101 protein-coding genes, 2 tRNA genes and 1 pseudogene (1 of these 104 only partly in view) are annotated in these 112,590 nt (G+C 65.1%); 57 read left to right on the top strand and 47 right to left on the bottom strand.

Annotation, left to right across the window (positions count from 1 at the left end):
* The 3 genes in view from RIN79_RS04510 to RIN79_RS04500 are tightly spaced (at most 11 nt apart) and all read left to right on the top strand, a layout consistent with a single transcriptional unit that may run on beyond the window.
* On the top strand, window positions 1-752 hold the 3' portion of the coding sequence (locus RIN79_RS04510) for a glycerophosphodiester phosphodiesterase (protein WP_375165873.1). 13 nt of this gene lie to the left of the window's left edge; 752 of the gene's 765 nt are visible here — the last part of the coding sequence; its start codon lies beyond the left edge, outside the window; it ends in the stop codon at window positions 750-752.
* Window positions 749-1,744: a LacI family DNA-binding transcriptional regulator gene (locus RIN79_RS04505; protein ID WP_309083424.1), complete on the top strand. Its 996-nt coding sequence runs from the start codon at window positions 749-751 to the stop codon at window positions 1,742-1,744. The genes RIN79_RS04510 and RIN79_RS04505 overlap by 4 nt, the downstream gene beginning before the upstream one ends.
* Window positions 1,745-1,755: 11 nt before the next feature.
* Window positions 1,756-2,559 (top strand): inositol monophosphatase family protein, encoded by an 804-nt coding sequence (locus RIN79_RS04500; RefSeq protein ID WP_375165877.1) that lies wholly within the window; start codon window positions 1,756-1,758, stop codon window positions 2,557-2,559.
* A gap of 6 nt (window positions 2,560-2,565) precedes the next feature.
* On the opposite strand, the gene RIN79_RS04495 is transcribed toward RIN79_RS04500, so the two are convergent.
* The gene (locus tag RIN79_RS04495) at window positions 2,566-3,468 is read right to left on the bottom strand and encodes a glycerophosphodiester phosphodiesterase family protein (RefSeq protein WP_309083422.1); all 903 of its coding nucleotides are present in this window, start codon (window positions 3,466-3,468) and stop codon (window positions 2,566-2,568) included.
* 432 nt (window positions 3,469-3,900) lie between these two features.
* On the opposite strand from RIN79_RS04495, the gene RIN79_RS04490 reads away from it, so the two are divergent.
* Window positions 3,901-4,686: a ThuA domain-containing protein gene (locus RIN79_RS04490; RefSeq protein WP_309083421.1), complete on the top strand. Its 786-nt coding sequence runs from the start codon at window positions 3,901-3,903 to the stop codon at window positions 4,684-4,686.
* A 14-nt stretch (window positions 4,687-4,700) separates the two neighbouring features.
* Window positions 4,701-5,750, top strand: coding sequence for a Gfo/Idh/MocA family oxidoreductase (locus tag RIN79_RS04485; RefSeq protein WP_309083420.1), 1,050 nt, complete (start codon window positions 4,701-4,703; stop codon window positions 5,748-5,750).
* 39 nt (window positions 5,751-5,789) lie between these two features.
* On the opposite strand, the gene RIN79_RS04480 is transcribed toward RIN79_RS04485, so the two are convergent.
* The 8 genes from RIN79_RS04480 to RIN79_RS04445 form a co-directional block, all read right to left on the bottom strand.
* Complete coding sequence (locus RIN79_RS04480; protein ID WP_309083419.1) at window positions 5,790-7,301, bottom strand: sulfatase; 1,512 nt, start codon at window positions 7,299-7,301, stop codon at window positions 5,790-5,792.
* Between the two features lie 114 nt (window positions 7,302-7,415).
* Window positions 7,416-8,783 (bottom strand): FGGY-family carbohydrate kinase, encoded by a 1,368-nt coding sequence (locus RIN79_RS04475; RefSeq protein WP_309083418.1) that lies wholly within the window; start codon window positions 8,781-8,783, stop codon window positions 7,416-7,418.
* A 6-nt stretch (window positions 8,784-8,789) separates the two neighbouring features.
* Complete coding sequence (gene rhaM, locus RIN79_RS04470) at window positions 8,790-9,107, bottom strand: L-rhamnose mutarotase (RefSeq protein WP_309083417.1); 318 nt, start codon at window positions 9,105-9,107, stop codon at window positions 8,790-8,792.
* The gene (locus tag RIN79_RS04465; protein WP_309083416.1) at window positions 9,107-10,102 is read right to left on the bottom strand and encodes an ABC transporter permease; all 996 of its coding nucleotides are present in this window, start codon (window positions 10,100-10,102) and stop codon (window positions 9,107-9,109) included. Before RIN79_RS04465 ends, rhaM begins: the two co-directional genes overlap by 1 nt.
* Complete coding sequence (locus tag RIN79_RS04460; protein WP_309083415.1) at window positions 10,099-11,073, bottom strand: ABC transporter permease; 975 nt, start codon at window positions 11,071-11,073, stop codon at window positions 10,099-10,101. Before RIN79_RS04460 ends, RIN79_RS04465 begins: the two co-directional genes overlap by 4 nt.
* Window positions 11,070-12,620: a sugar ABC transporter ATP-binding protein gene (locus tag RIN79_RS04455; RefSeq protein WP_309083414.1), complete on the bottom strand. Its 1,551-nt coding sequence runs from the start codon at window positions 12,618-12,620 to the stop codon at window positions 11,070-11,072. Before RIN79_RS04455 ends, RIN79_RS04460 begins: the two co-directional genes overlap by 4 nt.
* Before the next feature lie 111 nt (window positions 12,621-12,731).
* On the bottom strand, window positions 12,732-13,727 hold the full coding sequence (gene rhaS, locus RIN79_RS04450) for a rhamnose ABC transporter substrate-binding protein (RefSeq protein ID WP_309083413.1): 996 nt from the start codon (window positions 13,725-13,727) through the stop codon (window positions 12,732-12,734).
* Window positions 13,728-13,765: 38 nt separating this feature from the next.
* The gene (locus RIN79_RS04445; RefSeq protein ID WP_309083412.1) at window positions 13,766-14,575 is read right to left on the bottom strand and encodes a DeoR/GlpR family DNA-binding transcription regulator; all 810 of its coding nucleotides are present in this window, start codon (window positions 14,573-14,575) and stop codon (window positions 13,766-13,768) included.
* 185 nt (window positions 14,576-14,760) lie between these two features.
* Between RIN79_RS04445 and RIN79_RS04440 the strand changes: the two genes are divergently transcribed.
* The 4 genes from RIN79_RS04440 (at window position 14,761) to RIN79_RS04425 (ending at window position 20,238) form a co-directional block, all read left to right on the top strand.
* Window positions 14,761-16,863 (top strand): bifunctional rhamnulose-1-phosphate aldolase/short-chain dehydrogenase, encoded by a 2,103-nt coding sequence (locus RIN79_RS04440; protein WP_309083411.1) that lies wholly within the window; start codon window positions 14,761-14,763, stop codon window positions 16,861-16,863.
* Between the two features lie 294 nt (window positions 16,864-17,157).
* Entirely contained in the window at window positions 17,158-18,447 is a 1,290-nt protein-coding gene (gene rhaI, locus RIN79_RS04435) for an L-rhamnose catabolism isomerase (protein WP_309083410.1), read from the top strand.
* An 89-nt stretch (window positions 18,448-18,536) separates the two neighbouring features.
* On the top strand, window positions 18,537-19,565 hold the full coding sequence (locus tag RIN79_RS04430; RefSeq protein WP_309083409.1) for a Gfo/Idh/MocA family oxidoreductase: 1,029 nt from the start codon (window positions 18,537-18,539) through the stop codon (window positions 19,563-19,565).
* A gap of 115 nt (window positions 19,566-19,680) precedes the next feature.
* Entirely contained in the window at window positions 19,681-20,238 is a 558-nt protein-coding gene (locus RIN79_RS04425) for an HdeD family acid-resistance protein (RefSeq protein ID WP_309083408.1), read from the top strand.
* A 64-nt stretch (window positions 20,239-20,302) separates the two neighbouring features.
* On the opposite strand, the gene RIN79_RS04420 is transcribed toward RIN79_RS04425, so the two are convergent.
* The 7 genes from RIN79_RS04420 to RIN79_RS04390 are packed head-to-tail and all read right to left on the bottom strand — an operon-like array spanning window position 20,303 to window position 27,805.
* Entirely contained in the window at window positions 20,303-21,091 is a 789-nt protein-coding gene (locus RIN79_RS04420; RefSeq protein ID WP_309083407.1) for an SDR family NAD(P)-dependent oxidoreductase, read from the bottom strand.
* Window positions 21,092-21,094: 3 nt separating this feature from the next.
* A complete protein-coding gene (locus RIN79_RS04415) occupies window positions 21,095-21,937 on the bottom strand; it encodes a purine-nucleoside phosphorylase (protein WP_309083406.1) in 843 nt (280 codons plus the stop codon).
* A gap of 11 nt (window positions 21,938-21,948) precedes the next feature.
* Entirely contained in the window at window positions 21,949-23,265 is a 1,317-nt protein-coding gene (locus RIN79_RS04410) for an amidohydrolase (RefSeq protein WP_309083405.1), read from the bottom strand.
* A 9-nt stretch (window positions 23,266-23,274) separates the two neighbouring features.
* Window positions 23,275-24,177 (bottom strand): ABC transporter permease, encoded by a 903-nt coding sequence (locus RIN79_RS04405; protein ID WP_309083404.1) that lies wholly within the window; start codon window positions 24,175-24,177, stop codon window positions 23,275-23,277.
* A complete protein-coding gene (locus RIN79_RS04400; RefSeq protein WP_309083403.1) occupies window positions 24,170-25,228 on the bottom strand; it encodes an ABC transporter permease in 1,059 nt (352 codons plus the stop codon). The genes RIN79_RS04405 and RIN79_RS04400 overlap by 8 nt, the downstream gene beginning before the upstream one ends.
* Window positions 25,225-26,742 carry an ABC transporter ATP-binding protein gene (locus RIN79_RS04395; RefSeq protein ID WP_309083402.1) on the bottom strand — a complete coding sequence of 506 codons (1,518 nt, stop codon included), beginning with the start codon at window positions 26,740-26,742 and terminating at the stop codon, window positions 25,225-25,227. Before RIN79_RS04395 ends, RIN79_RS04400 begins: the two co-directional genes overlap by 4 nt.
* 55 nt (window positions 26,743-26,797) lie before the next feature.
* Window positions 26,798-27,805: a BMP family ABC transporter substrate-binding protein gene (locus RIN79_RS04390; protein WP_309083401.1), complete on the bottom strand. Its 1,008-nt coding sequence runs from the start codon at window positions 27,803-27,805 to the stop codon at window positions 26,798-26,800.
* 98 nt (window positions 27,806-27,903) lie between these two features.
* Here RIN79_RS04390 and RIN79_RS04385 point away from each other — a divergent pair, with 98 nt between their 5' ends.
* Window positions 27,904-28,269, top strand: coding sequence for a cupin domain-containing protein (locus tag RIN79_RS04385; protein ID WP_309083400.1), 366 nt, complete (start codon window positions 27,904-27,906; stop codon window positions 28,267-28,269).
* A gap of 8 nt (window positions 28,270-28,277) precedes the next feature.
* Here the strand turns inward: RIN79_RS04385 and proC are convergent, their stop codons facing one another.
* On the bottom strand, window positions 28,278-29,084 hold the full coding sequence (gene proC, locus RIN79_RS04380) for a pyrroline-5-carboxylate reductase (protein WP_309083399.1): 807 nt from the start codon (window positions 29,082-29,084) through the stop codon (window positions 28,278-28,280).
* 116 nt (window positions 29,085-29,200) lie between these two features.
* On the bottom strand, window positions 29,201-30,199 hold the full coding sequence (locus RIN79_RS04375) for a glycosyltransferase (protein WP_309083398.1): 999 nt from the start codon (window positions 30,197-30,199) through the stop codon (window positions 29,201-29,203).
* 197 nt (window positions 30,200-30,396) lie between these two features.
* Between RIN79_RS04375 and RIN79_RS04370 the strand changes: the two genes are divergently transcribed.
* From RIN79_RS04370 to RIN79_RS04360, 3 genes are read left to right on the top strand one after another with little or no spacing between them, the layout of a single operon-like run.
* The gene (locus RIN79_RS04370) at window positions 30,397-31,566 is read left to right on the top strand and encodes a glycosyltransferase family 4 protein (RefSeq protein ID WP_309083397.1); all 1,170 of its coding nucleotides are present in this window, start codon (window positions 30,397-30,399) and stop codon (window positions 31,564-31,566) included.
* The gene (locus RIN79_RS04365) at window positions 31,563-32,345 is read left to right on the top strand and encodes a WecB/TagA/CpsF family glycosyltransferase (protein ID WP_309083396.1); all 783 of its coding nucleotides are present in this window, start codon (window positions 31,563-31,565) and stop codon (window positions 32,343-32,345) included. The genes RIN79_RS04370 and RIN79_RS04365 overlap by 4 nt, the downstream gene beginning before the upstream one ends.
* A 5-nt stretch (window positions 32,346-32,350) precedes the next feature.
* Complete coding sequence (locus RIN79_RS04360) at window positions 32,351-33,256, top strand: DUF6492 family protein (RefSeq protein WP_309083534.1); 906 nt, start codon at window positions 32,351-32,353, stop codon at window positions 33,254-33,256.
* A gap of 2 nt (window positions 33,257-33,258) precedes the next feature.
* Here the strand turns inward: RIN79_RS04360 and RIN79_RS04355 are convergent, their stop codons facing one another.
* Complete coding sequence (locus RIN79_RS04355) at window positions 33,259-34,479, bottom strand: lipopolysaccharide biosynthesis protein (protein ID WP_309083395.1); 1,221 nt, start codon at window positions 34,477-34,479, stop codon at window positions 33,259-33,261.
* Window positions 34,480-34,507: 28 nt separating this feature from the next.
* On the opposite strand from RIN79_RS04355, the gene RIN79_RS04350 reads away from it, so the two are divergent.
* From RIN79_RS04350 to RIN79_RS04330, 5 genes are all read left to right on the top strand, one after another.
* Window positions 34,508-34,666: a hypothetical protein gene (locus RIN79_RS04350; protein WP_309083394.1), complete on the top strand. Its 159-nt coding sequence runs from the start codon at window positions 34,508-34,510 to the stop codon at window positions 34,664-34,666.
* A 132-nt stretch (window positions 34,667-34,798) separates the two neighbouring features.
* Entirely contained in the window at window positions 34,799-36,943 is a 2,145-nt protein-coding gene (locus tag RIN79_RS04345) for a GumC family protein (RefSeq protein ID WP_309083393.1), read from the top strand.
* A gap of 91 nt (window positions 36,944-37,034) precedes the next feature.
* Window positions 37,035-37,931, top strand: coding sequence for a bifunctional methylenetetrahydrofolate dehydrogenase/methenyltetrahydrofolate cyclohydrolase (locus RIN79_RS04340; protein WP_309083392.1), 897 nt, complete (start codon window positions 37,035-37,037; stop codon window positions 37,929-37,931).
* 48 nt (window positions 37,932-37,979) lie between these two features.
* Window positions 37,980-38,942: a GlxA family transcriptional regulator gene (locus RIN79_RS04335; protein WP_309083391.1), complete on the top strand. Its 963-nt coding sequence runs from the start codon at window positions 37,980-37,982 to the stop codon at window positions 38,940-38,942.
* Window positions 38,943-38,948: 6 nt separating this feature from the next.
* Window positions 38,949-39,329, top strand: coding sequence for a hypothetical protein (locus RIN79_RS04330; protein ID WP_309083390.1), 381 nt, complete (start codon window positions 38,949-38,951; stop codon window positions 39,327-39,329).
* Window positions 39,330-39,431: 102 nt separating this feature from the next.
* On the opposite strand, the gene chrA is transcribed toward RIN79_RS04330, so the two are convergent.
* Both chrA and RIN79_RS04320 read right to left on the bottom strand, forming a co-directional pair.
* On the bottom strand, window positions 39,432-40,829 hold the full coding sequence (chrA, locus tag RIN79_RS04325) for a chromate efflux transporter (RefSeq protein WP_309083389.1): 1,398 nt from the start codon (window positions 40,827-40,829) through the stop codon (window positions 39,432-39,434).
* A 101-nt stretch (window positions 40,830-40,930) separates the two neighbouring features.
* Complete coding sequence (locus tag RIN79_RS04320) at window positions 40,931-42,598, bottom strand: sulfatase-like hydrolase/transferase (RefSeq protein WP_309083388.1); 1,668 nt, start codon at window positions 42,596-42,598, stop codon at window positions 40,931-40,933.
* Window positions 42,599-42,794: 196 nt separating this feature from the next.
* On the opposite strand from RIN79_RS04320, the gene RIN79_RS04315 reads away from it, so the two are divergent.
* Both RIN79_RS04315 and RIN79_RS04310 read left to right on the top strand, forming a co-directional pair.
* Window positions 42,795-43,058 carry a hypothetical protein gene (locus tag RIN79_RS04315; RefSeq protein ID WP_309083387.1) on the top strand — a complete coding sequence of 88 codons (264 nt, stop codon included), beginning with the start codon at window positions 42,795-42,797 and terminating at the stop codon, window positions 43,056-43,058.
* On the top strand, window positions 43,055-44,530 hold the full coding sequence (locus RIN79_RS04310) for a class I SAM-dependent methyltransferase (protein ID WP_309083386.1): 1,476 nt from the start codon (window positions 43,055-43,057) through the stop codon (window positions 44,528-44,530). Before RIN79_RS04315 ends, RIN79_RS04310 begins: the two co-directional genes overlap by 4 nt.
* An 84-nt stretch (window positions 44,531-44,614) precedes the next feature.
* On the opposite strand, the gene edd is transcribed toward RIN79_RS04310, so the two are convergent.
* Genes edd through zwf form a run of 3 tightly spaced genes read right to left on the bottom strand, consistent with a single transcriptional unit; the run spans window position 44,615 to window position 48,695 of the window.
* Window positions 44,615-46,429, bottom strand: coding sequence for a phosphogluconate dehydratase (gene edd, locus RIN79_RS04305; RefSeq protein ID WP_309083385.1), 1,815 nt, complete (start codon window positions 46,427-46,429; stop codon window positions 44,615-44,617).
* A gap of 50 nt (window positions 46,430-46,479) precedes the next feature.
* Window positions 46,480-47,223: a 6-phosphogluconolactonase gene (gene pgl / locus RIN79_RS04300; protein WP_309083384.1), complete on the bottom strand. Its 744-nt coding sequence runs from the start codon at window positions 47,221-47,223 to the stop codon at window positions 46,480-46,482.
* On the bottom strand, window positions 47,223-48,695 hold the full coding sequence (gene zwf / locus RIN79_RS04295; protein WP_309083383.1) for a glucose-6-phosphate dehydrogenase: 1,473 nt from the start codon (window positions 48,693-48,695) through the stop codon (window positions 47,223-47,225). The genes pgl and zwf overlap by 1 nt, the downstream gene beginning before the upstream one ends.
* A 203-nt stretch (window positions 48,696-48,898) precedes the next feature.
* Between zwf and RIN79_RS04290 the strand changes: the two genes are divergently transcribed.
* Together RIN79_RS04290 and RIN79_RS04285 are read left to right on the top strand one after the other, a co-directional pair.
* Complete coding sequence (locus RIN79_RS04290) at window positions 48,899-50,371, top strand: aldehyde dehydrogenase family protein (RefSeq protein ID WP_309083382.1); 1,473 nt, start codon at window positions 48,899-48,901, stop codon at window positions 50,369-50,371.
* A 34-nt stretch (window positions 50,372-50,405) separates the two neighbouring features.
* Window positions 50,406-51,152 (top strand): SDR family oxidoreductase, encoded by a 747-nt coding sequence (locus tag RIN79_RS04285; RefSeq protein WP_309083381.1) that lies wholly within the window; start codon window positions 50,406-50,408, stop codon window positions 51,150-51,152.
* Between the two features lie 43 nt (window positions 51,153-51,195).
* On the opposite strand, the gene RIN79_RS04280 is transcribed toward RIN79_RS04285, so the two are convergent.
* The 4 genes from RIN79_RS04280 to RIN79_RS04265 all read right to left on the bottom strand — a co-directional run bounded on the left by RIN79_RS04280 (window position 51,196) and on the right by RIN79_RS04265 (window position 54,810).
* The gene (locus tag RIN79_RS04280) at window positions 51,196-52,467 is read right to left on the bottom strand and encodes an FAD-binding oxidoreductase (protein WP_309083533.1); all 1,272 of its coding nucleotides are present in this window, start codon (window positions 52,465-52,467) and stop codon (window positions 51,196-51,198) included.
* A gap of 82 nt (window positions 52,468-52,549) precedes the next feature.
* On the bottom strand, window positions 52,550-52,912 hold the full coding sequence (locus tag RIN79_RS04275; protein ID WP_309083532.1) for a four helix bundle protein: 363 nt from the start codon (window positions 52,910-52,912) through the stop codon (window positions 52,550-52,552).
* A gap of 43 nt (window positions 52,913-52,955) precedes the next feature.
* Window positions 52,956-54,383 (bottom strand): glutamine synthetase family protein, encoded by a 1,428-nt coding sequence (locus RIN79_RS04270; RefSeq protein WP_309083531.1) that lies wholly within the window; start codon window positions 54,381-54,383, stop codon window positions 52,956-52,958.
* 61 nt (window positions 54,384-54,444) lie between these two features.
* Entirely contained in the window at window positions 54,445-54,810 is a 366-nt protein-coding gene (locus RIN79_RS04265) for a response regulator (protein WP_309083380.1), read from the bottom strand.
* Window positions 54,811-55,201: 391 nt separating this feature from the next.
* On the opposite strand from RIN79_RS04265, the gene RIN79_RS04260 reads away from it, so the two are divergent.
* The 4 genes from RIN79_RS04260 to RIN79_RS04245 all read left to right on the top strand — a co-directional run bounded on the left by RIN79_RS04260 (window position 55,202) and on the right by RIN79_RS04245 (window position 59,248).
* Window positions 55,202-56,299 (top strand): polyamine ABC transporter substrate-binding protein, encoded by a 1,098-nt coding sequence (locus RIN79_RS04260; protein ID WP_309083379.1) that lies wholly within the window; start codon window positions 55,202-55,204, stop codon window positions 56,297-56,299.
* A 68-nt stretch (window positions 56,300-56,367) separates the two neighbouring features.
* Entirely contained in the window at window positions 56,368-57,507 is a 1,140-nt protein-coding gene (locus tag RIN79_RS04255) for an ABC transporter ATP-binding protein (protein ID WP_309083378.1), read from the top strand.
* 2 nt (window positions 57,508-57,509) lie between these two features.
* Window positions 57,510-58,418, top strand: coding sequence for an ABC transporter permease subunit (locus tag RIN79_RS04250; RefSeq protein ID WP_309083377.1), 909 nt, complete (start codon window positions 57,510-57,512; stop codon window positions 58,416-58,418).
* A 2-nt stretch (window positions 58,419-58,420) separates the two neighbouring features.
* Complete coding sequence (locus RIN79_RS04245; RefSeq protein WP_309083376.1) at window positions 58,421-59,248, top strand: ABC transporter permease subunit; 828 nt, start codon at window positions 58,421-58,423, stop codon at window positions 59,246-59,248.
* A gap of 29 nt (window positions 59,249-59,277) precedes the next feature.
* Here the strand turns inward: RIN79_RS04245 and RIN79_RS04240 are convergent, their stop codons facing one another.
* Window positions 59,278-61,104, bottom strand: coding sequence for an AsmA-like C-terminal region-containing protein (locus RIN79_RS04240; protein WP_309083375.1), 1,827 nt, complete (start codon window positions 61,102-61,104; stop codon window positions 59,278-59,280).
* Window positions 61,105-61,268: 164 nt separating this feature from the next.
* On the opposite strand from RIN79_RS04240, the gene RIN79_RS04235 reads away from it, so the two are divergent.
* The gene (locus RIN79_RS04235; protein ID WP_309083374.1) at window positions 61,269-63,227 is read left to right on the top strand and encodes an acetoacetate--CoA ligase; all 1,959 of its coding nucleotides are present in this window, start codon (window positions 61,269-61,271) and stop codon (window positions 63,225-63,227) included.
* Between the two features lie 220 nt (window positions 63,228-63,447).
* Here RIN79_RS04235 and RIN79_RS04230 read toward each other — a convergent pair whose 3' ends face one another.
* From RIN79_RS04230 to RIN79_RS04220, 3 genes are all read right to left on the bottom strand, one after another.
* Window positions 63,448-65,148 (bottom strand): ABC transporter permease, encoded by a 1,701-nt coding sequence (locus RIN79_RS04230; RefSeq protein ID WP_375165876.1) that lies wholly within the window; start codon window positions 65,146-65,148, stop codon window positions 63,448-63,450.
* 68 nt (window positions 65,149-65,216) lie between these two features.
* Window positions 65,217-66,275 (bottom strand): Fe(3+) ABC transporter substrate-binding protein, encoded by a 1,059-nt coding sequence (locus RIN79_RS04225; protein ID WP_309083372.1) that lies wholly within the window; start codon window positions 66,273-66,275, stop codon window positions 65,217-65,219.
* 170 nt (window positions 66,276-66,445) lie between these two features.
* Window positions 66,446-70,975, bottom strand: coding sequence for a PAS domain S-box protein (locus tag RIN79_RS04220; protein ID WP_309083371.1), 4,530 nt, complete (start codon window positions 70,973-70,975; stop codon window positions 66,446-66,448).
* A 277-nt stretch (window positions 70,976-71,252) separates the two neighbouring features.
* Here RIN79_RS04220 and RIN79_RS04215 point away from each other — a divergent pair, with 277 nt between their 5' ends.
* A complete protein-coding gene (locus RIN79_RS04215; RefSeq protein WP_309083370.1) occupies window positions 71,253-71,705 on the top strand; it encodes a phasin in 453 nt (150 codons plus the stop codon).
* 226 nt (window positions 71,706-71,931) lie between these two features.
* Window positions 71,932-72,008: transfer RNA gene (locus RIN79_RS04210), tRNA-His, on the top strand.
* Window positions 72,009-72,037: 29 nt separating this feature from the next.
* Here the strand turns inward: RIN79_RS04210 and xseA are convergent.
* Entirely contained in the window at window positions 72,038-73,594 is a 1,557-nt protein-coding gene (gene xseA / locus RIN79_RS04205) for an exodeoxyribonuclease VII large subunit (RefSeq protein ID WP_309083369.1), read from the bottom strand.
* Window positions 73,595-73,663: 69 nt separating this feature from the next.
* A complete protein-coding gene (locus RIN79_RS04200; RefSeq protein WP_309083530.1) occupies window positions 73,664-74,113 on the bottom strand; it encodes a DUF2585 family protein in 450 nt (149 codons plus the stop codon).
* On the opposite strand from RIN79_RS04200, the gene RIN79_RS04195 reads away from it, so the two are divergent.
* Complete coding sequence (locus RIN79_RS04195) at window positions 74,028-74,201, top strand: hypothetical protein (RefSeq protein WP_309083368.1); 174 nt, start codon at window positions 74,028-74,030, stop codon at window positions 74,199-74,201. The two genes, RIN79_RS04200 and RIN79_RS04195, sit on opposite strands and share 86 nt — an antisense overlap.
* A 97-nt stretch (window positions 74,202-74,298) precedes the next feature.
* Here the strand turns inward: RIN79_RS04195 and RIN79_RS04190 are convergent, their stop codons facing one another.
* Both RIN79_RS04190 and RIN79_RS04185 read right to left on the bottom strand, forming a co-directional pair.
* On the bottom strand, window positions 74,299-75,114 hold the full coding sequence (locus RIN79_RS04190) for an APH(3')-II family aminoglycoside O-phosphotransferase (protein WP_309083367.1): 816 nt from the start codon (window positions 75,112-75,114) through the stop codon (window positions 74,299-74,301).
* Window positions 75,115-75,175: 61 nt separating this feature from the next.
* Entirely contained in the window at window positions 75,176-76,135 is a 960-nt protein-coding gene (locus RIN79_RS04185; RefSeq protein WP_309083366.1) for a LysR substrate-binding domain-containing protein, read from the bottom strand.
* A 187-nt stretch (window positions 76,136-76,322) separates the two neighbouring features.
* On the opposite strand from RIN79_RS04185, the gene RIN79_RS04180 reads away from it, so the two are divergent.
* Complete coding sequence (locus RIN79_RS04180) at window positions 76,323-76,604, top strand: DUF1127 domain-containing protein (RefSeq protein WP_309083365.1); 282 nt, start codon at window positions 76,323-76,325, stop codon at window positions 76,602-76,604.
* 93 nt (window positions 76,605-76,697) lie between these two features.
* On the opposite strand, the gene yacG is transcribed toward RIN79_RS04180, so the two are convergent.
* The 9 genes from yacG to RIN79_RS04135 all read right to left on the bottom strand — a co-directional run bounded on the left by yacG (window position 76,698) and on the right by RIN79_RS04135 (window position 82,319).
* Window positions 76,698-76,904, bottom strand: coding sequence for a DNA gyrase inhibitor YacG (gene yacG, locus RIN79_RS04175; protein ID WP_309083364.1), 207 nt, complete (start codon window positions 76,902-76,904; stop codon window positions 76,698-76,700).
* A gap of 2 nt (window positions 76,905-76,906) precedes the next feature.
* Entirely contained in the window at window positions 76,907-77,536 is a 630-nt protein-coding gene (locus RIN79_RS04170; RefSeq protein WP_309083363.1) for a Maf-like protein, read from the bottom strand.
* Between the two features lie 38 nt (window positions 77,537-77,574).
* Window positions 77,575-77,793, bottom strand: a complete 219-nt coding sequence (gene infA / locus RIN79_RS04165) for a translation initiation factor IF-1 (protein WP_006200926.1) — start codon at window positions 77,791-77,793, stop codon at window positions 77,575-77,577.
* Window positions 77,794-77,926: 133 nt separating this feature from the next.
* The gene (locus tag RIN79_RS04160; RefSeq protein ID WP_309083362.1) at window positions 77,927-78,430 is read right to left on the bottom strand and encodes a low molecular weight phosphatase family protein; all 504 of its coding nucleotides are present in this window, start codon (window positions 78,428-78,430) and stop codon (window positions 77,927-77,929) included.
* 1 nt (window position 78,431) lies between these two features.
* Complete coding sequence (locus tag RIN79_RS04155; RefSeq protein WP_309083361.1) at window positions 78,432-78,917, bottom strand: UPF0262 family protein; 486 nt, start codon at window positions 78,915-78,917, stop codon at window positions 78,432-78,434.
* 9 nt (window positions 78,918-78,926) lie between these two features.
* Entirely contained in the window at window positions 78,927-80,219 is a 1,293-nt protein-coding gene (hisD, locus tag RIN79_RS04150) for a histidinol dehydrogenase (RefSeq protein WP_309083360.1), read from the bottom strand.
* A 13-nt stretch (window positions 80,220-80,232) separates the two neighbouring features.
* Window positions 80,233-80,679: a DUF2948 family protein gene (locus tag RIN79_RS04145; protein ID WP_309083359.1), complete on the bottom strand. Its 447-nt coding sequence runs from the start codon at window positions 80,677-80,679 to the stop codon at window positions 80,233-80,235.
* A 63-nt stretch (window positions 80,680-80,742) separates the two neighbouring features.
* Entirely contained in the window at window positions 80,743-82,032 is a 1,290-nt protein-coding gene (gene murA, locus RIN79_RS04140; protein ID WP_309083358.1) for a UDP-N-acetylglucosamine 1-carboxyvinyltransferase, read from the bottom strand.
* Window positions 82,033-82,148: 116 nt separating this feature from the next.
* The gene (locus RIN79_RS04135; protein ID WP_309083357.1) at window positions 82,149-82,319 is read right to left on the bottom strand and encodes a hypothetical protein; all 171 of its coding nucleotides are present in this window, start codon (window positions 82,317-82,319) and stop codon (window positions 82,149-82,151) included.
* A gap of 162 nt (window positions 82,320-82,481) precedes the next feature.
* Between RIN79_RS04135 and RIN79_RS04130 the strand changes: the two genes are divergently transcribed.
* The 7 genes from RIN79_RS04130 (at window position 82,482) to RIN79_RS04100 (ending at window position 88,930) form a co-directional block, all read left to right on the top strand.
* A tRNA-Thr gene (locus tag RIN79_RS04130) sits at window positions 82,482-82,556 on the top strand.
* A 171-nt stretch (window positions 82,557-82,727) separates the two neighbouring features.
* Window positions 82,728-83,723 carry a D-erythronate dehydrogenase gene (denD, locus tag RIN79_RS04125; protein WP_309083356.1) on the top strand — a complete coding sequence of 332 codons (996 nt, stop codon included), beginning with the start codon at window positions 82,728-82,730 and terminating at the stop codon, window positions 83,721-83,723.
* Entirely contained in the window at window positions 83,713-84,489 is a 777-nt protein-coding gene (locus RIN79_RS04120; protein WP_309083355.1) for an SDR family oxidoreductase, read from the top strand. The genes denD and RIN79_RS04120 overlap by 11 nt, the downstream gene beginning before the upstream one ends.
* A 28-nt stretch (window positions 84,490-84,517) precedes the next feature.
* Complete coding sequence (locus RIN79_RS04115) at window positions 84,518-85,585, top strand: sn-glycerol-3-phosphate ABC transporter ATP-binding protein UgpC (protein ID WP_309083354.1); 1,068 nt, start codon at window positions 84,518-84,520, stop codon at window positions 85,583-85,585.
* A gap of 117 nt (window positions 85,586-85,702) precedes the next feature.
* Complete coding sequence (locus RIN79_RS04110; protein WP_309083353.1) at window positions 85,703-87,007, top strand: ABC transporter substrate-binding protein; 1,305 nt, start codon at window positions 85,703-85,705, stop codon at window positions 87,005-87,007.
* Window positions 87,008-87,095: 88 nt separating this feature from the next.
* Window positions 87,096-88,025, top strand: coding sequence for a sugar ABC transporter permease (locus RIN79_RS04105; RefSeq protein WP_309083352.1), 930 nt, complete (start codon window positions 87,096-87,098; stop codon window positions 88,023-88,025).
* A gap of 14 nt (window positions 88,026-88,039) precedes the next feature.
* Window positions 88,040-88,930 carry a carbohydrate ABC transporter permease gene (locus RIN79_RS04100; protein ID WP_309083351.1) on the top strand — a complete coding sequence of 297 codons (891 nt, stop codon included), beginning with the start codon at window positions 88,040-88,042 and terminating at the stop codon, window positions 88,928-88,930.
* A gap of 16 nt (window positions 88,931-88,946) precedes the next feature.
* Here RIN79_RS04100 and RIN79_RS04095 read toward each other — a convergent pair whose 3' ends face one another.
* Entirely contained in the window at window positions 88,947-89,279 is a 333-nt protein-coding gene (locus RIN79_RS04095; RefSeq protein WP_309083350.1) for a hypothetical protein, read from the bottom strand.
* A gap of 226 nt (window positions 89,280-89,505) precedes the next feature.
* Complete coding sequence (locus RIN79_RS04090) at window positions 89,506-90,921, bottom strand: mannose-1-phosphate guanylyltransferase/mannose-6-phosphate isomerase (protein WP_309083349.1); 1,416 nt, start codon at window positions 90,919-90,921, stop codon at window positions 89,506-89,508.
* Between the two features lie 276 nt (window positions 90,922-91,197).
* Here RIN79_RS04090 and RIN79_RS04085 point away from each other — a divergent pair, with 276 nt between their 5' ends.
* The 19 genes and pseudogenes from RIN79_RS04085 to RIN79_RS03995 all read left to right on the top strand — a co-directional run bounded on the left by RIN79_RS04085 (window position 91,198) and on the right by RIN79_RS03995 (window position 112,202).
* On the top strand, window positions 91,198-92,082 hold the full coding sequence (locus tag RIN79_RS04085; RefSeq protein WP_309083348.1) for a lipid kinase: 885 nt from the start codon (window positions 91,198-91,200) through the stop codon (window positions 92,080-92,082).
* A 127-nt stretch (window positions 92,083-92,209) separates the two neighbouring features.
* Window positions 92,210-93,073, top strand: a complete 864-nt coding sequence (locus tag RIN79_RS04080) for a DMT family transporter (protein ID WP_309083347.1) — start codon at window positions 92,210-92,212, stop codon at window positions 93,071-93,073.
* Window positions 93,074-93,411: 338 nt separating this feature from the next.
* Window positions 93,412-95,361 (top strand): PrkA family serine protein kinase, encoded by a 1,950-nt coding sequence (locus RIN79_RS04075; protein ID WP_309083346.1) that lies wholly within the window; start codon window positions 93,412-93,414, stop codon window positions 95,359-95,361.
* 18 nt (window positions 95,362-95,379) lie between these two features.
* Entirely contained in the window at window positions 95,380-96,693 is a 1,314-nt protein-coding gene (locus RIN79_RS04070) for a YeaH/YhbH family protein (RefSeq protein ID WP_309083345.1), read from the top strand.
* 5 nt (window positions 96,694-96,698) lie between these two features.
* The gene (locus tag RIN79_RS04065) at window positions 96,699-98,249 is read left to right on the top strand and encodes a SpoVR family protein (RefSeq protein WP_309083344.1); all 1,551 of its coding nucleotides are present in this window, start codon (window positions 96,699-96,701) and stop codon (window positions 98,247-98,249) included.
* Between the two features lie 158 nt (window positions 98,250-98,407).
* Window positions 98,408-100,243 (top strand): dihydroxy-acid dehydratase, encoded by a 1,836-nt coding sequence (gene ilvD, locus RIN79_RS04060; RefSeq protein ID WP_309083343.1) that lies wholly within the window; start codon window positions 98,408-98,410, stop codon window positions 100,241-100,243.
* A gap of 24 nt (window positions 100,244-100,267) precedes the next feature.
* Window positions 100,268-100,618, top strand: a complete 351-nt coding sequence (locus RIN79_RS04055) for a RidA family protein (RefSeq protein ID WP_309083342.1) — start codon at window positions 100,268-100,270, stop codon at window positions 100,616-100,618.
* A gap of 21 nt (window positions 100,619-100,639) precedes the next feature.
* Entirely contained in the window at window positions 100,640-101,041 is a 402-nt protein-coding gene (locus RIN79_RS04050) for a hypothetical protein (RefSeq protein ID WP_309083341.1), read from the top strand.
* The gene (locus RIN79_RS04045; RefSeq protein ID WP_309083340.1) at window positions 100,993-101,832 is read left to right on the top strand and encodes an alanine--glyoxylate aminotransferase family protein; all 840 of its coding nucleotides are present in this window, start codon (window positions 100,993-100,995) and stop codon (window positions 101,830-101,832) included. Before RIN79_RS04050 ends, RIN79_RS04045 begins: the two co-directional genes overlap by 49 nt.
* A gap of 272 nt (window positions 101,833-102,104) precedes the next feature.
* Window positions 102,105-103,658, top strand: coding sequence for an ABC transporter substrate-binding protein (locus RIN79_RS04040; protein ID WP_309083529.1), 1,554 nt, complete (start codon window positions 102,105-102,107; stop codon window positions 103,656-103,658).
* A gap of 10 nt (window positions 103,659-103,668) precedes the next feature.
* Window positions 103,669-104,658: an ABC transporter permease gene (locus tag RIN79_RS04035; RefSeq protein ID WP_309083339.1), complete on the top strand. Its 990-nt coding sequence runs from the start codon at window positions 103,669-103,671 to the stop codon at window positions 104,656-104,658.
* On the top strand, window positions 104,655-105,485 hold the full coding sequence (locus RIN79_RS04030) for an ABC transporter permease (RefSeq protein ID WP_309083338.1): 831 nt from the start codon (window positions 104,655-104,657) through the stop codon (window positions 105,483-105,485). Before RIN79_RS04035 ends, RIN79_RS04030 begins: the two co-directional genes overlap by 4 nt.
* Window positions 105,482-106,270: an ABC transporter ATP-binding protein gene (locus RIN79_RS04025; protein WP_375165872.1), complete on the top strand. Its 789-nt coding sequence runs from the start codon at window positions 105,482-105,484 to the stop codon at window positions 106,268-106,270. Before RIN79_RS04030 ends, RIN79_RS04025 begins: the two co-directional genes overlap by 4 nt.
* Window positions 106,270-107,040 (top strand): ABC transporter ATP-binding protein, encoded by a 771-nt coding sequence (locus RIN79_RS04020; RefSeq protein ID WP_375165871.1) that lies wholly within the window; start codon window positions 106,270-106,272, stop codon window positions 107,038-107,040. The genes RIN79_RS04025 and RIN79_RS04020 overlap by 1 nt, the downstream gene beginning before the upstream one ends.
* A 94-nt stretch (window positions 107,041-107,134) precedes the next feature.
* On the top strand, window positions 107,135-108,295 hold the full coding sequence (locus RIN79_RS04015; protein ID WP_309083337.1) for a mandelate racemase/muconate lactonizing enzyme family protein: 1,161 nt from the start codon (window positions 107,135-107,137) through the stop codon (window positions 108,293-108,295).
* Between the two features lie 26 nt (window positions 108,296-108,321).
* The gene (locus RIN79_RS04010) at window positions 108,322-109,128 is read left to right on the top strand and encodes an NAD(P)-dependent oxidoreductase (RefSeq protein WP_309083336.1); all 807 of its coding nucleotides are present in this window, start codon (window positions 108,322-108,324) and stop codon (window positions 109,126-109,128) included.
* Window positions 109,129-109,353: 225 nt separating this feature from the next.
* Window positions 109,354-110,211 (top strand): annotated as a pseudogene (locus RIN79_RS04005) (carbohydrate ABC transporter permease); the annotation flags it as partial.
* Window positions 110,201-111,079: a carbohydrate ABC transporter permease gene (locus RIN79_RS04000; protein ID WP_309083335.1), complete on the top strand. Its 879-nt coding sequence runs from the start codon at window positions 110,201-110,203 to the stop codon at window positions 111,077-111,079. The pseudogene RIN79_RS04005 and the gene RIN79_RS04000, both read left to right, overlap by 11 nt.
* Window positions 111,080-111,119: 40 nt before the next feature.
* The gene (locus RIN79_RS03995) at window positions 111,120-112,202 is read left to right on the top strand and encodes an ABC transporter ATP-binding protein (protein ID WP_309083334.1); all 1,083 of its coding nucleotides are present in this window, start codon (window positions 111,120-111,122) and stop codon (window positions 112,200-112,202) included.
* The last annotated feature ends 388 nt before the right edge of the window (window positions 112,203-112,590 follow it).

Below are 112,590 nucleotides of genomic sequence, written 5' to 3'. Positions count from 1 at the left end.
ACATCCCCGCCTTCGCCAGCCGTTTCCGCTGGCCTGCGGGGCAGACATATCCGCTGGTGATCGGGCATCGCGGCGCAAGCGGCCATGCGACGGAGAATACGCTTGCCGCCTTCGCCCGCGCCTCCGATTTGGGGGCCGAGATGTGGGAGCTTGACGCGCAGGTGACGCGCGACGGTGTTTGCGTCGTCAGCCACGACGATCACTTGCAGCGCGTGTTCGGGGTCGATGCGCATGTATCGGAGCTGACGGCGGCGGAGCTCAAAGAACTGCCGGGCCTGGAGGTGCCGACCTTCACGGAGGTGGCCGCGCTTGCACGCGCGCGGGGCGCCGGGCTCTATGTGGAGATCAAGGCGCCGGACGCTGCCCCTCTGGTCTGGCGCCATCTGAAGGAGCAAGAGCAGCGTTTCGCCGCCCTCGGCTCCTTCGACACTGCGCCCGTGCGGCTTTTGCGGGAGGAAGGCTGCGACTTTCCGCTCTCCGTGCTCGTCCGGCTCGGCGCGGACCCCATCGAAGAGGCCGAGCGTGCGGGTGCGGATATCGTGCATCTGTGCTGGGAACGGGGAGGCGAGCGGCCGCAGGATCTGGTCACGCCGGACTTGACGAAGACAATCCTCGACAGCGGCCGCCAGATCGTTCTCTGGCACGAGGAGCGGCCGGAGATTATTGGCGACCTCATGACGCTGCCGGTTCTCGGCATTTGCTCCGATCTGCCGGAGCGTCTATGCGAGGCAAGAGACAAGGTCCCTGCATGAACGGACCCGAGAAGCCCGCGCGCGGCCGCAAGGTCACCTCCTTTGACGTGGCGCAGCGCGCCGGCGTGTCCCGCGCCGCCGTGTCTCGCAGCTTCACGCCCAATGCCAGCGTGTCGCCCGAGACGCGCGAGAAGGTGGTGCGGGCGGCGAAGGAGCTCGGTTACCGTGTCAATTATCTGGCGCGCGGGCTGATCAACAGGCGTTCGGACTTCGTCGGCGTGATCGCGGCCGGCATGGACAATCCCTACCGCGCGATGCAGATCGAGCAGATCACCAAGAATCTCGTGCGCCGCAACTTCAAGCCCATCCTTTTGCCGGCCGACCACGGCGAGAGCGCCGACCACGTGATGGACCAGCTTCTCCACTATAATGTCTCCGGCGTGCTGGTCACGTCCGACGCCCCGCCGACCGCGCTTTGCGCCGAGTTCGCCGCCGCGGGCGTGCCCATCGTGCTCATCAACAAGGCCGATACGATCCCTTCCGTCGATCGGGTGGTTTCCGACAACAATGCAGCCGGCAAGCTTGCCGCCGCGACCCTGGTGGAGGCCGGCGCGCGCAAATTGGCCGTGATCGTCTCGAGCGCCACGTCCTATACTGCCCGCTGCCGGCAGCAGGCTTTCGTATCCGCTTGCTATGCCCTGCAGCGGGATGTGCGCGTCATCCCGGTCGAATACAACAGCTACAGGCACGGCCTTGCGGCCGCTTCCTGCCTTGATGGCGTGGACGGCGTCTTCTGCGTCAACGACTACATGGCTTGCGGGCTGATCGACGGTTTGCATCGGCAGGGCGGGAGGGACAGCATCCGCATTGTTGGGCACGACGATATCCCGCAGGCCGCCTGGTCCGCCTATGACCTGACCACCATAAGCCAGCCCTGCGACGTGCAGGCGGAACAGGCGGTCAATCTGCTCGTGAGCCGCATGGACGAGCCAGCGCAGCCGGAGCGGCTCGAAGTGACGCCTGTTTCCCTGGTGCGGCGCGGCACGGCATGAGGGAGGATGAGGTGAAGGAGGCGGCGAGCGAGACCGGGCTATCCGAGCGGCTGGCCCTTGCCCGCACGCTTGCCGTCGCCGTCGGCCATGAGATCGAGGTTTTCCGCCAGGATGCCGGCATAGCCTTCCGGCGTAAGGGGCTCCAGGACTTCGTCACGGCCGCGGACCAGAAGGCGGAGGAGACGATCAAGGCTGCCCTCGGCGCTGCCTTCCCGGAGGACGGCTTTGTCGGCGAGGAAACCGGCGGTGCATCCGGCGAGGAAAGCGTCTGGGTCGTCGATCCCATTGACGGTACGACCAATTATATCCGCGGCCTGCGCCACTGGTGCGTTTCCATCGCCTTCGTGCGGGGCGGCGAGATCGAAATCGGCTGCATCTATGACGCGACGACGGGTCAGGTCTATTCGGCGGCTCGGGGGCATGGGGCATTTCGCGAGGAGCGGCCGATTGCCGTCTCCCGGCGTGAAGATCCCGACGAAGGCCTCGCCATACTGGGCTGCTCGCGGCGGACCAGCTTCGACGACTACCAGTCCGTACAACGGCGGCTCTATCATCTTGGCGTGGACTACCGCCGCTTGGGTTCGGCAGCGCTCGGCCTTGTGCGCGTGGCCTCTGGTGTGGCCGATCTCTATTACGAGGCGCATGTGAATGCGTGGGACGTCATGGCGGGCGCACTTATTGCGCGCGAGGCCGGCGCGGTGGTGGACATGCCTCCGCTCAGTGTCATGCTGGAGCGCGGCGGGCCGCTCGCGGCTCACGCCCCCAGCCTTGGCCCGCATCTGGGATTTCTGCACGACCTGGTGCAGGCCGCGTAAGCAGCTTCAGCCGGCGGAAGCCCGCATGTAGTAGGCCCGCTCAGTGGCGATCGCCTCGTCGGTGCTGATCTGATCGGCGCCGAGCTCAAGCAGCCGCGAGAATTTTCGCCACTCCTCATCGCTGAAGCCAGCACCCGGGTCAGCGAGATTGAAAGTCCAGGCGTCCACGAGCGCACCGCGGTCGTGGCAGACGCGGATGAGGTCGATGCCGTCGGCATCCGCGTCCAGCACGAGCTGCCACCAGAGATAGACGATATATGGCCGGACGGGGCCGCCAAGCTCGCCGGAAAGCTGGCTCGCCAGTTTGTCTTTCTCCCCGGCGCGGTAGAGGTCGAGCAGCCGGAAGGAGGGCTCCAGGCCCTGCTTCATCCCGGGCAGCTTCTCGCCGATGGCACGCGTCAAATCCGTGTCGTCGCCGCTGACGACCAGATGCTTTTGATGGCCGGCGAAAAGCTCCGCCAGCCGGTCCACCCCCCGGCGTCCCTCGGACAAGTCGTCCTTCATATCGAGCTGAAGCAGGGCATCCGGATGCGCTGGGCCGAGAAGCTCCGCGATATCCTCGGCGAGCATCACCGCGCGCGGCGCGCCGTCTCTGGCGGGCTCAGCATAGTGAAGCTCCCTGATCTCCTCGCCCGTCCGTTCGGCGACAAGTCCCGCGCCGCTCGTCTCCTCGTCGAGCCTCTCGTCATGCAACACCGCAAAGCCGCCGTCCCGCGTGACCCGGAGATCGATCTCCATCGAAGCTCCGAGCCTAAGACCCTCCGCGAGCACGTGGGCGCTGAAGAGCGGGTCTTGTGCGCTGCGCCGCAGCCGGTGCCATTTCAGGAGGACGCGCCGGCCGGCATGGTTGATGGCCACACCCGTGGCCCCGTCGGTTGGACTTGCGCCCTCACGGGCTTTGCTCTCCATATGTAACATCCCGAGGTTCAGCTTGGGCCGGATGTTGGACCAGGCACTGGCCACTAGGCAACCAATCGCACTGCATTTTACGCAATTGTGCCAGTAACATCACACAGTTGGTGACATCCTTGTGACCGGCCGCAAAAATCCTTGACTGGGGGAGGGAATGGGAACAGAACGGCAATCAGGGCGCGGCGTTTTCTGAAAGTAAGCAGCAAAAATCGCTTTGGACCGCAATACATCGGCAGGAGGCCGACCCGAACCACTGCACCATAAGTGCTTAAAGCGGGTTTATCTTTTCAATAGCAGAGGTCTTGATCCGAAGTTCAAGTTGGTCGCGCGTTTCTCCTCTGGCGGGGCCTGCTTTCAGATGAAGCGCTTGGGACCGGGCGGGATGCTCCCTCGCGCACAATCCAAATAAGACAAAAAAGGGATGCTTGGATGAGCATCAAAGCATTTGTGTGGGGCGAAAACGTACATGAGCAGCAAAGCGAGCTCGTGCGGTCGATCTACCCCGAAGGCATGCACACGACCATCGCCAATGCGATCGCTGCCGAAGGTGATATCTCTGTCCGGACAGCGGTCCTGCAGGATCCCGAACACGGCTTGACGGAACAGGCATTGGCGGAGACCGATGTGCTTGTCTGGTGGGGCCACAAGGCCCACCGCCAGGTGAGCGACGAGATTGTCGAGCGGGTGGCGAAGCGGGTCTGGGAAGGGATGGGCCTCATCCTTCTCCATTCGGCCCATTTCTCCAAGATCTTCAAGCGGCTGATGGGTACGCCCTGCGCGCTGAAATGGCGCGAGGCGGGCGAGCGCGAACGGGTCTGGGTGGTCAATCCCGGACATCCCATCGCCCGCGGCCTGCCGCAATATTTCGAGCTGGAGCAGGAGGAGATGTATGGCGAGCCCTTCTCCGTTCCCGAGCCGCTCGAGACCGTCTTCATCTCCTGGTTCCAAGGCGGGGAGGTGTTCCGCTCGGGCCTGACCTACCGGCGCGGCGCCGGCAACATCTTTTATTTCCGGCCGGGCCACGAAGCCTATCCCACCTATCACGACGCAACGGTGGGCAAGGTGCTGCGCAATGCGGTGCGCTGGGCTCATCCGGCCGCGCCAGCCTTCACCGCCATCCACAATGCTCCAAACGTGCCGGTGGACCAGGCTCCCGAACCCATCGTCGAACGCGGGCCGAAGCTGCACGCTCCGGGCGAAGCCGGTTTCAGATAGGAAAGATTTTTCATATGCGTTTGCTCATCCTCGGCACTGGGAAGATGGCCAACCAGCATGCCACGCGCTTCGCGGCCATCCCCGGCGTCCGTCTCGTCGGCGCGGTGGACACAAATCCCGAGCGGCTCGCGGCCTTTTGCGAGCTGCACAAGATCGAGCGCCGCTTCGCGACAGCCGAGGAGGCGCTTGCCTGGGGCGATTTCGACGCAGTCACCAATGTGACGCCTGACGCGGCCCATTATCCGACCAGCATGCTCTGCATTGCCGCGGGCAAGCATGTCCTCTGCGAAAAGCCGCTTGCCACGAACTACGCCGAAGCTTCTGAAATGGCCGATGCCGCCGAAAGGGCGGGCCTGGTGGCCATGGTGAATCTGAGCTACCGGAACGTGGCCGAAATCCACGCCGCGCGCGATCTCGTTCTCTCCGGGCGAATTGGCGGGGTCAAGCATGTGGAGGCCTCCTATCTGCAGAGCTGGCTCGTTTCCAAGGCTTGGGGTGACTGGCGCAGCGGCCCGCAGTGGCTATGGCGTCTTTCCAAGGCGCACGGCTCAAACGGTACGCTTGGCGACATCGGCATTCACATCCTCGACTTCGCCTCCTATGGCGCTGCGACGGATATCGACTCGATCACCTGCCGCCTGAAAACCTTCCACAAGGCCGAGGGCGACCGGATTGGCGAATATGCGCTGGACGCCAATGATAGCTTCGTCATGACGGCGGACTTCGCCAATGGCGCCCTTGGAGTGGTCCACGCCACGCGGTGGGCCACCGGCCACATAAACGAGCTGAAGGTCCGCATCTATGGGGACAAGGGCGGCATCGAAGTGCAGCACACGCCGCAGGCGTCTCACCTGAGGGTCTGTCTCGACGAGGACGCCGAGACAGCCACCTGGCGCGATATGCCGGCCGCGCCGGTTGCAACCAACTACGAGCGCTTCGTCAACGCGGTGCGGCTCAACATGGCTGCGACTGAGCCAAGCTTCCGCCACGCCGCAAATCTGCAGCGCATCCTGGACATGGCGGCGGGCTCCGAGCAGCCCGCGCCCGCGCTGGTGCACGCCTGAGGAGACGCGGTCCGGCGCCCGCCACGGCGGGAGGGGCGCCTACCCGACGGCTTCCGCCGGCTCCAGCCCTAGCCTGGTGAAAGCCTCCGGCGGCGCCTCGTTTCTCGTCATCAGGCCGCGCATGAGGCCGATCATCCGCGCCTCGATGGCGGCGTCCTCCATCGGCCTCTCCTGGCCTGGATCAGCTTCAAGGTCGTAGAGGCGGGTGTCGCTTTCGAGGATCGAGCCCGGCCCGTAATTGGCATACATCGGCGAGCGCTTGATCACCGGCACCTTGAGGAGCGGCACCTCCTTCGTCCAGCCAAAGGGCTTGGCGAGCGTCGCCGTGGAAAGCTCCTCCGGGGTAAAGCGCTGCGCCATATGCGTCGGCATCACCGTGTACTGGTAGATCTCCTGCCTGCTCAGATCCTCGGGGAATCGGTGATAGGTATAGCGGCCGTCGGTGACGTTCACGGCTCCGCCGAAATAGCCGAAGATCGCCGCCTCGCGATTCCCCTTGCTCAAGAGGGACTTGCCTTCCGTCTCGGGCGGCGGTTCGATCCCGTAGAGGTCGAGGATCGTCGGCGCCATGTCGATCGATTGGGTGAGGCGTTTGGTGCGGCCTGCCTGCGGCCGCCGCGGATCGTGGATGAAGAGAGGTATGTGGACGATCTCCTCATACATGTTCATCCGGTTCTTCGCCCAGAAATCGTGCTCTCCGAGCAGAAACCCGTGATCGGTGGTGACGATCAGGGCAGTGTCCCCCCACAGCTCGTGCTCCTCGAAATAGTCGAGCAGCTTGCCTAGTAGGTGGTCGCAGAGAGCGACCGTCGCATAGTAATTGGCGCGCAGTTCCTCCGCTTCTTCCGGCAGCTCGTCCACGCGGCCGTAGCGCGGCCAATCACGGATCGGGCCGTTCCAGCCGGTCCTAAACGGCTCCTTGAACCGTTCGGGCGCGAAGAAGGGCTCGTGCGGGTCGAACGTCTCGATCTGCAGCAGCCAGTTGTCGGCCTGCCGGTTCATGTCGAGGAAGTCGAACCCATGCGCAAAGCATTGGACGGAAGGAAAATCCTCCTCCTTGCGGATGAACTCGCGGTTGATGATGTGGGTGGAATATTTGCTGATCGCGTCGCCGCCGCCGGCCTGGCGCTCGTGATATTTCTCGCGCAGCCGCTCCCAATGCGGCTGCACCATCGCCTTCCAGGCATCGCTCTCCTGCCCGCGCACGAACTCATAGGTCGAGTACCGATTGTGATAGGTGGCGCCGCCATCCTCCCAGTAGTGATAGTGATCGGTGACCAGGTGGGAATGGACGCCCTTCTCCTTGAGAAGTTCGGGGAATGCGTTGTCGAAAGGCTCGAGTGGCCCCCAGCTGCGGTGCAGGAAGGTGAGGCGGCCGGTCAGCAGATCGCGCCGCGCCGGCATGCAAGGCAGGGAGCCGACATAGTGGCGGTCATGCACGAGGGTGCGCGTGGCTAGCCGGTCGAAGTTCGGTGTCGGCACGCGCCTTCCGCCATAGCAGCCGAGGATGTGGCGGTTGAGCGAATCGAAGAGGACAAAGACCGTTTTCAAGGGGTTTCCTTCGGCGATGGCGGTCGCGGCAATAGTGCGGCATCGGCAGGCATGTTGCCGCAATCGCAAGGGAACGGCAATCGGGCCTGCTGATCGGCGGAGGGGAGGCTGCGGTTAGGAACCCGCCACCGCCCGCCGCCACTTTTCCGCATAGGCTTTCCAGCGCAGATCGGCCTGGCTTTGCCGCGGTGTCTGGGCGGGGGGGCTGGGCTGGTGTCTTTCGGCCAGCAGGGCCGCGCCGATGCTGGTGCCCGTCGCCTGCCCGATCTGGGCCGGGACAGGGCGGCCAGTCGCGGCCTGCAGCATTTCGAGATAGAGCGCATTGCCCGCAAACGGCCCCTCGACAACGATATCGCCCTTGGCGCCGATGAGTTCGAGGCAAGTAGCCGTCATCATGGCCAGGTAGAACGCCGACGCGACGCTGCGCTCCCCTTGCGAGACCTCGCCGGTGGCAAACCACCGCGATTGGCTGTCGGGAAACGGTCCGCAGCCGGTCTGCACCGATGGCAGAAGCATGATGCCGTTCTCAAGCACGGTGTCGAGGTCGCTCTGCGCCCACTCCGTTCCCTGCCCTCCCGTCAGGATCTCGTGTTCCCGCCCGCCCATGAAGCGCGCCGACGGAACCGGATCGCCCAGCGCGTTGACGTTGATGAGCGTGTCGCGGGCCGGATCGAGCGTGACCTTCGCGCCGCCCACTGCCATCGAAACCACCCACGTCCCGGTCGAGACCACGGAGAAGGGCGCTTCCCGCCAGAGGAGATGCGGAAAGAGAGACGCGTTGGAATCGTGAATGCCGCAGAGCACCGGTGTCGCCGGATCGAGCCCCGTCCGCGCAGCCACCTCGGGCAAAATTGGCCCGAGAATGTCACGCGCCGACCGCAGCGGCGGAAAATTTTCGCCCCATCCCATCCGCTCCACCAGCGATGAAAATTTTCCTCCCTCGGGATTCCACAGATCCGTGTGGCAGCCGAGCGACGTCACCTCGCTCGCAAGAACGCCGGTCAGCCGGTACGTCCAATATTGCGGATACATCAGGATCCCGGTGGCGCGCAAAAACGCCTCCGGAAACATCCGGCTTTGCCAGAAAAGCTGCGCGCCGAGATTGAGGCCGATCGGCAGCGAAGCCGATCCGGTTTCCGCAAAGGGCGGCCGCACTTCCTCATATTCGCCCCGCAGAGTATCCGGCCCGTCATGCTCATAATCGAGCACCGGAAGGGCCAAACCGCCATCATCGGAAACCAGCGCCGCCGTGGCGCCATGCGTGGTCACCGAGATGGCGTCGACCTTCCGCTCGCGGCCGATCTCGCGGAGGCCATCGAGGATAAAATGCCAAAGCGCATCCACATCGTAGTGGGGATATGGCCCGTCCCGCAGCACCCGGTTCGGCATTTTTCGGACCGAAATCTCGGCAAGCGCGTCGAGATCGACGAGCGCCAGTTTGGCGTTCGACTTGCCGATATCGATGACGGCCACATGGCGCATGGCCGGCTATTCCATATGGAAGACGGTGTCGAGCGGAGAGGCGACCGGCTGGTTGTCGGGCTTCGTCTCCATAATGTCGGCCATATGCGCCCACCAGCGCTTCATCACCGGATGGTTCGGCAGGTCCGCCATGGTGTGATCGTCGCGCCGCCAAAGCACGGCAAAGAGCGTATTCGTCTCCGCGTCGAGGTGGATCGAATAATCCGACACCCCGGCATCCTTGAGCAGAGCCACAAGCTCCGGCCAGATCTCGTCGTGCCGGCGCTTGTATTCCTCGCGCATGCCCGGATTGAGCTTCATCTTGAACGCGTATTTTTCCGGCATCAGGCCCTCCGCTCCCTGAAACGGCTCCAGATGATGGGCAGCGCGATCACGGCGATCAGAAGCAGGCCGACAAAGATCGACATCACGATGCCCGGCACATTCATCAGGCCGAGCCCGAAGGTGACCAGCCCCATGATGAAGGCCGCCAGCACCACGCCCAGGATCGAGCCCGCACCGCCCAGAATGTTGACGCCGCCCAGCACCACCATGGTGATGACTTCCAGCTCGTAGCCCTGGGCAATGGACGGCCGGGTCGAGCCCAGCCGCGACGTGATCAGCACCGCGGCAATCCCGGACATGAGCCCGGTGAGCAGGAACAGGATGAATTTCACCCGCTCCACCCGCACGCCGGAGAAGGCCGAGGCGACCGGGTTGTTGCCGATAGCGAACACCGCACGCCCGAAGCTTGTCCGGTGCAGGAGGAACCAGAAGACGACCGCGGCTGCCAGGAACAGCGTCAGCTCGAACGAGATCACCCAGCCGACATAGCCCTGTCCGAAGAAGGCGAAGTTTTGCGGATAGCCCTTGTAGGCCTGGTCGCCGAGGATGATGTAGGCGATGCCGCGAAAGAGGCTCATCGTTCCGATGGTCACAACAATCGAAGGCAGCCCGAGCCTGGTGACCAGCAGCCCGTTGAACGCTCCGCAGAGAAGACCGACGCCGATGCCGATCGCCACCAGCAACGGCGTGTCCGCCCCCGCCTGCAGCGCCATCCCCATCAGCGTCGATGCCAGCGCGATGATCGCCGCAACGGAAAGGTCGATCTCGCCGGCGATGATGAGCAGCGCCATGGCGAGCGCGATCAGCCCCTTTTCCGTGAAATTGAAGGTGAGATCGGAAAGCGACCAGGCATTGAGGAAATAGGGGGACGAGATGCTGTTGACGATGAAGATCGCAACGGCGACCAGCACCAGCAGCATCTCCCAGCTGAACACGGCCGATCGGAGCGGGCTGTCCAGCCGGTCGGGAACGTGGCGGGCGGTATCCGTCGTCATGCCTCGGCCCTCCTCAGGATGATACGGCCCTGCCGGCGCTCGCCGCGCGCGTTCAGCACCACCGCCAGGATGATGGCGCTGCCGGAGATCGCCAGCTGCCAGAAGGGCGAGATGTTGATGACTGGAAGCGCGCTGCCGATAATGCCGAGGAACAACGCGCCGAGCCCTGCGCCGGCCACGCTGCCAATACCGCCGGCAATCGACACGCCGCCGATCACGCAGGCGGCGATGATGCTGAGCTCATAGCCGTTCGCCACCTCAACAGAAGCGATCACGTAGCGTGAGATCCACAGATAGCCTGACAGCCCCGCCACCATGCCGGAAAGGCAGAAGGCGAGGAATTTCGTGCGCCCTACATCGATGCCTGCATAGACCGCGGCGGTCGGGTTGATGCCGGCCGCATAGATCGAGCGGCCGAGCGCCGTCCGCGTCATCAGGAGATGGAATGCCGCGATCGCCGCGATGGCAAACCAGGAAAGCATGGGCAAGCCGAGAATGGCCGTGCGCGGAAGCGCGATGAAGCCCTGGCTCATCTGGTCGGCGTTCACCCACGCCCCGCCCGAAAGAACGAATGTCGCGCCGCGAAAGATGGTGAGCGTGCCCAGCGTCACCACGATCGGCGGAATGCCGAGCTTCCAGACGAGCGCGCCGTTGAGCGCGCCCAGCGCCGTCCCCACCGCCATCGCCATGACGATCAGGAGCACCACCGGGATCTCCGGATAAGCCGCGTTGGTCATGGCCACCGCCATCCCCGTAAAGGCCAGGTTGGAGGCCATGGAAAGATCGATCGAGCGCGTCAGGATCACCGCCATCTGGCCGAGCGCCAGGATGATGAGGATCGAGGTGTCGTTGAAGACCGACAGAAGGTTGCCCGGCCGGGCGAAAGCGGGAAAGCGCAGCGCGATGACCGCGACCAGCAGCGCGATGGCCGCAAGCAGCCAAGTTTCCCGGTTTTTGGCGAGCGCCTTCATGGGGCGATCCCCGCGGCAAACCTGACCAGCGTCTCGGCATCGAGGTCGCGGTTCTCCCGGATTGCCACCATGCGGCCCTCGCGCATGACGACCACGCGGTCCGACATGCCCAGGATTTCCGGCAGCTCGGAGGAGACCATGATGACCGACAGCCCCTCCGCCACCAGCTCCGCCATGAAGCCGTGAACCGCCGCCTTGGAGGCGATGTCGATGCCCTTGGTTGGCTCGTCGAGGATGATGACCTTGGGCTCGGTCGCCAGCCATTTGGCGATCACCACCTTCTGCTGGTTGCCGCCCGAAAGCGTGCCCACATCCTGGCTGAGCGATGAAGCGCGAAGGTCGAGCCGCTCCGTATAGGTGCGCGCCAGGCGAAATTCTTCGGCCAGCCGCAGCACGCCGGATTTCGACGTGCGCTTGAGCGAAGGCAGCGACACGTTCTGGAAAATGGGCAGCCCGATCACCACCCCCTGCCGACCGCGCTCCTCGGGCACGTAGACGATGCCGGCATCAATGGCGTCGGCCGCCGATTTCGGCGCGATCTCGCGTCGGCCGAGCGTGATCGTTCCACGGCTTACCCGCGTCATGCCGGCGATCGCCTGCATCACCTCGCTGCGCCCGGCGCCGACCAGCCCGTAAAAGCCGAGGATCTCGCCTTGGCGCAGCTCGAAGCTGATGTCGTCGAATTCGGTCGGATGCGACAGGCCGGAGACCGCAAGCAGCGGGGCGCCGATCTTCGGCTGGCGCTCGGGAAAGATTTGGTCCACCGCGCGCCCCACCATCATGCGCACCAGTTGGTTCTGGGTGGTGCCGGCAAGCAGGCCCTCGCCCACCATCTGCCCGTCGCGGAACACCGTGTAGCGGTCGGCGATGCGAAAGATCTCATCGAACTTGTGGCTGATGAAGAGGATCGCCTTCTTCTGGCTCTTCAGGAACTCGATGAGCAGGAACAGCTCCTCGATCTCCTTGGCCGAAAGTGCCGCCGTTGGCTCGTCCATGATGACGATGCGCGCATCGATCGACATGGCGCGGGCGATCGCCACTAGGTGCTTGTTGGCAATGCCGAGATCGGAAAGGAGCGCGTCCGGGTCAATACCGGCCCCCATCGTCTCCAGCACTTCGCGCGCATTGTCGCGCATGGTGCGCCAGTCGATGGTGCCGAGCCACGTGCGCGGCGCGTGGCCCAGAAAAATGTTCTCGGCCACCGTGAGGTGGTCGAAGAGCACCGTTTCCTGGTGGATGGCCGTGATGCCCTGCTCGAAGGCCGCATGCGCCGTGGGCAGCTTTACAGGCGCGCCGCCGATGCGGATCTCGCCCTCGTCAGGCTGGTAGATGCCGGTCAGGATCTTCACCAGCGTCGACTTGCCGGCGCCGTTCTCGCCCACCAGCGCCGTCACCTCGCCTGGATAGAGCGACAGGCTCACGCCCGACAGCGCGCGCACGCCCGGAAAGCTCTTGCTCACGCCGGAGAGCGTGAGCAGGGACGCCCCACCCTCCCCCTCGTGGGGAGGGTCGCGAACAACGTGAGCGGGGTGGGGGTGATGCAACATAATCTACATCTGATATTCCGGCGTCCTCTCCAGCCCCCACCCCGTCGTTCCATCTTCTGCGAAGCTGGCCCGACGACCCTCCCCCACGGAGGGGGAGGGTGGGGAGCTCGGTCAATAGATCTTGGAAAACTCCTCGATGTTCGACTTGTCGAACTTGAACGGAGCAGCCATCGCCGCCGCGTTCGTCTCGTCCAGCGTCACCTCGCCGACCCGCCCGATGGAGAGCTTGGCGCCGGGCTTGGCTTCCGCCTTGTCGGTCGCGAGCTGGTGGGCGAGATAAACCGCCGAATAGCCAAGGTCGATCGGGTTCCACAGCGCCACCGCCTGGCTGGCGCCGTTGTCGATGAACTTCTTGAACTCGGATGGCAGCGCCAGGCCCGTGACATTGATCTTGCCGATCAGGTTCTGGTCGGTGACCACCTGCGCGGCCGCCACGACGCCGACCGTGGTGGGCGCGATGATCGCCTTCAGGTTCGGGTGAGAGGCGATCAGGCCCTTGGCCTCGTTGGTGCTCTTGACCGAGTCGTCATCGCCATAGACCACCGTCACCAGGTTTATGTTGGGGAACTTCTCCGGCAGCACCTTCTTGGCCGCCTCGATCCAGGCGTTCTGGTTGGTTGCGGTGGACGATGCTGAAAGAATGGCGACGTCGCCGCCCTCCGGCAGATAGTCCGCGGCAAGCTTGATGATCGTCTCGCCGATCAGATCAGTGTCGGATGGATTGAGATGCATCTCGCGGCCCTCGGGCGCCACGCCGGAATCCCAGGAGATCACGGTGATGCCGCGGTCCATCGCCTTCTTCAGCGCCGGCACCAGCGCGTCCGGATCGTTGGCCGAGATGGCGATGGCGTCCACCTGCTGGGCGATCAGCGAGTTGATGATCTCGATCTGCCCTTCCGCCGTGGCCGAGGTCGGGCCGGTGTAGATCACCTCGACGTCGCCGATCTCCTTCGCCGCTTCCTGAGCGCCCTTGTTTGCGGCATCGAAGAAGCCGTTGCCAAGCGACTTGACCACCAGCGCGATCTTCACCGGCTCGGCCATCGCCGGCGTTGCGGCGAACACGGCGGTGATCGCCGCCGCCGCAAGCAGTTTTCTCACTATCGACATGGTATTCCTCCCTTTGGTTGCTTCAAGTGCCGCCCGCCTCATGCGGGCAGCGAAGTCTGCTCCCGCTTCGACTGGTTGAGGCGGGCAACCACCAACGTGATCCCCGCCTGCTCCAGCATCTTCGCCTCCCGCTCCGTGATGCCCTCATCGGTGATCACGGTGGAAATCCGCTCCAGCCGGCACAGGATCAGGCTCGAGCGCTGGCGGAATTTCGACGAGTCGACCAGCACCACCAGTTCGTCCGCCTGGTCGATCAGCTTCTGCTCCGCCTGGATGAGAAGCGGGTCGCCCTCCATGAGGCCCAGCGGCCCCAGCCCCTGCGCCCCCATGAACATGCGCCGCGCATAGAAATTGCGCGTCACGTCATTGTCGAACGGCGACAGGATGATGTTCTGCTCGCGATAGACGGTGCCGCCGGAAAGCACCACGGTGTTCTTGGAGTGCTTGATCAGGTGCTCGGCGATCGCAAAGGAATTGGTCAGGATCGGCATGCGCCGGTTGGCGAGGAAATGCACCATCTGGAAGGTGGTCGTGCCGCCATTGATGATGATCGGCTCGCCGTCGCTGCACAGATCCACAGCCTCGCGGGCAATCGCGCGCTTCTCGGCCGCGTGCAGCCCCTCGTTCACATGGAAGGGACGGCCCGCAAGGCCAACGATCTGCGGCGGGTTGAGCGCTTCCGCCCCGCCGCGCACGCGCCGCAGCCGCTTCTGCACATGAAGAGCGGCGATGTCGCGCCTGATCGTGGCCTCGGAAGACGAGGTCAGCTCGACCAGTTCCTGCACCGTTGCGACAGGCTTCTCCTGGACGGCCGACAGAATGATCCGATGGCGTTCCTTTTCGTGCATGGCTCCTCCAGCGCCGGTATTAAGGGCAGCATGTCCGTGCACTGTCAATCAATTTCGATCATGACTTCGCATGATGCACTGCAGCATGACTGTTCTTGATCGTTTGTGATTGACACCAGCTCCTCGCGGGTGTGAACTTAGCCGCTGCTTGCGCGCTGGTTTTCGCGCGCCATGGGAGGACTCCGATGCTCGACAAAAGCCCCGCCGCGCGGCTGGCCAATCTCTGGGACGAAGCGAAAGCGGCCTCGATGAGCGAGCCCGAACGGCTCGTCTACCGCTCAAACCTGCTCGGGTCCGACAAGCGCATCACCAACTACGGCGGCGGCAACACCTCCGCCAAGGTGATGGAGAAGGATCCGCTCACGGGCGAAAAGGTCGAAGTGCTGTGGGTAAAGGGCTCGGGCGGCGATGTCGGCACCATCAAGCTCGACGGTTTCGCCACGCTCTACATGGAAAAGCTGGAGAGGCTGAAAAACCTCTATCGCGGCGTGGAGCACGAGGATGAGATGGTGGGTTACCTCCCCCACTGCACCTTCAGCCTCAATCCACGCGCGGCATCGATCGACACGCCGCTGCACGCCTTCGTGCCGAGGAAGCATGTGGACCACATGCACCCCGACGCGGTCATCGCCATCGCCGCCGCTCAGAACAGCAGGGAGCTGACGGCGGAAATTTTCGGCGGCGGAATCGGCTGGCTGCCCTGGAAGCGGCCGGGCTTCGAGCTCGGCCTGTGGCTGGAAAAATTCTGCCGAGAAAACCCCAGCGCCCAGGGCGTCGTCCTCGCTGGGCACGGCCTCTTCACCTGGGGCGATACGGCCAGGGAATGCTACGAGACCACCATCCGCATCATCAACCGGGCTATGGAATGGTTCGAGCAGCGGGCCGGCGGCAAGCCGGCCTTCGGCGGAGCGGTCCGCCCCGCCTTGCCGGCCGAGGAGCGCCGCGCGGTTGCGGAAAGGCTGATGCCCGCCATCCGCGGCATGATCTCGGCGGCCGAGCGCAAGGTCGGCCATTTCGACGATTCCGACGCGGTGCTGGAATTTATTTCGTCGCGAGACATGGAGCGGCTTGCCGAACTCGGCACCAGCTGTCCCGACCACTTTCTGCGCACCAAGCGCAACCCGTTGGTGGTGGGCTTCGATCCGGCCCAGTCCAATATCGAAAAGACGCTTGAGGGCTTGAGCGGGGCCGTCGAGGAATACCGCAAAGGCCATGCCGCCTATTACGAGCGCTGCAAGCGGCCGGAAAGCCCACCCATGCGCGACCCGAACGCGGTGGTCTACCTGGTGCCCGGTGTCGGCATGATCACCTTTGCCAAGGACAAGGCGACCGCGCGCGTTTCGGCCGAGTTCTACGTCAACGCCATCAATGTGATGCGCGGGGCGTCCAGCGTCTCGTCCTATGTCGGCCTCCCCGAGCAGGAGGCCTTCGACATCGAATACTGGGTGCTGGAGGAGGCAAAGCTGCAGCGCCTGCCCAAGCCCAAGCCGCTCGCCGGCAAGGTGGCGCTGGTCACCGGCGGCGCCGGCGGCATCGGCAAGGCCACTGCCGAGCGGCTGCTCCGCGAGGGCGCCTGCGTGGTGCTTGCCGACATCGACGAGAAGTCGCTCGAAGAGGCCAACGCGGAGCTGGGCTCCCGCTTCACGGCGGATGTGGTGCGCAGCGTGCGCCTAAATGTGACCAGCGAAGGCGAGGTTGCCCAAGCCTTCGCCTTCGCGGCGCGCGAATATGGCGGGCTGGACATCCTCGTGTCCAATGCAGGCATCTCGTCCGCCGCCCCGGTGGACGAGACGGAGCTTTCCATGTGGAATCGCAACATGGACATCCTCTCCACCGGCTATTTCCTTGTCTCCCGCGAAGCCTTCCGGCTGATGAAGCGGCAGAAGACGGGCGGCGCGATCGTCTTCATCGCGTCGAAGAACGGGCTTGCCGCGTCGCCCAACGCCGCCGCCTATTGCACGGCCAAGGCCGCGGAAATCCACCTCGCCCGCTGCCTGGCGCTCGAAGGCGCGGAGTTCGGCATCCGCGTCAACACGGTCAACCCGGACGCCGTGCTGCGCGGCTCGAAGATCTGGTCGGGCGAGTGGCGCGAGCAGCGCGCCGCCGCCTACAATATGAGCCCGGACGAGTTGGAAGAGCACTATCGCAAGCGCTCGCTGCTGAAGCTCAACGTTTTTCCGGAAGACATTGCGGAAGCGGTGTTCTTCTTCGTGTCGGATGTCTCGGCCAAGTCGACCGGCAACATCCTCAACGTCGACGCCGGCAACGCGCAGAGCTTTACGCGGTAAGCGCCCACCTCCCCTCCTGAGATTGCAGAAGGGGTGGCGAGGGTCGCGGACCTTGGTTACGCAGCGGCTTGGCGAGGCGGGGTGGGGTAGGAGCTATATTCACCCCCTCTCCGCCTCGCTGCGCTCGGCACCTCTCCCCCGCAAGCGGGGGCGAGGAAGAGCCGATCCCCCGCAGGCGGGGCCGAGGAAGAGCCGAGCCGCGATGAAGGGCGCCCTTCCTCGCCCCCACGAAGTGGGGGAGAGGTGGCGAGGCGAAGCCGAGCCGGAGAGGGGGAAGTTTTAGGAGGAAGAAGAATGAGCGAACTCATCAACACAGCCCTGCTGGAACGCCACAACGCGTCCCGCTTGCCTTCGCTCAAGCGCGACTATGAAACCCTCGGCGAGCAGCTCGACCGGCGCGGCATCGCCATCGAATCCATCAAGAGGAAGGTCGCGGGCTTCGGCGTGGCCATCCCCTCCTGGGGCGTGGGCACCGGCGGCACGCGCTTCGCACGCTTCCCCGGTCCCGGCGAGCCGCGCGACATCTTTGACAAGCTCGCCGACTGCGCGGCGATCCAGAGCCTCACCCGCGCCACGCGCAGCGTCTCGCTCCACATTCCCTGGGACAAGGCGGATCCGAAGCGGCTGAAAGACACCGCCGAAAGCTACGGTCTCCGCTTCGACGCGATGAACTCCAACACCTTCCAGGACCACCCGGACGACCGCTATTCCTACAAGTTCGGCTCCCTCTCCCACACCGACGCCGCCACGCGCCGCCAGGCGGTCGACCACAACATCGAGTGCATCGAGATCGGCAAGACGATCGGCTCCAAGGCGTTGACGGTCTGGATCGGCGACGGCTCGAATTTCCCCGGGCAGAGTAATTTCACCCGGGCTTTCGAGCGCTATCTTTCATCCATGCGCGAGGTATATGAAGCGCTCCCTGAGGACTGGCGCATCTTCACCGAGCACAAGATGTACGAGCCGGCCTTCTACTCCACGGTCGTGCAGGACTGGGGCACCAACTACCTCATCGCCCAGGAACTCGGACCGAAGGCCTTCTGCCTCGTCGACCTCGGCCACCACGCGCCGAACGTGAACATCGAGATGATCGTCGCGCGCCTCATCCAGTTCGGCAAGCTCGGCGGCTTCCACTTCAACGATTCCAAATATGGCGACGACGACCTCGATGCCGGCTCGGTCGATCCCTACCGGCTTTTCCTCGTCTTCAACGAGCTGGTCGATGCCGAGCACCGCAACGCGCCGGGATTCAACCCGGCGCACATGCTCGACCAGAGCCACAACGTGACCGACCCCATCGAGAGCCTGATGATCTCGGCCACCGAAGTGGTGCGCTCCTATGCGCAGGCTCTTCTTGTCGACCGCGCCGCTCTCGAAGCGCATCAGGAGGCGAACGACGCGCTGATGGCCACCCAGACGCTCAAGTCCGCCTTCCGCACCGATGTGGAGCCGATCCTCGCCATGGCGCGCGTGGAAAGCGGCGGAGCCGCCGATCCCGTGGCCGCCTATCGCGAAAGCGGCTACCGCCGCAAGGTGGCCGAAGAGCGTCCGGCCGTGAAGGGTGCCGGCGGCGGCATCGTGTAAGTTCCCGGGGCAGGCTGGACCCGCACCGCAATATTCCGTTAGAGCACCAACAAGGCCGCTTCAAAGCGACGGTTGCCGAGGATGGAAAAATGCTGAAATTCGCAGCGGTCGGGCTCGACCACACGCATATCTTCGATCATGTCGAGGGCCTGTTGGCCGCCGGCGCCGAATTCGCTGGTTATTGTCCGCAGACTTCCGTCCCGGCACTGCTTGAAAAATTCCGCGCCGCCTATCCGGAGGCACGGCCGCTCGACCGCGATGCCATCTTCGCCGACCCATCCATCGACGTGATCTGCATCGCCGCCATCCCGCGCGACCGGGCAGGGCTGGCGATCAGGGCCATGGAGGCGGGCAAGGACGTTATGGTGGATAAGCCTGGCGTCACCACCTTCGCCCAGCTCGACGAAGTGAAGAGAACAGTCGAGCGGACCCGCCGCATCTTCTCCGTCTGCTTTTCCGAAAGGCTTCGGGTTCGCTCCGCGGTTCTCGCCGGCAAGCTGGTCGCAGACGGCGCCATTGGCCGGGTCGTGCAGACGGTGGGCCTCGGCCCACATCGCAAGCAGCTCCACACCCGCCCCGACTGGTTCTTCGATCTGGACGCCTATGGCGGCATCATCAACGACATCGCCTCGCATCAAATAGACCAGTTCCTCTTCTACACCGGCTCGCAGACAGCCGAAGTGGTGGCAAGCTCGGTTGGCAACTTCGGCACGCCGCAATCGGCCGAGTTCCAGGATTTCGGCGAGGTCCTGCTGCGCAGCGACAAGGCTTCAGGCTACATCCGCGTCGACTGGTTCACGCCGGACGGGCTGCCGACTTGGGGCGACGGGCGGCTCACCATCCTCGGCACCGAGGGCTATATCGAGCTCCGGAAATATATCGACATAGCCGGCCGGGAAGGGAAGGATCACCTGTTCCTCGTAGATCATTCCGGCACGCGGCATATCGACTGCTCCAACGAGCCGATCGAGTATTTCGCCGCCTTCGCGAAAGACGTGCGCGACCGTACGGAGACGGCCGTACCACAGCGCCACGTATTCGAAGTCTGCCGCCTTGCCCTCGAGGCGCAGGCCAAGGCTGCCGTGATTGCCGGCAGCCAATCCGGCAGAACTTCGTAACGATCGGAAAACCGTGCTCCCGCCCTCGGTTTGACAGGGCTGGGGCGAAATGAGAGCTTTCTCCGACGGGCGCCGCCGCGGCGTCCGCATCTCTTGTCCGAAGAGGAGACGGAGGATGGCTAGCACGACGGACGTGGCGGCTCCGGGTGGACCGGACCTCAAGGCGCGGTGGGGCTGGATCGTGGCGCTCGGCGTCATCTTCCTCATCGGCGGCGTTATTGCGCTGACGAGTGTCGTGGCGGCGACGGTTGCCAGCATCTTCGTCGTCGGCGTGATGATGGTACTCTCCGGGGTCGCCGAAATCGTGCACGGCTTCCAGATGCGCAGCTGGGGCCGCTTCTTCCTCTGGATCGTGATCGGCGCTCTCTATGTTGCGGCTGGCGTCATCGCCTTCGCCGATCCGCTGCTTGCGTCGGCGGTGTTCACTCTCATGCTCGGCATTGGCCTGATCGCCGCCGGAATCTTCCGCGGCATCCTGGCGGTGCGGTTGCGCGAAGAGGCCGGATGGGGATGGGTGCTCCTGTCGGCCGTCATCACGGTGGCGGTCGGCCTGATCATCGTCGCCGGATGGCCGGCCACAAGCCTGGTCACGCTGGGCATCTTCCTCGGCGTCGACCTGATCTTCGCTGGCGTCGGCTGGATTGCTGCCGGCCTGGCACTAAGGAATGCTTGACGGAGCCATAAGCCCGGCTGGCCCGAAGGGAGGGCTAGAGCTGTCGCCCGCTGTTACTGCCTGATTACCAGGTCGGGCGAGTGCTGACGCCCCCATCGACCACGAGTTCGGCGCCGGTGATCCAGCGCGCCGCGTCGGAGGCGAGGAAGAGGACCGCGTCGGCAATGTCCTCCGGCTGACCGAGCCGGCCGAGCGGCGCGGCCCCCTTCCAGCGCGCAACGCCTTCCGGCCAGGATTGTTCGATGCCCTCGCGGTGGATGAGCCCCGGCGAGACGGCATTCACGCGTATTCCCAATGGCCCGAGCTCGAGCGCAGCTGCTTTCGTGAACATGAGGAGCGCCGCCTTAGAGGCGGCGTAGTGGGCGTGGCCCGGCGCCGGCTGATGGCCTTCGATGGACGCGATATTGACGATGGCGCCGCCGGATCCCGCTGCCTTCACATGCTCGACGAAAGCCCGCATCAGCAGGAATGGACCCCCCGCATTGACCGCCATCATGGTCCGCCAGCTTTCTTCGGAGATCGCTGGCAGCGGCTCCACCGGCTGATGGCCGGCAGTGTTCACCAGGATATGCAACGCTCCGAAATGCCCGAGTGCTCCTTCGATGAGTGCATCTGCGCCGGACTGAGTGGAAATCTCGGCGCCGATCGCTACGGCGCGGCCGCCGGCGTTCCCGACCTCCTCGACCAGCCTTTCCGCTATCGCCTTGTTGCCGCGATAGTGGCAGACCACCTGCGCGCCGGCCTCCGCCAGCCGCTGCGCGATGCCTGCGCCGATGCCGCCGCTGGCGCCCGTGACCACGGCCGTACGGCCGGAAAGGTCGAACAGGCGCGAGACCGGCGGAGCGTCGACCATGCCTCAGCTCATCCGCTGGGGCAGCACGGGCAGAAGCTCCCGCAGGATCGCCTCGATCTTGTCGCCGCAGATCGCCGCATTGGCGAGCACTTCCTCCACCGTGTCCGGCTGTTGGTCCGGACCGCCCGTTGCCGCGTTGGTGATGGCCGAAAGGCCGACGACGCGCAGGCCCGCATGCACGGCGGCGATCACCTCGGTGACCGTCGACATGCCCACCGCGTCGCCGCCCGCCGCGCGCAGGAAGCGGCGCTCGGCTGAAGTCTCGAGGGAAGGGCCGAGGATGCCTGCATAGATGCCGCGGTGAACCGGTTGCAGGGTTCGGTCTGCGGCCTCCGCGGCCAACTCCAGGAGGTCCGGATCGTAGGCACGCGACATATCCGGGAAACGCAGGCCGATCGCATCGTCGTTCGGCCCGACAAGCGGGTTGAACCCGGTGAAGTTCAGATGATCCTCGATCAGCATCACGTCGCCCGGCCGATAATCCGGGTTGAGCCCGCCCGCCGCGTTGGTGACGATAAGGCTGTTGCTGCCCAGCCGCTTCAGCAGATAGACGGCAAGGCTGATATCCCGGGGCGCCCAGCCCTCGTATAGATGGAGCCGACCCTGCATCACCACAGCACGCCGGCCAAAGAGGCTGCCGATGACGAGCTGGCCCTTGTGACTCGGCGCGGTCGAGAGGGGGAAGCCTGCAATCTCGGCATAGGGGATCACGGTGGCGCCCTGCACGGCATCGGCGAGGTGGCCAAGGCCGGAGCCTAGCATGATCGCGATTTCCGCGGGCGGGCCCGCGCGGTGGGCGATCGAGGCATGGGCGCGGTCGAGGCGGGAAAGCTGGCTTTCGCTCATTCGGGGCTCCTTCAGGCGATGCTGGCGGCGATCCTGGGCTGCAGGTCCTCGACGGCGGCGATGGTGTCTTCGATCCGGTGGCGGGTGAGCACGCCGTCGCGCACCACCTGCCTCCCGCCCACGAAGACGTGACGCACGTCGGATTTCGCCGTCGAATAGACCAGATGCGTGACCGGATCGAAAACCGGCACGGCGTGCGGGCGCTTCAGATCGATCAGGATCATATCGGCGAATTTCCCGACCTCGAGGCTGCCGATGCGATCGGCGGCACCGAGCGCCTTGGCGCCTGCGTTGGTCGCCATACCGAGCGCCTCAGCCGTGGAGATTGCGTCCGCCCGGCCGGTGAAGGCCTTGTGAATCGTGGCTGCGAGGCGCAGGGCCATCCACATATCCAGATCATTCCCGCTGATCGCCCCGTCCGTGCCGAGCGATACATTGACGCTCGCGGAAAGCATGTCGGGGACGCGCGCGAAACCGGAGGCGAGCTTCATGTTCGACATGGGATTGTGCGCGACCGAGGTGCCGGTGCGCGCAAGTATCTCGATCTCCTCGTCGTCGAGATGAACGCAATGGGCGAGCACCGTGCGCTCGCCGAGGAGCCCAAGGTGGTCGAGGTGGCGGATCACCGAACGTCCGTAGCGGCTGGTCACATCGGCCTGCTCGGCGCGGGTTTCCGCAGCATGGGTGCAGAAAAGCGCCCCGTGCCGGTCGGCGATCTCCTTTGCAACCCGCAGATTCTCAGGGGAGACGGTATAGGCGCCGTGCGGCAGGATGGCGGGAAAGACGTCGTCGGCACGGCCGAACTCGTCGAAGAAGCGTTCCGCTTCCGCAATGCGGCCCTTCAGATCATGGCCGGTCACCCCGGGCGGGTCGAAGAAGATGCCGCCGGTCGAGATGCGCAGTCCCAAAGTCCGCGCTGCGCGCACAGCCTCGTCCGGGTACCAGAACATGTCCATCACTGTCGTGACCCCGGCAAGGAGCAACTCCGCAAAGCCGAGGACGCTGCCGAGATAGGTGGTTTCGCGGTTGAGGATGGCGCCTTCGGCCTTCCAGACCTTCTGCAGCCATGGCTCGAGCGGCAGGTCCTCGACGAGCCCGCGGAACAGGCTGTCCGCCGCGTGGCAATGCGTGTTGACGAGACCGGGCATGAGGATGTGCTTCGAGCCGTCCACCACTTCCCGGGCTTTTGCCGCAAGCGCTTCAAGCTCAGCCGAAGGGCCTACATGCACGATCCGGCCGTTCTCGACCGCCACGCCACCGTCGGCGATCACCGTGCCGTTTTGATCGCAGGTCACGACCGTGGCATTCTTGATCACCAGATCCGTCATGGCTTTTCCTCAGACCTCCTGCCGCCTGCGCCACCAGGAAAGCCCCACCAGCATAAGCAGTGTGGCCAAATAAGGCATCATATCCGTGAACTGCTGCGCAAGCCCCAGCCCCTGCACGCGGAAGGAAAAACTGTCCACCGCGCCAAAGATGACGGCGATGAGGAACAGCGGCAGCGGGCGCCCGCGCGTGAGCAGGACGGCGACGACGGCGATCCAGCCGCGCCCCGCGCTCATATTCTCCACGAACAGGCTGACATTGGCGATGGAGAGCTGCGCTCCCGCCAGGCCGCAGAGCATGCCGCAGGCGACCAGCGCCCAGAGCCGCACTTTCTGCGGGCTCACGCCGCCGGCCTGCAGCGCCGCCGCATTCTCGCCGGCAGCGCGCATGCGCAGGCCCAGCCGGTGGCGCGCAAGGAAATAGTGGACGGCCGGCACCGCCGCGAGCGCCACATAGAACAGGATGGGCTGTCCGCTGAGGATCGGGCCGAGCAGCGGAATGGACTCGATGACCGGAACCTTGATGGGGCGGAAGCCGACGATATTCGGGTCGGTGAAGGCGCCGATGACGTCGAAGATCGCGCGCAGGAGATAGGTTGTGAGCCCGGCGGCAAGCAGGTTGATCGCGATCGACACCACGATCGGATCGCCGCCGCGCCGCAGGTTGAACTCTGCGAAGATCAGCCCCATGCCGATGCCGGCAAGGATTGCTGCGAGCGCTCCGAACCAGGGCGAGCCGGTGAAATAGGAGCCGAGCACGGCGAAGAAGGCGCCGACGAGGATGAATCCTTCGAGTGCTATGTTGAACACGCCCGCGCGCTCGCAAAGCGCCCCGCCGAGGGCTGCTAACAGGATCGGCGTGACGAAACGCGGGACCGACGCGGCAAAGGAGGAATCGAACAGGAGGTCAAGCACCGTCGGCCCCCCGGCGCTCGGAGGAGGCAAGGAGCGCGCCCGACACCCGCGTTGCGACAAACAGGATGATGACCGCCTGCATGATCAGCGCGATCTCCTTCGGAACGCCTGCGGCGCGCTCCATTCCGGCCGCGCCCGTTTGCACGGCGGCGAAGAACAGGCCGGAGAGAGGCACGGCCCATGGCGCCATGCCGACCAGGAGAACGGCGATGATCCCGGTCCAGGCATAGAGCGGCTGTACGAGCATGCCGTCGATATAGCGGTGATGGATGCCGAAGACGGCGACCGCGCCGACGAGGCCCGCGATCGCGCCGCTCATGGCGAGCGTGCTCAGCGCGAGCCTCGTCACCGGCAGGCCGACGGCGCGGGCGAAATCGGGCGAGAGCCCGTTCATGCGCGCGCGGTAGCCGTGGAGGGTCGTGTAGCTGTAGACGATCGCCCCGACGGCGACGAATCCGATGAGCAGGATGCCGATATCGAGCCGCGTGCCCGGAAAATAGGGCAGCCACATATCCTGCGGGACCAGATGTGACTGCAGCATGCCCGACTGCACATCTCGGAAGGGATGCGCCACGAGATAGGAGGCGATGTAGCGCGCCGGATAATTGAGCAACAGGGAGCCGACGAGCAGCGGCACGCCGACATAGAGCTGGAGCACACCCGCCAGAAGGGCCCAAACAGCGCCCGCCAGCATGGCGGCAAGGATCGAGACCACGAGCACGAGAAGCGGCGGTCCAGGCAGGAGAATGGCCGCGAGCGCCGCGACCAGGCCGCCCGCCACCAGCTGGCCCTCGCCGCCGATATTGAAGAGCCCGGCCCGGAAACTCAGCATGACCGAAACGGCCATGCCGATGATCAGCGCCGCGCGGCTCAAGGTCGTCATCAGATAGGAGAAGCGCCGCCCGCCAAACGCGCCGTTGAAGAAGCCCTGCAGCGCCTCGCCGACCGGCGCGCCGACCATCAGCATCAGCAGGAAGAAGACAGCGAGGATGGCCGCCGCCGCGCCGATCCAGGAAAGCGCCTCTCCGGATGCTATTCCGCGCGCGCTCATGCCACCTCCGGCAAAGCTTCGGCGCGCGACGTCATCAATCTGCCGATGCGCTCGCGGTCCGCCTCTCTCCCGGCGACCTCGCCGGCGATCCGGCCCTCATACATCACGAGAATACGATCCGACAGCGCCAGGATCTCGTCGAGCTCCGTCGAGACAAGCAGGACGGCGTGGCCTTCGTCGCGCATGCGCATCAGCTCGCCGTGGATGAAGTCCATCGCGCCGATATCCACGCCCCAGGTGGGGTTCTCCGCGATGGTGAGCGGCGTTGCGCGCGCCAACTCGCGTCCGACGACGAGCTTCTGCTTGTTGCCGCCGGACATGGTTGCCGCGCGCGCGTGCGGCCCCGCGACGCGTATTCGGTACCGGTCGATCAGCCCGCGGGCGAAGCGGGCCATGGCCGCACGATTGAGAAAGGGCCCGCGCGTATAGGCGCGGGCGTCCTCGCGGCCCGCATTGGCGTTCTCGCTTACCGTCGCGGCGAGCGCCAGGCCCGTGCGCTGGCGGTCCTCGGGGATGTAGCTCATGCCGATCCGCCGTCTCGCCGCGATGTCCAGCGTGTCGAGGCGCCGGCCGAATAGAGCGATTTCGCCCGAAAGCGGGCGTTTGAGGCCGACAAGTGCCTGGACAAGCTCCGCCTGCCCGTTGCCGCTCACGCCCGCTATGCCGAGGATCTCTCCGGCGCGAACCTCGAAGGAAATGGGGCCGACGCTGCCTGCGCGGCTCGCGATCCGCAGCCCCTCGACGGAAAGCACCGTCTCTCCGGGCCGGTATTCGCCGCGCGTCCGCGGGCTCGGGAGCTCACCGCCGATGATCTCGCGGCCGATGCGCTCCTTGGAGGTGGCAGCGAGGGGGCTGGACGAGACAAGCCTGCCGCCGCGCATTACGCTGACGCGGTCGGCGCTCTCCATCACCTCGTCAAGCTTGTGCGTGATGAGCACGATGGCCTTGCCTTCGGCGCGGAAACTGCGGAGCACCGAGAAGAGCCGATCCTTCTCCTCCGGAGTCAGCACGGAGGTGGGCTCGTCGAGGATCAGGACCTCGGCGTCCCGGTAAAGCAGCTTGAGGATTTCGACCACCTGCTTCTCGCCCACGGAGAGCGCGCCGACCTGGCGGCCCAGGGGCAGCGAAATACCGTGCGTCTCCGCCTTTTCGTGAAGACGCCTGCGCGCCGTTGCAAAATCGACGAAGCCGAGGCGGCCGACCGGCTCGGCGCACAGCACGATGTTCTCCAGCACCGTCATGGTGTCCTGCAGCATGAAGTGCTGGTGCACCATGCCGAGCCCGGCGCGGATGGCATCCTGGGGCGAGCTCCAGCGCCGTTCCGTCCCGTCGATGGTGATTGTCCCCGCCGCCAGCCGGACGAGGCCGAAGAGCGCGTTCATAAGAGTCGTCTTGCCGGCGCCGTTCTCCCCCAGGATCGCGTGGATCTCGCCCGGCTCGATGGTGAGCGAGACGTCATCGACGGCCATCAACTCGCCGAAGCGGACGGTGATGCCGGAAAGGGCTACACGCATCGGCGGACTCGCTAGGGATTTTTATGGCGAACCGAGCGCCGGCTGGTACGAAGCCTCACTGCGCGAACATCGGGTCCTTGAGCTGCAGCGATCCGTTCTTGATGCTTTGGGCGACGCTGCGCACCTTCTCGATCACCTCCGGATGTTCGGCAATGACGCACTGGCTTCCGGCGAGCATATCCTCCTGCAGCGATATGGTCGACATGCCGCCTTCCTTGAGACCCAGCGACATCATGACGTCGGTCCGGCCGTCGAGGATCGCGCCGATCGCCTGCACCATGGCACTGTCGACGCGCTTCAGCATGATGTCGATCACCTGGCCCGGCGCTTGGGGGCAATGGTTCACATCCACGCCGAAAACCTTGAAGCCCCGCTCCTTCGCCGCCTCGAAGATGCCGAAATCGCCGCCCGAGGTGGCGGCGAGGATGTGGTCGGCCCCTGCCGCCTGCATGGCGACGGCCTGCTCCTTGGCGCGCACGGGGTCGGCAAAGGGGTTTTCCCCGCCCACCCATCTGACGTCCACCTCGATATCTGCCGCGACCGACTTCGCCCCTTGCGAAAACCCATCCGTGTGGCGGTGCAGGAAGGGGATGTCCAGCGCCCCGACGACGCCGACCCGCTTTGATTCGGACAGCATCCCGGCTTCCACTCCGAGGAGATAGCTTGCCTCATACTCGCGGAATACGGCGCAATGGACATTCTCCGGCCGGTCCTCGATGCACTGGTCGACGATGAGGAATTGCGTGTCGGGCGCAGTCGGCGCAACCTCCCGCACGACATCGTTGAACTCGAAGCCCAGCAGGACGACGATGTCGGCGCCCTCGTTGACCGCCGCGTTCACGTTCTCCACGCGCTCGGCTGCGGTTCGGCTCTCATAGGTGACCACCTCCGCGCCATATTGCTCGCCGGCCGCCTCGATGCCGGTCCTGCCCAGCTGCAGGAAGGGATTGACGCCGATCGGATCGGGCGAGACATAGACGAACAGCCGGTCCTGGGCCGCAGCGCTGGAAGCCAAGGCCACCGCCCCGAATCCCGCAGCCACAAACGCTTTCCAGAACCGCATGCCCGTCTCCATCACCTGAGTTTTGACAGATAACAGGGCGCTTTCTAACAATTGTCAAGGAAGCTGGTTTTTGCTGATTGGGTCGAAGGAGGATGCCGATGCCGCCTGACTGGTATGTCGCGGACAAGGGTTGGCAGGAGTTCTGGACAACCGAACGCTGCTATATCACCGAATTGCTCAACGACCCCTCCTCGCCGGAAGCTTCCCTTGCCATTGCCCGCGTGGAGCCGGGCGTGACGACGCAGCTTCACAAGCTGGCCGGCACATCCGAACGCTATATCCTGCGCAAGGGTGAAGGCATCGTCGAGGTCGGCGGGCAGACCCGTCCGGTCGCGGTGGGTGATCAGGTCGTGATCCCGGCGGATGTGCCGCAGCGCATCACCAATACGGGCACAGGAGATCTGGAGTTCTACTGTCTCTGCGTCCCGCGCTTCCGGCCGGACTGCTATGTGAACCTGGAGTAGCCCGCAGCCTAGATTCCCAGCTCGATCGACCGTTTCCTCGCCGCCTCCACCGCCTCGCTCACCAGATCGAGCAGCCGATTCTCCCCCATCAGCACACCCAGGGCGGCCGCCGTCGTGCCGTTGGGGCTCGTCACCTGTTCCCGCAGCCTGCCGGGCTCCTCGCCGCTTTCCTTTGCGAGGACCGCTGCGCCGTAGACGGTCTGCATGGCGAGGAGCTTTGCGGTCTCGGGGGGCAGGCCTGCCTTCTCGCCCGCCGCCGTCAGGCATTCGATGAAATGGAAAAGATAGGCCGGGCCGGAGCCGGACACCGCGGTCACGGCATCCATTAGCCCCTCGTCATCCACCGTGGCCACCGCGCCGCTGGCGGCGAGAAGGTCCAGCACGAAGTCGTTCGCGTCCGCCCGCACATTCCGATTGGAGAAGATGACCAGCATACCCTTGCCGATGGCGGCGGGCGTGTTCGGCATGCAGCGGATGACCGGCGCGTCGGGACCGAGGATCTCCTCGAAAGTGGCAACGGGCGTTCCGGCGGCGACGCTGAGGAAGGTCGCGCCCGGCGCAAAGCGGCGATAGGCCGGCGCCACGTCGCGGATCACCTGCGGCTTCACCGCGAAGAGCACCAGGTCGGCGGCAATGGCGAGCTCCCGCGCGTCTTTGGCTACGGTTACTCCATGCTCTACCGCGCGGCTGCGCAGTTGATCGTTGGGCTCGACGACGGCGACATCCGACGCCGCCAGCTTCCCCGCCGCGAGCCAGCCTTTCAGCATCGCGTAACCCATGTTTCCGCAGCCGACGAGAACCACCTTCCTGCGCATTCTTCCCTCCTGACGCTGCCGCAAGGAATGGCGCGTCCGCATGCGCGATGCAATGCCGCTGGCGGATTTTCAGCCGACTTGGGACCGGCCGCAGGGGCGGATTGCGGGAAGGGCGCTCAGTTCTTCTCGGGTTCGCGGTACTGCTCGTTGGCATAGCCGAATTCGGCGAGCAGCCGGCCGAGCCCCACATAGACCGGATACATGGCGATGGACGTCTTACGCGTGGCGGCAAGCTGGCGCGCGGCGCGAAACGGTGAGGCGGCCAAAAGAGCGATGCTCTTGGCGAGCACGCGGGCCCTGCCGAGCGGCTCGGCGGATCGCTTCTTCTTCTCCACAAGGGTTGAGATCACGCCGTTGCGCAGGCTGCGTGCGCGGATCCAGTCCGCCTCGATCCTGCGCGCCGGCACGGCCTCGTGCACCGGCGCTTCGGCACACCATCCGAGCCGGAAGCCCTTTTGCGACGCGCGGCTGAGGAAATCCGAATCGCCGCCCCCCATGAAATTGAATCTGAGGTCCAGGAAGGGCCGCTCCATCACTTCGAGCACGTGCCGGACGATCAGCAGGTTGCCAGAAGAATAAAGGGCGGGCACGCGACCGGTCCTGTCGTAAGGCGGCCGGAACACCGGGTGGCTGCCGAAAGCCTCGTGCGAGGGATCGGCAAAGACCGGGGCCTGCGGCCCGCCGACGATATCGGCCGGAAGGGTCTCCGCCGTACGGCACATCGCTTCGAGCCAGCCGGGCGAGGCGATCTCGTCGTCGTCAATGACGAGCAGGTTGCGGAAATTGGGAAAGGTGTTCAGCGCCGTTTCCCATCCGGCGTTGTAGGCGGCGCAGTTGCCGCGCTGATGGGCGATGATGACAAGACCCGAAATCTCACCCCGCTCGAAGAGCGGCGCCGCCGCCTCGGCGCCCGCGCGCTCCGTCGCCTCGTTCTCGATGACGATGACGGCAAGGCGCCGCTTCGTCTCCTGCCGCGCCAGAGAAGCGAGCGTCGCCAAAAGCTGGTCCGGGCGTTTGAATGTGGGCACGGTGACAACGCACTCCACCGCTTCCGCCGCCAGGTTCGGCGTGCGCGCGGCGATGGAGACGAGATCATGTTCGGACTGGGTGTTCAAGCAAGTTTCCTGCCGATTGCCGAGAGTTGCCGCGCGCAAGGGCGGTTCCTGAGCAGATTAGACTCGCTTGCGCTTAAACTTTCATTAAACACTTTGCGCGTGAAGCGGCAATTTGCTTTGCCGCGGGATCGTTTACCCTCAGTCTTAATCAACACTTCACGGCCGCCTTGGTAATGCGAGGCGACAGGGAAGACCGCATGCATCTGGTGTTTGCAACATCCATCGTCCCCTGTGGGACACCGGAGACCGGCTACGAGATCGCCAATGCCGCCATGCTGGACGCGCTGGCGCGCGCCGGCGTGCGCGTCACCGTGCTCGGCTTCACCTGGCCGGGCAAAGCTCCTTCCAATCCCGACAGCACGGTCGTGCTCGGCAGCGTCGATGTGACGACGGCGGGTGCGCCTGCTGGCCAGAAGCTTCGTTGGCTCGCCGCTGCCGTTTCCCATGGGCTCACTTTCGGCTCGGCCAAGCTGCGCATCGTCTCGCCCGCCGCGGTGCGGTCGGCGCTGGACGCCCTGCAGCCGATCGACGGCGTGATCCTCAACTCGGTGCAGCTTGCCGGCGCCTTTGAGGGCGTCTTCGCCGACCTGCCCTCGGTCTATGTGGCGCACAATGTCGAATACCTGTCGGCAGAGGAAAACGCCGCCGCATCTGCCAGCCTGCCGGGCCGTCTGCTCTATAGGCGCGAGGCGCGCCTGCTCAAGGCGCTGGAAGAGCGGCTCTGCTCCAGGGCCCGGTTCGTCTTCACCCTGGCGGAGGAGGACCGGCCGCTGCTCGGCGTTGCGGACGACGGCAGGTCCGCCGCTCTGCCCCTCGTCACCCGGGCGGCGGCGCCCGCGCGGGTGACCCGAGAGCCGGTCTACGATGCCGCTTTGATCGGCACCTGGACCTGGCAGCCCAACCTCATCGGCCTCGAATGGTTCTTGCGCGAGGTCGTGCCTCTGCTCCCGGACGGCTTCACTGTGGCCGTCGCCGGTCGGGCGCCGGCCGGCCTTGCCGAAGCGCATCGGCGCGTCGAGTTTGTCGGGCGCGTGCCGGACGCCACGGAATTCGTGCGCAGGGGGCGGGTGATCCCGCTCATCAGCCGCGCAGGGACGGGCGTCCAGCTCAAGACCATCGAGACCTTCGAGCTCGGCTTGCCCTCGGTTGCGACCAGCCGCTCGGTGCGCGGCATTGCGCAACTGCCGGGAAACTGCGTGATTGCTGATGAGCCGCGAGCCTTCGCCGACGCTCTCCAAAAAATGTCGCGAGACGGCCGGGATCTGGACGGAAGCGCGTTCCATCGCGCCCAGCGCACGGCGCTGGACCGGCAGATAAGGCGTGGTCTGGCGGTGTTCGGGCGGGTCCCCGAGGGCGCGGCCGCATGAGCGCCCAAGCCGCACCCACGGGCATGAAGACCCTGCGCTGGCGCACCATTCTCGGCTCGCCGGTGGCCTCGCTCGAATGGGACGAGTGCCTCGCCCTCATGCGTCGGCTCCTCGCCGAGCGCCGCTTCACGAAAGTGACCTTCCTCAACGCCCACAATGCCAACATAGCCGCCCGCGAGCCGGAATTCGCCGAGGCTCTGAACGGCTTCCTCGTGCTTCCCGACGGGATCGGCGTCGATATCGCAGCCAAGCTTCTTTATGGCGAGTCTTTTCCGGCGAACCTCAACGGCACGGATTTCGTGCCGGCGCTGCTTGCGGCGGAGGAACGGCCGCTCAAGGTGGGCCTCATCGGCGCCAAGCGCGAGAACGCGCAGGCCGCAGCGGCAAAGCTGTCCACCGTCGCACCGCAGCACAGTTTCATTTTCATCAATGACGGCTTCTTCACTCCGGGGGAAGAGCCGGAGATCCTCGCCAGGATCGAGGACCTGCGGCCGGACATCCTGCTCGTTGCCATGGGCGTGCCGCGCCAGGAACTTTGGATCGCGCGCAACATCACCGAGCGGCACTGCACCATGCCTATCGCCGTCGGGGCTCTGCTCGATTTCCTGAGCGGGGCGGTGCCCCGTGCACCGGCTTGGATGCGGCGGCTGCGCATGGAATGGGTATTCCGCCTCGCCATTGAACCGAAGCGGCTCTGGCGGCGCTATATCGTGGGCAACCCGCTATTCCTCACCCGCGTGCTGGTGCAGCGCCTGTCGCAGCGGAGGGCGCAGCCTTGAACGACATGGCGCCCGACCCGATCCCGCAACAAACACGGTACCAGACCGAGACGGCCGCGCTGGTCACGCCGAGTTATGCCGGGGATTTCGAGCGTTGCCGGCTGCTCTGCGAAACAGTGGACCGGTTCGTGACCGGCGCCACGAAGCATTATCTGCTGGTGGCCGGCCACGACGTGGCGCGGTTCCGGGCGCTGGAGAGCGCCAACCGCATCGTGATCGATGAGCGCGACCTGCTGCCCCCTTGGCTTCATGGGGTGCGCGATCCCCTGAGTCTGTTCCGCCGTCATGTCTGGCTGAGCACCCGCACGGCGCCGCTGCGCGGCTGGCACGTGCAGCAGCTGCGCCGGATCGCCATCGCCGAAAAAGTGCCTGAAGCGGCGCTGGTCTACTGCGACTCGGACGTTGCCTTCCTGAAGCCGCTCGATGTCTCCGTATTCTGGCGCAACGGCGCGGTGCGGCTCTATCGCCGGGACGGCGCGCTTCCCGTCGGAGGACCGGTCGGCAATCACGCGGAATGGCTGGTCAATGCGGGGCACGTGCTCTCCCTGCCGCCGCAGCCGGCGCACCTGCACGATTATATCTCCACCGTCATCGCCTGGCGCCGCGAGACGGTGATCTCGATGATGCGCCATATCGAAGAGCATCATCATCGTCACTGGGTGGAGGTGATCGCCTCGCGCCGCCGCTTCTCCGAATGCATCCTCTACGGCCGCTATGTGGATGAGGTCCTGGAGGGCCGCGGCCATTTCCACGATGCGACGCAGTTTTGCCGCGTCTATTGGTTCGGGCCGCCTCTTGACGCGGACGGATTGCGCAGGCTGGTCGAAGAGATGGAGCCGGCGCAGGTGGCGATCGGCGTCCAATCCTTCATGGGAACGGACCTCGACGCTGTGCGCCGTCTCGTCGGCTAGGCTCAGACGCGCTTTGCGGGAAGCCTCAACACGCTGTAGGTGAAAATCAGCGAGACCACGTACATCGTAACGAAGACCCAGTTGAGCGCCAGCACGATATCTCCGGTCTCGGCATAGCGCTTGAGCACGAAGGCGAGCAGCGCACCCTTCACCAGCGTGAGCAGGGCCAGATTGAGGGCCCGCAGGAATGTCTGGCCGCGCGCGAACAGAAGCTCGGCCTGATACTCCACGAGGTTCCGCAGCCCCGGAATGCACAGCGCGAGGATCACGAGCGGCGCGGCTTCGGCCACGTTGCGGCCGAGGATGGTCGGGTAGAAGTGGAGCAGCACGGCGAGCGCCAATATGGCAAGGGTGGAGACGGCGAATATCCCGGCCTCTATGCCGAAGCGGACGCGGAGCCGGGCGATCATGTCGGGCGCCCGCATCATCTTCTGCACCAGGAGCATGGAGAAGGTGCGGATGGGGATCGCCGTGAGATCCACGAGGCGCATGATGATGGAGTAGATGCCGGCGAGCCGCGCCCCGCCCAGCGCCAGCACCAAAAGCTTGTCGAGTTCGCTCTGCAGGTAGAACAGCACCTCGGCTATGGCGACATAGACGGCGTCCGCCAGGCGCTGCCGGTATAGCGACGGCTGGAGTTTCAGCCTTTGTCGCGGATAGAAGAAGCCGGCCGCGATCGCCAGTGAAAGCGCGTTGGCGGCGAGGTAGAGGAGGGTCCAGGTCCAAAGGTCCCGTGTCGGGCTGAGCACGAAAAGCCCGGCCGCCAGCGCGCGGAAGGCCGTGCCGAGGATCGTCAGGAAAGCCGCGGGCGCGAAGCGGTTGAGACCGTTGTTGACGATGATGACGGCTTCCGTCGGCCTCCAGAGAAGCGCCTCCGTAACCACCACGACCGCGAAGGCGGAAGCGGCCATGTCGCCGCGAAAGAACAGCAGATAAACGGCAAGGCTGGCCACGGCCAGCAGGGGCAGCGAGATGAGGCTCATCAGCAGGAAGCCTGCCGTATAGGTGCCGATGAGCCGCGGCTTGACGGTCGCGATGCGGTAGAGCGGGGCAATGAAGCCGAATGCGAGGATACGCGACAGCATGACGCCGGCCGCCGACGCCGTGGCGAAGAGGCCGAAATCGGAGATGGAGAGCGCGTTCGCCAGCACGACGAAATAGGCGAGGGAAAAGACCAGCCGCCCGGCTGAGCCGCTGATCGCCGCGAAATAGTCGCGCAGCACTTTCTGCCTGGCCGCTATGAAGGCTGCAATGGAAATCGCCCTGACCTCGGTCGCGCCTCGTCCGCCTGAGCGCTATCAGGCAAAGCTTAACCTGCCGTTCTTTCGCCGCACAGCCGCTATTCTATGGGACGGCGGGCGCGCGGTCTTCTTGGCCGCGATTAACATTTTGTTTGCGCTATCTCTTTAGGCTAGCTTAAGGAAAAGCGCGGGGGCATGCGCCCGCGGCCCAAAGGATACGGTAGCGCGGCCGCCAATGTTCGATCCAGACCATCCTCAAAAGAACTGGGAAAACCGGTCGCTCCTCTCCTTGAGCAATGCCATGGCCGCGTCCACGCGCGGCGAATCCCTGCTTTCGCGCATTCCGGGACAGGCTCGATCCGAGCCCCAGGCGCGCAGCGACGCTGAGCCTTCGCCTGCCGCGCTCCCGCCAGCTTCCGCGCCGGCCGCCGGCGCGGAGCCTCTCGGGAAGAGGGGGTGGCGCTCCTGGCTGCGGCAGGCGGCCGATCGCCTTTCAGCCGCCCGGTCCAAGCCTTCGCCCGTTCCCGCCAGGGCCGCCGAGCCGCTGCGGCCGCGCCCGTCCATCGAGGAGCCGGCCCGGCACAAGGGGCTGCTCTCGCCATCCCCGGCGGTGCGCAGGTCCGCCCCGCGGCCGCTTGACGAGGAAAGCCGGGCACCAGCGCGCCGTGCGCAGGAGGATGCCTATTGGCGGCCCGTCATCGATCCGATGCGGGTTCTATCCGGGATTTTTCGCGCGAAGTGGCTGATCCTGCTCACGACGATCCTGGGCGCCGTTCTCGGTGTTCTCGTCGCGCTCGCCACGCCGAAGCAGTATTATTCCGCGACGGAAATCCTGTTTGATCCGCGCGACCTGCAGATCGTCGAGCGCGAGCTGACCGGAGGCAATCTGCCGTCGGATGCCACGTTGGCTCTGATTGAGAACCAGGTCGCGATCATCCGCTCGGGCACGGTTCTCACCAAGGTGGCCGAGCGCCTAAACCTTGCCGCCGATCCTGAATTCAACGGCCAGGGCGGCAGCCTTCTCGGCACGCTGCTCAATCCGCGTGCGTTGCTGTCCTTCGGCAGCAGCGGCGGCGAAGACGACGCGCAGAGGCAGCAAGCGCTGGCGGTGCAGAACCTTGCGGAAAAGCTGAATGTGGAGCGCAACGAGCGCACCTTCGTCATCCATATCGGCGCAACCACCGAGGATCCGGAAAAGTCGGCGCGGATCGCCAACACCACGGCGGAGGTCTTTGTCGAGCAGACGGGCGAAATGCAGCGCCAGACGGCGAACAGGGCGACCACGGAGATCAGCGGCGGCTTGCAGGAATTGCAGGGCCAGGTCGAGGCAGCCGAACGGGCGGTGGCGGACTTCAAGGCGCGGCATGACATCATCGATGCCGACGGGCGCCTGATCACTGACGACGAGATCGTTCGCCTGAACGATCAGCTTTCCACCGCCCGGGCTCGTACGGCGGAGCTGCAAGCGCGTGTCGACTCGGCCCGCGATCTGGGCGTGGAACAGGTTCTTGGAGGCGCGCTTCCGGAGCAGGTATCCTCGCCGGTGATGACCGAGCTGCTTGCCCAATATGCGGGCCTGAAGCAGCAGGCCGACCGCGCCGCCACGAGCCTTGGCCCGCGCCATCCGAGCAACCAGGCGATCCAGGCGGAGCTCGCCGGCGCGCGGCAGGCCATCGCAAGCGAGCTGCAGCGGGTGACGGCCTCGACGCAGGTCGAGCTCAGTCGCGCCCGGCAGCTCGAGCAGGAACTCGCCAGCCGTCTGGCGCAGCTGAAGGTCGAGAAGGGCGACCTTGAGGCGCAGCGGGTGCAGCTGCGCGAACTCGAGCGCGAAGCCGCCGCGCGCCGCGCCGTCTACGAATCCTTCCTTCTGCGCGCGCGAGAGACCGGCCAGCAGCGCAGCCTGAACACGGCCAATTTCAGCATCATCTCCACGGCCTATCCGCCGCTTCTGCCGACGGGCACCAGCCGCGCTTCCATGGCGATCGCCGGCACGATCCTCGGCTTCCTGGCGGGCATCGGCATCGGCGCGGCGCGCGGCACGCTGGAAAGCCTCCGCGAGAACACGGCGGCGCGCCGCTCGGCACCCCCCATGGCACCCCGCCGCTCCGCTACGGCTGGGACTTACCGTCGGCGGGACGAGGACTACGACGACTTCGACCCGCCGCCGGAAGGGAGCGCCGATCGCGGAGGAAATTACGCTGCTGCGGCGGCCGGTGGTCGGCAGCGCCTTGTCGCAAGGACGCGGACGGGCCGGGGGCGGTCGACCGCTCGGCTGTCTCCCTTGCAGGAGGCTTCTCCCCCCGACGGGCGGAGTTCACGCGCTGCCGAATCCCGGCGGGCGGACGAACCGGAGCTCTCCTCCCCCGAGCAGATCCGGGAGAGCCTGCAAGAGCTCCGCCGCGAGCTCGACGCCCTGGTGAAGGAGCGCTCTCGCCCCGGCCGCTGAAGCTTTTCGGCGATTGCGGCATTTCGCGGGATTGCGCGCACGGCCCTTTGCCGCATATTCCAAGGGCAGCTACTCGAGCGAGGAGGGTCTGATGACACAGGTCATCGACGGGAAGGCGGTCGCGGAAGAGATCGTTCGCAAGGTGACGAAAGGGGCTGCGGAGCTGAAGGCGGCAGGCACGACGCCCGGTCTTGCCGTCGTCATCGTGGGCGAAGACCCTGCCAGCCAGGTCTATGTCGCGTCGAAGGGCAGGAAGGCGACGGAATGCGGCTTCCACTCGGTCCAGCATTCGCTGCCGGAGGATACCGCAGAGGAAGAGCTCGTGCAGCTGGTTGAATCGCTCAATCGCGATCCCGCCATTCACGGTATCCTCGTGCAGCTGCCGCTTCCCAAGCAGATCAATTCAGAACGCATCATCCACACGATCGCTCCGGAGAAGGATGTAGACGGGTTCCACATCCTGAATGTCGGCATGCTTGGTACCGGCGCGATCACCAAGGCGCTGGTCCCCTGCACACCCGCCGGGGCCATGCTGCTGATCGAAGGCGTTCACGGCAAGGATCTTTCCGGCCTCTCTGCGGTGGTGCTCGGCCGCTCCAACATCGTCGGCAAGCCCATGGCCAATCTGCTGCTTGCGGCCAATGCGACCGTCACCATCGCCCACAGCCGAACGGCTGATCTGCCGGAGGTGTGCCACCGTGCGGACATCCTGGTGGCGGCCGTCGGACGCGCGGAGATGGTGAAGGGCGACTGGATCAAGCCCGGCGCGACGATCATCGATGTCGGCATCAACCGCGTCCCGGCGCCAGAGAAGGGCGAAGGCAAGACGCGGCTCGTGGGCGACGTGGCCTATGCCGAAGCCGAGAAGGTGGCGGGCGCAATCACGCCGGTGCCTGGCGGCGTCGGGCCGATGACCATCGCCATGCTGATGGCCAATACATTGGCCTCCGCCTACCGCGCGGCCAGGCGCGAGCCGCCGGCCATGTAGCCCTCGATGCGCTACCGGCCTCCGTCCCATTTGGTGGAGGGCTCCGCCATGATCGAGGGCAGGGCGGAAGGCCGGCAGTTCGCATTCCTGCTGGTCGACCGGTTTTCCATGTTCTCGCTGTCGGCGGCGATCGATACATGCCGGTCCGCCAACCGCCTGCTCGACCGCAACTTCTACAGCTGGACGACCGCGTCGGCCGACGGCGAGGCGGTGATGGCCTCGAACGGGCTGCCCATCAAGGTGGACTATGCCATCGGCGACCTGCCGCCGGCTGACATTCTCTTCGTCTGCGTGGGTCTTGCGACCGAGTTTCCCGGCAAGAGCAAGGTCCTGGCGGCCCTGCGCTCCTGGGGCCGGCAGGGGCGGGCGCTCGGCGCGCTTTCAGCGGGCTCGCTGCTGCTTGCCGAAGCCGGCCAGCTCGACGGCCACCGCTGCACCATTCATTGGGAAAACCGCGCCGGCTTCCGCGAGCGTTTTCCCGATATCGACTGCACCGGCAATGTCTATGAGATCGACCGCAAACGCTACACCTGCGCGGGCGTCACCACCTCCATCGACCTGATGCTGGAGATCATCCGCTCCGATTTCGGCAGTGACCTCGTCAACGAGGTGGCCAACCAGTTCCAGCACGAGCGCGTCCGCTCCCAGGCGGACCGGCAGCGCGTCGGACCGGAACGCGAGCTTTCCGGCAAATCGGACAAGCTGAAGAAGATCGTCGCCCTCATGGCGGAAAACCTCGACGAGCCCTTTTCCGCCGTCGAGCTGGCCAAGGGCGTCGGGCTTTCCGTGCGCCAGGTGGAGCGGCTTTTCCTGCGCCATCTCGGCATGACACCGGGCCGCTACTATATGCGTCTAAGGCTGGAGCGGGCGCGCGAGCTCCTGCGCCAGACGAACATGCCCATTCTCGACGTGGCGATCGCCACCGGCTTCACCTCCCATTCCTATTTCGCCCAGAGCTACCGGCTCCTTTTCGGCCGCCCGCCCTCCGACGAACGGCGAACGACCTATTAAACGTGGATGGATTTCGCCTATTTCCCGGCCAAACCCTTGTTTTTGCTCAATCCGACAGAAAAGTTTATCCACGCGTTTTTTGCCGCTCCTATACTGCTCCCATCGTCCTTGCGGGAACCGATGCGCAGCGGGGTTCGGAAGGGCGGCGGTGGAGGACCTTTTTGCGGCGGAACCGAGATCCGCGGCGGAAAGGTTCCGCGACAGGTCGGCGCTTCCGGCCTGCCGGACGGCCATGATCCTGAGCTCCTCGGGGCTGAGAAAGGAGGTCGTCGGCGGGATTTGGCAACGGGGGTGCTCGAAAGAGCTGGCAACGGTTCCGGCGGACGGAAGACCGGCTGGCCGACGGCGGAAGCGACACCGGCGGGGCGCGTCAATCCGCGCCTGTGAAATGAAAGTGAGAAGCCCGCTTGATGCGCCCCGCTTCCCGCTTTCTTCTTGGAACAGCCCGGCTCGAAAGGGGGCGCGGGGACGATGGCGCTTGCGCGCTCCTTAGCTGGCCGCGCTCCACGACAGCCCGGCGAGGGCGGCGAGGAGCAGCACTGCGAGAAGCGGCACGCCGAAGCGAAAGATGGCGAGGATGGCCGCCGCGGTGAGTACCAGGGCCGGGACGTTCACGCTCGACCAGACCGGCACCTCGATGTCCATGCCGAAACCGGTCCAGGAAAAGACCTCGCGGAAGAGAACGTGGAGGGAAAACCAGATGGCGAGATTGAGGATAACGCCGACCACGGCCGCCGTGATCGCGGACATGGCGCCCGTCATGGCGCGGTTCTCGCGCAGGGTCTCGATGAAAGGCGCGCCGAGGAAGATCCACAGGAAGCAGGGCACGAAGGTGACCCAGGTGGTGAGCATGGCGGCAAGGGTGGCCGCCAGCATCGGGTCGAGCCCGCCCGGATCGCGGTAGGCGGCCATGAAGCCGACGAACTGGACCACCATGATGAGCGGCCCAGGCGTCGTCTCCGCCATGCCCAGCCCGTCGAGCATTTCGCCGGGCCGGAGCCAGCCATAATGCTCGACCGCCTGCTGCGCTACATAGGCGAGCACCGCGTAGGCGCCGCCGAATGTGACGACCGCCATTTGGCTGAAGAAGATCGCGATCTGGCTGAACACATTTTCGGGGCCGAGGGTCGCCAGCAGGAGCAGCACCGGAACGAGCCACAGCGCCAGCAGGATGGCCGAGATCTTCAGCGACCAGCCGAGATTGGGGCGCGCATGCGCCGGGGTCTCCTCGCCGAGCACGGACTGGCTGTCGGCCAGCACCGGGCCGGCAGCGCCTCCGTGGCCGCCGCCGATCCGGAACAGGGGCGATCCGCCCCTGCCGCCGAAATAGCCGACCAGGGCGGCGGCGAGGATGATGAGCGGAAAGGGCACATCGAAGAAGAAGATGGCGATGAAGGCGGCGGCCGCGATCGCCACCATGGCGCGGTTCTTCAGCGCGCGTTTTCCGATCCGCACCACCGCATGGAGCACGACGGCGAGCACCGCCGCTTTCAGCCCGAAGAACAGGCCCTCCACGATGTTCACATTGCCGAAGGCGGCGTAGATGTAGCTCAGCGCCAGGATCGACAGGAAGCCGGGCAGCACGAATAGGGTGCCGGCCACGATGCCCCCTGCGGTGCGGTGCAGAAGCCAGCCGATATAGACGGCAAGCTGCTGCGCTTCGGGGCCGGGAAGCAGCATGCAGTAATTGAGCGCGTGGAGGAATCGGTTCTCGCCGAGCCAGCGCTTCTCCTCCACGATGATCCGATGCATGACCGCGATCTGCCCGGCAGGCCCGCCGAAGCTCAGCGCCGCGACGCGGAACCACACCTTCACGCCCTCAGAGAAAGGGATCTGATGCCCGGGTGCGGCGGCCTGCGCCGGCAGATCCGTGGAAAACTCGCCCATCTCCGCTTCCTCGACGACCGGTGCTGCAGCGCAGCAGCGCCGGGATACGCCTCGCCTAACCGGAGGGCGGCGTCAAGCGGCTGTGGAGCTCAAGGACGGAATCACCGATGCACTGGATGGGCATCTGCCCGGCCGGCGATGCTGGGCCCGCGCACCTTCTCCGTCACGTCGTGGTACTCATAGAGGTTGCCGTCATTGGGAAAGAAGAAGATGCGGTCCGGCAGCAGCGGAAAATTCGTTCCGAGATAGGTGTTGAACAGCACCCGGTAGCTGTTCACCGGCGTGACATCCGGCCGAAGCGCGCTGTAGTCGCCATTGGGGAAGTAATAGGCGTTGAGGATGCCGCTCTTGATGCGCAGCTCGTCCGCCGGCGCCTGCTGCCACGGCACGCGGTCGTCCCGCGCGGGGAAGGGTCCCTCGTCCGCCTGGATCAGGATCACCGGCGGCTCGCGGTCAGGGCTCTGCAGCGTGGTCACGATGTCGCGGATGATGCTGTTCGCATAGGCGATCGCGTCGAGATAGCCCTGCTCCTCGCCTCTTTCCGTCTGCTCCTCGATGGTAAGGCACTGTCCATCGGCAGTGAAGTTGAACGGGCCGTGCGGCAGAAGGAAATGGGCGAAGACATAGAGCGGCTTGTCTCGCTCTCCGAGTGCTTTGATCTGCTCCACCTGCGGCCCGACCCGCTGGCACTGCGCGTTGTCCCAGTCGAGCCGCATTGTCAGCGGCGTGTCGGGAAGCACGTGGAACAGCGGGCGCAGGATTGTGCGCCTGAGATAGAGCATTTCGAATTCGCTGAACCCGTGCGGGTGGTTCTCGTCGGCGACGGGATTGTGGTAGGTCCCCACCCACCAGGAGCCGAACTGGATGTACTCGTAGCCGCGCGATTTCAGGATCCGGGCAACCCGGTGGTCGTCCAGCATCTCGTAGATGGGATGCCAGTTGCTGTCCTTGACGCGCTCGTCGCTCCCCAGAAGGTCCAAGTAATCCATATAGAAGGTCGAGGCTACGGAGGGACCGGTCTTGTGGTAGTTGGAGTTGCTGCCGCGGGCGAGATAGAAGCCGCGCTCCTCCAGGAACCGGCCGATGGCGCTGTTGTCGAGCGCGTAATGATCCTTCAGCACGTCTTCGGAAGCATAGCGGTCGAAGATGAAGTGATAGATGTCCGGCGGCCGCTTGTCTCCGCCTGTTTGTCCTGTGGGCGCGACATAAGGCTCGACCTCGGCCACCGCTTGGTCCGGATCATAGACCTCGCGGGCGGCGCCGTGCTCCCATTCATAGGCGACGGCTTGCCATGCCGGGCTTATCAGCAGGACGACGGCGATGCCGTTGAGCACGCTGTGCATCAGGCCGGCGGCCCTGCGCAATAAGAGCGCCAGCAACGTCACGCCCGCAAGCGCGGCAATGGCGAAGGGCAGCGTGCGCGCCATTGGATAGCCGCCATCGACGAGTCCGTTCAGCCGCCCGAACAGGCCGGCATAGAAGAGACAGCCCACCACCCAGATGCTGGCGATGACCGCAGTCAGCCGGTCGAAGCGCTGCCGCAGCGCTGCGACCAGCAGGTAAACGAGAAGCGCGAAAAGGAGCGCGCCGGCGAGGGAGGGCACGATGTCGGCAACGGACGTGTGGTCGAGGTTCCTCGCCATCATGACGAGGACGGAAGCGACCGCGAACAGGAAGGGGTGCAGGGGATAGGAGCGGTCGCCCGAAAACGTTCCGCGCCGTCCCGGCGCTTTGCCGGCCATGGCATCCGGCTCGCGATCCCCGGCCATGAACATCACCTCCCTTTCGGCCGCGCGCGACCAGCCATGCCACTGAAAAACCTTCGAAGTTCCGGATGGACCTGGCCCACCCGTTTCATATATGACAGATTTACGACATTTTTTTAAAAGAGAAAGGAACGTCTGACGATTGACGACGTTCCGGCCTCCGTTGGGACAGGTCCAATACGAAGGAAAGGCAATTCTGATGCGACTGAATTTCGCAGCCGGTCTTTTTCCGCTTACGCTTTCCCTGCTGTTCGTCGGCATTTCCACGTCCGGCGCGCATGCCTATCTCGACGCTGGCACCGGCAGCATGATCCTTCAGGTCCTCCTTGGCGGCATCGCCGGCCTTGCGATTGCCGGCAAGCTTTACTGGCACAAGTTCCTGACCGCGATCGGCGTGCGGCGCGAAGCGCCCCAGCCGGTGGAAGTCAAGAAGTCCTCCGGCGGATTGCAGGCCGATAGGTGAACGAGGCTCGTCCGCTCAGAGCGGAGCCGACGAGCGTTGCCGACAGTTCGGCCCGCATCGAACAGTCGCTGCAGATCGAGCGCGAGCCCGGCTCCTACCGCGACCGCGACGGCGCGGTTTTCTACCGCGACGGCCGTGTCTTCCGTTATTTGAGCCCGACAGCGCTCGGCAACTGGCGCGCGCTCGAACAGGCGCCCTTCTTTCAGGCACTGCGCAACCAGCGCCATGTGGTGGAGACGAGGAGCGTCGATCCGCTGGCCGAGGGGCTGGAGTTGGGACACTGGGCGGGCATGCTGGAGCATGCGCGCATTCCGTTCATTTCCTACCCCTACGAGTGGTCCTTCGGCATGCTGAAGGATGCGGCGCTGCTTCATCTGGAGCTGATGAAGAGCGCGCTGTCTGCCGACATGATCCTGAAGGACTCGTCCGCCTACAATATGCAATGGCAGGGCGCGCAACCCGTCTTCATCGACATTCCCTCCTTCGAGACGCTCGCTCCGGGCGAGCCGTGGGTGGGCTACCGCCAATTCTGTGAGCTCTTCCTCTATCCGCTGATGCTGCAGGCCTATAAGGGCGTGGATTACCGGCCATGGCTGCGCGGCCGCATCGACGGCATACCGGCCGACGAGATGCGGGCGCTGATGTCCTCGCGAGACCTGTTGCGGCCCGGCGTCCTCCTGCATGTGGCGGCGCAGAGCGCGCTGCAGAAGCGTTATTCCGGCGGCAAGCAGAATATGCGCGGCGCGCTGGCGGAGGCCGGATTCGGCAAGGCGTTGATAGAGCGCAATGTGGAGAAGCTCACGCGGCTCGTCTCCAGGCTGGAGCCGGCCAACACCGAGACCACCTGGGCCGACTACGACCGCACGCATTCCTATGACGATGCGGAGCTGAACAAGAAGATCGGCTTCGTGCGGCAGGCCGCTTCCACGCGGCGCTGGCGGCTGGCCTGGGATCTCGGCTGCAACACGGGCACCTTCTCACGCGTTGTCGCCGACCACTCCGACTATGTCGTCGCGATGGACGGCGACTGGATGGCCATCGAGCACCTCTATCGCCGCGAGAAGGCCCGGGACGGCACGAAGAACATCCTGCCGCTGGTGGTAAACCTCGCCGACGCCTCGCCGAGCCAGGGCTGGCGCGGACAGGAGCGGAAGGCGATCACCGAGCGCGGAAAGCCCGAACTTACTCTGTGCCTGGCGCTCATCCACCATATCGTTATTTCGGCCAACATCCCGCTCGCCGATTTCATCGCCTGGCTGGCCGGGCTCGGAACCTCCCTGGTGATCGAGTTCGTCGGCCGCGACGACGAGATGGTCGAGACGCTGCTCGCCAACCGCGAAGACCAGTATGACGACTACCATCCGGAGGTCTTCCGCGAGCTTCTGTCGGCTCATTTCGACATCAAGGCAGATCAGCCGCTCAAGGGCGGCAAGCGGCACATCTATTTCGCGACGGCGCGCGGCCAAGCGTAACGGCCGGAGAGATGGTGCGACACCATCCCCTCTGGCCTGCCAGAGGAGGTACGAAGGGCCGCTACCCCTCTCCGCCAGTCGGATTCAAAACACCGACGCGCCCTGATCTGCACGCGAGACAAGCTGTCGAAAGCCGGCGAAAAGCTCGCGTCCCATGCCGAAATGCTCGCGCGAAAGGTCGGCGGAAGCCGGTTCGCGGCCTGAAAGCTCCTCCGCTCCGATGAGCACTTCCAGCGTCCCCTTCTCGGCGTCTAGCCGCAGAAAGTCGCCGTCCCTCACCTTGGCGAGCGCGCCGCCGTCCGCGGCCTCGGGCGTGACATGGATCGCCGCCGGCACCTTGCCCGACGCGCCGGACATGCGCCCATCGGTCACCAGGGCCACCTTGTACCCTCGGTCCTGCAGCACGCCGAGCACGGGGGTGAGCTTGTGCAGCTCCGGCATTCCATTGGCCTTCGGGCCCTGGAAGCGGATGACGGCAATGAAGTCGCGGTCAAGCTCGCCCGCCTTGAAGGCAGCCTGGAGCTCTTCCTGGGCGTCGAAGACGATCGCCGGCGCCTCGACGACGCGATGCTGCGGCTTCACGGCTGAGGTCTTTATGATCGCCTGGCCGAGATTGCCCTGGAGCACGCGCAGGCCCCCGGTGGGCTGGAATGCCTTCGCAACCGGCACCAGCACTTTTTCGTCGCCGCTCCTTTCCGGCGCGGGCTCCCGCACAACGGTGCCGTCGGCCCCAAGCCTCGCCTCGACGGCATAGGGTCGCAACCCCGGGCCCCAGACCGTCTGGACATCCTCATGCAGCAAGCCGGCATCGAGCAACTCGCGAATGAGGAAGCCGAGCCCACCCGCGGCATGGAAATGGTTCACGTCCGCAAGTCCGTTCGGGTAGATGCGCGCGAGCAGCGGCACATGCTCGGAAATCTCGGCGATATCCGCCCAGGTGAGCTTTATCCCGGCTGCGGCGGCCATGGCGACCAGATGCATCGTGTGGTTGGTCGAGCCGCCGGTGGCGTTGAGCCCGATCACACCGTTCACGACCGAACGCTCATCGATCATGCGCCCCACGGGCGTGAACTCGTTGCCGAGTGCGGTGATCGCCAGCGCCCGCTTGGCCGCCTCCTTCGTCAGCGCCTCGCGCAGCGGCGTATTCGGGTTGACGAAGGAGGAGCCGGGCGTGTGCAGGCCCATGATCTCCATCAGCATCTGGTTGGAATTCGCCGTACCGTAGAAGGTGCAGGTGCCCGGCCCGTGATAGGATTTCGCTTCCGCATCGAGCAGGGCTTCGCGGCCGACCTTTCCTTCCGCATAGAGCTGGCGGATGCGCGACTTCTCGTCGTTCGGCAGCCCGCTCGTCATCGGCCCGGCCGGGACGAAGACGGCAGGCAGGTGGCCGAAGGTGAGGGCGGCGATGGTGAGCCCCGGCACGATCTTGTCGCAGATGCCAAGATAGACGGCGGCATCGAACATGTTGTGCGAAAGGCCGACCGCGGTGGCGAGCGCGATCACGTCGCGCGAGAACAGCGAGAGCTGCATGCCCGGCTGGCCCTGGGTGACGCCGTCGCACATGGCGGGCACGCCGCCCGCCACCTGCGCCACCGCGCCCACCTCGCGCACTGCCTCCTTGATGATCCGCGGATAGTCCTCGTAGGGCTGATGTGCCGAGAGCATGTCGTTGTAGGATGTGATGATGCCGAGATTTGGTACCGTATCCCCGGCCAGCGCCTGCTTGTCGTGCGGCGCGCAGGCGGCAAAACCATGTGCGAGGTTGCCGCAGGAAAGCGTGGCGCGGTGGACGCCCTTTGCCGCGGCTTCGTTCAGGCGGGCCAGATAGACCTCCCGGCTTGCGCGCGAGCGCTCGCGAATGCGGGCGGTGACGGCTTCGATCTCTCGCCTTGCGGTCATGGCTTTCGTCCTGTCGCGGCAGGTGCCCGATCGGGCTCCGGCCGTTATGCTCAAGATGTCGGTGCTGTCGGTGCGCCGGACGGAGTGCTTGCCGCGTTCGGCGCCCAGTAGATATGGACAGGCTCGCCCGCCTGTTCCACGACGACGCGGACGGGCAGCTTTGCGCCCGCCTCTTCGGCGAGTGCCGCCTCGATCACCCTGCGCTTCTCTTCGCCCTCAATATGGAGGGTGAGGAGGCGGGCCTTGCAGATGAGGGGCACGGAAAGCGTGAGCCGCGGCTCGCCCGCGCTCCTGGCATGGATCGGCAACACGCGTCGATCATCGACCCCGAGCTTCAGCGCGATGTCTTCCGCGTCCGGGAAGAAGGATGCGGTGTGGCCGTCGAGCCCCATACCGAGCACCGCCGCATCGAGGGGCAGGGGGATCCTGCCGATATCCTCATCCGCCCTGTCGGCCGCTTCCTCCACTGTCTGTAGGTCGTGATGGAGGCCAACGAACCTGGCCTGCGCCGCCTCGTTTTGCAGAAGGTGCTGTGCGGCGAGCGCGGCATTGGAGCGCTCCGAGGACGGCGGCACGAAGCGCTCGTCTACGAGCGTCACGGTCACCCGCGGCCAGTCCAGATCCTTGCGGGAAAGCGCCTGGAAGAAGGCGACCGGCGTGTTGCCGCCGGAAACGGCGAGGCCTGCCTGCCCACGCGTCTCCAATGCCTCGGCGAGGCTGCGCGCCACCGCGTCCGCCAGCGCCTCGGCGAGGGCCTCGCTCGCCGGGAATTCGTGCCAGATTACATTCGCCATCAAAAGCTCTCGTGCCAGGTCCGGCCGTCACGCTCGATAAGGGCGATGGAAGCCGAAGGTCCCCATGTGCCGGCCGTGTAGGACTGGACGGTCTGGCCGCGTTCCTCCCAGGCGGCCACGATCGGGTCGATCCATTGCCAGGCTGCTTCCACCTCGTCGCGGCGCATGAACAGCGTCTGGTTGCCCCGGATCACATCCATGATCAGCCTTTCATAGGCATCCGGATTCCGCTCGTGGAAGGATTCGGCAAAGCTCATGTCGAGCGGGATCTGGCGCAGCCGCATCCCGCCCGGTCCAGGATCCTTGATCATGATCCACTGCTTCACGCCCTCGTTCGGCTGCAGGCGGATGACCAGCTGGTTGGCGAAGATGCGTCCTGCCGCCTCGCCGAAGATGGAATGCGGGATCGGCTTGAACTCGATGACGATCTCCGAGACGCGCGTCGCCATGCGCTTTCCGGTGCGCAGGTAGAAGGGAACGCCCGACCAGCGCCAGTTGCCGATCTCCGCCTTTAGGGCGACGAAGGTTTCCGTATCGCTGACGCCGCCCGAAAGCTCCTCGAGATAGCCCTTCACCGCGCCGCCATTGGAGGCGCCGGCGCGATACTGCCCGCGCACAGTGACCCGCTCCGCGTTGAGTGCGTTGATGGGCTTCAGCGCCCGCAGCACTTTCAGCTTCTCGTCGCGCACGGCGTCGGCATCGAGCGAGGAGGGCACCTCCATGGCCACGAGGCAGAGGAGCTGCATGATATGGTTCTGCACCATGTCGCGCAGCGCGCCGGCCTTGTCGTAATAGTCGGCGCGGCCTTCGAGCCCGACCGACTCGGCCACCGTGATCTGCACATGGTCCACATGGGCCGAGTTCCACAGCGGCTCATAGAGCGCGTTGGCGAAGCGCAGCGCCATCAGGTTCTGCACCGTCTCCTTGCCGAGGTAGTGGTCGATGCGGAAGATGCGCGTTTCGTCGAACACGCGGCCGATCGCGTTGTTCACCTCGCGCGCAGTCTCAAGGCTGCGCCCGATCGGCTTTTCCACGATCACGCGGGAGGATGGGCTGGCCAAGCCGAACTTGTCGATCTTGTCGACGATATCGCCGAAAAGCGTGGGCGCCACCGCGAGATAGAAGGCTTGCACATGCGGGCTCTCGCCGATGGCGGCCTTGAGCTCCTCGAAACCTCGGCCAGTCGTGCCGTCCGCCGAAACATAAGAAACCCTGGCAAGGAAGCGCTCGAGCTCGCCGCCCTCGATCTCCGCCTCGGCCACATGGGCCTGGATCGCCTCCTTGGCCAGCGCCCGGTACTGCTCGTTGCTGAATTCCGACCGGGAGGAGCCGATGATTCGCGTCGGCTCGCTGAACTGGCCGGCGCGCTGGCGCTGATACAGCGCAGGCAAGAGCTTGCGTTCGCACAGGTCGCCCGTGGCCCCGAAGACCACGATATCGAAGGGTTCGACCGGTATTGTCTGGCTCGTCATCCGCTTTGCGTCCATTCCTCGCCGTGGCCGCTAGATAGTCTAATCGATTTAGCAGCGCCAGAGGCTGCCTGCCGCCTTTTTGCCGCAGCGCAGCAAAAAAGCGGCCTTTCCGCATCTGGGCGCGCAAGATAGGCTTATGCCGAGAGCATGCAAGCACGATGACCTTTTCCTGGTCTCGGCTCGCGCGCAACTGGAGCGGAAGTATGGGCACTCACCTATCGAGAACGGTGGCCGAAGGACGCGCCTTCATGCAGGTGATCGAGGGCCGGCCGATGGACGCGCTGTCCGGCGAGAGGATCGACGTCGTCTGCCCGTCGGACGGCCGGGTTTTCGCCTCCATTCCCGCATCGGGTGCGGCCGATGTGGACCGCGCCATGCGTGCGGCGCGCGCCGCCTTTGACGGGCCATGGAGCCGCATGCCGGCGTTCGAGCGTGGCCGCTGCCTGACGCGGCTCGGCCTGCTGGTGGAGAAGAACGCGGAGGAACTCGCCGCGCTCGAATCGCGCGATACCGGAAAGCCGATCCGCCAGGGCAAGGCCGATGTCGCCGCCGCGCTCCGTTATTACGAGTTCTATGGCGGCGCGGCGGACAAGATCCACGGCGACACCATTCCCTTTCTGGAAGGCTACACCGCGCTCACCCTGCGCGAGCCGCATGGCGTGGTCGCCGGGATCATTCCCTGGAACTATCCCCTGCAGATCCTCGCCCGCGTGGCGGGGGCAGCGCTCGCCATGGGCAATACCTTGGTGGTCAAGCCGGCGGAGGATGCCTCGCTCACCACGATCCGCATTGCCGAGCTGGCGCTGGAGGCGGGAATTCCGGCCGGCGTGTTCAATGTGGTGACGGGCTATGGCGGCACGGCGGGCGCGGCGGTTTCGGCGCATCCGATGGTCGACTACGTCACCTTCACCGGCTCGCCCGCGACCGGGACCGCCATCCAGCAGGCTGCTGCCATCAACAATCGCGGCGTGACAATGGAGCTCGGCGGCAAGTCTCCGCAGATCGTTTTCGCCGATGCTGACCTCGACGCCGCCCTGCCGGTGCTGGTGAACGCCATCATCCAGAATGGCGGCCAGACATGCTCGGCCGGCAGCCGCGTGCTGATCGAGAAGCCGATCTACGAAAAGCTTGCCGCCGCGCTTGCCGAGCGGTTCGCCGCGCTCACCGCCGGCCCGCACGATGCGGATCTCGATCTGGGGCCGCTCATAACCCTCGCCCAGAAACAGCGCGTCGAAGCCTATGTGCGCGCCGCCGAAGAGACCGGCCTGCCTGTCCTGTCGCGCGGCCGCATCGATCCGGGCGCGCCGCAGTCCGGCTTCTACTACGCGCCCGTGCTTTTCGGAGAGGTGGATCCGGATTCGGCGCTGGCTCAGGAAGAGGTCTTTGGGCCGGTGCTCTCGCTGTTCCCCTTCGAGGATGAGGCGGAAGCGGTGCGCCTTGCCAACCATACGGAATACGGGCTCGTGGCCGGCGTTTGGACGCGTGACGGCGCCCGCCAGCATCGGGTGGCCAAGCGCGTCCGCGCCGGGCAAGTCTATGTGAACGCCTATGGCGCGGGCGGCGGCGTTGAACTGCCCTTCGGCGGCTTCAAGAAATCCGGCCATGGCCGCGAGAAGGGCTTCGAGGCGCTCTTCGACATGTCGGCCACCAAGACCATCGTGTTCAATCACGGCTGATGTCAGGACATGGAGAGAAGGGGAGGGCGGAGCATTGCGGCTCAAGGACAAGGTAGCAGTCATCACAGGTGCCGCGTCGGGCTTCGGCGAGGCCATGGCCCGGCGCTTCGCGGACGAGGGGGCGAAGGTCGTGATCGCGGACCTGAACGGCGAGGGCGCCGAACGGGTGGCGAAGGAGATCGGCTCGGCGGCGCTGCCCCTAGCCGTCGATGTCTCGCAAAAAGCCGCTGTCGAAGAGATGATTGCAGCGGCGATGAATGCGCATGGGCGCGTCGACATCATGGTCAACAATGCCGGCTACAGCCACCGCAATGGCGACATGCTCGAGGTGGATGAGCAGACCTTCGACCGGATCACCGCCGTCAACATGAAGGCGATCTATTACGCCGCGCTGGCCGTGGTGCCGGTGATGGAGGCGCAGGGCGGCGGATGCATCCTCACCACCGCGTCGACCGCGGGCCTGAGGCCTCGTCCCGGCCTCACCTGGTACAATGCCTCGAAGGGCTGGGCGATCACCGCCACCAAGTCCATGGCCGTGGAACTGGCGCCGAGGAAAATCCGCGTCAATTGCCTGTGTCCGGTTGCCGGCGAGACCGGGATGCTTGGTCTTTTCCTGGGCGAGGACACGCCGGAGCGGCGCGCCCAGTTCCGCGCCACCGTTCCGCTTGGCCGCCTGTCGCAGCCGCTCGATATCGCCAATGCGGCCCTGTGGCTCGTCTCCGATGAGGCAGAGTTCATCACCGGCGTGGCGCTCGAGGTGGATGGCGGCCGATGCGTCTGACGTCCTCCTCGCCAAGGAGGTGTGAAGCGGCAGATCCGTCAGCCTAGATTCGGTCGCGCAGCGCGTACCAGTTGAGAGCCAGGAAGAGCAGCGCGTGGCGGAGGCGCGGCCCCCCGGGAAAGGGCGGGATCCTCAAATCTTCCAAGAGCTTCAGCCGGTCGCGATTGCCGGCGACCGCCTCGGCATAGAGCCGGCCCATGAAATTGGCGAGCATCACGCCATGGCCGGAATAGCCGCCGGCGGCGATCACATTGGGCATCACCTCGCGCACGAAGAGCCGGCGCGGCATGGTGATGCCCACGAAGCCGCCCCAGGCATGGGTGATCTCCACATTCCTGAGAAAGGGATATACGTCGGCGATCTGGCGCCCGATCTGCGCCCTGATCTCCCTCGGGCTTGCCCGTGAATAGACCTCGCGTCCGCCGAAAAGCAGCCGCCCATCCGTGGACCTGCGGAAATAGCGGACGACGAAGCGGGAATCGTCCACGCTTTCGCCGCCGGGCAGCACCCGGCTGTCATCGCCGAGCGGCACCGTGGCGCCGATGAATGAGCCGATCGGCAAGAGGTGGGCGGCGGTGGTCGGCTCCAGATCGGCATCATAGGCGTCGGTGGCCACGAGGCACTTGTCCGCCGTCACGATCCCGCGGGACGTGGCGACCTGCACTTTTCCGCCCGCTGAAGAAAGCCCCGTCGCCTTCGTATGCTCGAAGAGCCGAGCGCCGGCCGCGGCGGCTACTCTTGCCGTGCCGACCACCAGTTTCAGCGGATGGATATGGCCCGTTCCGGTGTCGCGGACGCCGCCGAAATAGCGGGTCGAGCCCAGGCGCTCGGCGGTCTCCTTCGCATCCATGAACTTGATATGCGGGTAGGAATAGCGCTCGCGCATGATGTCCGCATGCGCCCGATACGCATCCACATAGCGCCGCTTATGCGCCACCGAGAGGTGGCCGGCCACATAGTCGATCTCGATGCCGTTTGCCTGCGCGAATTCGAGGAGATGCGCTTTCGCCTCCTCCGCTAGGTCGAACAGCGCCTTCGAGCGGGCGAAGCCGAGCTCGGTTTCGAGCTCCTCCGGCCAGTCCCTTTGACCGGTTCCGAGCTGGCCGCCATTGCGGCCCGAGGCGCCGTCGCCCACTCGATTGGCCTCGACAAGCACGACGTCGACGCCCGCCTTTGCGAGGTGCGCCGCCGCCGACAGGCCGGTGAACCCGCCACCTACGATTGCCACGTCGGCCCTGATGTCGCCCTCGAGCGGCGGGTATTCCGGCCGCTCGCCGACCGTCGCCTCATACCAGGAGTAGCCGGGGGAGATCATGAGCGATAGCGGTCGGGTTTGGGGAGTGGGGCAGTAGGGCAGTAGGGCAGTAGGGCAGTAGGGCAGTAGGGCAGTAGGAGTGCTACTCATCAGCGAGTTTGCGGATCAGAAGGCGCAAGAGCTTTCCGACGCTCTCGCTATCAGCCATCAGCTCTGCAGTGGCTTCGGTTGGAACGATCCCGACGCGTTGCGCAATCAGGAGATGCGTCTCCAGCTCCTTTAGTGACCCTTGCGCAATTCTAAGGAACTGCTGGTACGAGCCGCGGTTCTCGCGCCCGTAGCCTTCCGCAATATTTGCCGGCACTGAACTTGCAGCCCTACGCACTTGGGCCGTCAGGCCGTACAATTCGTCTTTTGGCCAATTTCGTGTCAGGCCATAGGCTGCGACAGCCAAATCCATTGCCTGCTGCCAGACGACCAGGTCCTTGTACGAATCGATCGGCATCGGCATTCTTTCCCTACTGCCCTACTGCCCTACTGCCCTTATCTCACACATTGAGCAGCAAATACTCCCGCTCCCAGGGGCTGATGACCTTCATGAAGGTCTCGAACTCGGCCCGCTTGATGGCGGCGTAGGTGCTGGCGAAGCTCTCGCCCAAGATCTCGCGCAGCGTGGTGTCGGCTTCGAAAAGGGCGACGGCTTCCAGGAGCCCCCGCGGCAGCTCGATGAGGTTGGTGTTGACCGCGGTCACCGCCGGCGCGTCCGGCTTGATCTTTTCGAGGATGCCTATCAGGCCGCAGGCGAGCGAGGCAGCGAGCGAAAGATACGGGTTGGCATCGGAGGAGGGGATGCGGTTCTCGACCCGTCGGGAGGCAGGATCGGAGCGCGGCACGCGGAATGCGGTCGTGCGGTTATCGTAGCCCCAGCGAGTGTTGACCGGGGCCGAGCCGCCCTGCACCAGGCGGCGATAGGAATTAACATAGGGCGCGAGCATGATGAGCGCATTCGGGATGTGCCGCTGCAGCCCGCCCACGAAATGTTGGAAGATCTCCGTCTCATCCCCCTTTGCGTCGGAGAAGACGTTGCGCCCAGTGCGGGCCGAGACCAGAGACTGATGGATATGCATGGCCGAGCCCGGCTGCCCCTGGATGGGCTTGGACATGAAGGTGGCATACATATCATGCTTCAGCGCCGCCTCGCGGATGGTGCGCTTGAAGAGAAAGACCTGGTCGGCCAGCTCCACCGGATCGCCGTGGCGCAGATTGATCTCGAGCTGTCCCGCGCCCTCCTCGTGGATCAGCGTGTCGATCTCCAAGCCCTGTGACTCTGAGAAATGGTAGATGTCGTCGATGAGCTCGTCGAACTCGTTGACGCCGGCGATGGAATAGCCCTGGCCGCCGCCGATCGGCCTGCCCGAGCGGCCGACGGGCGGCGTCAGGGGGTAGTCCGGATCGGGGTTCTTGTGCACCAGATAGAACTCGATTTCCGGCGCCACGATGGGCTTCAGGCCCTGCTCGGCATATTTCGCCACGACCCGTTTCAGGACGGCGCGCGGACTGAACTCCACGTCGCGGCCGTCCTGATGCACGAGATCGCAGATGACCTGAGCGGTGGGGTCCGACTCCCAGGGTACTGCGGAGAGCGTTGACAGATCAGGCACAAGCTTCAGGTCGCCGTCATCCTCCGGATAGGTGAAGCCATTCCCGTTCTCCGGGTATTCTCCGGAGATCGTCGCCATGAAGACGGCGGAGGGCAGGGCAAGCGAGGTGTTGGAGGTGAATTTCTTCGAGGGCATCATCTTGCCCCGCGCGACGCCGGCTTGGTCCGGCGCAATGCACTCTATATCCTCGATGCCCCGCCATTCGAGCCAGGAGGTGGCTTCCTTCCAGTCCTTTACGCCGCGCAGGTTTTTAAGAAACGCAGGCGTACGGGCGCCGCCTCTGCCGGCTCGGCCCGCCTTCCTATTCTCCAACATCAATCACCAGAATTTGCTGTATTGGCCGACTATAGACCGGCTCGAAACGGAAAGGGAAGGCCTAGCGCTTGCCGTTGTCCGCCAGCCGCTGGACGATCGGCTGCAGTCCTTCGGGCGTCAGCGGCTTCACCACGACTGCATCGACGATGCCGCCATAGGATTTGCCGCGCTGCTGTGAAGGTTCGACGACAAGGACGACGCGAGGCAGGCCGGCATCCCCCGCGCGCAGGCGTGCGATCTCGCCGAAAAGGAGCGTCAGCAGTCCCTCCTGGCCTCCTTCGTCCACGATGACCATCGCGGGCCGGCGCTCGCCGAGTGCGTCGAGGGCCGTCTCGGGGCTGGTCGTGGTGGCCCTCATGCCGGCGCGCTCGATCGTGCGCGAGATCACGATCCGGTTGATCGGCGAGGCAGCAACCACAAGGACCATGCCTGGTGCTGCGCCATTGAAAAAAGGGGTGCTGCGGCCTGAACCCCCAAGGCCGTTTCGTCGCATGCTCCTCCTCGCACCGCGTTCGAGCTCTGCGCAGCTTTCAATGCATGGTTGCGCCGAGCCGCGGCATACTCGCGAACGGGTCGGCAATGTCAACCCGCATAATCGTTCGGGGTACGCGATTCGCGCCCGTACGTGCCGGGTAGCGGCGGCGCAGCTGCATCCCCACAAGCGGGGAGGACATCACGGCCAAACGGGTGGATTCCATTCTCCCTGCGTCGGTTTTCCCGCTTGTCGCACCTGGCAATCGACAATAGGCTTGCCTGCACATCCCGGTTTCCCGAGGGCGGGAGGCGGGCCGAAACTGGTCGACAATGGGAGACTCTTCATGAACCGAAAAGCTGGATTGCTTTCCGCCGTTTCCATTGCCGCGGCGATGCTCTGCTCAGCAGCCTTTGCGCAGGAGCGCACCGTCCATGTCTACAATTGGTCCGACTACATAGACGAATCGATCCTCGAGGAGTTCACGGCCGAAACCGGCATCAAGGTCGTCTACGACGTCTTTGATTCCAACGAGATCGTCGAGACAAAGCTGCTGGCTGGCGGCACGGGCTATGACGTTGTGGTGCCCTCTGGGGAATTCCTGGGCCGCCAGATCCAGGCGGGCGTCTTCCAGAAGCTCGACAAGTCGAAGCTGACCAACCTCGGCAATATGTGGGATTTCGTGCTCGAGCGGACGGCCGTCTACGATCCCGGCAACGAATATTCCGTCAATTACATGTGGGGCACGACCGGCATCGGCTACAACAAGGCCAAGGTGAAGGAGGCGCTCGGAACCGACACGATCGATTCCTGGGACGCTGTGTTCAAGCCGGAAGTCATTTCCAAGCTTGCCGGCTGCGGTGTTCACATGCTTGACGCATCATCGGAGATCGTGCATCCGGCGCTGAACTATCTGGGCCTCGACCCGAACAGCGGCGCCCCCGAGGATTTGGAGAAGGTGGAGGCGCTGCTTCTGTCGGTGCGGCCGCACATCCGCAAGTTCCACTCCTCCGAATACATAAACGCCCTCGCCAACGGCGATATCTGCGTGGCGGTCGGCTATTCCGGCGACATTTTCCAGGCGCGAGACCGCGCCGCGGAGGCGGGCCAGGGCGTCGAGATCGCCTATTCCATTCCGAAGGAAGGGGCGCAGATGTGGTTCGACCAGATGGCCATTCCCGTCGATGCGCCCCATGTGGAGGAGGCGCACGAATTCATCAACTACATGATGCGGCCGCAGGTCATCGCCAAGGCGTCGAACTACGTCTTCTACGCCAATGGCAACAAGGCCTCGCAGCAGTTTCTGGATCCGGAAGTCCTCGACGATCCGGCGGTCTATCCCGACGAGGCGACGCTCTCCAAGCTGTTCACCGGCCTGCCCTACGGCGCGCGCGAGCAGCGCCTGATCACCCGCTTGTGGACCAAGGTCGTCACCGGGCAGTAAAGGCCGGTCGGCCCGGCGGCTTGCCGGGCCTTCGCGGCGCTTCGGCAGCCGGAACAACGGAGCATGCCATGCAATCGCTGGGCAGCACGCGCAGGAGCTTTGCGCCCTGGGCGGATCCCGACGCAAAGCCGTATATCCGCTTCGAGAACGTCACAAAGCGCTTCGGCGACTTCATCGCCGTGGACGACCTCTCGCTGACGATCTACGAGCGGGAGTTCTTCGCCCTCCTTGGCGCGTCCGGCTGCGGGAAGACGACTTTGCTGCGCATGCTCGCCGGCTTCGAGCACCCGACTTCTGGCCGCGTCCTGCTCGACGGGCAGGATCTGCGGGGGGTTCCGCCTTACCGCCGTCCCGTCAACATGATGTTCCAGTCCTACGCCCTCTTCCCGCATATGGATGTGGCGTCGAACATCGCCTTCGGCCTGAAGCAGGACGGCATGCAGAAGGGCGAGATCGCCGAGCGCGTGGCGCAGATGCTGAAGCTGGTCCAGCTGGAGCCGTTCGCCAAGCGCAGGCCGCACCAGCTCTCCGGCGGGCAGCGCCAGCGCGTCGCGCTCGCGCGCTCGCTGGCAAAGCGGCCGAAGGTCCTGCTTCTGGACGAGCCCTTGGGGGCGCTGGACAAGAAGCTGCGGGAAGAGACGCAGTTCGAGCTGATGGACCTGCAGCACGAACTCGGCCTCACCTTCATCGTCGTCACCCACGACCAGGAAGAGGCGATGACGATGGCCGACCGCATCGCCGTCATGGAAAAGGGCCGCGTCATGCAGGTGGCAACGCCGGCGGAAATCTACGAAGCGCCGGCCTCCCGTTTCGTCGCCGGCTTCGTCGGCTCGATCAACATGTTCGAGGGCGTTCTCGTGAAGGCGGATGGCGGCGCGGCCGAGATCAGGGACAGGAGCGGCGCTCCCCTTCTGGTCGGCGAAGCGCCTGCAGCGGCGCCAGGCGGCACGGTGTGGCTCGCCGTCCGCCCGGAAAAAATGCGCGTCACGCGCGAGCGCCCGCCCGAAGCGGCAAATGTGCTGGAGGGCGAGATCTGGGACATCGCCTATCTCGGCGACATGACGGTCTACAATGTGAAGCTGGATGACGGCCGGATCATCAAGGCGAGCATGATGAACAGCCAGCGCCGGCTGGAAGACGCGCTGACCTGGCACGACCGCGCCTGGATCTCTTTTCCGGCCGATGCCGGCGTCCTGCTGACGAGTTGAAGATGGGCAGGCTCTTCTCCGCTCTCGGCAGCCGGCTCGTCATTGCGGTGCCCTATCTTTGGCTGTTCGTCTTCTTCCTCGTCCCGTTCTTCATCGTCCTGAAGATATCGCTCTCGCAGACGGCGGTGGCCATCCCGCCCTATCTGCCGGTCTTCGGCCTGGATGAGGGCTTTGCCGGCCTAGTGCGGAACCTGCGCGAGCTCTCCTTCGAGAACTATCTGTGGCTCCTCGGCGACCCGCTCTATCTGAACGCCTATCTTTCGAGCCTTTGGATCGCCGCCGTTTCGACCATACTCACTTTGTTGATCGGCTATCCCATTGCCCACGGGATGGCGCGGGCGCCGCTCGCTCTCCGGCCGGTGCTGCTGATGCTGGTCATCCTGCCCTTCTGGACAAGCTTCCTCATCCGCGTCTATGCCTGGATCGGCATCCTCAAGCCCGAAGGGCTGCTCAACCAGCTGCTGCTTTTCCTCGGGGTCATCGACCAGCCGCTTGTCATCATCAACACAACGACGGCCATCTATATCGGCATCGTCTATTCCTACCTTCCCTTCATGGTCCTGCCGCTCTACGCCACGCTAGAGAAGATGGACTACACGCTCATCGAGGCAGCACAGGATCTCGGCTGCACGCCGATCGCCGCCTTCTGGAAGATCACGCTCCCGCTCTCCCTTCCGGGTGTGGTGGCCGGTTCCATGCTGGTCTTCATTCCGGCCGTCGGCGAATTCGTCATCCCGGACCTGCTCGGCGGCTCCGGGACCTTGATGATCGGCAAGACGCTGTGGAGCGAGTTCTTCTCCAACCGCGACTGGCCGGTGTCTTCCGCTGTCGCCGTCATCCTGCTCCTCATTCTCGTGGCGCCGATCGTCTATTTCCAGCGCGCCCAGGCGCGCGCGCGAGAAAGGGCATAGCCATGGGCGGCACCTGGGGGCGGTTCAACATCGCGGCGATCGTACTCGGCTTTGCGTTCCTCTATCTGCCGATCCTCCTGCTCGTCGTCTATTCCTTCAACGAGTCGCGGCTGGTCACCGTCTGGGCCGGCTTTTCCACCCGCTGGTACGCCTCGCTTCTGTCCAATGACGGTCTGATGGACGCCGCCTGGGTGACGGCGCGCGTGGCATTCATCTCCGCCACGGTGGCGACGGTGCTGGGCACGATGGCTGCGGTGGCGCTCACCCGCTACACGCGCTTTCGCGGCCGGCTGCTCTTTTCCGGGTTGATCTTCGCGCCGCTGGTCATGCCGGAGGTGATTACGGGGCTTTCGCTCCTGCTGCTCTTCGTGGCGGTCGGGCTCGACCGCGGTTTCGTGACCGTGACCCTTGCGCACATCACCTTCTCCATGTGCTTCGTGGCGGTGGTCGTCCAGTCGCGGCTCGTTTCGTTCGACCGCTCACTGGAGGAGGCGGCGATGGATCTGGGCGCGACACCCCTGCGGGCATTTTTCCAGGTCACGCTCCCCATCATCATGCCCGCCGTGATCTCCGGCTGGATGCTCGCCTTCACCCTCTCACTGGACGATCTGGTGATCGCAAGCTTCACCTCCGGGCCGGGCGCCACCACCCTGCCGATGAAAATTTACAGTCAGGTGCGGCTTGGCGTGACGCCGGAGATCAACGCCGTCTCGACCATCCTGATCGGCATCGTCGCACTGGGCGTGATTGCGGCGTCCATCGTCAACAAGCGCCGCGACGTGCTGAGGCGGCGGGAAGAGAATCTGGCAAGGGAACGGGGCGAAGGGTGAATCGGAGGGGGCCGTCCCCGCTCGTTCGTTCACTGCCCAGGCAGCCTGGATGAAAAAGACGCGACGAAAGGCGCGGCCCAGGAGCCGCCGATGAAGAAGGTGAGCGGCGAGGTAAAGCGCGTGTCCGTCCCGGCCGGCGCGGCGAGCGCGCCGTAGAGCGCAAGACCCCGGCCGGCCAGGGGCACCAGGCCGTCCAGGCTGATCGTGTAGGGGCCGGACTCCAGGGCCGCGGTCTCGAGTTGCAACACCCCCTTGACGATCGTCGCCTTCACCGAAGCGCGGTCGACGGCGAGCGCGCCCTCGCCAAGAGAGGCAAGCGGGAAGAAGTCGCCCGCGGCGCTGTGCTGCAGGAACGCATCGATGCTGAGGCCGGGTATGCTGCCGTTGCCGAGCACGGCCGACGCCTTTCCTTCGGCGGTCTGCAGCACCGTCTCCAGATCGTCGCCCGTGCCCCTCAGCATGAGCGAGAAGCTGCCGCGTGCCTGCGGCACCAACCGGCCATAGCCGAACGCGCCGGCAAGCTTGCCGGTATCGATCTCCTCGCCGACCATATTGATCTCGACGATGTTGCCGCCGCCTGTGCGCTCGCCGCGCATTCCGAACTGAACAGCCCCCTCAAAGCCCGCCGCATCCGAGATATCGATGGCGGCAAGCCCGTCGCGCAGCTTGGCCGCGGCGGCCACATTCGTCAGGGTGGCGTCGCCGAAGCTGGCCCGTCCCACGGAAAAGCGCAGGTCGAAGTCAATGTTGCGGCCGCCACCGCCGGCGGGAGTGTCCTCTGCGGCGGTAAGCGGGCTGAAAGCATCGAAGAGCGTGCGCAGGTCGAGTGTGTCGAAGGCAAGCGTTCCGGCGATCATCGGTCGCCCGGATTCGAAGGTGAGGTCCAGGAGGCCCGCCCCGGCGCTCGAGTCGAGACTGAGGCCGGTCTCCTCGAATTTGAGGCGCTTTGCATCGCCCAGCACGCGGGCGGAGACCGAAAAGGTGCCGATCCGGCTTGCGACGGGCGAGCGGGCATGCGCCCATTCCATCAAGCGGCTCAAGGAGGGGGTCGCAAGCTCGATCTGGCCGTCCACGAAGCCGCTGCCCGAAAAGCTGGCGGCGCCCCTGAAGCTGGCGCTTCCCGGTGCAGCTTCGAGCGAGAAGGTGAGCGGCGCACTGCCGCCTCCTAACAGGATCAGCGGCTCGGTGGTGGACGCGGTGAGCGAGACCGTTTCGCCGTGCCATATCCCGTTCGCCGACAGCGATGCCTGCCGGTTCAGCGCCGGCCAGTCAAGCGCCCCGGAGACGCTGGTGATGATGCTTTTCTGTTCCTGGCCCGCGTCCGCGACGATCCGCCCTTCGAGGAATTCGATCGTGCCGAGCGGGTCGTCCGGCAGTGCGCCGGTATCGGGCTCCGCCGGCGCGTTCGCCACTGCCGCCCTTGCGCTGCTTACCGAGCGCGCGATTCTGCCCCAGCTTTCGGGCGGGGGAAGATGGAGGCGCCCCGCTTCCTCCCGCAGCCGAAGGACGGGACGGATGAGCCGCATCCGCGTGAAGACTGTGTCGCCGCTGAGCGCTGCGAAGGCGGAAAGGTCCATCTCCACCTGCTCCGCCTCGATCACGATATGCGGATTTGTCTCGTTCCAGTCGAGCAGGGTGACGTCGTGGAGCACGGCCTGGAACGAGGGCCAGACGCGGATTTGCGGCGTGTCGTCGAGCCGTACCCGGTAGCCGCTCCAGGCGCTCATCTGGTAGGCGATGCTGTCGCGGACGATCTGGGTCGAGGCGATCAGCGGCAGGGCAGCCACCGCCAGTATGGCCAGGAGCGCTACCGCGCCCAAGGCCCAGACGCCCCTCCTGGCCAACGAAACCGGCATGCATCCTCGCCCGCGGGCCGGCGCTCCGGCCCGAACCACCCATCGAGGGTTTAAACGATGGACCCGCTATTTCAAGCCTTTGTGGCGCAGTTAAGTTGCCTCGGCCGTGCTTGCCCGGTCCGCCGAGCGGGGGCATAAGCGTCGGTAGACCAGCGGAGGTGAAGATGGAGCATACTGTGCCGCTATGGACGCCCGGGACCGATGAGATCGAACGGGCGCCGATGACGGCTTTCATGAAGGAGGCGGCGCGCCGGACGGGGCGCCCGCTCACCGACTACTGGGAGCTGCATCGCTGGTCGGTGGACTGTCGTGAGGAGTTCTGGCCGCTCGTCTGGGATTTCTGCGGCATCGTCGGCGAGCGCGGCGGGCGCGTTCTGATCGACGGCGACAGGATGCCGGGCGCAGCCTTCTTTCCCGATGCCAGGCTCAATTTCGCGGAGAACCTGCTGCGGAAAACCGGAGCCGGGGATGCGATCGTCTTCCGCGGCGAGGACAAGGTGGAGCGGCGCCTCTCCTGGGACGAGTTGCGGGAACTGGTCTCGCGCCTGCAGCAGCTCTTCAGGGCCGAGGGGGTGAAACCCGGCGACCGCATTGCCGCCATGATGCCGAACATGCCCGAAACCGTGGCGGCGATGCTCGCCGCCGCTTCGCTCGGCGCCATCTGGTCCTCCTGCTCGCCCGACTTTGGCGTCCAGGGCGTGCTCGACCGCTTCGGCCAGATCGAGCCGGTGCTGTTCATCGCGCCCGACGGCTACTGGTATGGCGGCAAGGCTTTTAAGGTGGAGGAGAAGGCGTGCGAGATCGTGGCCGCCCTGCCCAGCGTCAGGAAGGTGCTCATTGTCGACTATCTCGGCCGGGCGCGCGAAGCGGCGTTCCGGGTCAGAAAGGCTGTCGCGCTGGAAGATGCGCTCTCCCCCTTTGCGACTGCGCCGCTCGCCTTCGAGCGGCTGCCCTTCACTCACCCGCTCTACATCCTCTTCTCCTCGGGCACGACAGGGGTGCCCAAATGCATCGTGCATTCGGCCGGCGGCACCCTCATCCAGCATCTGAAGGAACATCGGCTGCATGCCGGCGTGAAGGACGGCGACCGTTTTTTCTACTTCACCACCTGCGGCTGGATGATGTGGAATTGGCTGGTCTCGGGGCTCGCCTCCGGCGCCACGCTCCTGCTCTATGACGGCTCGCCCTTCCATCCGGACGGCAATATGCTCTTTGATTTCGCCGAGGCCGAGCGGATGACCTATTTCGGCACCTCGGCGAAATTCATTGACGCGGTGCGCAAGGCCGGCCTGGAGCCCGCGAAGACCCACGACCTGTCGAGCGTGCGCGTGATTTCCTCGACCGGCTCGCCGCTTGCGCCGGAAAACTTTCACTTCGTCTACCGTTCGATCAAGGAGGACGTGCATCTTGCCTCGATCTCCGGCGGCACGGACATCGTCTCCTGCTTCGTCCTGGGCGTGCCCCTGCTGCCCGTCTGGATCGGCGAAATCCAGGGCCCGGGCCTCGGCATGGCCGTCGAGGTCTGGGACGACGAGGGGCGTCCCATGAGGAACGGCAAGGGCGAACTGGTCTGCACCGGGGCTTTCCCGTCGATGCCCATCGGCTTCTGGAACGATCCGTCCGGCGAGAAATACCGCTCCGCCTATTTTGATCGCTTCGAGAACACCTGGTGCCATGGCGACTTTGCCGAATGGACGGAGCATCGTGGCATCATCATCCACGGACGCTCCGACGCGACGCTCAATCCAGGCGGCGTACGCATCGGTACGGCCGAGATCTACAACCAGGTCGAGCAGCTGCCGGAAATCCTCGAGGCGATCTGCATCGGCCAGGAATGGGAGGGCGATGTCCGCGTGGTGCTCTTCGTGCGCTTGGCGGAAGGGATCGCCCTTGACGAAGCGCTGCGGAAGAAGGTCCGCGACCGGATCAGGACCGGCGCCAGTCCCCGGCACGTGCCGGCCAAGATCATTGCCGTCGCCGACATACCGCGCACGAAGTCGGGCAAGATCACCGAGCTTGCCGTGCGCGATGTGGTGCATGGCCGGGAGGTGAAGAACAAGGAGGCGCTGGCCAATCCCGACGCGCTGGAGCTCTTCCGCGAGCTTGAGGAGCTGAAGAGCTGACGCCAAAGGTTAAAGAACTCTTGCGGTGAAATTTACCGAGATTCCGCGGGGTCCGGCGTGGTTACAAGTTTATTGACCCTGGTAAGCGGCTGTTAAGGATTGGGGCCAATAGTCGGACCCAACTTGACGGACTGGTGTGCCGCTGCGGTGGGCCACGAGAGTTCGCCGAGCTCCGTTTGACAGCACTTTCATTTGGGCGCCCAAAGGGGCGCCCTTTCTTTTAGCCGTCGCGGTCGGCGGTGAGCGGTCCGGAAAGCAGGATGACCGGCACGATGGCCGTGGCAATGATCACGAGGGCGGCCATCGCGCCATCCTCGACGACGCCGCGCGAAGCATTCTCGTAGACGTAGGTGGCGAGCGTGTTGAAGCCGAAGGGGCGCAGGAGGATGGTCGCGGAAAGCTCCTTCACCGTGTCGACAAAGACCAGGATCCCGGCGGTCAGGATGGCTGGCCTGAGCAGCGGCAGGAGCACGGTGACGGCGCTGGCCTGGAAAGACCGGCCAAGGCTGCGCGCCGCCTCGTCGAGATGGGGCGGGAGCTTGTCGAGGCCCGCCTGGATCGCCCCTTCGGCCAGCGCCAGGAAGCGGATGGCGCAGGCGAGCACCACGGCGGCCGCCGATCCCGTGAAGATGAGACCGGTCGAAACGCCCGTATATTCGCGCGCCAGCGCGTCGACGAAATTGTCGAAACGGGCAAGCGAGATGAGGAGGCCAAGCGCCAGGATCGTGCCTGGCAGCGCGTAGCCAATCGCAGCAAGCCGCAGGAGGATTGCCGTCTGCCGTGACCGTGCTAGGCGCGCAGCACAAAGAAGCGCCAGCGCCAGGCCCACCGCCAGGAGCGCGGTCGTAAGGGCGGTGAGGAGGCTGGTGAAGAAGGCTTCCCGCAGCCTTGGATCGGCAAACTGCTCGATCCGGTTCAGCGCGTATCGGCCAAAGATGAAGAGCGGGATGCCGAAGCCGATAAGGACCGGCAGAAGGCCCGTGGCGGTGGCCCCCCAGGCGCGCCAGCCCGAAAGGGGAAGGCGCGGCGGGCGCACCTTCATCTGCGTGGCGCGGGTCGCGTGGAAACGCTGCCGGTGCCGCGCCATCCGCTCGGCTGCGAGGAGCCCGAGGACCAGGAACAGCATGAGCAGCGCGATCTGCGCTGCGCCTTCAAGACTCCCGCGGTTGAGCCAGGTGGAGTAGACCGAGAGGGTGAGGGTGCGCACGCCCAGATGCTGCACGGCGCCGATGTCGTTCAGTGTTTCCATGAGCACGAGCGCGATGCCGGCAACGATCGCCGGCCGGGCAACCGGCAGGAGCACTTGCCAGAAGACGCGCGCGGGCCCGGCCCCCAAAGTGCGCGCCACGTCCGCGATGTTCCGCCCCTGCATGATGAAGACGACGCGCGCCGTGAGATAGACATAGGGGAAAGTGACGGCCACCATCACCACCGCTGCTCCCCCGGTCGAGCGGATTTCCGGAAACCAGTACTCGCCGCGGCTGTTGAAGCCGAAGACGGACCGGATCAGGCCCTGCAGAGGCCCGACATAGTCGAAAAACTCGGCAAACGCATAGGCGGCGAGATAGGGCGGGACGGCCAGCGGCAGGACGAGCGCCCAGGCAAGCACGCGGCGCAAGGGAAAATCATAGGCGACGATGAGCCAGGCGCAGCCGACGCCAATGATGCCGCTGCCGATGGCCACAAGGAAGAGCAGGATTGCCGTGGTGACGGCCGCCTGGGGGAGCACATAGCGCGCCAGATGCGGCCAGTCCGCGCTGCCGCCGGAAAGCGCGACGAGCACGACAGTGGCGATGGGCAGAAGCGCGATCGCCGCGGCAAGCGCGGCCACCAGGCGCGCCAAGGGATGGCGCGGGCGGCGCGTGCCGCCGGCCAGGGGTTCTGGCGCCGTGGCCGGCTCCCTGAGGGTGAAGCTGCTCATCCTGCGGATAAGGGAAAGCCGGACCAGCTCCACGCCGGCCCGGCCTTTCGGTCTTCAGCCGTGCAAGATCAGCTCGCCGGCCCGTCGTCGAGGCCGACGCGGTCCACCATCTCGGAAGCCGCCTTGCGGTGCTTCGCGATCTCGGCGAGCGGCAGTGTGTCCGGCTTGATCTCGCCGAACGACTTCACGGTGTCGGAGACCTCGACGCCCGCCTTCACCGGATATTCGTTGTTCTTCTCGGCATAGAGCTTCTGCGCCTCGTCGCTGGTGAGGAATTGCATCAGCTTCAGCGCGTTCTCCTTGTTCGGCGCATGCTTGGCAAGCGCCATGCCGGAGATGTTGACATGCGTGCCGCGGTCATTGGCGTTGGGGAACAGCACCTTGATGGCGTTCGCCCATTCCTTCTGCTCCGGCTCCTTCTCGTTGTTCATCATGAGGCCGACATAGTAGGTGTTGCCGATGCCAAGGTCGCACTCGCCCGCGAAGATCGCCTGCGCCTGGTCGCGGTCGCCGCCATCGGGCTTGCGCGCCAGATTGGCCTTGACGCCCTTCAGCCACTCCTCCGTCTTCTCCTCGCCGTGGTGGGCGATCATGGAGGCGATGAGGGCGATATTGTACATGTGCTGGCCGCTGCGCATGCAGAGCTTGCCCTTCCACTTCGGGTCGGCCAGCTCCTCATAGGTGATCTCGTCCTGCTGCACCCGGTCCTTGGACGCGTAGACGACACGGCCGCGGGTGGTAAGGCCGATCCAGTGCCCTTCGGGGTCGCGGAACTCGGCTGGAATGTTGGCATTGATCGTCTGGTCGTCGACCGGCTGGGTGACGCCCTTTTCCTTCACATTGACCAGGCGGCCGATATCGACCGTCAGCACGACGTCGGCGGGCGAATTCTCCCCTTCAGCGGCGATGCGATCCTCAAGGCCTTGGTCGAGGAAAAGCACCTCGGTGGCGATGCCGGTTTCCTTCGTGAAGGCGTCGAGCATCGGCTGGATGAGCTCGGGCTGCCGGTAGGAATAGATATTCACCACGCCGTCGGTTTGCGCCGCGGCGGGAAGGAAGGAGGCGCCGGCGGCGACAGCAAGAGCCGCCAGACCCGCCCTCAGATTGGAGGCACTGTAAAGCATCATTCACTCCTAGCCGTCGGGAGACAAGGTCCCAGGAAGGTTCAAGGCAGATCAGCAGGCCGATCCGCCGGTCCCTAATGGTTGAAAAGCCGCAGAGCGTCAAGGTAAAAGCGAGTAAAATCAGCAGTTTAGAACTATTCTAAACTGCTTTGGTCAAGTTATTCACGCTACGGTCATTCAGCCAGAACGCGTGTCGGAGGGAATGTGATCTCCACCAGAGTGCCCTCGCCGGGCGTGGAGGCGATCGCAAACTGCGCCCGGTTGGCCTCGACCATGGCTCTCGTCAGCGGCAGGCCGAGGCCGGTCCCGTCGCCGCGCTTGCGCCGCAAGGCATTGATCTGCTTGAACGGTTTCAGCGCCTCGTCGAGCTCCGCCGAACTCATGCCGACGCCCGTGTCGCGCACTCGCACGACGACCGAGCCGTCGCGCTCATAGGCAGTCGAGACGATCACCTGGCCGCCGGCCGGCGTGTAGCGCACGGCGTTGGAGAGCAGGTTGATGGCGATCTGGCGCACGCTCCTCAGATCCGCGACGACGTCCGGCAGGCGCGAGGCGAAGGAGGAGCGGATGATGACGCGCTCGCTGTTGGCCTGCGGCTGCATCATTGCCACGACCTGGGCGAGCGCGTCGTTCAGCGAGACGGCCTCATAGGCCATCTCCTGCTGCCCCGCCTCGATCTTGGAAATGTCAAGCAGGTCGTTCACGAGCTCGAGCACGTGGTTTCCGGAACGGTTGATGTCGCGCAGATAGTCGCGGTACCGCTCGTTGCCGATGGGACCGAACTTCTCGTCGATCATCAATTCGGAAAAGCCGATGATGGCGTTGAGCGGCGTGCGGACCTCGTGGCTGACGCGGGCAAGGAACTCGCTCTTTTGCGAGGAGGCGCGCTCGGCCTGGGCGCGCGCCTGGGTCAGCTCCTCTTCGGCGCGCTTCCAGTGGGTGATGTCGCGCAGCACGGCGCAATAGCCGCTGCCGTTGGGCAGGCGCCCGATGGTGATGAAGAGCGGGATGAAGCGGCCCTGCGCTTCGCGCCCGATCACCTGCCGACCGTCATTGAGCACGCTCGCCACGCCGTTGTCGGACAGGGCCGCGAGATAATCCTGCACGGTGCGCTGGCTCTCGATGGCGAAGAGCGAGGTGAAGGGCTTTCCCACCACATTCTCGGCATCGAAGCCGAACAGCGCCTCGGCCGGCCGGTTGATGGAGCGGATTGTGCCGTCGCCAGCGATGACGGCGACGCCGTCCGTGGCCGTATCGACGATAGCGCGCATCTCCGAGAGGCGCGCTTCGAGCTCGGCCGCCTTGGCGGCGTCTTCGGGCGTCGGCTCCTTCGCCGCTGGATGGAAGGCCAGCATCAGCGCCTTTCCACCCTCCCAGGAGATCGATTGCAGATGCGCTTCCACCGGCACTTCCGCTCCATCCGCCGTACTGAGGAGCAGCTTTTCCCGCGGCGCCTCACCGGAGACGGAAGTCTCGCCGAACAACGCGCCGATGCCGCCCGCCGCTTCCAGGGCAACCAGATCAGCATAGCCGGTGAGCTTGAAGAACTCGCGGTTGGCATAATGCAGCCGGTCGCCCGAATGGACGAGGATGGGCAGCGGCAGGTGAGCCAGCAAGCTGGGCTCGCCGCCTACCTCGGGACGCATCACTTGCCCTTCCTCAGCGACGGGCTCCGGACGCCTCTGATACTGGGCCAGCGGCACGACGACGAAGGAGTCCCGGGCTTCCGCCGCTTGCGTCTCGGCCAAGTGCTCGGGCGAGGGGGCGGAATCGGGCACGCGGTTCGCACGGCCGGTGTCTTCCTCCCCCGAGGAAGCCGGTTCTGACTCGGCATTGCCAACAGCTGTTCCGGTAGCAGCGAGTTGCACCGGTGCGGCGGCTTCGGCTTGCCGGCCGTCTCCAAAGGTCAACGCCTCTTCCGGTTTTTCTGCTTCGGGTTTTTCTGCCTCGGGGACCTCGACAGGTTCGGAAGCTTGCGCTGCTGGTTGCGCAGTCTCCTCCGGCGGCACGTCTTGCGAGGGGGGCTCGTCCGATGCCTGCTCTTCGGCTGATGCCGACGGCTCAGCGGGCCGGGTGACCTCCTCCCACGCGTTCTCCGCGACGGAAGCCACGGCGGCGGCCATCCCGACCGCGGATACAGGCAGTTCGGCCTGCGGCTCGTGTTCACCCATCTCGGCCTGCGGCTCGCGCTCCCTTTCTTGCCTCTCATCGACGGGAGACGCGTCATGGAGCGCCGGCGCCGGTTCTTCGGACTGCTCCTCCGATTGGGCGGCAGCTTCCTCTATGGGCAGCTCTTCATCCGTTAATTGAGAGCGAGCGTGCGTCTCCTCCACGAGCGTTTCCGAGCGCTCAATGTCCGGCTGTTCCGTGCGGGCGGCCTCGTCCCCTGGTTCCACCGGCTTCGGTTCATCCGCCGGCGCGGGTGAGCCGTCTTCCCGGCGGCCATCGTCGCGCAGCGCAGCTTCGTGGCCATCGGCGCGCTCGGCAGCCGGGGTATTTTCATCGCCCGGTGCGATGCGCTCGGCCGTGTCCTCTGTCTCTCTTCCCAGCAAGGCGGAGGGCGCTCCAAGCGAGGCAGTGTCGGCGGGCTCCTCGGGTTCCCCCACCAGACTGAACCGGGGCTGCCGTCCGTCAGCCTCGGGCGCAAGGCTCTCAGGCTGTCCAGCGATTTCCTCCTCTGCGCGCGGCTCCGCTTCCGTCTGTTCCTGGTAACCGGTGGTCTCGGGCAACGGCTCGATAACTGCGGCGTCAGTTCCTTCATGCGTGACCGAAGCCGGCTCCGCCTCATGCGCGAAACCTTGCCGCGGCTCCTCCGCTGCGGGCTCCCGGCTCATCTCCTCCAGGGAAGGCGAATCGCCCGAAAGGGCGGCGCCGTCCGGCTCCATCTCGTCGCGCGGCTGCTCAATCGCCTCGTCGGCCACCGCCTCTTCGGCCTGCCGGGTATGGCTGTCCTGCGCATTCGCGTCGGCAACAGGGGCAGCTTCCGCGCGCCGCAGCCTTTCGCCGATTTCGCGGAACGCGGTGCGCTCGCTCGCTGTCAGGCTGGCATTCCATAGGCCGTCGCGACGTTCGGCGAGATGGATGATCTTCTCGTCCGCCGGTGCCTGCGGTTCCTCGCGCGAAACGGTGATCGCCGGCTTCTCGCCGCGAAAAGGATCGCTTTCCTGCCCGTCCCCGGCAAGCGTGGCTTCCGCTTGTTGCTCCGGTTCCGCTGCCGGGCTTCCTTCGGCGTCGGGTTCCTCCTCATCCTGCGGCTCGATGGGCGCCAGCACGGTGCCGATGGATTCCGGATCGGCCTCCGCTTCTCCAAGACGCGCGATGCCGAAGCCGCGGAAGCCTTCGAAGACGCGTCCGCGCCCGTAGACCGGCAGGGCGGCAAGATCGACCGGCACCTTCAGCTTCGTGCCTTCGAGCGGCCACATCACTGTGCGGCCGGACCAGGTGTCGCGGCGCTCAAGAAGCCGCGCGATAGAGCCTTCAGGATCGAGCCCGAAGGCATTGGAAACCTCCTTGAAGGTACGGCCGATCACATCGGCCGCATTTTTGCCCATGGCTTCCGCGAACTCGTCCGAAATCGCGGAGAAGCGGCCCTCCGCATCGGTACGCCATGAAAAGCGGACGGTGCGCGGCGCGGGCATCTCGCTCGCGGGAGGAGCGGCCGGCTCGATCCGATCATCAGGCCGTTCCGCTTCGGCTGCTGGCTCGGTCACGGTTTGAAGCCGATCCTCCGTGGCCGGCGGCTGCGCCGGCAGGGCCTGCTCCGGGATCGCGTCAGCCGATGCTCCGTCCCCCTCGCGCGGTGACTCCGCCAGCGGCGCCTCCGGCGCGTCCTGCCGGTCGGCAACGTCCGTCTGCGGCTCCCCTTCCGTCGATGTCTGCGCCGCGATCGGCTCGGCCGCAGCCGCTTCTTCATCGAAGGTCGCGAGGAGCGGCGTTTCAGATTCCTGGCTGTCCGGCAGCGCTGCCAAGCCTGCGGGCGGCGCCTCCTCTGGAGCAACGGCAGCGGCATCCGCCGCTGCCGCAGGTTGGGAAGGGAGAATATCGGGCGACCCGTCGTCCACGACCAGGAGCAGGTGGTGGGGCGGATCGTCGGTCAACCGGGCGATCCCAGCCGGGAAATGCGCGCGGGCGGCGATCCGCTTCTTTACGAGCCGGCCTGCTTCCCGGCCGACATCGCGCACAAGCGCCTCGAGAGTGTCCTGGTCGATCTGCAGCGCCTCGAAACCGGCGGACGCGGCGGTAACGGTGCCATCCGCGTCGACAAGCGCCGCGAAATGCCCGGCCTGGTGGAAGCCGGCTATGGCGCGCCGGGCCCGCTCGTCCGCCGAGCTTCCGTTTGCGGATGGCAGCGCCAGGAGCAGGGCGTCCTCGCCGCGCGGAAGCTCGATCGCGCTCGCCTGCAGCGTCACGATCCGGCTGGAAAGGCCGCTGGTGATCCTAAGCCCGATGGTGCGGCCGCGGCCGATGCGCGGAAAGCCCGGCGCGGCGGCGATCTGCCTCAGCGCCGTTGCCGGCAGCCGTGGTTTTTCCCCGATCGCCGCCTCGATGGCTGGAAAGCCGAGCCAGGACGCGCCCGCGCCGTTCGCCCAGAGGATTTCCTCGAGATCCGTGGATAGGATCGCCAGCGCGTCGCCGGCGACGAAACCTTCGCGCACTTCGTCGAGGACCACTATGTCAAGGAACGAGTAGGACGTCGAAGCCATTCAGCCGCAACCATTTGCTCAGCGGGGACGGATTAACCAGTCGTTAATAAGAGCACGACGCCGCGGCGTCCACAAACCTTCTCTCGATGATCCGCCGACATTTGGCGGGTTGGTTAATCGAATCGCCGCCGGCACAATTGTGGCCGGCACCAGCGCCGCTCTTTCTATGTTGCATCGCAACAATTATATTGCAATGCACAAAAGTCGTGCTACATTGAGGGCAAGCTGACAGTGAGGCATCCGAGGCTGCGGATGCGATCAGGCAAAGGACAGAACGATGAGCAGAACCAACACCAAGCCCGTTGAGGGCACCGATTTTCCCTCCTTCGACGCATCGAAGACGACCGAGGAGCTGCGCAATTTTGCCGAGAAGGGCGCCGAGCAGGCCAAGGAGACCTATGATCGGGTGAGAAGCGGCGCCGACGATGCCCGCAAGGCGTTCGAAGCCTCGCTGGAGACGGCGAAGACGGTAGGCGACGAGATCGTCCTCAAGTCCATCGCCGCCTTTCGCGCCGGCACCGAGGCCAATCTTTCCCAGGTCGAGGCGTTGGTGAACGCCAAGAGCTTTTCCGAGATGATCGAGCTGCAGAGCTCGTTTATCCGCCGCCAGATGGAGTTCGCCATCGACCAGACACGTGAGTTCCAGGCCATCTCGCAGAAGGCTGCGACGGAGCTCGCCAAACCGGTGAAGGACGTGTTCGAGCGGGCGCTGAAGCAGACCGCCGCCTGAGGCGAAGCGTCGCGCTGCATTTTTCGCCGGCGCCCATTATATGCGCCGCGTTGCCTAGAACACGGGATCGGCTCTCCTCCTCCTGCCGATCCCCTGATGAAAAGACCGGGTCCTCCCCCCGGTCTTTTCTTTTTTATCCGGCCCGCGATCCTGTCCTGTCTCAGCATCGCTCTTGAAAATGGGCGGATTTGCCCGTAATGACGCGGGCGAAACGGCAAAATGCCATGCGGTTGTAGCTCAGTTGGTTAGAGCGCAGGATTGTGGCTCCTGAGGTCGGTGGTTCGAGCCCACCCAACCGTACCAATCCCAAACGGCCATTCCGGACATAAAGACTAGAAGAGCGAGCCCTGCTTTCCCGGCTCCTTCTGCGGTGCGGGAGCCTTGCGCGGCGCGGTGCTCATTTTCCCGGTGGCGATCGCGCCTGTGCTGCCGTCGGCAAATTGCAGCCGCAGCGCCTCGCCGGGCAGAATGCCGGCGGCGCGCTTAACCGGCTGGTCCCCGCCGTCTCGCACCAAAGCGAAGCCGCGTTCGAGCACGCTCTTATAGGACAGCGACTCCGCCAGCCTTGCCGTCTGTTCGTAGGCGCTCCTGGCGCGCTCCAGCCGCAGCGAGACCGCCCTGTCCTTCCGCCCCATCGCCGCCTTCAGGCGCTCGCCGAGGCTGGCAATGCGCTGGAGGGGGACGCGCCGGGTGACGCGTGCCGCGTCGCGGTCGAAGCGGGAGCGCCGATGCCGCACGAGGCCCAGATAGACGACCGGCAGCCGCCCGCCGCACTGGGTGGCCTGCCGCCGCGCCTCGCCGATGCGCCGGTCCAGCGTGGCGATGGAAAGCCGCAAACCATCGAAGCGAAGGCGCTTGCGGTGCGTCGCCATGTGCAGCGCCCGCACCAGGCGGCCCGCCGCCTCGTCGAAACGGCGGCGCGGCAGCGCGAAGAGCTGGTCCGGTGCGGGCAGCGCCCGCGAAATGCTCCGCGCTGTCTGCCTGCGCCGGTCGAGATCGCGCGAGATCGCGCCCTTCAGCCGCGCCGACAAGCGGGCGAGATTGGCTTCAAGCTCCGCCTTCACCGGCACCGCCATTTCGGCAGCCCCGGTGGGTGTCGGCGCGCGCCGGTCGGCGGCAAGATCGATCAGGGTCCAGTCGGTCTCGTGGCCGACCGCCGAGATCACCGGGATTTCCGACGCGGCGACCGCCCGCACCACCGCTTCGTCGTTGAAGCCCCACAGATCCTCCAGGCTGCCGCCGCCGCGCGCAACGATCAGCACGTCGGGCCGCGGCACCGGGCCGCGCGACGCCAGGGAATTGAACCCCGACACCGCCGCCGCCACCTCCGTTCCGGTGGTCTCCCCCTGCACCCGCACGGGCCAGACGAGCACATGCACGGGGAACCTGTCGGCGATGCGGTGGATGATATCGCGGATCACCGCGCCGGTAGGCGATGTGACGACGCCGATCACGCAGGGCATGAAGGGCAGGCGCTTCTTTCTGCTGTCGGCGAAGATGCCTTCGGCCGCGAGCCTTTTCTTGCGCTCTTCGAGGAGCGCCATCAGCGCCCCCGCGCCGGCGGGCTCCAGATTGTCGATGACGATCTGGTATTTCGACGAGCCGGGATAGGTGGTGAGGCGGCCGGTCGCGATCACCTCCAGTCCCTCCTGCGGAGGGAAGCGCAGCTTGGCGAAGGTCATCTTCCAGATGACGGCTTCAATGCGGGCACGGTCGTCCTTCAGCGTGAAGTAGCAGTGGCCGGAGGCATGCGCCCCCCGGAAGCCGGAAATCTCGCCGCGCACGCGCACATGGCCGAACGCGTCCTCGACGGTACGCTTCAGGGCAAGCGAGATCTCGCTCACCGAGTATTCGGCGACATTGCTCAGCGAATCTTGGTTTGCTTCCATGGTCCGAATTGACCCTTTGAGGGGTGCAAGGTCAACCCATGGCCGACGGCGCCCTTCCAAGCGGCGGGGTCAGCCGCCGACTTGCCAGCGCGAAATGGCTTCGGTTGGGTGCAGCAGCTGGATGATGTTGAGCGTCAGATTGTCCCTGATCCAGTAGGCGAGGAAGAGCTCGATGGCGATGAAGAGCGCAACGCTCAGCCAGACCGGAGCGGCGCGGGCGAAGAAGAAGCCGACGATCGCGGCCGCCGTATCGGCGAGGGAGTTGACGATGCTGTCGCCGAAATAGCCCTCCGCCAGCGCGCCCTGGCGGTAGCGATCGATCACCATCGGCGTGTTTTCGGCGATCTCCCAGGCCGCCTCCAGCCCCACCGCCAGGCTGAGCCGCAGCCACAACGGCGCGCGCGGCGACAGGAGATGGAGGATGGCGTAGAAGATGAGCCCGTGCAGGAAATGCGAGAACGTGTACCAGTCGGTAAGATGCTGCGACGTCTCGGGCCCGGAGGCGTCCGGATACCACAGCTTGACCGAGCCGCAGGCGCAGATGGGAAGCCCGGCCCATCCAGGCGAGCACGAGCGACTGAACGAGAAGAATCCCGGCGACGATTAGCAGGCACAGCACCACTGAGCGCTGGGCATTCCGCGCGGAAGACTGAGCTTCGTACTGCATCAAGATTGTCTCCCCCTCCGGTCCCCGTGGCGCGGTGTCAAAAGAACTCGTCGAGTAGCTGATAGAACGACATCCGCTCGAGGTCTGCTTCCGCCCCATACCGTTCGAGGAACGGCCCTACCCACTGTTCGCCAAGATTGTGCCATATGCTCCAGCTCGCCAGCGCCAGGTCCTGAAACCGGTCGGCCACGCCGAGGCGGCTGCAGTCGACGAAGCCGGTAAAGCGTCCCTTGTCCGCAAGCAGGTTGGGCAGGCAGGCGTCTCCATGGGTGACGACCAGCTCCTGCCGGGACGGGCGCTGTGCCAGAAGCTCCCGGAACACCTCCGGCGCGGCGCGGCCGCTCCGCTCCTCGTCAAAATCCTCCTCGTCGACAAGTCCCGCCTCCATCCTTCGCCGGGCGGCCTCGATGCGGCGATCGAGCCTGTGGTCGAACGGGCAATCCGCGACGGCAAGCCGATGCAGCATGCGGAGCGCCTCGGCGGCGATCTCGACGATGCGTTCGGGTGCGAGGTCCGGCGAGGAGGCGAGGTCTCTGCCGGGTATGGCGCTCATCAGCAGCCAGTCACGGCCGTCTTCCCGGGCCTCGCGGAGAACAGCTGGGCAGGGGATCGCTTCGCCGCCGAGCCACTTCAGCCGCGCCGCCTCGTCCGGGATTTCGCCGAAGGCGCTCACCGGCTCGGTCTTGACGAAGAGCGTGGGGCGGCCCTCCGCCTCCAGACGAAAGACGGCGGCATCCGAGCGGCCGATGGTCTGGCGAGACCATGCATAGCCCGCAAGTTCGTCGCGCCAAGAGGAAGGCGCCTCGAACGCGCGATCCTCTGGCGCATTCGCCTCCTGATGAAACGCGCTCATCAACGCTGGCCGCAAGATTGTCGGCGCACGCTGTCGTGGAACCGATCGATTTTGCTGATCCCTACCATCCCGGCAGCACATGGCTGGGCCGTAGCCGCTTGCCGCGCTTGAAGCGGTGGGTGAACGAGGTGAAGTCGAGGCCCTCCGTCTCGTCGGCCACGCCGATCGGTACGGAAATATTGTCGAGGCTCTCGGCGATGTGGCGGGCAAGCGCGTCTACCAGCTCGGTCTGATTGGTGCGCCCGCGCATGATGCCGATATGGCAGTCCGGCAGCATCGGGAATCCGTCCTTTTCTGTCAGCACCCGCATTCCCGGCCGCAGGGCGCATTCCGGCAGCACCGAGATGGCGGCGCCCGACATCACCGCGGCGGTGATCACCGTGGCGGAAAAGCTGGTGAAGAGGATGCGGTAGTCGCGATTGATGTCCCGCAGAGTATCGCAGGCAATCCGCCGCCAGGTGCAGGTTGGCCGTCCGAAAGCCATCGGCAGCACCTCCCGCTCGTGGGTGGTGTGGTTGGCGGAGCCGACCCAGAGCAGGGGCTCGCGCCGGACCGTCTCCGCATTGTCCTGGTCGGTCACCAGTGCCAGGTCGACATTTCCCTGCCGCACATGGTGCACGAGATTGGCCGTCGGCTCGCAGAGCACGGACATCTCCACACGCGGATTGGAACGGGAGAAGCGCGCCATGATCTCCGGCAGGAAGCGCTCGGCATAATCGTCGGGCATGCCGATCCGCACATGGCCTTCCAGGCTCTCATCGTCGAAGGCCGCCAGCGTCTCGCGGTTGAGCCGCAGAAGCCTGCGTGCATAGAGCAGGAGCCGCTCGCCATCCTCCGTCAGCCGGTTGGTGCGTCCGTCCTTTTCGAAGAGCGGCTTGCCGATGCGTTCCTCCAGCCGGCGCATCTGCATGGAAACCGCGGACTGGGTGCGGTGTACCTCCTCGGCGGCTCTGGTGAAGCTGCCGCTGTCGGCAATGGCGACAAAGGTGGAAAGCTGGTCGAGGTCGAGCGGCGCCGTCATTGCACCCTCCTATCACTGCAATTGATCCAAAAGATTAAAAACATTCGTTCGACTAATCAATTGTCGCATGGGAAAAATGCATCATTCCTGAGTAGGCGACGAGATTTCGCCGCGGCATTCCTTGCCGGCGTCCCGCCCTTCTCCGGAATCCGCTTCCCAGCAGCGGATCACGCAAAGGAGATTTGCCATGCGCGCAGAACGGACCGCATTCCCGATTACCGCCGCCAGGCCGGGCTTCGTGCTGCGTCTCGTGCGCACGGCTTCCCAGATTTGGCGCCTTTGGTCCAACCGGCGCGCCCTTCGGCGGCTGAACGACCTCACCGATTGGGAACTGGTGGATATAGGTCTCACGCGCGAGGACATTGCGCTGGCTTATGACGGCCCCATTCTCGACGACCCGACGCGGCGCCTTGAGCAGATTGTCAGGGTGCGCAAGAGAAACGAGGGTGGCTCACGCCGCCATCCTTGACTGCCTCTTCTCCCATGCAGGCATTCACTCCCATCACGCCGGTTCCCCCCGGCTGCCTGCAGACTTGCCCGGCTCCCCGCGAGCCGGGCTTTTTTATTGTCCCGATGCCGGATCGTCCTCGTCGTCCTCCGCCGGCCGCCCGGGGATGACGTAGGAGCCGGAAAGCCAGCGGTTGAGGTCGATATCCTTGCAGCGCTTCGAGCAGAATGGATAGAATTCGCGTGAGGAGGGCTTGCCGCATTCGGGGCAGGGACGGCGCGGGCGCAGCGGCGTGATCTTTTCGGGCGCGTGATCCGGCATCGTCAGATCTGCGTTCCCTCCGGCCAGGTGTGATGCACCTTGAAGCCGTCGGCCGAAAGCAGGCTCACGGTCTCGTAGAGCGGCAAGCCGACGACATTGCTGTAGGAGCCCACGAGCTTGACCACGAACGTGCCGGCGAAACCCTGGATCGCGTAGCCGCCGGCCTTGCCGCGCCACTCGCCGGAAGCAAGATAGTTCTCCAGTTCCTCGCGCGATATCCGCTTGAAGCGTACGCGCGTTTCCACCAGCCGGTGGCGCAGCTTGCCTTCCGGCGTGAAGAGGCAGATGCCCGTATAGACCCGGTGCGAGCGGCCGGAGAGGAGCCGCAGGCAGTTTGACGCCTCGTCCGTGACTTCGGTCTTGGGCAGGATACGCCTGCCGACCGCGACCACGGTGTCCGCCGCGAGCACGAAGGAGTCCTGCGCCGCGCCGTCTTTGGTGAGTCGCGCCAACGCCTTTTCCGCCTTGGCCCGTGCCAGGCGCTTGGCGAGTGAGCGCGGGTGCTCCGCCTTGAGCGGCGTTTCGTCGATTTCCGCCGGGATGAGGCGGTCTGGTTCGATGCCGGCCTGCTGCAGGAGTTCAACGCGCCTTGGCGAAGCCGAGGCGAGGACGAGTTTCTTGAGCGCGCTCATCGCATTCCCCGTCGGCAGGCTGAAGCGCCCGCGAGCTTCTATTTGAAGCGATAGGTGATCCGGCCCTTGGTCAGATCGTAGGGCGTCATTTCCACCAGCACCTTGTCGCCGGTGAGCACGCGGATGCGGTTCTTGCGCATCCGGCCGGCGGTGTGGGCGATGATCTCGTGTTCGTTCTCAAGCTTCACGCGGAACATCGCATTGGGCAGGAGTTCCGTGACAACACCTGGAAATTCGAGGACTTCTTCCTTCGGCATCCGATACCTTCGTTCTGGCGGAGTTTTGCCGGCCTGACCGGCTTCTTCCTTCGCTTTGCGCGCGGGAAATGGATGCCGGGCCGAAAACCGCGCGGAACCTAGCCCATCCGCCGCCATTTGTGAACACGCTTGTTCACGTTTCGTCGGCAGTGGGTTTTGGGCTGAAGCGACGCTCGATCTGCGCCCGCAGATAGTCGCGCACGTCCCGGTAGGAGGCCATGATCTGCTCGCGCGTCCCCTCCACGGCGGAGGGGTCGAGGGTCGGCCAGTATTCGACCTCGACGGCCATGGTGCGGGTAAGCTCCAGCGCCGCATGATGGGCTTCCGGCGCGAGGGTGACGATGAGATCGAAATAGGAGTCTTCAAGCTCGTCGAGGCGACGGGGCGACCATGCGCCCAGGGACAGGTTCTCCTCGGCCAGGACGGCGTCGACAAACGGGTCGCGCTGGCCCGGGCGCACACCCGCGGAGGCGATGAAGGTCGAGCGCGGCAGGCGCCGCTTTGCCAGCACCTCGGCCATGGGCGAGCGGATGGAATTGCGGCCGCACAGGAACAGGACCGAACGGGGAAGGGCATCCGAAGCCGCGCCTTTCCCCGCTTCCCGCTCCGGCCGATCTTCCGCTGGTTGCGCCGTCATGTCAGCCGCGCCAGTGAAGCACGCAGACGAGCGTGAAGAGCCGCCGCGCCGTGTTGAAGTCGAGCTCGATCTTGCCCCTGAGGCGGTCCGCGAGCGTCTGCGAACCTTCGTTGTGGAGGCCGCGCCGGCCCATGTCGATGGCCTCGATCTGGCTCGGCGTCGCCGAGCGGATGGCCTGGTAATAGCTCTCGCAGACGAGGAAATAGTCCTTCACGATGCGCCGGAAGGGCGCGAGCGACAGCATGTGGGTGACGACGGGATCACCGTTCTCGCGCGTCACGGCGAGGACGAGGCGCGAATCGACGAGCGAGATCTTCAGCCGGTAGGGACCGCCGACCGGATCGCCGACAGGCGCGAAACTGTTTTCCTCGACGAGATCGAAGATGGCGACGGCGCGCTCATGTTCGATATCCGGCGTCGCGCGCCCGACCGTCTCGTCCAGTTCGACATCGATGAGCCGCGCCTTCCGGGAAGTCCGCTCGCCCATCGGCCGGCCTTAGGCATTCAGCCGTATTGAGACGGAGCGGCCATGCGCCTCCAGCCCCTCGGCCTTGGCCAGCGCGATGGCTGCGGGACCGAGCGCGCCCAGCTGCTCCGGGCCGAGCCGGAGAATGGACATGCGCTTGACGAAGTCGAGCACGGAGAGGCCTGAGGAAAAACGCGCCGAGCGGGCGGTGGGCAGCACGTGATTGGAGCCGCCGACATAGTCGCCGATCACTTCGGGCGTATGGCGGCCGAGGAAGACGGCCCCCGCATTGCGGATGCGCGAGAGGAGCATTTCCGCCTCCTCCGTCGCAAGCTCCAGATGCTCCGGCGCGATCCGGTCGATGAGGGCGGGCGCTTCCTCCAAGCTGCGCACGAGGATGATGGCGCCGAAATCGCGCCAGCTTGCGCCCGCGATATCTGCCCGCGACAGGCGCGCAAGCTGCCGCTCGACTGCGCCGGCAACCGCATCGGCGAAGTCAGCATCCTCGGTCATGAGGATGGACTGCGCCGCCGCGTCATGCTCGGCTTGCGCCAGAAGATCGGCGGCGATCCAGTCGGGATCATTCTCGCGGTCAGCCACGACAAGCACCTCGGACGGGCCGGCGATCATGTCGATGCCGACCTGGCCGAAGACCTGCCGCTTCGCCGCCGCCACATAGGCGTTGCCCGGCCCGACGATCTTGTCGACCGCCGCTATGGTCTGCGTGCCAAAGGCAAGGGCCGCCACGGCCTGGGCGCCACCTATGCGGTAGATCTCGGTCACGCCTGCGAGGTCCGCCGCCACCAGCACGAGCGGATTGAGCACGCCATCGGGCGAGGGGACGGTGATCACGATCCTTTCCACGCCCGCCACGCGGGCCGGCACCGCGTTCATCAGCACGGAGCTGGGATAGCTCGCCGTGCCGCCCGGCACATAGAGGCCGACGGCGGAAATCGGTGTCCAGCGCCAGCCGAGTTCGACGCCCAGCGCGTCCGTGTAGCGCGTGTCGCTCGGAAGCTGCCGGCGGTGATGCGCCTCGATGCGGCTCTGGGCAAGCTTCAGCGCGTCCACCGTCTCGCCGTCCACTTTGTCGTAGGCAGCTTCGATCTCCGCGCGCGGCACGCGCATGCCTGCTTCTGCCGGATCGAAGCGGTCGAAGCGTCTGGTGTATTCGGCCACCGCGGCGTCGCCTTCGGCCCGCACGCGCGCGATGATCTCGCGCACCGCGGCATCGACCTCCTCAGACACCTCGCGCTTGGCGGCAAGAAGGGCGGAGAAGCGGAGCTCGAAATCCGCCTCGGCCGTGGCGAACCTGATCGTCATTGCGCGGGGTCTTTCATGCGCTGTGCCGCGGCCGGACCGGCGTCTCCCAGGCCGCCCCGAGATCGCCGAGCCGCGCCTCTATGCATTCCACGTCAAGGTGGATCGTGGCCCCGCCGGAAAAGGCGAGCTCGATCGTGCCGGAGGGAGCCTCGCCCGGCAGGAAGCGCAAGGCAAGAAGCGCCAGCACCTCGTCCGGCTTGTTCATGTCGATGCCGGCCGAGCGCACGGCGAGCACCCGGTCGAAGCTGAGGGCGGAGAGGCGCCGCTCATGCGGCTCCCGGCGGAACAGCCGGAAGCCGGTTCTCTCCTTCTCCCAGGCGAAACGCCGCACCATCGCCGCGAAGCGCTTCTCGCGGCTCAAAAAGCTCAGCTCTCCAGTCTTCAATACAGCGTCCTGCAGATGAGCGGAAATGATGCTCAAATCCTCCTCATCGAGCGCGGCGAGCTTCAAAAGATCCATATGCACAACTCACATTCCTGCGCGACCTGCGCCGGGCGCTTCAATGTTCCCGCCGCTGCCCGGTTAGCCGGATATGCGCTCGATCTCGGCGCCGCAGCTGGAAAGCTTCTCTTCCAGCCGCTCGAACCCGCGGTCGAGATGATAGACGCGGTTGACCATCGTCTCGCCCTCGGCCGCGAGCCCGGCGATGACCAGCGACACCGACGCGCGCAGGTCCGTCGCCATGACGGGCGCTCCGCGCAGGCGCTCGACGCCGTCGACGATCGCCGTCTGGCCGGAGAGCGAGATGCGCGCGCCGAGCCGGGCAAGCTCCTGCACATGCATGAAGCGGTTCTCGAAGATGGTTTCGGTGATGCGCGCCTGACCCCTGGCCCTGGTCATCAGCGCCATGAACTGGGCCTGGAGATCGGTCGGGAAGCCCGGGAAAGGCTCGGTCGTCACGTGCACGGCCTCAACGCCGGCGCCGTTGCGCTTGACGCGGATGCCGGTATTGGTGCGGACGATCTCCGTTCCGGTCTGCTCCAGGGTCTGCAGCGCCTGTTCGAGCAGATCGGCCCGCGCGCCCTCCAGAAGCACGTCGCCTCCCGCCATGGCGACCGCGAGCGCGTAGGTGCCCGTTTCGATGCGGTCCGGGATGATGCGGTGGCGCGCCCCCGAAAGGCTGGTCACGCCCTCGATTGTGATCGTGGAGGTGCCGGCGCCGGAAATCTTCGCGCCCATGGCGTTCAGGCAGTCGGCCAGATTGACGATCTCCGGCTCGCGCGCCGCATTCTCCAGCACCGTCTCGCCCTTGGCGAGGGAGGCAGCCATCATGAGCACATGCGTGGCGCCAACGGAAACCTTGGGGAATGTGTAGCGCGCACCGATAAGGCCGTTCTTGGCCCTGGCGACGACATACCCGTTTTCAATCTCGATCTCCGCGCCCAGCGCGCGCAGGCCGTCGATGAAAAGGTCGACGGGACGCGTGCCGATGGCGCAGCCGCCGGGCAGGGACACCCGCGCCTCGCCCATGCGCGCCAGAAGCGGCCCGATGACCCAGAAGCTTGCCCGCATCTTCGACACAAGATCATAGGGAGCCGTCGTGTCGACGATGCTGCGCGCCGTGAAGTGGATGGTCCGCGAATAGCCTTTGTCCTGGTTCTCGCGACGTCCATTAACGGAGTAATCCACGCCGTGATTGCCGAGGATTCGGATAAGCTGCTCGACATCGGCCAGGTGCGGCACGTTCTCGAGCGTCAGCGTGTCGTCGGTGAGGAGCGAGGCAATCATCAGCGGCAGGGCGGCGTTCTTTGCCCCGGAAATGGGGATCGTGCCGTTGAGCTCACTGCCTCCGCGGATGCGTATGCGGTCCATGGGCGTCTCTTTCCCGGGATGAGGCTCCCGGCGTTTGGGTCGAGTTGGCCTGTCCTAGAGCAAGCCACTCATGGGTTCAAGGATGGGTGGATTTCGTCTGTCGGCAGCACCTTGTGTCAGCTTCGTTTGTCCTCCTTGACCGAAGGAATGCCTTCGGCGCGTTGGTCGGCCTCTCCCGAGCGGCGCGAGCGCGCCTGCGCTTTCCGCCGCGCAAGGTTCGCCCGAAGCTCGGCGGCGAGCCGCTTTTGCCTTTCGCTCTTGCTTTCTGTCCTCTCCTTGGCGGCCATTTCATACTCCTGGTCTGTCGAGATCATGGCGGCGAATTCGCCAATATATGGTTATGCCTCGATCGGGCGATGCCCCTGCTTCCAGGTTGGCGTGCGTCTTTATATATGGTGCTGGCGCTTGCGCTTGCGCAGACGATATGGCAGAACGCCGCCCGTTCCGGCGCTGCGGTAGCTCAGTGGTAGAGCACTCCCTTGGTAAGGGAGAGGTCGAGAGTTCAATCCTCTCTCGCAGCACCATTTTCCCATCGCCTCTTCCGGAAGTCCGCCGGCCCAGGGCCGGTGGTCCCGCATAGCCTTTCTCGCGGCGTTGGTGGTTGACTTGCCTTCTCATCGATGCGCTATTCGGGCGACTGGTCTTTCCGTCATAGCAGTCGATGCTGTCGAGGATCCTTGGGAGGGGAGCGATAGATGCATGTGCTGGTGACCGGCGCCGCCGGGATGATCGGACGCAAGCTGGTCGAAAGGCTTGCCGCTGCTCCGGACGCTCTTGGCCGCGAGATCACCCGTCTTTCGCTGGTCGACATCGTCGAGCCGCCGGTCCCGCAGGCGCTCGCCGGGATCTCCCACCGGACCGCCATGGATCTCTCGGAAGCGGGAAGCGCCGAAAGACTGATTGCTGCGCGGCCGGATCTCGTTTTTCACCTCGCCGCGATCGTCTCCGGCGAGGCCGAGGCCGATCTCGAAAAAGGCTACCGCGTCAATTTCGATGGCACCCGCGCCCTCTTCGAGGCGATCCGGCTGGAGGGCGGAAAGGAGCCTTACCTGCCGCGGCTCGTCTTCGCCTCCTCCATCGCCGTGTTCGGCGCGCCCTTCCCGGAAAAAATCCCCGACGAGTTCTTCACGACCCCGCTGACGAGCTACGGCACGCAGAAGGCGATGGCCGAGCTGCTGCTCGCCGACTTTTCGCGGCGCGGGATATTCGATGGCGTCGGCATCAGGCTGCCCACCATCTGCATCCGGCCCGGTACGCCGAATAAGGCCGCCTCCGGCTTCTTCTCCAACATCCTGCGCGAGCCGCTCGCCGGCCAGGAAGCCGTGCTGCCGGTGGACGAGGATGTGCGGCACTGGTTCGCGAGCCCGCGCGCTGCGGTCGGCTTCTTTCTGCACGCCGCGCGCCTGGACCTTGCGCAGGTGGGGCCGCGGCGGAACCTGACCATGCCCGGCCTCTCGGCGCTGGTTGCCGAGGAAATCGAGGCCTTGCGCCGCGCCGCGGGGGAGAAGGCCGTTCGGCTGATCCGCCGCGAGCCGGACCCGATGATTCGCAGGATCGTCGCCGGCTGGCCCACCGATTTCGATGCGCGCCGCGCCGAGTCTCTGGGCTTCCGCGCGGAAAAGAGCTTTGATGAGATCATCCGCATCCACATTGAGGACGAACTGGGCGGGGCGATTCCAAATGGCGGCTGAGGAAAGAGCGGGAGAGGGCAGGATCGCGCTGGTGACCGGCGGCGGCACGGGCATCGGCCGTGGCATTGCCGAGGCGCTGAGCGCGGAGGGCTTTTCCGTTGTCATCACCGGCCGCAGGGCCGAGGTCCTGGAGGCGGCGGCGCGCGAAATCGCCGGCCGGACGGGCGGCTCCGTACGGGCCGTTCCAGCCGATATCGGCGATCCGGCGTCCGTTCAGGCGCTGTTCGGCGAGATAGAGAACGCCTATGGCCGGCTTGACCTTCTGGTGAACAATGCGGGGATGAATCTGCCGGCCGTTCCCATGGAGGAGATCACCTTCGATCAGTGGAGCGCGATCGTCTCCGCGAATCTCACGGGGGCTTTCCTGTGCACGCAGCAGGCAATGCGGCTCATGAAGGCGCAGCGGCCGCGCGGCGGACGCATCATCAACAACGGCTCCATCTCGGCCACGACACCGAGGCCCCACCAGGCGCCATACACGGCGACCAAGCACGCCATCACCGGCTTGACGAAGTCCACGGCCCTGGAGGGCCGGCCTTTCGACATCGCCTGCGGCCAGATCGATATCGGCAATGCGTCCACTGACATGACCTCGCGGATGAACTCCGGCGTGCTGCAGGCCAATGGCGAAGTGGCGGCAGAGCCGACAATCCCGGTTGCCCATGTCGCAAGGGCGGTGGTCTATATGGCCAGCCTGCCGCTCGACGCGAATGTCTTGAACATGACCGTGATGGCGACCAAAATGCCGCTGGTCGGGCGAGGCTGAAGGCCAGGCTTCTTTGGAGGAGTAGTAGATGGCGGGTGTGCAGTTCGTTGACGTGAAGAAATCCTTTGGGGCGGTTCCCGTCATCAAGGGCGTGAATATCGGCATCGAGGACGGCGAGTTCGTCATCCTGGTCGGTCCTTCCGGCTGCGGGAAGTCGACCCTGCTGCGCATGCTGGCTGGCCTCGAGAACATCTCCGACGGCACGATCCGCATCGGCGAGCGCGTGGTCAACACCGTGCCGCCGAAGGACCGGGACATCGCCATGGTGTTCCAGAACTATGCGCTCTATCCGCACATGACCGTGGCCGACAACATGGCCTTCTCGCTGAAGCTGAAGGGCACGCCGAAGGAGGAAAGGGACAGGCGCGTCAATGCCGCCGCCGAGATTCTCGGCCTCTCGCAGCTGCTCGACCGCTATCCGCGCCAGCTTTCCGGCGGACAGCGGCAGCGCGTCGCCATGGGTCGGGCCATCGTGCGCGATCCGCAGGTCTTCCTGTTCGACGAGCCGCTCTCCAATCTCGATGCCAAGCTGCGCGTCGCGATGCGGGCCGAGATCAAGGAACTGCATCAGCGGCTGCAGACGACCACCGTCTATGTGACGCACGACCAGATCGAGGCCATGACCATGGCCGACAAGATCGTCGTCATGCATGACGGCATTGTCGAGCAGATCGGCGCGCCGCTCGATCTGTACGACAGGCCTGCCAATCTTTTCGTCGCCGGTTTTATCGGCTCGCCCGCCATGAACATGATCCGCGGCCGGCTCGATCCGGAGCGCCGCACGATCTTCGTCGCCGAGGACGGCACCAGGCTGCCCGTTTCCGATCACGGTCCGGACGCCGTCGGCCGGGACCTTGTCTACGGGGTGCGGCCGGAATTCATCCGCCTCGATCCCGCGGGGCCGGCGGCGGAAGTCATCGTCACCGAGCCCACGGGCTACGAGACCCATATGATCGTGAAGCTCGGCGGCGGCGAGGCGAACTGCGTCTTCCGCGAGCGGGTGCAGGCGCGCCCCGGCGAGACGATCAACATCTCCATCGACCCGGAGCGTGTGCATCTTTTCGACGTACAGACAGGCAAGCGGCTCTTGGCCTAAGGTTCAATAGTGCCAGTCGGGGTTTGGAAGATAGGAATCCTCGATCGGCAATACGTGCCATCCGCTCGCCGGGACGGTGGATGGCCGGTGCATTCAGTCCCGCAAGTGGAGGAGAATATGAGCATCAGGAGACGCGAGTTCCTCGCGGGTTCGGCGGGGCTGGCCGGCCTAACCGCTATGGGCATTCGCCCGTCATTCGCCCAGTCCGAGCCCACCTACACTCCGGAGGAGGGGGCAAGCCTCAGACTGCTGCGCTGGGTTCCCTTTGTCGCGGGCGACGAGGAGGCCTGGAACGCGAACACCAAGAAGTTCACCGAGGCGACCGGCGTCGAGGTGCGCATCGATCAGGAAAGCTGGGAGGATATCCGCCCGAAGGCGGCTGTTGCCGCCAATGTGGGCAGCGGCCCGGATCTTGTGATGTGCTGGTTCGACGACGCGCACCAGTATCCGGACAAGCTCGTCGATCTCACCGAGCTCGCCAACTATCTCGGCAGCAAATACGGCGGCTGGTATGACGGCGTCAGGGGCTATGCGACGCGCGGCGACCAGTTCATCGCCATGCCGCTGACGGCCATCGGAAACGCCATCTGCTACCGCGACAGCCATATGAAGGCTGCGGGCTTCAGCGAGTTCCCGAAGGACACGCAAGGTTTCCTCGAGCTCTGCAAGGCGCTGAAGGCCAAGGGCACGCCGGCCGGCTTCCCGCACGGCAAGGCGGTGGGCGACGGCAACAACTATGCCCATTGGCTCCTGTGGAGCCACGGCGGCAAGATGGTGGACGAGAACAACAAGGTCACCATCAACAGCCCGGAGACGATCGCCGCCATCAACTATGCCAAGCAGCTCTACGAGACCTTCATTCCCGGCACGGAGAGCTGGCTCGACATCAACAACAACCGCGCCTTCCTGGCCGGCCAGGTCTCGCTGACCGCAAACGGCGTGTCGCTCTACTACGCCGCCAAGAAGGATCCGGCGCTGGCCGAGATCGCCCAGGATATCCGCACGACCAACTTCCCGGTCGGCCCGGTGGGCGAGAGCGTGGAACTGCACCAGACCAGTTCGCTCCTCCTCTTCAACCATTGCCAGTATCCGGAAGCGGCAAAGGCCTATATCAAGTTCATGATGGAGGCCGAGCAGATGAATGCGTGGATCGAGGGCTCCAGCGCCTATTGCTGCCAGCCGCTCAAGGCATTCGCCGACAACCCGGTCTGGAAGGCGGATCCGATCCATGCGCCCTATGCACGCGCGTCCGAGACCTTGCGGCCCAACGGCTATGCCGGTCCGCTTGGCTACGCCTCGGCGGCCACAATGGCCGACTATGTGCTGGTGGACATGTTCGCCTCTGCCGTAACCGGCCAGATGACCCCCGAGGACGCGGCGACGGAGGCCGAAAGACGGGCAAACCGCTACTACCGGATCTAGGCGCATCTCCTCCACGCAGCCTGATCGGCGCGCGCCGGCCTCAGTCGATGCCGGCGCGCTGATGCCATAGCTTTTCCGGAGGAATGCGATGTCTGTCGCCTCTGAAACGAGTCGTTTGCGGCCGGCGGCCCTCATGCAGAACGGCAACGTGCTGTCGTTCTTCTTCATGCTGCCGGCGGCGATCTTTCTGATCTGCTTCCTGACCTATCCGCTTGGTCTGGGGGTGTGGCTGGGCTTCACCGACACACGGATCGGCCGCGACGGCATCTTTATCGGGCTGGAAAACTATCAATATCTGCTCCGCGACGGCGTCTTCCTGCTCTCGGTGTTCAACACGCTTCTCTATACGATCGTCGCGTCCGTTCTGAAATTCGCGCTTGGCCTGTGGCTGGCCCTGATCCTGAACGAAAAACTGCCGTTCAAATCCTTCTTCCGGGCCATCGTTCTTCTCCCCTGGGTCGTTCCCACCGTCCTTTCCGCGCTCGCCTTCTGGTGGATCTACGATTCCCAGTTCTCGATCCTCTCCTGGTCGCTGATGCAACTCGGCATCATCGACAATCCGATCAACTTCCTGGGCGATCCCAACAATGCCCGGGCGTCGGTCATCGCCGCCAATGTTTGGCGCGGCATCCCCTTCGTCGCGATCTGCCTGCTCGCGGGGCTGCAGACCATCCCGCAATCGCTCAACGAGGCCGCCTCGCTCGATGGCGCCACCGGCTGGCAGCGCTTCCGCTACGTCACATTGCCACTGCTGACGCCGATCATCGCCGTGGTGATGACTTTTTCCGTGCTCTTCACCTTCACGGATTTCCAGCTCATCTACGTGCTGACGAAAGGCGGGCCGGTGAACGCCACGCATCTGATGGCCACGCTCTCCTTCCAGCGCGCGATTCCCGGGGGCCAGCTCGGCGAGGGCGCCGCCATCGCCGTCGCCATGATCCCCTTCCTGCTCGCGGCGATCATGTTCAGCTTCTTCGGCCTGCAGCGGCGCAAGTGGCAGCAGGGCGGCAGGGATTGAGAGGAGAGGGTAGAATGGCGCAATCCGAGACGCGAGCTCTCACAGATACCAGCGATGGCATGAGCTATCTCAACCGGCTGCCGCGCCGGGTGGTGACGCTCTACCTGCCGCTGGCGCTCTTCGTCTTCGTGCTCCTGTTCCCGTTCTACTGGATGGCGATCACGGCCGTAAAGCCGAACAACCAGCTGACGGATTACAACAATTACAGTCCATTCTGGGTGGTCGGGCCGACGCTCGAGCACATCCGCTACCTCTTCCTGGAGACCTCCTATCCCGGCTGGCTGGTCAACACCATGTATGTCGCCGTGGCCTCGACAGTCCTGTCGATCGCCGCATCGGTGTTCGCCGCCTATGCGATCGAGCGCGTCCGCTTCACCGGCGCGCGCCCGGTCGGGCTCCTGATCTTCCTCGCCTATCTGGTGCCGCCGTCGATCCTCTTCATCCCGCTCGCCTATATCGTCTTCAAATTCGGCATCTACGATTCCAAGCTGGCGCTGATCTTCACCTATCCGACCTTCCTCATCCCCTTCTGCACATGGCTGCTGATGGGCTATTTCCGCTCGATCCCCTACGAGCTCGAGGAAAGCGCGCTGGTGGACGGCGCCTCGCGCTGGCAGATCCTCGTGAAGATCATCCTGCCGCTTGCCGTGCCCGGCCTGATCTCCGCCGGCATCTTCGCCTTCACGCTTTCCTGGAACGAGTTCATCTACGCGCTCACTTTCATCCAGTCCTCCGAGAACAAGACCGTCCCCGTCGGCGTCCTCACGGAGCTCGTGCGCGGCGATATTTTCGAGTGGGGGGCGCTGATGGCGGGCGCGCTGTTCGGATCGCTGCCGGTCGTGATCCTCTACTCGTTCTTCGTCGACTACTACGTGTCCTCGATGACCGGGGCGGTGAAAGAATAGCCCTTATATCAGGCGATCACGGCCCCTGCGGCAGCGTGATCATGGCGATGGCGATCACGGCAAGGACAAGGCCGGCGCCCTGCAGGGGCGCCACCCGCTCGCCGAAGAAGAACAGCGCCACGAGATTGACGGCGACGAGCTGGACCACCGCCGAAAGGCTGAGCGCCACCGCCATGCCCATGTCGCGGATGAGGCGCAGCATGATGAGATTGCCGATAGTATAGAGCCCCAGCGTCAAAAGCAGCCAAAACCAGCTGTTGGCCGAGAGCGCCCAGGTCTTGGCCGAACTGGCTGCGGCGATGAACATCAGGGTGGAGAGAGACAGGAGCGCGATGCTCGTCGGGGTCACGGGCCGTCCTCCTTTGGCAGGCGGCGGCAAAATATACGCAGCCGTCCCGGAACGATAGCGCGCGGTTGTGGCGATGCACCGGAAATGTTCGCGAGGGCGATAGACAGGAATGCGTCTGCGGGAGCTAGAGCATTTTGCAGGCAAGTGGAATCACTTGCCGCCGCACAAACGCGGCTGAAACAAATAGATAGAGCGAAGGCGCGAACGTATGTAAGCGCATTCCGCTCTATGGCCGTCCGTAGACGTCGTCGAAGCGCACGATATCGTCCTCCTCGAGATAGTCGCCGCTTTGCACCTCGATCAGCACCAGCGGCAGGATGCCTGGATTTTCCAGCCGGTGCCTGAACCCGCAGGGTATATAGGTGGACTGGTTCGTGGTGAGCAGGATGACATTGTCGCCATTGGTCACGCGCGCCGTGCCGCTCACCACCACCCAATGTTCCGAACGGTGGTGGTGCGCTTGCAGGCTGAGCCGCGCGCCCGGCTTCACCACGATGCGCTTGATCTTGAAGCGATCGCCTTCTTCCAGCACCGTATAGGTGCCCCAAGGCCGGTGCGCCGTGCGATGCAGCTTGGCGGCCTCGTGCTCCTCGCTTCGCAGCCGGTTATAGAGATGCTTGACGTCTTGCGCCTTGTCCTTGTGCGCGACAAGGAGGGCATCCGGCGTGTCAATGACGAGGAGATCGGAAACCCCTACCAATCCCACCAGCCGGTCTTCCGCGTGGACGAAGCAGTTTTTCGCCCCTTCCACCACCGCCTCGCCGGTGATGCGATTCCCGCTCTCGTCGGCCGCGACAAGATCGGAGATCGCCGCCCAGGATCCTATGTCCGACCATCCGCAATCGGTGGGCACGCAGGCGATGATATTGCCGGCCTTCTCCATGACCGCATAGTCGACCGAGATGGCCGGCGTGGCGCCGAAGGCCTGCCGGTCGACCTCGTAGGCCGTGCGGCCGTCCGATTCGATCCTGCGTGCCGCTTCATAGGCGGCGCGCGCGCCGGAGAGCACCTCGGGGCAATGGTCCTGCATCGCCTTCAGCATGGTCGCGGCGGAGAAGCAGAACATGCCGGAATTCCAGTAGGTGCGGCCGCTGGCGACATACTCGGCCGCCTTCTCGGCGTTCGGCTTCTCGATGAAGCGGATCACATCCTCGCCGTCGACCTCGATATAACCGTAGCCGGTCTCCGGCCGCTCCGGCACGATCCCGAAGGTCACGATGCGGCCCGTCCGGGCGAGCGCCACCCCCCGTTCGACCGCCGTCGCAAAGGCTTGCTCGTCCTGGATGAGATGGTCGGCGGGCAGCACCAGGAGTACCGCTTCGGTCCCCTGCGTCGCCGCGGCATGCACCGTGGCGAGCGCAACGGCCGGTGCGGTATCGCGGCCGAAAGGCTCGAGCAGGAAGGTGTTGTCCAGCTTCGGCGCCTTCGCCTCGGCATAGGCGTCGGAGGTGAGGAAGAGCAGCTCGCGGTTGGTGACGGTGACGACCCGCTCCACGCCGAGCGCCGCCACGCGCGCATAGGTTCGGCCGATGAGGGTGCTGCCGTCGGGCAGGCGGATGAACGGCTTCGGATGCGCCTCGCGCGAGAGCGGCCACAGGCGCGAGCCGGCCCCGCCGCTGATGATGACTGGAATGATGTTCATCTCGAAGTCCGGTCCGTAACTTGCGGGCCGGCGGCGATGCTTTCGCGTGCCTCCGGTCCGGGCCCTTCTGCTCCCGCGGAGGAAATACGGCGGGGCCACCGGTGTCAACTTGGGATAGCAGTGCTGGTTAAAGGAAGCTCCCCTTCAGCCCTTGCCGCGATCTGATCTCATTACGAAGATTTAATCCGCGCGACCTGGAAATCTGCACCTGCTGCTGTCGAAATCCCGCAGTCAGCGCCCTATCTGCGCTCGGCTGAAATCGTGACGGGCTCCTGCATGGACAGAGTGAACAAGAAGCGCGCGCTGTTCCTCGTCAACACCCGGGCGCGGCGCGGGCAGGAATCGATCGGGCCGATCATGGCGCGGCTCCAGGCCGGCGGCCTTTCCGTCACCGTCGAGCCTTTCGACGCGCTGCCAGAGATCGCACGCGATATACTGCGTCTTCGCGACCGCGCCGATCTCATCGTGGTTGGCGGCGGCGACGGCTCCGTTTCCTCCGCCGCGCTTGCCGTCATGGAAAGCAAGCTGCCCATGGGCATCATTCCCATGGGCACGGCGAACGATCTTGCCCGTACGCTCGGTATGCCGCTTGACCTGCTGGAGGCGGCCGATGTCATCCTTCGCGGCAAGACCCGCCCGGTCGATGTGGGCACGGTGAATGGGCACGCGTTCTTCAATGTAGCGAGCATCGGCCTCAGCAGCGACCTCGCGCAGGGGCTCGATCCCGCTCTGAAGAAGCGTTTCGGCCGGCTTGGCTATGCCGTGGCGGCCCTGCAAGTGCTCGCCAAGGCCAGACCGTTCAACGCCCGCATCGTGGAGAAGGGCAGGTCGATCAGGGTCAAGACCTATCAGATCGCGGTCGGCAATGGCCGGCACTATGGCGGCGGCAATGTGGTCGAAGAGAATGCCGAGATAGATGACGGCCATCTTGATCTCTACAGCCTGGAGATGACGAATCTCTGGAAGCTGGCGCTGATGCTGCGCTCCTTCCGTTCCGGGACGCACGGCGCGTGGGAGGAGGTACGCACGGCCAGATGCGTGGAATTCGAGATCGAGACGGACAGGCCGATGCCGGTCAATGCGGATGGCGAGATCGTCACCTCGACGCCCGCGCATTTCCAGGTGCATCCGCGGGCGGTCCCCGTCTTCGCCCCTGATTGACGCCGCCCAGCCCGACAACCTGTTGCCTTGTACCGCACGCAATCCGTTCCTGGTCCACAACAAGGGCGGCCGATTGTGTGATGGATGCCCGGAAACTTTACGCCGGATGCGGAATGGCGGGCTGGCAATGGACAAGACGGCAAGCGGCTGGATCAATGGCTTCCTGGGGGTGCTGATTTTCAGCGGCTCGCTCCCGGCGACCCGCGTTGCGGTGATGGATTTCGACCCCGTGTTCCTGACCGTCGCGCGTGCCGCCATCGCCGGCTTGCTCGGGCTCGCCCTGCTTTTCCTCTTCCGCGAGAAGCGGCCGTCCAACGGCGACCTTGTCTCCCTCCTCATCGTCGCCTTTGGCGTGGTGCTGGGCTTTCCGCTGCTCACCGCGCTCGCGCTCCAGCATATCACCTCCGCCCATTCGATCGTTTTCATCGGCCTCCTGCCGCTTGCCACGGCGATTTTCGGCGTCATCCGCGGTGGGGAGCGGCCCCGGCCAGCATTCTGGCTGTTCTCCTGCCTCGGCACGGCGTTGGTCGCGGGCTTCGCCCTGTCGCAGGGGCTTTCCGCCTCGCCCGTCGGCGACCTTCTGATGCTGGCGGCGATCATCGTCTGCGGGCTCGGCTATGCCGAGGGGGCAAAGCTCTCCCGCAAGCTAGGCGGCTGGCAGGTGATCTCCTGGGCCCTGGTGCTCTCCCTGCCCGTCATGCTCGTTCTAGTCGTCGTCACCCTCCCGCCCTCCTTCAACGGCGTCGGCCAGCCGGCCTGGATCGGGCTTGCGTATGTGTCCCTGTTCAGCATGCTGATTGGCTTCATCTTCTGGTACCGGGGCCTTGCCCAGGGCGGCATAGCGGCGGTCGGCCAGCTGCAGCTCCTCCAGCCGTTTTTCGGGCTCGGCATGGCCGCCCTTCTCCTGGGAGAGGCGGTGAGCCCGCTGATGTTCGCCGTCACCATCGGTGTGGTGCTCTGCGTCGCCGGCGCCAGAAAGGTGGCGCGGTAGCCGCTGATTCGCGGCGGGCGGCGAAGAAGGCTGACTAGCAAGCCTCCTTCCGGACAAAATCTGCCCCTAAGCTCGGTCCCCATGAAGCAGCACAAGGCTGTGAACACAATAACGGGGGACAAGCACGCTCGTCGGGCGCCGATGCATTTTATAGTTGAGCCCGCCGCCTTCGGCCGTGTTAGTGTCTCTTTAATGGTGGTCGCTCTCGGCAATGCACGGAAAGCTCTCTTCAAGGTTCCGTGAAGGAACCTTGGCAGGTGGAAGCCGTTCCCTCCAGGCAGGAGCCGACAGGCAACGATCACCGTTGCAACCAACCGGGCCTGTCGGGAGAAGGTGCGATGCAAAGGAGAGAATCTGACGTCTTCGATCTTTTTTCGGAGATCTACACGAGTACCGCGCGGGAGGAGATGAGCCTCCAGGAATATCTGCTTGCCTGTCGCGACGACAAGTCCATGTACGCCACCGCCGCCGAGCGGATGGTGGACGCGATCGGCGAGCCGACGCTCATCGATACCAGCAAGGACGAGCGGCTGGGGCGCATTTTCTCCAACCGGACCATCAAGATCTATCCCGCTTTCGCCGATTTCTACGGAATGGAAGACACGATCGAGCGGATCGTGGGCTACTTCCGCTACGCCGCGCAGGGGCTCGAGGAGCGCAAGCAGATCCTCTACCTCCTCGGCCCGGTGGGCGGCGGCAAGTCTTCCCTCGCCGAGCGGCTGAAGAAGCTGATGGAGCAGCGGCCGATCTATACGCTCTCGGTCAATGGCAAGATCAGCCCCATCTTCGAATCGCCCCTCGGCCTCTTCCATCCCGACCGCATGGCCGACCTTTTGGAGGACAAATACGGCATCGCCCGGCGCCGGCTGACCGGCCTCATCTCTCCCTGGGCGGCAAAGCGCCTCGATGAGGAGGGCGGCGACATCTCCAAGTTCAGCGTCGTCAAGCTCATGCCCTCCCGGCTGCGCCAGATCGGTATCGCCAAGACCGAGCCCGGCGATGAGAACAACCAGGATGTCTCCTCCCTTGTCGGCAAGGTGGATATCCGCCAGCTGGAGAATTACAGCCAGGCGGACCCCGACGCCTATTCCTACAGCGGCGGCCTCAACCGCACGACCCAGGGCCTGCTCGAATTCGTCGAGATGTTCAAGGCGCCGATCAAGGTCTTGCACCCGCTGCTGACCGCGACCCAGGAAGGCAACTATAACGGCACCGAGAATTTCGGCGCCTTCCCCTATCAGGGCATCGTGGTCGCGCACTCCAACGAATCCGAGTGGCTGCAGTTCAAGAACAACAAGAACAACGAGGCCTTCCTCGACCGCATTCTGGTGGTGAAGGTCCCCTATTGCCTGCGCGTCACCGAGGAGAAGCAGATCTACGAGAAGCTTCTGCGCGAGAGCGAGCTTGCCAGCAATCCCTGCGCGCCCGAGGTGCTGGAGATATTGAGCCGCTTCACGGTGGCCACCCGCTTGACCGAGCACGAGAACTCGCCGCTCTACACCAAGATGCGCGTCTATGACGGCGAGAACCTGAAGGATAGCGATCCGAAGGCCAAGTCCGTGCAGGAATACCGCGACGCCGCGGGTGTCGACGAGGGCATGACCGGGGTCAGCACGCGCTTTGCGTTCAAGGTCCTGTCGGAGACCTTCAACTACGACACCAAGGAGGTAGCGGCCGATCCCGTGCACCTGATGTATATCCTGGAGCAGGCGATCCGGCGCGAGCAGTTCCCGAAGGAGAAGGAAACCACTTATCTCGATTTCATCAAGTCCGAGCTTGCGATGCGCTATGCCGAGTTCATCGGCCACGAGATCCAGAAGGCCTATCTGGAATCCTATAGCGAGTACGGGCAGAACCTCTTCGACCGCTACATCGCCTATGCCGATGCGTGGCTGGAGGACCAGGACTTCAAGGACCCGGATACGGGCCAGATCCTGAACCGGCAGGTCCTCGACAGCGAGCTGTCGCAGATCGAGAAGCCGGCCGGCATCGCCAACCCGAAGGATTTCCGCAACGAGGTGGTGAAGTTCACCCTGCGGGCGCGCGCCAAGAACAATGGCCGAAATCCGTCCTGGACGAGCTATGAGAAGCTGCGCGAGGTTATCGAGAAGCGAATGTTCGGCCAGGTCGAGGATCTCCTGCCGGTGATAAGCTTCGGTTCGAAGAAGGACACCCAGACCGAGAAGCAGCATGCGGAATTCGTGCAGCGCATGGTTGAGCGCGGCTATACCGAGCGGCAGGTCCGTCGGCTCGTCGACTGGTATATGCGGGTCAACAAGGCGGGCTGACGATGCGCGGGTTCCCTGATGACGATTTACATCGATCGCCGGCTTAACCCCAAGGACAAGAGCCTGGGTAACAGGCAGCGCTTCCTGAAGCGGGCGCGGGAGGAGCTGAAGCGGACCATCAAGGAGCAGGTCAAGGCCGGCAGGATCGCGGATGTGGATGCGGAGCACCGCGTCCCGGTCCCGGTCCGCGGTACCGGCGAGCCGACCTTCCATCCCGACCGGACCAGCGGCGAACGGCAATACATCCTTCCCGGGAACAAGGAATTTGCTCCCGGCGACCGCCTGCCGAAGCCTGGATCTGGCGGCGGAGGCTCGGGCTCGGAGGGCGGCCGCGGCGGCGCCGACGACGATTTCCAGTTCGTGCTCTCACGCGAGGAGGTGCTCGAACTCTTCTTCGAGGACCTCGAGCTCCCCGACATGGTGAAGCTGAACCTGAAGGAGGCTGTCTCTTTCAAGCCCCGGCGGGCTGGCTTTGCCACGAGCGGCTCCCCGACAAACATCAATGTCGGCCGCACGATGCGCAACAGCTATGGGCGCCGGATCGCCCTGCACAGGCCCAAGCGCGAGGAGGTGGAGCGGCTGGCGGCCGAAATCGCGCAGCTGGAAGCCCAGCCCAATCGTAAAGCCGTCGAGCAGCGGATCGAAGCGCTGCGCCAGGAATGGGAGAGGCTGGAGCGCAGGCGAAAGCGTATCCCCTATGTCGACCCGGTCGATGTCCGCTTCAACCGCTTCGAGGCGCAGCCGCTGCCCAATGCCAGCGCCGTCATGTTCTGCCTGATGGACGTCTCCAGCTCCATGGGCGAACGCGAGAAGGATCTGGCGAAGCGCTTTTTCGTGCTCCTCCATCTCTTCCTGAAGCGCCGTTACGAACGCATCGATATCGTCTTCATCCGCCACACCCACGAGGCTCGCGAGGTGGACGAGGAGACCTTCTTCTATTCCACTCAGAGCGGCGGCACCGTCGTCTCAACCGCCCTCGAGGAGATGCAGCGCATCATCGCGGAGCGTTATCCGGCCCGGGAGTGGAACATCTATGCCGCGCAGGCGTCCGACGGCGACAACATCGCCGGCGACTCAGAGCGCTGCGCCGCCCTGCTCAGAAATGAGCTCATGGAGCTCTGCCAGTATTATGCCTATGTGGAAATCATCGACGAGCGGGAAACGGAGATTTTCGGCTCCACCGACAATGGCACCTCCCTTTGGCGCTCCTATCGCTCGGTCGGCGAGAAATGGCCGAATTTCCAGATGACGAGAATCGCACGGCCCGCCGACATCTACCCGGTCTTCCGCCGGCTCTTCGCCAGGCAGCCTGCCGGAGCAGCGCGCAGGTGACGAAAATGACGGTCACAAGCAAGAGCGCAGATTCCGGGCTCCTCTTCACGGGCTCGGACTGGAATTTCGCCACGCTGTCGCGCACCTATGACGCGATCGAGAAGATCGCGCTCGATGAGCTGAAGCTCGACGTCTATCCCAACCAGCTCGAGATCATCTCCTCCGAGCAGATGCTCGACGCCTATTCCTCCGTCGGCATGCCGTTGATGTACCAGCACTGGTCCTTCGGCAAGCGCTTCGTCTTCGAGGAGAACCTCTATCGCTCCGGCCGTCGGGGCCTGGCCTACGAACTGGTCATCAACTCCAATCCCTGCATCGCCTATCTGATGGAGGAGAACACCATGGCCATGCAGGCCTTGGTGACCGCGCATGCCTCCTTCGGGCACAACCATTTCTTCAAGAACAACTATCTGTTCCGGCAGTGGACCGAGGCGAACGCCATTCTGAGCTATATGGAGTTCGCCAAGAAATACATTGCCAAATGCGAGGAGCGGCACGGCACCGCTGCCGTCGAGGCGATCCTCGATTCCGCCCACGCGCTGATGGATCAGGGCGTCTTCCGCTACCGCCGCCCGCCGCGCCTCTCCTCGGAGAAGGAGCGGGAGCGGGCGCGCGAGCGCCTCGAATACGAGGAGCAGACCTATAGCGATCTTTGGCGGACCCTGCCGGCCCGGACTTCGGACGAGATTTCGGACGAGGTCGAGCAGGAGGTCGCCGAGCGCAAGAAGCGGCTCAACCTGCCGGACGAGAACCTGCTCTATTTCCTCGAGAAGAACAGCCTCGTCCTGCAGCCCTGGCAGCGCGAGATCCTGCGCATCGTGCGTGTGATCGCCCAGTATTTCTACCCGCAGCGCCAGACCAAGGTGATGAACGAGGGCTGCGCCACCTTCGTTCACTACTACATCATGAACCGGCTCTACGATCAGGGCAGGATCGGTGAAGGCCCTATGCTGGAGATCCTGCAGAGCCACACCAATGTGGTCTTCCAGCCGGACTTCGACGATCCCCGCTTCCCCGGCATCAACCCCTACGCGCTGGGCTTTGCCCTGATGCAGGACATCCAGCGCATCTGCAATGATCCGACCGCCGAGGATCGTGACTGGTTCCCGGACATCGCCGGCACCGGCGCTTGGCGCGAGACGCTGCTCGACGCCTGGGCGAACCATCGCGACGAGTCCTTCATCCTGCAGTATCTGAGCCCGGCCCTGATCCGCAATTTCCGCCTCTTCCTCTTGAAGGACAAGTCGAAGGACCCCTATTGCGAGGTCGCCTCCATTCACAACGAGCGCGGCTATGAGGGGATCCGCGCCGCGCTGGCGCGCAGCTACGACATCGGCGTCAACCAGCCGGACATCCAGGTGGTCGATGTCGATCTCCTGGGCGACCGGCACCTGCGCCTGCAGCACAATGTGAAAAGTGGTGTGCTGCTGGAGGAGCAGAGCCGTGATGCCACCCTCCGCCACGTTTGCCGGCTTTGGGGCTATGATGTGAGCCTTGCCGGGGTGGATTCGGAAACCGGCGCGACCCTCTACGAGCGCACCGCTTCGGCCGATTGAGCCTTTGCCTCTCTGAAGAACCCCTCCAGCGCGCCCGGAGCGGCTGCCTCGCCTTGCCTTGCCTTTTGCGCGCTGGAAGTTGTATGCATCTTTCCGGCCGCCAAGGCTGCCGCGACGGAGGCGGCCGGCCACCGACAAATCCCGAGACTGGAACAGCAATGCCCCCATATCGCTCACGCACAACGACCCATGGCCGCAACATGGCCGGGGCCCGCGGCCTCTGGCGCGCCACCGGCATGAAGGACAGCGATTTCGGCAAGCCGATCATCGCCGTCGTCAATTCCTTCACCCAGTTCGTGCCGGGCCACGTGCATCTCAAGGATCTGGGCCAGCTCGTGGCGCGAGAGATCGAGGCGGCGGGCGGCGTCGCCAAGGAGTTCAACACCATAGCGGTCGATGACGGCATCGCCATGGGCCATGACGGCATGCTCTATTCGCTGCCCTCGCGCGAGATCATCGCCGACTCGGTCGAATACATGGTCAACGCCCATTGCGCCGATGCCATGGTCTGCATCTCCAACTGCGACAAGATCACTCCGGGCATGCTGATGGCGGCCTTGAGGCTGAACATCCCCGCGGTCTTCGTCTCGGGCGGGCCGATGGAGGCGGGCAAGGTCGTCCTTTCCAGGCAGACGAAGGCGCTCGACCTCGTCGACGCGATGGTCGCCGCCGCCGACGATCGGGTGAGCGACGAGGACGTGCAGGTGATCGAGCGCTCCGCCTGCCCGACCTGCGGCTCCTGTTCGGGAATGTTCACCGCCAATTCCATGAATTGCCTCACCGAGGCGCTCGGCCTGGCATTGCCGGGCAATGGCTCCACGCTCGCCACCCATGCCGATCGCCGCCGCCTCTTCGTCGAGGCGGGGCACCTCATCGTCGATCTCGCCCGCCGCTACTACGAGCAGGAAGACGACAGCGTGCTGCCGCGGCAGATAGCCAGCTTCGCCGCCTTCGAGAATGCGATGACGCTAGACATCGCCATGGGCGGCTCAACCAACACCGTGCTGCACCTGCTCGCAGCCGCGCACGAGGCCGAGGTCCCCTTCACCATGGAGGACATCGACCGCCTCTCCCGGCGCGTGCCGGTGCTCTGCAAGGTCGCGCCGGCCAAGTCCGATGTCCATATGGAGGATGTGCACCGCGCCGGCGGGATCATGGCCATCCTGGGCGAGCTTGAGCGCGCCGGCCTCATCAATTCCGATCTCCCGACTGTTCACGCCGCCACGCTCCGCCAGGCGATCGAGCATTGGGATATCGCCCGGACGAAAAGCCAGAAGGTGCGCGATTTCTTCCTTGCCGCCCCCGGCGGCGTGCCCACCCAGACGGCGTTCAGTCAGGACCGGCGCTGGGACGAGCTCGACCTCGACCGCGAGACAGGCGTGATCCGCAGCGCGGAGCACCCCTTCTCGACGGACGGTGGCCTTGCCGTGTTGAAGGGCAATCTGGCGCCGGACGGCTGCATCGTGAAAACGGCTGGCGTCGACGAATCGATCCTGAAATTCACCGGTCCGGCGCGCGTCTTTGAGAGCCAGGACTCGGCCGTGCAGGCGATCCTGTCCAACAACATCAATGCGGGCGACGTGGTGGTGATCCGTTACGAGGGACCGCGCGGCGGCCCGGGCATGCAGGAGATGCTTTATCCCACCAGTTACCTGAAGGCGAAGGGCCTCGGAAAGGCCTGCGCGCTGGTGACGGACGGACGATTTTCCGGCGGCACCTCCGGCCTCTCCATCGGCCATGTGTCGCCGGAGGCGGCCAATGGCGGGCTGATCGGCCTCGTCCGGGAGGGCGACATGATCGAGATCGACATTCCGAACCGGCGCATCCATCTTGCCGTGGACGATGCGGAGATCGCGCGCCGTCGCGCCGAACAGGACGCCAAGGGGTGGAACCCGGCGGAACACCGCAAGCGCCGGGTCACCACCGCGCTGAAGGCCTATGCGGCCTTCGCCGCCAGCGCCGACAAGGGCGCGGTCCGCATATTGCCGGAATAGCAAAGTTTTACGAGGGACGGGACGATGATCGAGCGTTTTCAAAAAGGTCCGCGCATGAGCCAGGCCGTGAAGGCCGGCAACATGATCTTTCTGGCGGGCCAGGTGCCGGACGATTTCGAGGCTGACCTGGAGACCCAGACCAGGCAGGTGCTCGCCAAGATCGACGGCCTCCTGGCCGCTGCGGGCGCGAACAAGTCGCACATCGTGTCGGCCACGGTCTATCTGGCGCATATAACCGACTTCAACGGCATGAACGCCGTCTACGACCGCTGGATCGATCCGGAGAATCCGCCGGCCCGCGCCTGTGTCGAGGCGCGCCTGGCGCATCCCGGCATTCGGGTGGAGATCGTCTGCGTCGCCGCTCTTCCGCAGTGACGGGCGGAGCGCCGGCCGGGGATGGCTGGGGGAAGCATGCGCTATTCGAATGACGACCAGCCGGTCATTGCGCTCACCACCGGCCCTGTGAGCCCCTATCCGGAGGTGCTGCGCGGCCTGGCGAGAGCCGTCCCCTACGATTACGACCCCACCTTCCAGGCCTTTTACGAGAAAGTGGTGGAAAAGGCGCAGCGCGCCATGCGCCTATCCACCCGCCCGGTCATCCTCCAGGGTGAGCCGATCCTGGGGCTGGAAGCGGCCGCCGCCTCGCTGATCGCGCCCGGGGACACCGTGCTCAACCTTGCCTCCGGCGTCTACGGCAAGGGATTCGGCTCTGGGCGAAGCGCCATTCGCCCAACCTGCTCGAGATCGAGGTGCCCTATAACGAGGCGGTCGATCCGCAGGCGGTCGCGGACATGCTGAAGAAACACCCCGAGATCAGCGTGGTCAGCGTCTGTCACCATGACACGCCTTCGGGGACGATCAATCCGATCAATGAGATCGGCGCGCTCGTGGCGGCCCACGGCGCTTATCTCATCGTCGACGCCGTCTCCTCCTTCGGCGGCATGGACACGCATCCGGAGGATTGCCGCGCCGACATCTACGTCACCGGTCCCGGCAAGTGCCTCGGCGCCCCTCCCGGCCTCACGCTCCTCGGCGTAAGCGACCGCGCATGGGAAAAGATGAAGGCCAACCCCGCCGCTCCGCGCGCCTCGGTGCTGAGCATCCTCGACTGGGAGCACGCCTGGTCGCGTGAAAAGACCTTTCCCTCCACGCCCCTGCTGGCCGACGTCAACGGGCTCGACGCGGCGCTCGATCTTTATCTGGCCGAGGGTCCGGAAAAGGTCTGGGCACGGCATGACCTTACCGCGCGGGCCACGCGGGCGGGCATCAAGGCAATGGGGCTTTCCTTGTGGCCCGCGCGCGAGGCGATCGCCTCGCCGACGGCAACGGCGGTCCGCACTCCCGCGGGGCTCGACGAGAAGGCGCTGAGGCAAGCCGCGCGCGAGCGCTACGGTGTCGTCTTCTCCGGCGGCCGGGGCGCGACGGATGGGAAACTGACGCGCATCGGCCATATGGGGCCGACGGCGCAGCCGATCTATGCCGTCGCCGCACTTACCGCCTTTGCCGGCGCGCTCCGCGCGCTGGGACACGAGGCGGAGGCCGGCAAGGCCGTCGAGGCGGCCATGGACGTGATCGAGGCCGCCGGATAGTGGCGGCCGCCGGTGCGGAGGGGGTTTTTGGCGTCTCTGCTCAACGCCATTCCCGCAACGGCTCGGCTCATGGAAAAACTTGGCTGCGCCCCGCCGGATTTTGGTACATTCGCCGTCGCGGACAAGGTCGCGAAGGCGCGACATACGGCATCTGTGCCGCCAGCGGCGTCCAGGCAACGTACGGTCCGTAGCGGACCATGGTAGGAGAGGGGTCTCGAATGTTCAGTTTCTCGGATTTCCACCGGGCTTTTTTGGCTCCGGCGGCGCTGTTGATGGGGCTCGCCGTCCTTCCGGCTGAAACGGTCGCCCAGGAGACGCCCAGCGGCGGCCGGCTGGTCGTCGCCGCCGACTCCGAACCGCGCAGTCTCAATCCGGCCATTGTCGCGTCGAACGGAGTTTTCTTCATCGCCAGCAAGGTGATCGAGCCGCTGGCCGAAGCGTCGTACGACGAGGACGGGCTGGAGCCGCGCCTTGCGACGAGCTGGGAGGCGGCCGATGACGGGCGCTCCATCACCTTCAAGCTCCGCGAGGGCGTCACCTGGCATGACGGCAAGCCCTTCACCTCTGCCGACGTGGCATTTTCAGCCCTGCAGGTGTGGAAGCCGCTGCAGAATCTCGGTCGCACCGTCTTCGCCAATCTCGAAGATGTGGAGACTCCGGACGACCACACGGCGGTCTTCAAATTCTCCGCTCCCACGCCGCCGCAGATGATCCTGAAGGCCCTGCCGGCAGTCACCAGCGTGCTGCCGAGGCACGTTTATGAGGGCACCGATATCGCGGCCAATCCGGCCAACGCGCAGCTGATCGGCACCGGCCCGTTCAAATTCGCCGAGCACCGGCCGGGCGAATATTATCGTCTCGTGCGCAATGACGACTACTGGAACGAAGGCCAGCCGAAGCTGGACGAGATCATCTACCGCATCCTGCCGGACCGGGCGGCGGCCGCATCGGCACTGGAGGCCGATGAGATACAGCTTGCCGCCTTTTCCCAGGTGCCTCTGGTCGACCTCGAGCGCATCTCGCAGGTGCCGGGCCTCACCGTAGTCACCAAGGGCTACGAGGATCTCACCTATCAGCTGGTGGTCGAGATCAACCACCGCAACGAGATCCTGGCCGATCCCAAGGTGCGCCAGGCCATCGCCCATGCGATCGATCGGAAATTCGTGGTGGACACGATCTTCCTCGGCTATGCGCAGGCGGCGACCGGGCCTGTGCCGAAGAATGCCACCGAGTTCTATACGCCCGACGTACCGGCCTACGGCTTTGACGTCGCCAAGGCCAACGCGCTGCTGGACGAAGCAGGCTATGCGCGCAAGGAGGACGGCACGCGCTTTTCGCTGCGGCTCCTGCCGGCGCCCTTCTTCACCGAGACACGGCAGTTCGGCGATTATCTGCGCCAGGCCCTTGCCGAAGTCGGGATTGACGTGCAGGTGGTCAACAATGATACGCCGGCCCATCTGAAGGCGGTCTATACGGATCACGACTTCGATCTCGCCGTGGGATCCCCGGTCTTCCGCGACGATCCGGCGATCTCGACCACCATCCTCGTCAAGTCCGGCATTCCCGAGGGCGTCCCGTTCTCAAACCAGGGCGGCTATGCCGATGCCGAGCTCGACGCGCTGATCGACAAGGCGGCCTCGACCGTGAATGCGGAGGAGCGCATCGCCCTTTACAAGGATTTCCAGCGTCTGGTGGCGGAAGACCTGCCGCTCATCAATGTCGCGGAATGGACCTTCACCAGCGTGGCGCGGGACAATATCCTCAACATCGCGAACAATCCGCGCTGGGTGGTGTCCAACTGGGCCGATACGGCGATCCAGCCCTGAAACGGAGCGCATGAATCGGGCCCTGAAGCTGGTCGGACGGCGGGCGGTCAGCAGCATTCCCGTGCTGCTGATCGTCGTCGTCGGGACCTTTTTCCTGCTGGAGCTCGCTTCGGGCGACGCGGTCGACGCCTATCTGGTCTCGCTCGGCGGCGGCGATGCCGAACTCGCCCGGTCCCTGCGCGAGAGCTACGGGCTTGATCGGTCTCCCCTCCACCGGCTCTGGCTCTATACCTCCTCGCTAGCGCGCCTCGATCTCGGCTGGTCGGTGGCATTCAACCGTCCAATCCTCGACCTCATTCTCGAAAGGCTGCCCAACACTTTGTGGCTAATGGGCAGCGCCACCGCCATGGCCTTTGCCCTCGGTACGCTGCTCGGCATCCTGGCGGGCGCCCGGCCGGGCAGCGCCGCCGATCGCGTCCTGTCCATCGGCTCCCTTGCGCTTTATGCCGTCCCAAGCTTCTGGCTGGGGCTGGTCCTCAGCCTGATCTTCGCCGTGCAGCTTCGCTGGTTCCCGACTGCCGGCATTGAGACGATCGCCTCCGGAAAGACCGGTCTTGACCGCGCGCTCGATATCAGCAGGCATCTGGTCCTGCCTGTCTGCGCGCTCGGCTTCATCTACCTGGCCCTCTTTCTGCGCATGATGCGTGCGGGCATGGCCGAGGTCTGGCGGCAGGATTTCGTGCTCGCGGCGCGCGCGAAAGGCCTCGCGCGATCGCGCATTGTGCTCAGCCACGTCGCGCGCAACGCGCTCCTGCCGCTCGTCACCATGCTCGGCCTTCAGGCGGCCACCATGCTGGGCGGCAGCGTGGTCATCGAAAGCGTGTTCGCAATCCCCGGTTTCGGCCGTCTGGCTCATGAAGCCGTGGCCGCACGCGACGCGCCGCTCCTGATGGGCATCATCGTAAGCAGCGCCGTGCTGGTCGTCCTCGTCAATCTGCTCGTCGACCTGGCCTATGCGGCCCTCGATCCGCGTGTGGGCGCCGGAGAGCCCGCTTCATGAGCTTTCTTGCGCGTTTCCTGCGCTCCCCGGAGGGCGTGGCGGGCTTGCTCCTGCTCGCCTGCCTTCTCGCTATGGCGCTGCTGGCGCCGGTCCTCTTTCCGCGCGATCCGCTGTCGATCGTCGGCCGGCCGCTTATTCCGCCCTTCGCCGACTGGTCGTTGCCCCTCGGCACGGATCGCCTGGGCCGCGATGTCCTCGCCGGGCTGATGCATGGCGCGCGCACATCCCTGCTGGTCGGGATTTCCGCCGCCGTCGTCGCCCTCGCCGCGGGAGCTGTGATCGGGACCCTGGCGGGTTTCGCCGCGGGCTGGCTCGACGAGGCGCTGATGCGCGTGGTGGACGCGTTCCAGATCGTCCCGCCCTTCCTGCTCGCCCTCGCATTCGTCAGTGTGGTGGGCGCGTCTCTCCCGGTCATCGTGCTTGCCATCGCCCTCGGAGCCTGGACGGGCGCCGCCCGGCTCGCGCGCGCGGAGGTGCTGTCCATCCGCGAGCGCGACTATGTGGCGGCGGCGCGCGTCATCGGCATGCATCCGCTGGAGATCGCCTTCAAGGAAGTGCTGCCCAATGCGCTTCCGCCGGTGCTGGCCCTTACCTCCGTGATCGTCGCCGGTGCGGTCCTGACGGAGGCGGCGCTTTCCTTTCTCGGGCTCGGCGATCCCAACACGGTGACCTGGGGCTCCATGATCGCCGAAGGCCGCAACGTACTGCGCACCGCGCCCTTCCTCTCCATCGTTCCAGGCCTCGGCCTCGTGCTGACGGTTCTCGGCGTTTACCTTTTGGGCGAGGGGCTTGTGGAGGCGCTCGCCCGCAAGAGGAGGCGCCAGTGACCTCCTTGTTGGCCGAGCTTCGCGGCTTGTCCGTCTCCTATCCCACCGCCGGCCGGACGGCCTTTGCCCTGCGCGAGGTCCACCTCGACATCGCCATGGGCGAGCGGCTGGCGATTATCGGGGAGAGCGGCTCGGGCAAGACGACGCTCGCTTTAGCGTTGGCAAGCATCCTTCCGCCGCAGGCACGCCTGGCCGGAAGGATCGATTGGCCGGGCCTCGCGCGCGCTCCGGTCGCGGGGCGCGATGTAGGGTTCGTCTTCCAGGATCCGGGCTCGAGCCTCAACCCGGTGATGCGCATCGGCGAGCAGGTCGCCGAAGGGGCGAGGCGTCATCTGGGGCTCGGCCGCTCTGCCGGCCTGGAGCGGGCGCTCTCGCTCTTGCAGCGGGTGCGCATCCCCGATCCCGAGGCCGCGCTGCGCGGCTACCCGCACCAGTTCTCCGGCGGCCAGCGCCAGCGAATAGCGATCGCCTGCGCCATCGCCGCCAGGCCAAGACTGCTTATCGCCGATGAGCCCACCAGCGCGCTCGATATGGTCGTGCAGGCCGAGATCGTCCGCCTGCTGGACGGGCTGGTGCGGGAGGAGGGGATGACCCTCGTCTTCATTACCCACGATATTGGCCTTGCCTCGGGTTTTGCGGACAGGATCGCCGTCTTCCGCGACGGGGCGCTGGTGGAAGCGGGCGCGACGCGCGAAATCCTTGCCAAGCCCGCGCAGGCCTATACGCGCTCGCTGATCGCGGCGCATATCGACTTCGCCTCGCCCCGGCTGATCGAGCCAGCCTGATGCAGCCGCTCCTCGCCGTCGAAAATCTCGCAAAAACCTTCCGCAGCGGCGGGCGGCGGGTCACCGCGCTCGACGATGTGTCGCTCACCCTCGGCCGCGGCGAGACGCTGGGCCTCGTCGGCCCGTCGGGCAGCGGCAAGTCCACCCTTGCGCGCGTGCTCCTGCGCCTCGTCGCGCCCGAGTCGGGCCGCATCGAGATGGAAGGCGAGGACTGGCTGGCCCTGCGCGGGAAGGCGCTGCGCGAGCGGCGCGCGCGCGTCCAGATGGTCTTTCAGGACCCGCTCGCCGCCTTCAATCCCCGCGCCACCATCGCAAGCGCGCTCGCCGATCCCCTGCGCATTCACGGCACCGCCGGCCGCGCGGAACGGCCGCGGCGGGTCGGCGAGCTTTTGGAGCGCGTCGGCCTCTCCCCCGATCTCGCCCCCCGCGCCATCCACGAGGTCTCCGGCGGGCAGCGCCAGCGCGTCGCCATTGCCCGTGCGCTGGCGACGAACCCCTCGCTGATCGTGCTCGACGAAGCCGTTTCGGCGCTCGACGTTTCGGTGCGCGGCCGCATCCTCGAACTGCTCGCGGCAATCCAGAAGACGGACGGCGTGTCCTACATCTTCGTGTCGCACGACGTTGCCGTGGTCCGCGTCATCGCCCATCGCGTGGCGATCATGGACGCCGGCCGTATCGTCGAGATGGGCGAGACGGAAGGCATCATCCGGGAGCCGGGTTCGGCCACCGCCAGGGCGCTGGTCGCCGCCGTGCCGAGGCTGCACCGTTAGCAGATGCGCGCTGTCCCGCCGACTTTTTGCCTGACAAATTGACATTTCTGCCCTATAGGAGGGCGTCCGCGTCAGACCCAGGGATCATCTGCCTATGAGAATAGTCGAGATTCGCGAAGTGACGAAGCCGATCGCCTCGCCGATCCGCAACGCCTATATCGACTTTTCCAAGATGACCTGCAGCCTCGTCGCCGTGGTCACGGATGTGATCCGCGACGGCCGGCCGGTGGTCGGCTACGGGTTCAATTCCAACGGGCGCTACGGGCAGGGCGGGCTGATCCGCGAGCGTTTTCGTCACCGCATCCTGCAGGCCGAGCCGAAAAGCCTCCTCGGCGAGGACGGCGATCTGGACCCCGACCGCATCTGGGCGGCCATGATGTCGAACGAGAAGCCGGGCGGGCATGGCGAGCGCTCGGTGGCTGTCGGCACGATCGACATGGCCGTGTGGGACGCGGTGGCGAAGATCGCCGAAAAGCCCCTGTTCCGCCTTCTGGCCGAAAGGGCGGGGCGGGAGGCGGACCCGAAGGTCTTCGTCTACGCAGCCGGCGGCTATTATTATCCCGGCAAGGATCTCGATGCGCTGCGCCGCGAGATGCGCGGCTACCTCGACCGCGGCTATACGGTCGTGAAGATGAAGATCGGTGGCGAGTCCCTGGAGCACGACAAGGCGCGCATCGAGGCGGTGCTGGAGGAGATCGACGGCCGCGCGCAGCTTGCGGTCGATGCCAATGGGCGCTTCGACCTTGAGACCGCCATCCGCTATGCCCGCATGCTCTCCGCCTATCCCCTGTTCTGGTACGAGGAGGCGGGAGACCCGCTCGACTACCGGCTCCAGGCGGTCCTGGCCAACTATTACGACGGCCCGATGGCCACTGGCGAGAACCTGTTCAGCCAGCAGGATGCGCGCAATCTGCTGCGCTATGGCGGCATGCGGCCCGACCGCGATTTCCTGCAGTTCGACTGCGCCCTGGCCTACGGCCTCTGCGAATACCGGCGCATCCTGGAGGAGCTGGGGAAAGCCGGCTGGTCGCCCAGCCGCTGCATTCCCCATGGCGGGCACCAGATGTCGCTCAACATCGCCGCTGGCCTCGGGCTGGGCGGCAATGAGAGCTACCCGGATCTCTTCCAGCCCTATGGCGGCTTCCCGGACGGGGTCGAGGTCGTGGATGGCCACGTGACCCTGCCGGACCTGCCGGGCATCGGCTTTGAGGGCAAGTCGGATCTCATTGCCGAGATGCGCGCGCTCGCCGCGTGACGTCCGGCAGGCTGGAGGCTTCGCAAATGCGTTGTTCCCGCGTGCTGCTCACAGGTGCTGCCGGGCGGATCGGCACGGTCCTGCGCAAGGCGCTTGCTCCCCAGTGCGATCTGCTTCGCGTGTCGGACATCCGTCCGCTCTCCGCCGAGCATCCCTCGGAAGAGGCCGTCCAATGCGATCTGAATGACGGCGAGGGCGTGCGGCGTCTTTGCGAGGGGATCGATGCGGTCGTCCATATGGGCGGGCGCCCGAGCGACGGCCCCTGGGCCGAGCTCTTGCAGACCAACATCCTCTGCACGATGAATCTCCTGGAGGGCGCGCGGATCAACAAGGTCGACCGCGTGCTCTTTGCCAGCAGCAACCATGTGACGGGCATGTATCCCGTCGGGCGCGAGCTCTCCCACCTCACCCCCGCCCGCCCCGATTCCGTCTACGGGTTGACCAAGGCGTTCGGCGAGGACGCCACCGCCTACTACGCCTTGAAGCACGGCGTCCGCGGCTTCTGCATGCGCATTGGCTCCTTCACGGAAAAGCCGCGCAACCGCCGGGCGCTCGCCACCTGGTGCTCCCCCGCCGACATGGTGCGGCTGGTCGAGGTCGGCCTTGCCGCCGATTATGTGCATGAGATCGTCTATGGCGTGTCCAACAACACCCGCTCCTGGTGGGACAATTCCAATGCGGAAAGGCTGGGCTACCGGCCTCGCGACAATGCGGAGGATTACGCGGCCGAAGTCGAGCACATCCTCGCCGAGGATGAACTGGAACGCGAGTTCCAGGGCGGGGACCGCGTGCCCTTCGAATTCACTGGCCGCCGCGAATGGCTCCTGCGCTAAGCCGGCGCTGACCGGTTCCGTCACACTCCGTTGCAATTGACAATTATCTTTACAAAGTTGTAGCGTTGGAATGCCTCGGAGCGTCCGGGGCCAACAAGGAGCGGCCCGGACCGGGGCCTGTCGAGGGGAGGGTGCATATTGGCGGAAACCATTCCTGGCACCCTGATGAGTGCGGCGGAGCCGCGCGCGCCGGGTGCGGCCAAAAGGGCCATCATGGGCAGTGCGCCCGGTTACATGTTCCTGCTCCCATGGCTCATCGGCTTTCTGGGGCTCACCATCGGGCCGGCGCTCGCTTCGCTCTATCTTTCCTTCACGGATTTTGACCTTCTGACGTCGCCCGAATGGATCGGCGCGCAGAACTATGTGCGCATGCTGACGGCGGACCCGAAATTCGCCACCTCCATGCAGGTCACCTTCCTTTATGTCATCTTCTCGGTCCCGCTGAAGCTGGTCTTCGCGCTGCTCGTTGCCATGGCCCTCAACAAGGGTATCAACGGGCTCACCGTCTATCGCGCCGTCTTCTATCTGCCCTCGCTGCTTGGCGGCAGCGTCGCCATCGCCGTCCTGTGGCGGCAGCTCTTTGCCCGCGATGGCCTGGTCAATGCGTTCCTTGCCAATTTCGGCATCGAGGGCCCGAGCTGGATTTCGACGCCGACCTATTCGCTTTGGACCTTGGTGATCCTGTCGGTCTGGCAGTTCGGCTCGCCGATGATCATCTTCCTTGCCGGTCTTCGTCAGATTCCGCAGGACGTCTATGAGGCGGCAAGTCTCGATGGCGCCTCGAAATGGCGCATCTTCTACCGCGTCACCCTGCCGCTTCTGACGCCGGTGATCTTCTTCAACGCGGTGATCCAGACCATCGACGCCTTCAAGGCCTTCACGCCGGCCTTCATCATTTCCGGCGGCACCGGCGGGCCGATCAACTCGACCCTGTTCTATTCGCTCTATCTCTACCAGGAGGCCTTCGCCTATTTCCGCATGGGCTATGCGTCGGCGCTCGCCTGGGTCCTGCTCGCCATCATCGGCCTCTTCACGGCCTTCTCCTTCCTCACGTCGAGATACTGGGTGCACTATGACGAGTGAAGCCATTGCGGCGCCGCCACAGGATCGCGAGGAGCAACGGCATCCCTTTGTCTCGCTGCTGATCCATGCGGCGCTGATCGCCGCCGCGATTCTGATGCTCTACCCGCTCCTGTGGATGCTCTCGGCCTCCCTGCGGCCCGAGAGCGAGATCTTCGGCTCCACCTCCCTTTGGCCTTCCTCGATCAGCTTCGATTCCTTCATCGACGGCTGGTACGCGCTGTCGCTGCCCTTCGGCCGTTTCTTCACCAATTCCTTCGTCATCGCGATCCTCTCGGTGATCGGCAACGTGCTTTCCTGCTCGCTCGCCGCCTTCGCCTTCGCGCGGCTTGAATTCTGGGGCAAGCGCTTCTGGTTCGCGCTCATGCTCGGCACGCTCATGCTGCCCTATCATGTGGTGCTCATCCCCCAATATGTGCTGTTCCTGAAGCTCGATTGGGTGAACACCTTCCTGCCGCTCGTCGTGCCGAAATTCCTGGCGCATGACGCCTTCTTCATCTTCCTGATGGTGCAGTTCTTCCGCGGCATCCCGCGCGAATTGGACGAGGCGGCGATGATGGACGGCTGCTCGCCCTGGCGCATCTACTGGAAGATCATGCTTCCGCTCAGCCTGCCGGTGCTGACCACGGCAGCCATCTTCTCCTTCATCTGGACCTGGGACGATTTCTTCGGACCGCTGATCTATCTCAATGATATCCGCAACTACACGGTCCAGCTCGGCCTGCGCTCCTTCGTGGATTCCACAGGCGACAGCGATTGGGGCGGGCTGTTCGCCATGTCGCTTCTGTCGCTCGTGCCCGTCTTCGTCTTCTTCCTCGCCTTCCAGCGACTGCTGATCGAGGGGATCGCCACGACCGGCATGAAACGCTGACCTGACAACAAGAACATCGGTAACGGTTCGGAAGGTAAGAATGGCCACCAGTGTCGTCTTGCAGAAAGTGTACAAGCGCTACGGCGACGTGGAGGTGATCCATGGCGTCGACATCTCCATCGAGCCGGGTGAGTTCGTGGTCTTTGTGGGTCCGTCCGGCTGCGGGAAATCGACGCTTCTGCGGATGATCGCAGGGCTTGAGCGGATCACCGGCGGCAGCCTCTATCTGGACCAGGAACGCATGAACGACGTGGCGCCCGCCAAGCGGGGCATCGCCATGGTGTTCCAGTCCTATGCGCTCTACCCGCACATGACCGTCTATAAGAACCTCGCCTTCGGGCTGGAGACGGCGGGCATGAAGCGCGCCGAGATCGACAAGCGCGTGCGCCGCGCGGCCGAGATCCTGCAGATCACGCCCTTGCTGCAGCGCCGCCCGAAGCAGCTTTCCGGCGGCCAGCGCCAGCGCGTCGCGATCGGCAGGGCCATCACGCGCGAGCCGAAAATCTTCCTCTTCGACGAGCCGCTATCCAACCTGGATGCCGAATTGCGCGTGCAGATGCGTGTGGAGATCGCCCGCCTCCACAAGAATCTCGGCAACACCATGATCTATGTCACCCACGATCAGGTCGAGGCCATGACCATGGCTGACAAGATTGTGGTGCTCCGCAACGGGGTGGTCGAGCAGATCGGGGCGCCGCTCGAGCTTTACAACCGCCCGCGCAACCGGTTCGTCGCCGGCTTCATCGGCTCGCCGAAGATGAACATGCTGGAAGCAAAGCTCCTCCGCAATGGCGGCGAGGCCGGCATCCAGCTCGCGGAGGAAAGGATCGCAATCGGGCGCGCGCTTGAAGGGGGCGAGGACGGCGACCGCGTGACCTTCGGCATCCGGCCGGAGCATCTGGGCCTCGCCCAGCGCCCCGGCCTGGTGAGCCTTGGCGAGGTGACGGTCGACCTGATCGAGAATCTCGGCAACCAGACCATGGCCTATGCAACCACGGCGGACCGCCAGCCGGTGATCCTGGCGCTCGACGGCCAGCAGGAGCTCTTTCCGGGGACGAAGCACGTGGCCTGGTTCGACCCGGCCCGCGCGCATGTCTTCAACGCCGAGGAGCGGGCGCTTTAGGCCACGGTTTCCGCGAGTTGGCTCCGGAGAGTCGGCTCCCGCGAGCCGTACTCCGGCATCGCTGCCGGCCCATCCTCCCTCACGGGAGTGGGGGAGGTGTCGAGGCGAAGCCGAGACGGAGAGGGGTGCTCAAGAGGACGGCGGTCGCTTCTTGGAACCTTCAAAGTGTGGATCGAATCGGCCCCGCCGCTCCAGCGCGCAAAAATAATCCGCAGCAAAAACAAGCTTCTGCACGATTTCTGCATTTTTTCGCCGGAAAATTTATCCCCACCCCCGGCAGCGCTCTTACAATCCGTCCCATCGCTCTTGCGGGAACCGGATGCGCACCGGGTGTTCGGGAGAGCGGCGGCAACCTCCCCCTCCAGGGATCGGTACCTGGAGGCATGCT

The organism is Chelativorans sp. (assembly GCF_031180965.1).
Lineage (GTDB): Bacteria > Pseudomonadota > Alphaproteobacteria > Rhizobiales > Rhizobiaceae > Chelativorans.
Note: the sequence above shows the minus strand (reverse complement) of the source record. Positions and strands in the feature narration are given on the sequence as shown.

What these genes read in the sequence shown, in the direction of transcription:
- RIN79_RS04330 (WP_309083390.1), top strand. Translation starts at nt 38,949, where the DNA reads ATGGATTTCGCCTATTTCCCGGCCAAACCCTTGTTTTTGCTCAATCCG.
- RIN79_RS04145 (WP_309083359.1), bottom strand. Translation starts at nt 80,679, where the DNA reads ATGGATCTTTTGAAGCTCGCCGCGCTCGATGAGGAGGATTTGAGCATC.
- ilvD (WP_309083343.1), top strand. Translation starts at nt 98,408, where the DNA reads ATGCCCCCATATCGCTCACGCACAACGACCCATGGCCGCAACATGGCC.
- RIN79_RS04215 (WP_309083370.1), top strand. Translation starts at nt 71,253, where the DNA reads ATGAGCAGAACCAACACCAAGCCCGTTGAGGGCACCGATTTTCCCTCC.
- RIN79_RS04015 (WP_309083337.1), top strand. Translation starts at nt 107,135, where the DNA reads ATGAGAATAGTCGAGATTCGCGAAGTGACGAAGCCGATCGCCTCGCCG.
- RIN79_RS04270 (WP_309083531.1), bottom strand. Translation starts at nt 54,383, where the DNA reads ATGTTGGAGAATAGGAAGGCGGGCCGAGCCGGCAGAGGCGGCGCCCGT.
- RIN79_RS04395 (WP_309083402.1), bottom strand. Translation starts at nt 26,742, where the DNA reads ATGCGTGTAGCCCTTTCCGGCATCACCGTCCGCTTCGGCGAGTTGATG.
- RIN79_RS04085 (WP_309083348.1), top strand. Translation starts at nt 91,198, where the DNA reads ATGGACAGAGTGAACAAGAAGCGCGCGCTGTTCCTCGTCAACACCCGG.
- RIN79_RS04135 (WP_309083357.1), bottom strand. Translation starts at nt 82,319, where the DNA reads ATGGCCGCCAAGGAGAGGACAGAAAGCAAGAGCGAAAGGCAAAAGCGG.
- RIN79_RS04265 (WP_309083380.1), bottom strand. Translation starts at nt 54,810, where the DNA reads ATGGTCCTTGTGGTTGCTGCCTCGCCGATCAACCGGATCGTGATCTCG.
- RIN79_RS04220 (WP_309083371.1), bottom strand. Translation starts at nt 70,975, where the DNA reads ATGGCTTCGACGTCCTACTCGTTCCTTGACATAGTGGTCCTCGACGAA.
- RIN79_RS04020 (WP_375165871.1), top strand. Translation starts at nt 106,270, where the DNA reads ATGCAGCCGCTCCTCGCCGTCGAAAATCTCGCAAAAACCTTCCGCAGC.
- rhaM (WP_309083417.1), bottom strand. Translation starts at nt 9,107, where the DNA reads ATGCCGGAAAAATACGCGTTCAAGATGAAGCTCAATCCGGGCATGCGC.
- RIN79_RS04250 (WP_309083377.1), top strand. Translation starts at nt 57,510, where the DNA reads ATGGGCAGGCTCTTCTCCGCTCTCGGCAGCCGGCTCGTCATTGCGGTG.
- RIN79_RS04365 (WP_309083396.1), top strand. Translation starts at nt 31,563, where the DNA reads ATGAGCGCCCAAGCCGCACCCACGGGCATGAAGACCCTGCGCTGGCGC.
- RIN79_RS04410 (WP_309083405.1), bottom strand. Translation starts at nt 23,265, where the DNA reads ATGACGGATCTGGTGATCAAGAATGCCACGGTCGTGACCTGCGATCAA.
- RIN79_RS04195 (WP_309083368.1), top strand. Translation starts at nt 74,028, where the DNA reads ATGAGCCCGTGCAGGAAATGCGAGAACGTGTACCAGTCGGTAAGATGC.
- RIN79_RS04475 (WP_309083418.1), bottom strand. Translation starts at nt 8,783, where the DNA reads ATGCGCCATGTGGCCGTCATCGATATCGGCAAGTCGAACGCCAAACTG.
- RIN79_RS04090 (WP_309083349.1), bottom strand. Translation starts at nt 90,921, where the DNA reads ATGAACATCATTCCAGTCATCATCAGCGGCGGGGCCGGCTCGCGCCTG.
- RIN79_RS04010 (WP_309083336.1), top strand. Translation starts at nt 108,322, where the DNA reads ATGCGTTGTTCCCGCGTGCTGCTCACAGGTGCTGCCGGGCGGATCGGC.
- RIN79_RS04075 (WP_309083346.1), top strand. Translation starts at nt 93,412, where the DNA reads ATGCAAAGGAGAGAATCTGACGTCTTCGATCTTTTTTCGGAGATCTAC.
- RIN79_RS04245 (WP_309083376.1), top strand. Translation starts at nt 58,421, where the DNA reads ATGGGCGGCACCTGGGGGCGGTTCAACATCGCGGCGATCGTACTCGGC.
- RIN79_RS04160 (WP_309083362.1), bottom strand. Translation starts at nt 78,430, where the DNA reads ATGACGGCGCAACCAGCGGAAGATCGGCCGGAGCGGGAAGCGGGGAAA.
- RIN79_RS04420 (WP_309083407.1), bottom strand. Translation starts at nt 21,091, where the DNA reads ATGGTCGACGCTCCGCCGGTCTCGCGCCTGTTCGACCTTTCCGGCCGT.
- proC (WP_309083399.1), bottom strand. Translation starts at nt 29,084, where the DNA reads ATGCGCAGGAAGGTGGTTCTCGTCGGCTGCGGAAACATGGGTTACGCG.
- RIN79_RS04070 (WP_309083345.1), top strand. Translation starts at nt 95,380, where the DNA reads ATGACGATTTACATCGATCGCCGGCTTAACCCCAAGGACAAGAGCCTG.
- yacG (WP_309083364.1), bottom strand. Translation starts at nt 76,904, where the DNA reads ATGCCGGATCACGCGCCCGAAAAGATCACGCCGCTGCGCCCGCGCCGT.
- RIN79_RS04055 (WP_309083342.1), top strand. Translation starts at nt 100,268, where the DNA reads ATGATCGAGCGTTTTCAAAAAGGTCCGCGCATGAGCCAGGCCGTGAAG.
- RIN79_RS04100 (WP_309083351.1), top strand. Translation starts at nt 88,040, where the DNA reads ATGGCGCAATCCGAGACGCGAGCTCTCACAGATACCAGCGATGGCATG.
- RIN79_RS04180 (WP_309083365.1), top strand. Translation starts at nt 76,323, where the DNA reads ATGCGCGCAGAACGGACCGCATTCCCGATTACCGCCGCCAGGCCGGGC.
- RIN79_RS04360 (WP_309083534.1), top strand. Translation starts at nt 32,351, where the DNA reads ATGGCGCCCGACCCGATCCCGCAACAAACACGGTACCAGACCGAGACG.
- RIN79_RS04425 (WP_309083408.1), top strand. Translation starts at nt 19,681, where the DNA reads ATGGCTAGCACGACGGACGTGGCGGCTCCGGGTGGACCGGACCTCAAG.
- RIN79_RS03995 (WP_309083334.1), top strand. Translation starts at nt 111,120, where the DNA reads ATGGCCACCAGTGTCGTCTTGCAGAAAGTGTACAAGCGCTACGGCGAC.
- RIN79_RS04115 (WP_309083354.1), top strand. Translation starts at nt 84,518, where the DNA reads ATGGCGGGTGTGCAGTTCGTTGACGTGAAGAAATCCTTTGGGGCGGTT.
- RIN79_RS04280 (WP_309083533.1), bottom strand. Translation starts at nt 52,467, where the DNA reads ATGATCTCCCCCGGCTACTCCTGGTATGAGGCGACGGTCGGCGAGCGG.
- RIN79_RS04290 (WP_309083382.1), top strand. Translation starts at nt 48,899, where the DNA reads ATGGGCACTCACCTATCGAGAACGGTGGCCGAAGGACGCGCCTTCATG.
- RIN79_RS04155 (WP_309083361.1), bottom strand. Translation starts at nt 78,917, where the DNA reads ATGGGCGAGCGGACTTCCCGGAAGGCGCGGCTCATCGATGTCGAACTG.
- RIN79_RS04260 (WP_309083379.1), top strand. Translation starts at nt 55,202, where the DNA reads ATGAACCGAAAAGCTGGATTGCTTTCCGCCGTTTCCATTGCCGCGGCG.
- RIN79_RS04225 (WP_309083372.1), bottom strand. Translation starts at nt 66,275, where the DNA reads ATGATGCTTTACAGTGCCTCCAATCTGAGGGCGGGTCTGGCGGCTCTT.
- RIN79_RS04335 (WP_309083391.1), top strand. Translation starts at nt 37,980, where the DNA reads ATGATCGAGGGCAGGGCGGAAGGCCGGCAGTTCGCATTCCTGCTGGTC.
- RIN79_RS04350 (WP_309083394.1), top strand. Translation starts at nt 34,508, where the DNA reads ATGGAAATCGCCCTGACCTCGGTCGCGCCTCGTCCGCCTGAGCGCTAT.
- denD (WP_309083356.1), top strand. Translation starts at nt 82,728, where the DNA reads ATGCATGTGCTGGTGACCGGCGCCGCCGGGATGATCGGACGCAAGCTG.
- RIN79_RS04120 (WP_309083355.1), top strand. Translation starts at nt 83,713, where the DNA reads ATGGCGGCTGAGGAAAGAGCGGGAGAGGGCAGGATCGCGCTGGTGACC.
- RIN79_RS04170 (WP_309083363.1), bottom strand. Translation starts at nt 77,536, where the DNA reads ATGAGCGCGCTCAAGAAACTCGTCCTCGCCTCGGCTTCGCCAAGGCGC.
- RIN79_RS04035 (WP_309083339.1), top strand. Translation starts at nt 103,669, where the DNA reads ATGAATCGGGCCCTGAAGCTGGTCGGACGGCGGGCGGTCAGCAGCATT.
- RIN79_RS04050 (WP_309083341.1), top strand. Translation starts at nt 100,640, where the DNA reads ATGGCTGGGGGAAGCATGCGCTATTCGAATGACGACCAGCCGGTCATT.
- murA (WP_309083358.1), bottom strand. Translation starts at nt 82,032, where the DNA reads ATGGACCGCATACGCATCCGCGGAGGCAGTGAGCTCAACGGCACGATC.
- RIN79_RS04370 (WP_309083397.1), top strand. Translation starts at nt 30,397, where the DNA reads ATGCATCTGGTGTTTGCAACATCCATCGTCCCCTGTGGGACACCGGAG.
- RIN79_RS04080 (WP_309083347.1), top strand. Translation starts at nt 92,210, where the DNA reads ATGGACAAGACGGCAAGCGGCTGGATCAATGGCTTCCTGGGGGTGCTG.
- RIN79_RS04030 (WP_309083338.1), top strand. Translation starts at nt 104,655, where the DNA reads ATGAGCTTTCTTGCGCGTTTCCTGCGCTCCCCGGAGGGCGTGGCGGGC.
- edd (WP_309083385.1), bottom strand. Translation starts at nt 46,429, where the DNA reads ATGACCGCAAGGCGAGAGATCGAAGCCGTCACCGCCCGCATTCGCGAG.
- RIN79_RS04105 (WP_309083352.1), top strand. Translation starts at nt 87,096, where the DNA reads ATGTCTGTCGCCTCTGAAACGAGTCGTTTGCGGCCGGCGGCCCTCATG.
- RIN79_RS04345 (WP_309083393.1), top strand. Translation starts at nt 34,799, where the DNA reads ATGGCCGCGTCCACGCGCGGCGAATCCCTGCTTTCGCGCATTCCGGGA.
- RIN79_RS04110 (WP_309083353.1), top strand. Translation starts at nt 85,703, where the DNA reads ATGAGCATCAGGAGACGCGAGTTCCTCGCGGGTTCGGCGGGGCTGGCC.
- RIN79_RS04460 (WP_309083415.1), bottom strand. Translation starts at nt 11,073, where the DNA reads ATGAAGGCGCTCGCCAAAAACCGGGAAACTTGGCTGCTTGCGGCCATC.
- RIN79_RS04040 (WP_309083529.1), top strand. Translation starts at nt 102,105, where the DNA reads ATGGGGCTCGCCGTCCTTCCGGCTGAAACGGTCGCCCAGGAGACGCCC.
- RIN79_RS04485 (WP_309083420.1), top strand. Translation starts at nt 4,701, where the DNA reads ATGCGTTTGCTCATCCTCGGCACTGGGAAGATGGCCAACCAGCATGCC.
- infA (WP_006200926.1), bottom strand. Translation starts at nt 77,793, where the DNA reads ATGCCGAAGGAAGAAGTCCTCGAATTTCCAGGTGTTGTCACGGAACTC.
- chrA (WP_309083389.1), bottom strand. Translation starts at nt 40,829, where the DNA reads ATGGGCGAGTTTTCCACGGATCTGCCGGCGCAGGCCGCCGCACCCGGG.
- RIN79_RS04465 (WP_309083416.1), bottom strand. Translation starts at nt 10,102, where the DNA reads ATGACGACGGATACCGCCCGCCACGTTCCCGACCGGCTGGACAGCCCG.
- zwf (WP_309083383.1), bottom strand. Translation starts at nt 48,695, where the DNA reads ATGACGAGCCAGACAATACCGGTCGAACCCTTCGATATCGTGGTCTTC.
- RIN79_RS04315 (WP_309083387.1), top strand. Translation starts at nt 42,795, where the DNA reads ATGCGACTGAATTTCGCAGCCGGTCTTTTTCCGCTTACGCTTTCCCTG.
- RIN79_RS04255 (WP_309083378.1), top strand. Translation starts at nt 56,368, where the DNA reads ATGCAATCGCTGGGCAGCACGCGCAGGAGCTTTGCGCCCTGGGCGGAT.
- RIN79_RS04495 (WP_309083422.1), bottom strand. Translation starts at nt 3,468, where the DNA reads ATGGAGAGCAAAGCCCGTGAGGGCGCAAGTCCAACCGACGGGGCCACG.
- RIN79_RS04490 (WP_309083421.1), top strand. Translation starts at nt 3,901, where the DNA reads ATGAGCATCAAAGCATTTGTGTGGGGCGAAAACGTACATGAGCAGCAA.
- RIN79_RS04065 (WP_309083344.1), top strand. Translation starts at nt 96,699, where the DNA reads ATGACGGTCACAAGCAAGAGCGCAGATTCCGGGCTCCTCTTCACGGGC.
- RIN79_RS04190 (WP_309083367.1), bottom strand. Translation starts at nt 75,114, where the DNA reads ATGAGCGCGTTTCATCAGGAGGCGAATGCGCCAGAGGATCGCGCGTTC.
- RIN79_RS04400 (WP_309083403.1), bottom strand. Translation starts at nt 25,228, where the DNA reads ATGAGCGCGCGCGGAATAGCATCCGGAGAGGCGCTTTCCTGGATCGGC.
- RIN79_RS04505 (WP_309083424.1), top strand. Translation starts at nt 749, where the DNA reads ATGAACGGACCCGAGAAGCCCGCGCGCGGCCGCAAGGTCACCTCCTTT.
- RIN79_RS04235 (WP_309083374.1), top strand. Translation starts at nt 61,269, where the DNA reads ATGGAGCATACTGTGCCGCTATGGACGCCCGGGACCGATGAGATCGAA.
- RIN79_RS04430 (WP_309083409.1), top strand. Translation starts at nt 18,537, where the DNA reads ATGCTGAAATTCGCAGCGGTCGGGCTCGACCACACGCATATCTTCGAT.
- RIN79_RS04385 (WP_309083400.1), top strand. Translation starts at nt 27,904, where the DNA reads ATGCCGCCTGACTGGTATGTCGCGGACAAGGGTTGGCAGGAGTTCTGG.
- RIN79_RS04340 (WP_309083392.1), top strand. Translation starts at nt 37,035, where the DNA reads ATGACACAGGTCATCGACGGGAAGGCGGTCGCGGAAGAGATCGTTCGC.
- pgl (WP_309083384.1), bottom strand. Translation starts at nt 47,223, where the DNA reads ATGGCGAATGTAATCTGGCACGAATTCCCGGCGAGCGAGGCCCTCGCC.
- RIN79_RS04275 (WP_309083532.1), bottom strand. Translation starts at nt 52,912, where the DNA reads ATGCCGATCGATTCGTACAAGGACCTGGTCGTCTGGCAGCAGGCAATG.
- RIN79_RS04415 (WP_309083406.1), bottom strand. Translation starts at nt 21,937, where the DNA reads ATGAGCGAAAGCCAGCTTTCCCGCCTCGACCGCGCCCATGCCTCGATC.
- xseA (WP_309083369.1), bottom strand. Translation starts at nt 73,594, where the DNA reads ATGGAAGCAAACCAAGATTCGCTGAGCAATGTCGCCGAATACTCGGTG.
- RIN79_RS04455 (WP_309083414.1), bottom strand. Translation starts at nt 12,620, where the DNA reads ATGTTGCATCACCCCCACCCCGCTCACGTTGTTCGCGACCCTCCCCAC.
- RIN79_RS04320 (WP_309083388.1), bottom strand. Translation starts at nt 42,598, where the DNA reads ATGGCCGGGGATCGCGAGCCGGATGCCATGGCCGGCAAAGCGCCGGGA.
- RIN79_RS04000 (WP_309083335.1), top strand. Translation starts at nt 110,201, where the DNA reads ATGACGAGTGAAGCCATTGCGGCGCCGCCACAGGATCGCGAGGAGCAA.
- rhaI (WP_309083410.1), top strand. Translation starts at nt 17,158, where the DNA reads ATGAGCGAACTCATCAACACAGCCCTGCTGGAACGCCACAACGCGTCC.
- RIN79_RS04240 (WP_309083375.1), bottom strand. Translation starts at nt 61,104, where the DNA reads ATGCCGGTTTCGTTGGCCAGGAGGGGCGTCTGGGCCTTGGGCGCGGTA.
- RIN79_RS04390 (WP_309083401.1), bottom strand. Translation starts at nt 27,805, where the DNA reads ATGCGGTTCTGGAAAGCGTTTGTGGCTGCGGGATTCGGGGCGGTGGCC.
- RIN79_RS04440 (WP_309083411.1), top strand. Translation starts at nt 14,761, where the DNA reads ATGCTCGACAAAAGCCCCGCCGCGCGGCTGGCCAATCTCTGGGACGAA.
- RIN79_RS04185 (WP_309083366.1), bottom strand. Translation starts at nt 76,135, where the DNA reads ATGACGGCGCCGCTCGACCTCGACCAGCTTTCCACCTTTGTCGCCATT.
- RIN79_RS04230 (WP_375165876.1), bottom strand. Translation starts at nt 65,148, where the DNA reads ATGAGCAGCTTCACCCTCAGGGAGCCGGCCACGGCGCCAGAACCCCTG.
- hisD (WP_309083360.1), bottom strand. Translation starts at nt 80,219, where the DNA reads ATGACGATCAGGTTCGCCACGGCCGAGGCGGATTTCGAGCTCCGCTTC.
- RIN79_RS04445 (WP_309083412.1), bottom strand. Translation starts at nt 14,575, where the DNA reads ATGCACGAAAAGGAACGCCATCGGATCATTCTGTCGGCCGTCCAGGAG.
- rhaS (WP_309083413.1), bottom strand. Translation starts at nt 13,727, where the DNA reads ATGTCGATAGTGAGAAAACTGCTTGCGGCGGCGGCGATCACCGCCGTG.